The 112,649-nt window shown below is 71.7% G+C and carries 103 protein-coding genes, 2 pseudogenes and 1 riboswitch (1 of these 106 running past the window's edge); of the genes and pseudogenes, 55 read left to right on the top strand and 50 right to left on the bottom strand.

Annotated features, from left to right (window positions below; all coding sequences use genetic code 11):
- Together AB0B50_RS39030 and AB0B50_RS39035 are read left to right on the top strand one after the other, a co-directional pair.
- Positions 1-132 (top strand): annotated as a pseudogene (locus tag AB0B50_RS39030) (ABC transporter); the annotation flags it as partial.
- On the top strand, positions 129-941 hold the full coding sequence (locus tag AB0B50_RS39035) for an ABC transporter permease (protein WP_362340938.1): 813 nt from the start codon (positions 129-131) through the stop codon (positions 939-941). The pseudogene AB0B50_RS39030 and the gene AB0B50_RS39035, both read left to right, overlap by 4 nt.
- A gap of 196 nt (positions 942-1,137) precedes the next feature.
- Here AB0B50_RS39035 and AB0B50_RS39040 read toward each other — a convergent pair whose 3' ends face one another.
- Genes AB0B50_RS39040 through AB0B50_RS39055 form a run of 4 tightly spaced genes read right to left on the bottom strand, consistent with a single transcriptional unit; the run spans position 1,138 to position 4,623 of the window.
- Entirely contained in the window at positions 1,138-2,361 is a 1,224-nt protein-coding gene (locus AB0B50_RS39040; RefSeq protein WP_362340941.1) for an ABC transporter permease, read from the bottom strand.
- The gene (locus tag AB0B50_RS39045; protein WP_362340943.1) at positions 2,361-3,068 is read right to left on the bottom strand and encodes an ABC transporter ATP-binding protein; all 708 of its coding nucleotides are present in this window, start codon (positions 3,066-3,068) and stop codon (positions 2,361-2,363) included. The genes AB0B50_RS39040 and AB0B50_RS39045 overlap by 1 nt, the downstream gene beginning before the upstream one ends.
- On the bottom strand, positions 3,065-4,138 hold the full coding sequence (locus AB0B50_RS39050; protein ID WP_362340946.1) for a peptidoglycan-binding protein: 1,074 nt from the start codon (positions 4,136-4,138) through the stop codon (positions 3,065-3,067). Before AB0B50_RS39050 ends, AB0B50_RS39045 begins: the two co-directional genes overlap by 4 nt.
- Entirely contained in the window at positions 4,135-4,623 is a 489-nt protein-coding gene (locus tag AB0B50_RS39055; RefSeq protein ID WP_362340949.1) for a hypothetical protein, read from the bottom strand. The genes AB0B50_RS39050 and AB0B50_RS39055 overlap by 4 nt, the downstream gene beginning before the upstream one ends.
- Positions 4,624-4,745: 122 nt before the next feature.
- On the opposite strand from AB0B50_RS39055, the gene AB0B50_RS39060 reads away from it, so the two are divergent.
- Together AB0B50_RS39060 and AB0B50_RS39065 are read left to right on the top strand one after the other, a co-directional pair.
- Entirely contained in the window at positions 4,746-5,414 is a 669-nt protein-coding gene (locus AB0B50_RS39060; RefSeq protein ID WP_362340951.1) for a response regulator transcription factor, read from the top strand.
- Positions 5,415-5,422: 8 nt separating this feature from the next.
- Complete coding sequence (locus AB0B50_RS39065; protein ID WP_362340954.1) at positions 5,423-6,625, top strand: ATP-binding protein; 1,203 nt, start codon at positions 5,423-5,425, stop codon at positions 6,623-6,625.
- Positions 6,626-6,672: 47 nt separating this feature from the next.
- Here the strand turns inward: AB0B50_RS39065 and AB0B50_RS39070 are convergent, their stop codons facing one another.
- Positions 6,673-7,446, bottom strand: coding sequence for an SIS domain-containing protein (locus tag AB0B50_RS39070; RefSeq protein WP_362340957.1), 774 nt, complete (start codon positions 7,444-7,446; stop codon positions 6,673-6,675).
- Positions 7,447-7,605: 159 nt separating this feature from the next.
- Here AB0B50_RS39070 and AB0B50_RS39075 point away from each other — a divergent pair, with 159 nt between their 5' ends.
- Complete coding sequence (locus AB0B50_RS39075) at positions 7,606-8,298, top strand: metal-dependent transcriptional regulator (RefSeq protein ID WP_055702402.1); 693 nt, start codon at positions 7,606-7,608, stop codon at positions 8,296-8,298.
- A gap of 605 nt (positions 8,299-8,903) precedes the next feature.
- Positions 8,904-9,767 carry an alpha/beta hydrolase gene (locus AB0B50_RS39080; RefSeq protein ID WP_362340959.1) on the top strand — a complete coding sequence of 288 codons (864 nt, stop codon included), beginning with the start codon at positions 8,904-8,906 and terminating at the stop codon, positions 9,765-9,767.
- A 125-nt stretch (positions 9,768-9,892) separates the two neighbouring features.
- On the opposite strand, the gene pdxH is transcribed toward AB0B50_RS39080, so the two are convergent.
- Positions 9,893-10,531, bottom strand: a complete 639-nt coding sequence (pdxH, locus tag AB0B50_RS39085; RefSeq protein WP_362341226.1) for a pyridoxamine 5'-phosphate oxidase — start codon at positions 10,529-10,531, stop codon at positions 9,893-9,895.
- A 391-nt stretch (positions 10,532-10,922) separates the two neighbouring features.
- Between pdxH and AB0B50_RS39090 the strand changes: the two genes are divergently transcribed.
- Positions 10,923-12,023 (top strand): citrate synthase 2, encoded by a 1,101-nt coding sequence (locus tag AB0B50_RS39090; protein ID WP_362340961.1) that lies wholly within the window; start codon positions 10,923-10,925, stop codon positions 12,021-12,023.
- A gap of 224 nt (positions 12,024-12,247) precedes the next feature.
- Here the strand turns inward: AB0B50_RS39090 and AB0B50_RS39095 are convergent, their stop codons facing one another.
- From AB0B50_RS39095 to AB0B50_RS39150, 12 genes and pseudogenes are all read right to left on the bottom strand, one after another.
- On the bottom strand, positions 12,248-12,841 hold the full coding sequence (locus AB0B50_RS39095) for a TetR/AcrR family transcriptional regulator (RefSeq protein WP_362340964.1): 594 nt from the start codon (positions 12,839-12,841) through the stop codon (positions 12,248-12,250).
- Entirely contained in the window at positions 12,829-13,563 is a 735-nt protein-coding gene (locus tag AB0B50_RS39100; RefSeq protein ID WP_362340967.1) for an enoyl-CoA hydratase family protein, read from the bottom strand. The genes AB0B50_RS39095 and AB0B50_RS39100 overlap by 13 nt, the downstream gene beginning before the upstream one ends.
- A 10-nt stretch (positions 13,564-13,573) precedes the next feature.
- The gene (locus tag AB0B50_RS39105) at positions 13,574-14,764 is read right to left on the bottom strand and encodes an acyl-CoA dehydrogenase family protein (protein WP_362340969.1); all 1,191 of its coding nucleotides are present in this window, start codon (positions 14,762-14,764) and stop codon (positions 13,574-13,576) included.
- Positions 14,761-16,662 (bottom strand): biotin carboxylase N-terminal domain-containing protein, encoded by a 1,902-nt coding sequence (locus tag AB0B50_RS39110; RefSeq protein WP_362340971.1) that lies wholly within the window; start codon positions 16,660-16,662, stop codon positions 14,761-14,763. Before AB0B50_RS39110 ends, AB0B50_RS39105 begins: the two co-directional genes overlap by 4 nt.
- 51 nt (positions 16,663-16,713) lie before the next feature.
- Positions 16,714-18,318, bottom strand: coding sequence for a carboxyl transferase domain-containing protein (locus tag AB0B50_RS39115; protein ID WP_362340974.1), 1,605 nt, complete (start codon positions 18,316-18,318; stop codon positions 16,714-16,716).
- Positions 18,315-20,018 carry an acyclic terpene utilization AtuA family protein gene (locus tag AB0B50_RS39120; RefSeq protein WP_362340976.1) on the bottom strand — a complete coding sequence of 568 codons (1,704 nt, stop codon included), beginning with the start codon at positions 20,016-20,018 and terminating at the stop codon, positions 18,315-18,317. Before AB0B50_RS39120 ends, AB0B50_RS39115 begins: the two co-directional genes overlap by 4 nt.
- Positions 20,015-20,812, bottom strand: coding sequence for a TIGR03084 family metal-binding protein (locus AB0B50_RS39125; protein ID WP_362340979.1), 798 nt, complete (start codon positions 20,810-20,812; stop codon positions 20,015-20,017). Before AB0B50_RS39125 ends, AB0B50_RS39120 begins: the two co-directional genes overlap by 4 nt.
- Positions 20,813-20,923: 111 nt before the next feature.
- Positions 20,924-21,883, bottom strand: coding sequence for an EamA family transporter (locus AB0B50_RS39130; protein WP_362341229.1), 960 nt, complete (start codon positions 21,881-21,883; stop codon positions 20,924-20,926).
- 254 nt (positions 21,884-22,137) lie between these two features.
- Positions 22,138-23,031 (bottom strand): C40 family peptidase, encoded by an 894-nt coding sequence (locus AB0B50_RS39135; protein ID WP_362340981.1) that lies wholly within the window; start codon positions 23,029-23,031, stop codon positions 22,138-22,140.
- Positions 23,032-23,056: 25 nt separating this feature from the next.
- Positions 23,057-24,106 (bottom strand): annotated as a pseudogene (locus tag AB0B50_RS39140) (SPFH domain-containing protein); the annotation flags it as partial.
- 416 nt (positions 24,107-24,522) lie between these two features.
- A complete protein-coding gene (locus AB0B50_RS39145) occupies positions 24,523-24,792 on the bottom strand; it encodes a hypothetical protein (protein ID WP_362340984.1) in 270 nt (89 codons plus the stop codon).
- A 126-nt stretch (positions 24,793-24,918) separates the two neighbouring features.
- Positions 24,919-27,768 carry an FAD-binding and (Fe-S)-binding domain-containing protein gene (locus AB0B50_RS39150; RefSeq protein ID WP_362340987.1) on the bottom strand — a complete coding sequence of 950 codons (2,850 nt, stop codon included), beginning with the start codon at positions 27,766-27,768 and terminating at the stop codon, positions 24,919-24,921.
- Positions 27,769-27,925: 157 nt separating this feature from the next.
- Here AB0B50_RS39150 and AB0B50_RS39155 point away from each other — a divergent pair, with 157 nt between their 5' ends.
- The 7 genes from AB0B50_RS39155 (at position 27,926) to serC (ending at position 34,923) form a co-directional block, all read left to right on the top strand.
- On the top strand, positions 27,926-29,668 hold the full coding sequence (locus AB0B50_RS39155) for an ATP-binding protein (protein WP_362340989.1): 1,743 nt from the start codon (positions 27,926-27,928) through the stop codon (positions 29,666-29,668).
- Positions 29,665-30,108 carry a roadblock/LC7 domain-containing protein gene (locus AB0B50_RS39160; RefSeq protein WP_362340992.1) on the top strand — a complete coding sequence of 148 codons (444 nt, stop codon included), beginning with the start codon at positions 29,665-29,667 and terminating at the stop codon, positions 30,106-30,108. The genes AB0B50_RS39155 and AB0B50_RS39160 overlap by 4 nt, the downstream gene beginning before the upstream one ends.
- Entirely contained in the window at positions 30,105-30,461 is a 357-nt protein-coding gene (locus AB0B50_RS39165) for a DUF742 domain-containing protein (protein WP_362340994.1), read from the top strand. Before AB0B50_RS39160 ends, AB0B50_RS39165 begins: the two co-directional genes overlap by 4 nt.
- A 76-nt stretch (positions 30,462-30,537) precedes the next feature.
- Positions 30,538-31,131 carry an ATP/GTP-binding protein gene (locus AB0B50_RS39170; RefSeq protein ID WP_362340995.1) on the top strand — a complete coding sequence of 198 codons (594 nt, stop codon included), beginning with the start codon at positions 30,538-30,540 and terminating at the stop codon, positions 31,129-31,131.
- Positions 31,128-32,399, top strand: a complete 1,272-nt coding sequence (locus AB0B50_RS39175; RefSeq protein ID WP_362340997.1) for a cytochrome P450 — start codon at positions 31,128-31,130, stop codon at positions 32,397-32,399. The genes AB0B50_RS39170 and AB0B50_RS39175 overlap by 4 nt, the downstream gene beginning before the upstream one ends.
- A complete protein-coding gene (locus AB0B50_RS39180) occupies positions 32,396-33,616 on the top strand; it encodes a cytochrome P450 (protein WP_362341000.1) in 1,221 nt (406 codons plus the stop codon). Before AB0B50_RS39175 ends, AB0B50_RS39180 begins: the two co-directional genes overlap by 4 nt.
- A gap of 188 nt (positions 33,617-33,804) precedes the next feature.
- A complete protein-coding gene (gene serC, locus AB0B50_RS39185) occupies positions 33,805-34,923 on the top strand; it encodes a phosphoserine transaminase (protein WP_362341002.1) in 1,119 nt (372 codons plus the stop codon).
- Between the two features lie 92 nt (positions 34,924-35,015).
- On the opposite strand, the gene AB0B50_RS39190 is transcribed toward serC, so the two are convergent.
- Both AB0B50_RS39190 and AB0B50_RS39195 read right to left on the bottom strand, forming a co-directional pair.
- Positions 35,016-35,846 carry an ABC transporter permease gene (locus AB0B50_RS39190; RefSeq protein WP_362341004.1) on the bottom strand — a complete coding sequence of 277 codons (831 nt, stop codon included), beginning with the start codon at positions 35,844-35,846 and terminating at the stop codon, positions 35,016-35,018.
- Positions 35,843-36,826 carry an ATP-binding cassette domain-containing protein gene (locus AB0B50_RS39195; RefSeq protein ID WP_362341006.1) on the bottom strand — a complete coding sequence of 328 codons (984 nt, stop codon included), beginning with the start codon at positions 36,824-36,826 and terminating at the stop codon, positions 35,843-35,845. The genes AB0B50_RS39190 and AB0B50_RS39195 overlap by 4 nt, the downstream gene beginning before the upstream one ends.
- Before the next feature lie 114 nt (positions 36,827-36,940).
- Here AB0B50_RS39195 and AB0B50_RS39200 point away from each other — a divergent pair, with 114 nt between their 5' ends.
- Both AB0B50_RS39200 and AB0B50_RS39205 read left to right on the top strand, forming a co-directional pair.
- A complete protein-coding gene (locus tag AB0B50_RS39200; RefSeq protein ID WP_362341009.1) occupies positions 36,941-37,711 on the top strand; it encodes a TetR/AcrR family transcriptional regulator in 771 nt (256 codons plus the stop codon).
- A gap of 49 nt (positions 37,712-37,760) precedes the next feature.
- Positions 37,761-38,042 carry a hypothetical protein gene (locus tag AB0B50_RS39205; RefSeq protein WP_362341011.1) on the top strand — a complete coding sequence of 94 codons (282 nt, stop codon included), beginning with the start codon at positions 37,761-37,763 and terminating at the stop codon, positions 38,040-38,042.
- A gap of 12 nt (positions 38,043-38,054) precedes the next feature.
- Here the strand turns inward: AB0B50_RS39205 and AB0B50_RS39210 are convergent, their stop codons facing one another.
- Positions 38,055-39,005: a WD40 repeat domain-containing protein gene (locus AB0B50_RS39210; RefSeq protein WP_362341014.1), complete on the bottom strand. Its 951-nt coding sequence runs from the start codon at positions 39,003-39,005 to the stop codon at positions 38,055-38,057.
- Between the two features lie 176 nt (positions 39,006-39,181).
- Between AB0B50_RS39210 and AB0B50_RS39215 the strand changes: the two genes are divergently transcribed.
- The gene (locus AB0B50_RS39215) at positions 39,182-39,901 is read left to right on the top strand and encodes a GDSL-type esterase/lipase family protein (RefSeq protein ID WP_362341017.1); all 720 of its coding nucleotides are present in this window, start codon (positions 39,182-39,184) and stop codon (positions 39,899-39,901) included.
- On the opposite strand, the gene AB0B50_RS39220 is transcribed toward AB0B50_RS39215, so the two are convergent.
- Positions 39,882-40,745, bottom strand: a complete 864-nt coding sequence (locus tag AB0B50_RS39220) for an MBL fold metallo-hydrolase (RefSeq protein WP_362341020.1) — start codon at positions 40,743-40,745, stop codon at positions 39,882-39,884. The two genes, AB0B50_RS39215 and AB0B50_RS39220, sit on opposite strands and share 20 nt — an antisense overlap.
- A 95-nt stretch (positions 40,746-40,840) precedes the next feature.
- Here AB0B50_RS39220 and AB0B50_RS39225 point away from each other — a divergent pair, with 95 nt between their 5' ends.
- The 3 genes from AB0B50_RS39225 to AB0B50_RS39235 all read left to right on the top strand — a co-directional run bounded on the left by AB0B50_RS39225 (position 40,841) and on the right by AB0B50_RS39235 (position 43,460).
- Positions 40,841-41,767: an AraC family transcriptional regulator gene (locus AB0B50_RS39225; RefSeq protein ID WP_362341023.1), complete on the top strand. Its 927-nt coding sequence runs from the start codon at positions 40,841-40,843 to the stop codon at positions 41,765-41,767.
- A 75-nt stretch (positions 41,768-41,842) separates the two neighbouring features.
- Positions 41,843-42,007, top strand: a complete 165-nt coding sequence (locus AB0B50_RS39230; protein WP_362341026.1) for a hypothetical protein — start codon at positions 41,843-41,845, stop codon at positions 42,005-42,007.
- Between the two features lie 67 nt (positions 42,008-42,074).
- Complete coding sequence (locus AB0B50_RS39235; RefSeq protein ID WP_362341029.1) at positions 42,075-43,460, top strand: hypothetical protein; 1,386 nt, start codon at positions 42,075-42,077, stop codon at positions 43,458-43,460.
- Positions 43,461-44,485: 1,025 nt separating this feature from the next.
- On the opposite strand, the gene AB0B50_RS39240 is transcribed toward AB0B50_RS39235, so the two are convergent.
- The gene (locus AB0B50_RS39240; protein ID WP_362341030.1) at positions 44,486-44,896 is read right to left on the bottom strand and encodes a hypothetical protein; all 411 of its coding nucleotides are present in this window, start codon (positions 44,894-44,896) and stop codon (positions 44,486-44,488) included.
- Between the two features lie 83 nt (positions 44,897-44,979).
- Between AB0B50_RS39240 and AB0B50_RS39245 the strand changes: the two genes are divergently transcribed.
- The 4 genes from AB0B50_RS39245 (at position 44,980) to AB0B50_RS39260 (ending at position 47,616) form a co-directional block, all read left to right on the top strand.
- Complete coding sequence (locus tag AB0B50_RS39245) at positions 44,980-45,792, top strand: helix-turn-helix transcriptional regulator (RefSeq protein WP_362341232.1); 813 nt, start codon at positions 44,980-44,982, stop codon at positions 45,790-45,792.
- Positions 45,789-46,046 carry a DUF397 domain-containing protein gene (locus AB0B50_RS39250; protein WP_362341033.1) on the top strand — a complete coding sequence of 86 codons (258 nt, stop codon included), beginning with the start codon at positions 45,789-45,791 and terminating at the stop codon, positions 46,044-46,046. The genes AB0B50_RS39245 and AB0B50_RS39250 overlap by 4 nt, the downstream gene beginning before the upstream one ends.
- A gap of 47 nt (positions 46,047-46,093) precedes the next feature.
- Entirely contained in the window at positions 46,094-47,359 is a 1,266-nt protein-coding gene (locus AB0B50_RS39255; protein WP_362341036.1) for a DUF418 domain-containing protein, read from the top strand.
- Between the two features lie 62 nt (positions 47,360-47,421).
- Positions 47,422-47,616 carry a hypothetical protein gene (locus AB0B50_RS39260; protein ID WP_362341039.1) on the top strand — a complete coding sequence of 65 codons (195 nt, stop codon included), beginning with the start codon at positions 47,422-47,424 and terminating at the stop codon, positions 47,614-47,616.
- A gap of 17 nt (positions 47,617-47,633) precedes the next feature.
- Here AB0B50_RS39260 and AB0B50_RS39265 read toward each other — a convergent pair whose 3' ends face one another.
- Positions 47,634-48,176 carry a carboxymuconolactone decarboxylase family protein gene (locus tag AB0B50_RS39265; protein WP_362341041.1) on the bottom strand — a complete coding sequence of 181 codons (543 nt, stop codon included), beginning with the start codon at positions 48,174-48,176 and terminating at the stop codon, positions 47,634-47,636.
- On the opposite strand from AB0B50_RS39265, the gene AB0B50_RS39270 reads away from it, so the two are divergent.
- Positions 48,175-48,720, top strand: a complete 546-nt coding sequence (locus AB0B50_RS39270; protein ID WP_362341044.1) for a MarR family transcriptional regulator — start codon at positions 48,175-48,177, stop codon at positions 48,718-48,720. The genes AB0B50_RS39265 and AB0B50_RS39270 overlap by 2 nt on opposite strands.
- A gap of 206 nt (positions 48,721-48,926) precedes the next feature.
- A complete protein-coding gene (locus AB0B50_RS39275; RefSeq protein WP_362341047.1) occupies positions 48,927-49,919 on the top strand; it encodes an aldo/keto reductase in 993 nt (330 codons plus the stop codon).
- A 138-nt stretch (positions 49,920-50,057) separates the two neighbouring features.
- On the opposite strand, the gene thpR is transcribed toward AB0B50_RS39275, so the two are convergent.
- Positions 50,058-50,651 carry an RNA 2',3'-cyclic phosphodiesterase gene (gene thpR / locus AB0B50_RS39280; protein ID WP_362341050.1) on the bottom strand — a complete coding sequence of 198 codons (594 nt, stop codon included), beginning with the start codon at positions 50,649-50,651 and terminating at the stop codon, positions 50,058-50,060.
- A gap of 87 nt (positions 50,652-50,738) precedes the next feature.
- Here thpR and AB0B50_RS39285 point away from each other — a divergent pair, with 87 nt between their 5' ends.
- On the top strand, positions 50,739-51,299 hold the full coding sequence (locus AB0B50_RS39285) for a GNAT family N-acetyltransferase (RefSeq protein ID WP_362341052.1): 561 nt from the start codon (positions 50,739-50,741) through the stop codon (positions 51,297-51,299).
- Between the two features lie 88 nt (positions 51,300-51,387).
- Here the strand turns inward: AB0B50_RS39285 and AB0B50_RS39290 are convergent, their stop codons facing one another.
- Positions 51,388-52,734, bottom strand: a complete 1,347-nt coding sequence (locus AB0B50_RS39290) for an MFS transporter (protein ID WP_362341055.1) — start codon at positions 52,732-52,734, stop codon at positions 51,388-51,390.
- A gap of 73 nt (positions 52,735-52,807) precedes the next feature.
- A complete protein-coding gene (locus AB0B50_RS39295; RefSeq protein ID WP_362341058.1) occupies positions 52,808-53,245 on the bottom strand; it encodes a MarR family transcriptional regulator in 438 nt (145 codons plus the stop codon).
- 143 nt (positions 53,246-53,388) lie between these two features.
- On the opposite strand from AB0B50_RS39295, the gene AB0B50_RS39300 reads away from it, so the two are divergent.
- Positions 53,389-53,571, top strand: a complete 183-nt coding sequence (locus AB0B50_RS39300; RefSeq protein ID WP_362341060.1) for a ribbon-helix-helix protein, CopG family — start codon at positions 53,389-53,391, stop codon at positions 53,569-53,571.
- A 27-nt stretch (positions 53,572-53,598) separates the two neighbouring features.
- Here the strand turns inward: AB0B50_RS39300 and AB0B50_RS39305 are convergent, their stop codons facing one another.
- Complete coding sequence (locus AB0B50_RS39305; protein WP_362341062.1) at positions 53,599-55,047, bottom strand: NCS2 family permease; 1,449 nt, start codon at positions 55,045-55,047, stop codon at positions 53,599-53,601.
- 200 nt (positions 55,048-55,247) lie between these two features.
- Here AB0B50_RS39305 and AB0B50_RS39310 point away from each other — a divergent pair, with 200 nt between their 5' ends.
- Complete coding sequence (locus AB0B50_RS39310) at positions 55,248-55,517, top strand: DUF2530 domain-containing protein (RefSeq protein ID WP_362341065.1); 270 nt, start codon at positions 55,248-55,250, stop codon at positions 55,515-55,517.
- 95 nt (positions 55,518-55,612) lie between these two features.
- The gene (locus tag AB0B50_RS39315; RefSeq protein ID WP_362341067.1) at positions 55,613-58,012 is read left to right on the top strand and encodes a cation-translocating P-type ATPase; all 2,400 of its coding nucleotides are present in this window, start codon (positions 55,613-55,615) and stop codon (positions 58,010-58,012) included.
- 18 nt (positions 58,013-58,030) lie between these two features.
- Here the strand turns inward: AB0B50_RS39315 and AB0B50_RS39320 are convergent, their stop codons facing one another.
- The 3 genes from AB0B50_RS39320 to AB0B50_RS39330 form a co-directional block, all read right to left on the bottom strand.
- Positions 58,031-58,870 (bottom strand): calcium-binding protein, encoded by an 840-nt coding sequence (locus AB0B50_RS39320; RefSeq protein WP_362341069.1) that lies wholly within the window; start codon positions 58,868-58,870, stop codon positions 58,031-58,033.
- 222 nt (positions 58,871-59,092) lie between these two features.
- Positions 59,093-62,221: a molecular chaperone Hsp90 gene (locus AB0B50_RS39325; RefSeq protein WP_362341072.1), complete on the bottom strand. Its 3,129-nt coding sequence runs from the start codon at positions 62,219-62,221 to the stop codon at positions 59,093-59,095.
- Between the two features lie 563 nt (positions 62,222-62,784).
- A complete protein-coding gene (locus AB0B50_RS39330) occupies positions 62,785-63,738 on the bottom strand; it encodes a DUF3027 domain-containing protein (protein ID WP_362341074.1) in 954 nt (317 codons plus the stop codon).
- A 457-nt stretch (positions 63,739-64,195) separates the two neighbouring features.
- Here AB0B50_RS39330 and AB0B50_RS39335 point away from each other — a divergent pair, with 457 nt between their 5' ends.
- From AB0B50_RS39335 to AB0B50_RS39350, 4 genes are read left to right on the top strand one after another with little or no spacing between them, the layout of a single operon-like run.
- Entirely contained in the window at positions 64,196-65,539 is a 1,344-nt protein-coding gene (locus tag AB0B50_RS39335) for an MFS transporter (RefSeq protein ID WP_362341234.1), read from the top strand.
- A gap of 60 nt (positions 65,540-65,599) precedes the next feature.
- Positions 65,600-66,115 carry a DUF2771 domain-containing protein gene (locus AB0B50_RS39340; protein WP_362341077.1) on the top strand — a complete coding sequence of 172 codons (516 nt, stop codon included), beginning with the start codon at positions 65,600-65,602 and terminating at the stop codon, positions 66,113-66,115.
- The gene (locus tag AB0B50_RS39345; RefSeq protein ID WP_362341078.1) at positions 66,079-66,795 is read left to right on the top strand and encodes a futalosine hydrolase; all 717 of its coding nucleotides are present in this window, start codon (positions 66,079-66,081) and stop codon (positions 66,793-66,795) included. Before AB0B50_RS39340 ends, AB0B50_RS39345 begins: the two co-directional genes overlap by 37 nt.
- Complete coding sequence (locus AB0B50_RS39350; protein WP_362341081.1) at positions 66,788-67,681, top strand: 1,4-dihydroxy-6-naphthoate synthase; 894 nt, start codon at positions 66,788-66,790, stop codon at positions 67,679-67,681. The genes AB0B50_RS39345 and AB0B50_RS39350 overlap by 8 nt, the downstream gene beginning before the upstream one ends.
- A gap of 37 nt (positions 67,682-67,718) precedes the next feature.
- Here the strand turns inward: AB0B50_RS39350 and AB0B50_RS39355 are convergent, their stop codons facing one another.
- Positions 67,719-68,102, bottom strand: coding sequence for a cold-shock protein (locus AB0B50_RS39355; protein WP_055701393.1), 384 nt, complete (start codon positions 68,100-68,102; stop codon positions 67,719-67,721).
- 190 nt (positions 68,103-68,292) lie between these two features.
- Here AB0B50_RS39355 and AB0B50_RS39360 point away from each other — a divergent pair, with 190 nt between their 5' ends.
- Positions 68,293-68,544 (top strand): hypothetical protein, encoded by a 252-nt coding sequence (locus AB0B50_RS39360; RefSeq protein WP_362341083.1) that lies wholly within the window; start codon positions 68,293-68,295, stop codon positions 68,542-68,544.
- Here AB0B50_RS39360 and AB0B50_RS39365 read toward each other — a convergent pair.
- Entirely contained in the window at positions 68,537-69,166 is a 630-nt protein-coding gene (locus AB0B50_RS39365; protein WP_362341085.1) for an HAD hydrolase-like protein, read from the bottom strand. The genes AB0B50_RS39360 and AB0B50_RS39365 overlap by 8 nt on opposite strands.
- A 110-nt stretch (positions 69,167-69,276) precedes the next feature.
- Between AB0B50_RS39365 and AB0B50_RS39370 the strand changes: the two genes are divergently transcribed.
- The 4 genes from AB0B50_RS39370 to AB0B50_RS39385 are packed head-to-tail and all read left to right on the top strand — an operon-like array spanning position 69,277 to position 73,229.
- Positions 69,277-70,275 (top strand): iron ABC transporter permease, encoded by a 999-nt coding sequence (locus tag AB0B50_RS39370; RefSeq protein ID WP_362341090.1) that lies wholly within the window; start codon positions 69,277-69,279, stop codon positions 70,273-70,275.
- Positions 70,276-70,331: 56 nt separating this feature from the next.
- Positions 70,332-71,393, top strand: coding sequence for an iron chelate uptake ABC transporter family permease subunit (locus tag AB0B50_RS39375; RefSeq protein WP_362341237.1), 1,062 nt, complete (start codon positions 70,332-70,334; stop codon positions 71,391-71,393).
- On the top strand, positions 71,390-72,205 hold the full coding sequence (locus AB0B50_RS39380; protein ID WP_362341092.1) for an ABC transporter ATP-binding protein: 816 nt from the start codon (positions 71,390-71,392) through the stop codon (positions 72,203-72,205). Before AB0B50_RS39375 ends, AB0B50_RS39380 begins: the two co-directional genes overlap by 4 nt.
- Positions 72,206-72,233: 28 nt before the next feature.
- Positions 72,234-73,229 (top strand): iron-siderophore ABC transporter substrate-binding protein, encoded by a 996-nt coding sequence (locus AB0B50_RS39385; protein WP_362341240.1) that lies wholly within the window; start codon positions 72,234-72,236, stop codon positions 73,227-73,229.
- Between the two features lie 12 nt (positions 73,230-73,241).
- Here AB0B50_RS39385 and AB0B50_RS39390 read toward each other — a convergent pair whose 3' ends face one another.
- The gene (locus AB0B50_RS39390) at positions 73,242-74,321 is read right to left on the bottom strand and encodes a hypothetical protein (RefSeq protein WP_362341094.1); all 1,080 of its coding nucleotides are present in this window, start codon (positions 74,319-74,321) and stop codon (positions 73,242-73,244) included.
- Between the two features lie 212 nt (positions 74,322-74,533).
- Between AB0B50_RS39390 and AB0B50_RS39395 the strand changes: the two genes are divergently transcribed.
- The gene (locus AB0B50_RS39395; RefSeq protein ID WP_362341242.1) at positions 74,534-75,622 is read left to right on the top strand and encodes a glycosyltransferase 87 family protein; all 1,089 of its coding nucleotides are present in this window, start codon (positions 74,534-74,536) and stop codon (positions 75,620-75,622) included.
- On the opposite strand, the gene AB0B50_RS39400 is transcribed toward AB0B50_RS39395, so the two are convergent.
- Positions 75,524-75,805: a hypothetical protein gene (locus AB0B50_RS39400; RefSeq protein WP_362341097.1), complete on the bottom strand. Its 282-nt coding sequence runs from the start codon at positions 75,803-75,805 to the stop codon at positions 75,524-75,526. The two genes, AB0B50_RS39395 and AB0B50_RS39400, sit on opposite strands and share 99 nt — an antisense overlap.
- A 110-nt stretch (positions 75,806-75,915) precedes the next feature.
- Positions 75,916-77,559, bottom strand: a complete 1,644-nt coding sequence (locus AB0B50_RS39405; RefSeq protein WP_362341099.1) for a DNA repair helicase XPB — start codon at positions 77,557-77,559, stop codon at positions 75,916-75,918.
- Between the two features lie 172 nt (positions 77,560-77,731).
- On the opposite strand from AB0B50_RS39405, the gene AB0B50_RS39410 reads away from it, so the two are divergent.
- Positions 77,732-80,269: a helicase C-terminal domain-containing protein gene (locus AB0B50_RS39410; RefSeq protein WP_362341101.1), complete on the top strand. Its 2,538-nt coding sequence runs from the start codon at positions 77,732-77,734 to the stop codon at positions 80,267-80,269.
- Positions 80,270-80,459: 190 nt separating this feature from the next.
- Positions 80,460-82,559 (top strand): ATP-binding domain-containing protein, encoded by a 2,100-nt coding sequence (locus tag AB0B50_RS39415; RefSeq protein ID WP_362341104.1) that lies wholly within the window; start codon positions 80,460-80,462, stop codon positions 82,557-82,559.
- Positions 82,560-82,566: 7 nt separating this feature from the next.
- On the opposite strand, the gene AB0B50_RS39420 is transcribed toward AB0B50_RS39415, so the two are convergent.
- The 4 genes from AB0B50_RS39420 to AB0B50_RS39435 form a co-directional block, all read right to left on the bottom strand.
- Positions 82,567-83,097 (bottom strand): DUF2165 domain-containing protein, encoded by a 531-nt coding sequence (locus tag AB0B50_RS39420; RefSeq protein ID WP_362341245.1) that lies wholly within the window; start codon positions 83,095-83,097, stop codon positions 82,567-82,569.
- Positions 83,098-83,219: 122 nt separating this feature from the next.
- Complete coding sequence (locus tag AB0B50_RS39425; protein ID WP_362341106.1) at positions 83,220-83,909, bottom strand: copper homeostasis protein CutC; 690 nt, start codon at positions 83,907-83,909, stop codon at positions 83,220-83,222.
- A 153-nt stretch (positions 83,910-84,062) separates the two neighbouring features.
- Complete coding sequence (locus AB0B50_RS39430) at positions 84,063-86,351, bottom strand: heavy metal translocating P-type ATPase (RefSeq protein ID WP_362341108.1); 2,289 nt, start codon at positions 86,349-86,351, stop codon at positions 84,063-84,065.
- Positions 86,352-86,396: 45 nt separating this feature from the next.
- Positions 86,397-86,615 carry a heavy-metal-associated domain-containing protein gene (locus tag AB0B50_RS39435; protein ID WP_362341110.1) on the bottom strand — a complete coding sequence of 73 codons (219 nt, stop codon included), beginning with the start codon at positions 86,613-86,615 and terminating at the stop codon, positions 86,397-86,399.
- Positions 86,616-86,843: 228 nt separating this feature from the next.
- Between AB0B50_RS39435 and AB0B50_RS39440 the strand changes: the two genes are divergently transcribed.
- Positions 86,844-87,782: a hypothetical protein gene (locus tag AB0B50_RS39440; RefSeq protein WP_362341113.1), complete on the top strand. Its 939-nt coding sequence runs from the start codon at positions 86,844-86,846 to the stop codon at positions 87,780-87,782.
- Positions 87,783-87,794: 12 nt separating this feature from the next.
- On the opposite strand, the gene AB0B50_RS39445 is transcribed toward AB0B50_RS39440, so the two are convergent.
- The 3 genes from AB0B50_RS39445 to AB0B50_RS39455 all read right to left on the bottom strand — a co-directional run bounded on the left by AB0B50_RS39445 (position 87,795) and on the right by AB0B50_RS39455 (position 89,247).
- The gene (locus tag AB0B50_RS39445; RefSeq protein WP_362341115.1) at positions 87,795-88,169 is read right to left on the bottom strand and encodes a type II toxin-antitoxin system VapC family toxin; all 375 of its coding nucleotides are present in this window, start codon (positions 88,167-88,169) and stop codon (positions 87,795-87,797) included.
- Complete coding sequence (locus AB0B50_RS39450; protein WP_362341117.1) at positions 88,169-88,411, bottom strand: type II toxin-antitoxin system prevent-host-death family antitoxin; 243 nt, start codon at positions 88,409-88,411, stop codon at positions 88,169-88,171. Before AB0B50_RS39450 ends, AB0B50_RS39445 begins: the two co-directional genes overlap by 1 nt.
- Positions 88,412-88,560: 149 nt before the next feature.
- The gene (locus AB0B50_RS39455; RefSeq protein ID WP_362341120.1) at positions 88,561-89,247 is read right to left on the bottom strand and encodes a maleylpyruvate isomerase family mycothiol-dependent enzyme; all 687 of its coding nucleotides are present in this window, start codon (positions 89,245-89,247) and stop codon (positions 88,561-88,563) included.
- Positions 89,248-89,349: 102 nt separating this feature from the next.
- Between AB0B50_RS39455 and AB0B50_RS39460 the strand changes: the two genes are divergently transcribed.
- The 3 genes from AB0B50_RS39460 (at position 89,350) to AB0B50_RS39470 (ending at position 92,540) form a co-directional block, all read left to right on the top strand.
- Complete coding sequence (locus AB0B50_RS39460) at positions 89,350-89,988, top strand: hypothetical protein (RefSeq protein ID WP_362341123.1); 639 nt, start codon at positions 89,350-89,352, stop codon at positions 89,986-89,988.
- A 53-nt stretch (positions 89,989-90,041) separates the two neighbouring features.
- A complete protein-coding gene (locus tag AB0B50_RS39465) occupies positions 90,042-91,118 on the top strand; it encodes a GNAT family N-acetyltransferase (RefSeq protein ID WP_362341125.1) in 1,077 nt (358 codons plus the stop codon).
- Between the two features lie 198 nt (positions 91,119-91,316).
- Positions 91,317-92,540, top strand: coding sequence for a Cmx/CmrA family chloramphenicol efflux MFS transporter (locus AB0B50_RS39470; RefSeq protein WP_362341248.1), 1,224 nt, complete (start codon positions 91,317-91,319; stop codon positions 92,538-92,540).
- Between the two features lie 8 nt (positions 92,541-92,548).
- Here the strand turns inward: AB0B50_RS39470 and AB0B50_RS39475 are convergent, their stop codons facing one another.
- Positions 92,549-92,815: a DUF4031 domain-containing protein gene (locus AB0B50_RS39475; RefSeq protein WP_362341128.1), complete on the bottom strand. Its 267-nt coding sequence runs from the start codon at positions 92,813-92,815 to the stop codon at positions 92,549-92,551.
- On the bottom strand, positions 92,812-93,168 hold the full coding sequence (locus AB0B50_RS39480; protein WP_362341131.1) for a hypothetical protein: 357 nt from the start codon (positions 93,166-93,168) through the stop codon (positions 92,812-92,814). Before AB0B50_RS39480 ends, AB0B50_RS39475 begins: the two co-directional genes overlap by 4 nt.
- 122 nt (positions 93,169-93,290) lie before the next feature.
- Here AB0B50_RS39480 and AB0B50_RS39485 point away from each other — a divergent pair, with 122 nt between their 5' ends.
- The 4 genes from AB0B50_RS39485 (at position 93,291) to AB0B50_RS39500 (ending at position 98,481) form a co-directional block, all read left to right on the top strand.
- Positions 93,291-94,208, top strand: a complete 918-nt coding sequence (locus tag AB0B50_RS39485) for a MurR/RpiR family transcriptional regulator (RefSeq protein ID WP_362341134.1) — start codon at positions 93,291-93,293, stop codon at positions 94,206-94,208.
- A gap of 35 nt (positions 94,209-94,243) precedes the next feature.
- Positions 94,244-95,212, top strand: a complete 969-nt coding sequence (gene murQ / locus AB0B50_RS39490) for an N-acetylmuramic acid 6-phosphate etherase (protein ID WP_362341137.1) — start codon at positions 94,244-94,246, stop codon at positions 95,210-95,212.
- Between the two features lie 44 nt (positions 95,213-95,256).
- Positions 95,257-96,780 carry a PTS transporter subunit EIIC gene (locus AB0B50_RS39495; protein ID WP_362341140.1) on the top strand — a complete coding sequence of 508 codons (1,524 nt, stop codon included), beginning with the start codon at positions 95,257-95,259 and terminating at the stop codon, positions 96,778-96,780.
- 423 nt (positions 96,781-97,203) lie between these two features.
- Complete coding sequence (locus AB0B50_RS39500) at positions 97,204-98,481, top strand: hypothetical protein (protein WP_362341142.1); 1,278 nt, start codon at positions 97,204-97,206, stop codon at positions 98,479-98,481.
- On the opposite strand, the gene AB0B50_RS39505 is transcribed toward AB0B50_RS39500, so the two are convergent.
- Positions 98,459-99,550, bottom strand: coding sequence for a PP2C family protein-serine/threonine phosphatase (locus tag AB0B50_RS39505; protein WP_362341145.1), 1,092 nt, complete (start codon positions 99,548-99,550; stop codon positions 98,459-98,461). The genes AB0B50_RS39500 and AB0B50_RS39505 overlap by 23 nt on opposite strands.
- Positions 99,551-99,880: 330 nt before the next feature.
- Between AB0B50_RS39505 and AB0B50_RS39510 the strand changes: the two genes are divergently transcribed.
- Positions 99,881-101,995, top strand: coding sequence for a hypothetical protein (locus tag AB0B50_RS39510; protein ID WP_362341148.1), 2,115 nt, complete (start codon positions 99,881-99,883; stop codon positions 101,993-101,995).
- Positions 101,996-102,051: 56 nt separating this feature from the next.
- Here the strand turns inward: AB0B50_RS39510 and groL are convergent, their stop codons facing one another.
- From groL to thrC, 4 genes are all read right to left on the bottom strand, one after another.
- Entirely contained in the window at positions 102,052-103,677 is a 1,626-nt protein-coding gene (gene groL / locus AB0B50_RS39515; RefSeq protein ID WP_362341151.1) for a chaperonin GroEL, read from the bottom strand.
- Between the two features lie 379 nt (positions 103,678-104,056).
- Entirely contained in the window at positions 104,057-104,260 is a 204-nt protein-coding gene (locus AB0B50_RS39520) for a cold-shock protein (RefSeq protein WP_005315736.1), read from the bottom strand.
- A gap of 419 nt (positions 104,261-104,679) precedes the next feature.
- A complete protein-coding gene (locus tag AB0B50_RS39525) occupies positions 104,680-104,955 on the bottom strand; it encodes a ubiquitin-like small modifier protein 1 (RefSeq protein ID WP_128432056.1) in 276 nt (91 codons plus the stop codon).
- 113 nt (positions 104,956-105,068) lie between these two features.
- Positions 105,069-106,364: a threonine synthase gene (gene thrC, locus AB0B50_RS39530; protein ID WP_362341156.1), complete on the bottom strand. Its 1,296-nt coding sequence runs from the start codon at positions 106,362-106,364 to the stop codon at positions 105,069-105,071.
- 17 nt (positions 106,365-106,381) lie between these two features.
- Positions 106,382-106,530, bottom strand: a riboswitch (SAM riboswitch).
- A 156-nt stretch (positions 106,531-106,686) separates the two neighbouring features.
- On the opposite strand from thrC, the gene AB0B50_RS39535 reads away from it, so the two are divergent.
- The 4 genes from AB0B50_RS39535 to AB0B50_RS39550 form a co-directional block, all read left to right on the top strand.
- Positions 106,687-107,631, top strand: a complete 945-nt coding sequence (locus AB0B50_RS39535) for a glucosyl-3-phosphoglycerate synthase (RefSeq protein ID WP_362341159.1) — start codon at positions 106,687-106,689, stop codon at positions 107,629-107,631.
- Positions 107,632-107,696: 65 nt separating this feature from the next.
- Entirely contained in the window at positions 107,697-109,766 is a 2,070-nt protein-coding gene (locus tag AB0B50_RS39540) for a hypothetical protein (RefSeq protein ID WP_362341162.1), read from the top strand.
- Between the two features lie 88 nt (positions 109,767-109,854).
- Entirely contained in the window at positions 109,855-111,288 is a 1,434-nt protein-coding gene (locus AB0B50_RS39545; protein ID WP_362341165.1) for a trehalose-6-phosphate synthase, read from the top strand.
- Between the two features lie 86 nt (positions 111,289-111,374).
- A protein-coding gene (locus AB0B50_RS39550; RefSeq protein ID WP_362341169.1) for a right-handed parallel beta-helix repeat-containing protein crosses the window boundary here: on the top strand, positions 111,375-112,649 show its 5' portion. The gene runs 219 nt beyond the window's last position; only the first 1,275 of its 1,494 coding nucleotides appear in the window; the start codon lies at positions 111,375-111,377; the stop codon falls past the right edge of the window.

Here is a 112,649-nt window from a genome sequence, read left to right on the forward strand (position 1 = left end):
CGCGCCGTCCTCGACCGGTTGGACGCCGCCGGCGTCGAGGCGGACGAGCTGACCGTGCACACCCCCGACCTCGACGACGTGTTCTTCGCCCTCACCAGCGGTACCGACAAGGCCAAGGAGGCCGTCCGATGAGCGTTCACCCGGCTCCCGCCCACCCGTCCCGGATCTCTCTCGCCCTGCGCGACTCGTCCACTATGCTGCGCCGCAACCTCCTGCACGCCAGGCGCTATCCGTCGCTCACCCTGAACCTGCTGCTCACGCCGATCATGCTGCTCCTGCTCTTCGTCTACATCTTCGGCGACGTGATGAGCGTGGGCATCGGCGGCGCGGACCGCTCCGACTACATCGCCTACATCGTCCCGGGCATCCTGATGATGACCATCGGCGGCACGGTGATCGGGGCCGCGGTGTCCGTCGCCACCGACATGAACGAAGGCATCATCGCCCGCTTCCGCACGATGGCCATCCACCGCGGCTCGGTGCTCGTCGGGCACGTCATCGGCAGCGTGCTGCAGTGCGTCGCCGGCGTCGTGCTCGTCGGCGCCGTCGCCCTGGCCATCGGGTTCAGGGCGACGGACGCCACCGCCCTGGAGTGGCTGGCCGCGTTCGGACTGCTCGTGCTCTTCTCCCTGGCGCTCACCTGGATCGCCGTCGGGATGGGCATGGCGAGCCCGAACGCCGAGGCCGCCGCGAACAGCGCGCAGCCGCTGATCCTCCTGCCGCTCGTCTCCAGCGCCTTCATCCCGGCCGACACGATGCCGGGCTGGTTCCGGCCGATCGCCGAGTACCAGCCGTTCACCCCGGCCATCGAGACCCTGCGCGGCCTGCTGCTCGGCAGCGAGATCGGCAACAACGGATGGCTCGCCCTGGCCTGGTGCGTCGGGCTCGCGGTCCTCGGCTACTTCTGGTCGGCCGCGAAGTTCAACAGCGACGCGAAGTAACCACCGGCATGACAGCGGGCAGCCTCCCGCACCTCGTCCCACCAGAGCCACCAGAGCCACTGGCCCCAACCGCACCACCAGCCCCACCCGAAGGCGGCGTACCCCGACCCCCACGTCGGAGTACGCCGCCTGGTTCATGTGCGGGACCTGGGCACGGGCCCTGAAGCCCTCGCCCCCGCTCTCGCCCCCGCCCGCGTCACACCGCGTGCAGCGCCAAGGTCGGCGAGAGCCGCGCCGCCCGCACCGCCGGGTAGAGACCGGCCACCGTGCCGATCGCCAGCGTCGCGCCGAAGCCGCCCGCCATGGCCCAGGGCGGCACCACCCACGGCAGCCCGCCCGACGCGGCGTACGCGGCCGTCGCCGCCGCGCCGAGCGCGACGCCCGCGAGCCCGCCGAGGCCCGAGAGCATCAGGGACTCCGTCACGAACTGCACGCGGATCTGCCCCCGGGTCGCGCCGAGCGAGCGCCGCAGACCGATCTCGTACCGCCGTTCGAGGACCGAGATGATCATGGTGTTGGCGACGCCGACCCCGCCCACGAGCAGTGCGATCCCGCCGAGGCCGAGGAGCAGCGTGGAGAACGCGCCCTCCGTCGCCGCCTTCGCCTGGAGCGCCGACGACGGGTCGGTGACCTGGACGTTGCGCGGGGTCTCCGGGTCGATCGACGCGGCGAGCAGCTTGCGGACGTCGTTCACGGAGGCGTCGGTGGAGCGCTCGTACACCGATGTCGGATGGCCGTCGAAGCCGAGCAGCTTCTTCGAGGCGTCCCAGCCGGTCAGCGCCGACCGCTCGATGTCGGGCGCGAGCGGCAGGGCGTCGAGGATGCCGATGACCGTGAAGTACCGGTCGTCGATCCAGACCTGCTGCCCCGGCGACGTGATGCCGAGCCGCTCGGCCGCGACGTGCCCGAGGACCACCGAGGGGTAGCGGCCGTTCGCCGCGTTGAACCAGCTGCCGTGCGCCATCCTGCCGCGCAGCACCTTCAACAGGCCCTCGGTGGAGGCCTTCACGGAGATGCCGCCGGTCTCGTCCTCGGGGATCTTGTCGCTGCGCCGCACGGAGCGGTCGAGGTCGCCGGTCGCGCCGACGTCCTCGACGCCGTCCATCCGCTCGACCCGTCCCACGGCGTCGCGCGGCAGGGAGATCTTCTCTCCGGAGAACATCGCCTCGCCCGGCGCGGCCACCAGCATGTTCGTTCCCAACGCATCGAGTTCGCGCATGAGTTGGGCTTTGCTTGAGGACGAGATGCCCACCACCGCGACCATGGTCGCGATGCCGATGGCGATGCCGAGCGCGGACAGGACGACCCGCACGGGGCGGCTGCGCAGACCGGCCGAGCCGACGTGCAGGACATCGCGGGGACCGAGCCGCGCGGCCTTCAACTTCGCGCGCTTCGTAGGCTTCGTACGTTTCCCGGGCATCAGGCCGCGACCTCCGCGAGCCGCGTGTCCGCGACGACCTGCCCGTCCCTGATCCGCACCTGCCGCGGCAACCGCTCGGCGATCTCCGTGTCATGGGTGATGACGGCGATGGTCGCGCCCTCCGCGTTGAGGTCGTGCAGCAGGGTCATGACGGCCTCGCCGGACTCGGAGTCGAGCGCACCGGTGGGCTCGTCGGCGAGGAGCAGGTCGGGTTCGCCGACGACCGCGCGGGCGATGGCGACGCGCTGCTTCTGGCCGCCGGACAGCTCGTGCGGGCGGTGCTTCATGCGGTCGGCGAGGCCGACGCGCTCCAGGGCGTACGCGGCCCTGCGGCGGCGCTCCGCGCGGGAGAGCCCTGAGTAGAGCAGCCCCTCGGCGACGTTGTCGCGGGCGCTGATGCCGGGGACGAGGTGGAACGCCTGGAAGACGAAGCCGATGTGCCGGGCGCGCAGCGCGGAGAGGCTGCGGTCGGCGAGGGCCGCGACGTCGTGCCCGGCGATGGCGACGGTGCCCGCGGTGGGGCGGTCGAGGGTGCCGACGATGTGCAGGAGGGTGGACTTGCCGGACCCCGAAGGGCCGACGATGGCGAGGAGTTCACCGGCGTCGACGGTCAGGTCGACCCCGCGCAGGGCGGCGACACCGCCGGGGTACTCCTTGGTGACACCCGCCAACTCGACGACGGCGGTGGGAGATTGGTCCTCACTCATACCTTCGGCACCCCCACCTTCATGCCCTCCCGCAGCCCGCCGCCCGTGACCTCGACGCGGCCCTGGCCGAACATGCCGAGCTCGACCTTCACCTCGCGGGTGCGGCCGCCCTCGACGACCTGGACACCGAAACCGCCGCCGGGCAGCGCGAGGAGCGCGTTGACGGGTACGGAGAGGACGTCCTTTCGGGTCTCACCGGTGAGGTTCACGGTGACCGGCGACTGATCGAAGCCCTCGACCTTGCCGGGGGCGTCGAAGGTGACGGTGACGGGGATCTTGGGGGTCTTGTCGGAGGGGTCGTCGCCGGGCTTGGCGGTCCTGCCGACGGCCGCGACCTTGCCGTCGACCGTCGTGCCGTCGGGGAGCGTGACGGTGACCTTGGTGCCCTTCTTCGCCAATTTGCCCTCAGCGACGTCGAGTTGGACACGGACGACCCGCTCGGAGCCGGTCGTCGAGAGCACCGGCTTGCCCGGGGCGACCTGGTCGCCGACCGTCGACTCGCCGGATTTCACACGGACCGCGGCCGGCTGGAAGGAGATCTGGTCGGGCCCGACGCGGCCGGTCTGCTTGCGGTCGTGGGCCTTCTGCCACCGCTTGACGGCGGCGGCCGTGCCGTCGGTGTACGTGTCGTCGACGGCGAGCCCGGCGCCGTAGCCGAGCGCGACGAGGTTCTCCTCCAACTGCCGTACGTCGTTGCCCTTGTCGCCCGGCTTCAGCGTGCGGTACATCGGCTCGGTGCCGTACATGAGGCGGACCGGGGCGCCGTTCACCTCGTACAGGCGCCCGTCCCTCTCGATGGTGGAGCCGGATTCGGCGCACCACGTGAGCGTGCCCGCCGCGCCCGCGTTGACCTTGCGCTCCTTGGCGTAGCCGAGGGTGCCGTCGACCTGCGTACTGCTGCTGAGGTCGCCGCGCTCGACGGGCGAGGTGGCGGGCGGCAGGCCCGCGTCCTGGTGGGCGGAGTCCTTCGTGCCGCCGCCCGCGTCGGCGAGGGCGGTGACGGCTATGCCGCCGCCGGTGATCGCGAGCAGGGCCACGACGGTGGCGACGACAGCGGTGCGGCGCCTCATTCGACGATGCCCTTGCACGCCTTGGCGGCCTTCTCCATCTTCTTGGCCTCAGCCCCCTTCGGCATCGGCATGGCCTCGACCGAGCCGCCGCCGCCGAACTTTGGGTCGGGCATGTTGTAGCCGTTCTTGCGCATGCACTGGGCGTACTTGAGCATCTTGTCCTTGTCGGCCTGAGAGATGCCGCCGCCCTTGGAGCCGCCGCCCATGCCGCACTCCTTCATGGCCTTCTCCATCTTCTCCTTGCTCATGTCGCCACCGATGGTGATGCCCGCGGCGTCCTGGCCGGACTTGGGCTCGGCCACGTCCAGGCCGTGCTTGCGCAGACATTCGCGCTGCTTGAAGCCCTTGTCGGCCTCGGCGCCCTTGCCGCCGTCGGCGCTGTTCGACTTGTCGCTCTCGCCGGAACCACCGGAGCAGGCTCCTGCGAACAGGGCGAGGGCGGCGAATCCTGACGCGAGAGCCGCTGAGCGCTTGCGAGTCCTCATGGCGTGGCTTCCCTTCACATGGGGCGGGCTGACGGCCACAGGCTGGCGGGAAGCGGGATTTCGTTTCTCTCAACGGAGACGCTTACATCGGCGAAAGGTCACTCTCCGGTACACAGGGCGGCATGCGCGTACTGCTGGTGGAGGACGAGGAATTCCTGGCCGAGATGATCGCCGACGGGCTGCGGCGCGACGCGCTGGCCGTCGACGTCGCGGCCGACGGCCTGACCGCGCTGCGCAAACTCCAGCTCGGGGAGTACGACGTCATGGTCCTCGACCGCGATCTGCCGGGCCTGCACGGCGACGAGGTGTGCCGCCGCGTCGTCGAGCAGCGCCTGCTGACCCGCGTCCTGATGCTGACGGCGGCGAGCACGGTGCGTGACCGCGTCGCGGGTCTCGGCCTCGGCGCGGACGACTATCTGACCAAGCCGTTCGCGTACGACGAGCTGCTCGCCCGCGTCCTCGCGCTGGGACGCCGCGCGCACCCCGCGCTGCCCCCGGTCATCGAGCGCGCGGGCCTCGTCCTGGACACCGCGCGCCGCCAGGCCAGCCGGGACGGCCGCCATCTGGCGCTGTCCCGCAAGGAGTTCGCGGTCCTGGAGGCGCTCCTTCGGGCGGACGGCGCGGTGGTCAGCGGCGAGGACCTGATCGAGCAGGTCTGGGAGGAGGACACCAGTTACCGCACGAACGCGGTCCGCGTCACCCTCTCCAAGCTGCGCGCGAAGCTGGGCGAGCCGCAGGTGGTGGAGACGGTGCCGGGGGCCGGGTACCGGATCGTCGGGCGCTCGCTGTGAAGGCGGGGATGAGCGGCGAGCGGGCCAGGCTCACCACCCTGTACGGCGGCCTCCTCGTCCTCGCGGGGGCGCTCCTGACCGGGGTCGTGTACCTGCTGGTGCAGCAGGGCCTGTACTCCTCCATCAGTACGGCGGTGACCACGGCCGTGCCCCGGGGGCCCGTGCCGCCGTGGCGAACGGTGCCGGGGGTGCCGGTGCCCGCCGCCTCGCTGACGCCCTCCGACGCGGCATCGGCCCGCCCCACGTCCCAGGAGATGGAGACGATCAAGGGGCTCGCCGTCACGAAGATCAGCGACCTCGCGGGAGAGGCCGCCCTGAACCGCCTCCTGACCGTCTCCGCGATCGTGTTCGCCGCGTACGCCGTCCTGTCGATCGCCCTGGCCTGGTGGATGGCGGGGCGTGTGCTCCGCCCGGTCTCCGTGATCACCGGGACGGCGCGGCGGCTCTCCGGGGCCAATCTGCACGAGCGGATCGCGCTCGACGCCCCGCCGGGCGAGCTGAAGGAGCTCGCCGACACCTTCGACGAGATGCTGGACCGGATAGAGCAACTGGTGGGCGCGCAGCAGCGGTTCGCGGCCAACGCGGCGCACGAGCTGCGCACCCCGCTGGCCGTGCAGCGGGCGGCCGCCGAGATCGGTCTCGCCGGTGAGCCGGACCCCGAGCGCGTGGCGAGGATCCGTACGAAGCTGATCGCGGTCGCGGACGACAGCGAGCACCTCATCGAGGGGCTGCTGCTGCTCGCCGCGTCCGAGCAGGGCCTCGACCGGCGCGAGCCCGTCGCGGTGGACGTCCTCGCGCACGCCGTCGCGGACGGCCTCGCCGAGGAGGCCGCCGGGCACGACGTCACGGTGTCCGTGCATGCCGAGCCGCTGACGGTGGAGGGCGACGGCGTGCTCCTGGACCGCCTCGTGCACAACCTGGTGGCGAACGCGGTGCGCTACAACCGGCCCGGCGGACGGGTCGACGTGACGACCTCGGCCGCCGGGATCGAGGTCACCAACACCGGCCCCGAGATCCCCGCCGACACGGTCCCGCTCCTCTTCGAACCGTTCCGCCGCCTGAACGAACGCACCCACGCGCGCGGGGAGGGCGCGGGCCTGGGCCTGTCGATCGTGGCGGCCATCGCGCGGGCCCACGGCGCGGACGTCTGCGCGGAGGCGAACAGCGACGGCGGCGGACTCACCGTCCGCGTGAGGTTCGACCCCGCGTGAGGTTCGACCCCGCGTGAGGTTCGACCCCGCGTGAGGTTCGGGCGCGATCAGTGCCGGTAGAAGATCCGGTCCCCGTACTCCTGGAACACCCGCCCGTTCCAGTCGTGTCCCCCGTCCACGTTCCCCGAGCGGAGCAGCGGCGGCTGGACGCCACGGGCCGCGAGGTCCTCGACGGCGGCGGCCGTCATGGCCTGCATGAGGGCGTTGGTGACGACGCTGGAGGCCGGGCCGAAGGGCGCCTCGACCCCGTCGAGGGACAGCTCCGCGTCACCGACGCCGATCTTGGAGTCGACCACCACGTCGCAGTGGTCCTTGAGGAAGGTCCCCGAGACGTGCCGCGACTTCGTCTCCGTCGCATACGCCACCGAGGTCACGCCGATGACCTTCAGGCCCAGGGCGCGGGCGTTCATGGCCATCTCCACCGGCAGCGAGTTCCGCCCGGAGAGCGAGATGATCACGAGTACGTCGCCGGGGCGGGCCGGCGAGGAGTCGAGGACGGCGCCCGCGAGCCCGTCGACCCGCTCCAGGGCGGAGCCGAGCGTGGCGGGCATCACGTCCACACCGACCACGCCGGGGACGGCCAGGAGGTTGATCAGGGCGAGGCCGCCCGCGCGGTAGACGACGTCCTGCGCGGCGAGCGAGGAGTGCCCGGCGCCGAAGGCGAAGAGGCGGCCGCCGGACGCGACCGCGTCGGCGAGCAGCCCGCCCGCCGCCGCGACGTTGCCGGACTCCTCGTCGCGGACCCTCTGGAGCAGACCGATCGCGGCGTCGAAATACTGACCCACCAGCTTGCTCTCACCGCTCTGGTTGCTCTCGCTCATCGAGCTCATTCGCATCACGTTGCGGTCTGGACCAGTGCCCTGTCAACACCGCCACAGGCCGGTACTGGGCGGGAATTCCACCGGCGCGGCACGGTTGTCGGTGGTATGCGTCAGAATTGAGGGCAGGGCCAGCGCACGAGCGAATTCTGAGGGGCACCCATGTCGGGGCTGATTGACACCACTGAGATGTATTTGCGCACCATCCTCGAGCTGGAGGAGGAAGGTGTGGTCCCCATGCGCGCCCGGATCGCCGAGCGGCTCGACCAGAGCGGACCGACGGTGAGCCAGACCGTGGCGCGCATGGAGCGCGACGGCCTGGTGGCGGTCGCCAGCGACCGCCACCTGGAGCTCACCGAGGAGGGCCGCCGTCTGGCCACCCGCGTGATGCGCAAGCACCGCCTGGCGGAGTGCCTGCTCGTCGACGTGATCGGGCTCGAGTGGGAGCAGGTGCACGCCGAGGCGTGCCGCTGGGAGCACGTGATGAGCGAGGCCGTGGAGCGTCGCGTCCTGGAGCTCCTGCGCCACCCCACCGAGTCTCCGTACGGCAACCCGATCCCGGGCCTGGAGGAGCTGGGTGAGAAGGACGGCGCGGACCCGTTCCTGGACGAGGGCATGGTCTCCCTGACCGAGCTCGACCCGGGCGCCGAGGGCAAGACGGTCGTCGTGCGCCGCATCGGGGAGCCGATCCAGACGGACGCCCAGTTGATGTACACGCTGCGGCGGGCCGGCGTGCAGCCGGGCTCCGTGGTGAGTGTGACGGAGTCGGCGGGCGGCGTGCTCGTGGGCAGCAGCGGCGAGGCCGCCGAGCTCACGGCGGAGGTCGCGTCGCACGTCTTCGTCGCCAAGCGCTGAGAAGACGCGCGATTCTTGGTCAACTTCCGCTTCCCTGGCGGAAGTTGACCAGATATTCAGTGTGCGGAATCGCAGCGGCGGAGCGTTTTGCGTGCGAGGCTGTCGCGAGAGGCATATGACCTGAGGGCTCTTGACCGTGTCGGCACCGGGTCTGGCCGCACGGCCGGAGAGGGGGCAGGAGGATGCGCCCGACTGGTGAGCGCGAACGTCCCGGCGGACGCCTGCGCGCGCCCCGCGAACAGGTCCGCGGCGCACCCCGCGAGCAGGCCGGCGGCGGGGCCCGTGGGCAGGCCGGAGAAAGTGAGGGCCCCGGCGCCCAAGAGCGCCGGGGCCTGTCCTCCCCTGTGCTGACCTGGAGCCCCGAGCTCTCAAGGTCATTCCCCTCGGACCGGTTTCCCCGAGCGGCCCGCCTCCCGATGAAGATCTCCCCTCGGCTGCGCCGGTCAATCCTTGAGCATGGTCACCCGAACGAGGGGTGCTATCGGCGATCCGGCCGCTTTCGAAGGCGATCCGGCCGCTCTCGAAAGGGAGTTCGATAGCGTGCGGGGGTGTGGGGCAGGACGAGTCGTGGATCCCGAGCTGAATCCAGGGGGGTGCCAGGAATCATGGTGCGGCGCATCGATGTGACGGGCGCGGGTGGCGTACGCCTCGCCGCCTGGGAGTACGCCGACCCTCCCAAGCTCAGGGAGGCCGAGAGGTCACCGGGCGGGGTGCTGTTACTGCACGGCCTGATGGGCCGCGCATCGCACTGGGCGGGCACCGCCCGCTGGCTCTCCGAGCGGCATCGCGCGGTCGCCCTCGACCAGCGGGGCCACGGCAGGAGCGAGAAACCCCCCGAAGGCCCCTACACCCGCGAGGCCTACGTGGACGACGCCGAGGCCGCCCTCGTCCAGCTCGACCTCGCGCCCGCCGTCCTCATCGGCCACTCCATGGGCGCGCTCACCGCCTGGCAGCTCGCCGCGCGCCGCCCCGACCTCGTCCGGGGCCTGATCATCTGCGACATGCGGGCCTCCGCGCTCGGCGCAGCCTCGCAGCGCGAGTGGGAGGACTGGTTCAAGTCCTGGCCGGTGCCGTTCGCGACCCTCGCCGACGTACGCAAGTGGTTCGGCGAGGACGACCCCTGGGTGGAGCGCCCCAACCCCGCGCGCGGCGCGTTCTTCGCCGAGGTGATGGCCGAGAGCCCGGACGGCTGGCGGCCCGTCTTCGACCGCGCCCAGATGCTCAGGTCCCGTGAGACCTGGGTGCACGACGCGCACTGGGAGGAGCTGGTCCAGGTCCGCTGCCCCGCGCTCGTCGTGCGCGGGCAGGACGGCGAGCTGGGCCGGGCCGAGTCCCAGGAGATGGTCCGGGTGCTGCCCCGCGGGGAGTACGCGGAGGTGGCCGACGCCGGCCACCTCGTCCACTACGACCAGCCGAGCGCTTGGCGCGCCGCGATCGAACCGTTCCTGGACGGGGTCCTGACGGGGTGACGGGGTCCTGACGGGTTAGGGGTCCCGACGGGGTAGGGGGTGCCGTCTGCCGTGGCCTTTGGCCTGCTCGTCCTCAATCGCCGGACAGGCTCACATTTCCCGCCATCGCCCGACAGTGCGGGTGATCACGGGCTCAAGCGCTCGATCCGCCAGCCCCCCTGCCCGCCGTCCGCTCGCACATACCTCAACCGGTCGTGCAGGCGGTTCGTCCTGCCCTGCCAGAACTCCACCGAATCCGGCCGCACCCGGAAGCCGCCCCAGTGCGGCGGCACCGGCACCTGCTCGCCCTCCGGGTAGCGGGCCTCCAACTCGGCGTACGCACGGTCCAGTTCGCCGCGCGACGCCAGTACGGACGACTGGGCGCTGGCCCAGGCGCCCAGGCGGGAGCCGTGCGGGCGAGTGCGGAAGTAGGCGACGGTCTCCTCGCGCCCGACGCGCGCCGCCGTGCCGGAGACGATCACCTGGCGGGCCATGGGGTGCCAGGGGAAGAGCAGCGAGACATACGGGTTGGCGAACAGCTCACGGGCCTTGCGGGACTCGTAGTTGGTGAAGAAGACGAAGCCCCGCTCGTCGAAGCCCTTCAGGAGCACCGTGCGGGAGCTGGGCCGCCCCTCGGTGTCGGCTGTGGACACCACCATGGCGTTCGGCTCGTGGACGGCCTCCCGGTCGCGTGCCGCCTCCTTGAACCAGAGCGCGAACTGGTCCATGGGCCCCGCGGCGAGCTCGGTCTCGTCGAGCCCCGCCGTGACGTACTGCTCTCGCATGGCGGCCGGCTCCGGCAGGGAGTCCGGAAGGGGTTCGTGGCGGGGCGCACTGGAGTCGGTCACGCGGTCATCTTGCCGTATACGAAGGGTCGTCCGACGGGGTGTACGTCACCTCTCCGAGGTGACGTGTGGCACTGAGTGCCGCATTCCATCGCCAAAGGTGGCACCAAGGGATATCGTCCTGCTGCCGCATCGGTTGGGTGACCACCAGCCTCACGGGGCATCACCGGGATGAACGATCCGGACCGCGAGTCACCGGGTTCGCCGGACATTTGGCGTACTCGACCGTGGAACCGGACCGTAACCGCCCATTTTTGACACATGGTCATGAGCTGATCGCAACCCCATCTCTCGAAACCATCATGTCGAACCCATCACGAGGAGCCGCCTGATGTCCGACTTCGTACCTGGACTTGAAGGAGTCGTCGCGTTCGAGACGGAGATCGCCGAACCGGACAAGGAAGGCGGCGCGCTCCGTTACCGCGGCGTCGACATCGAGGACCTGGTCGGCCACGTCTCCTTCGGGAACGTGTGGGGCCTGCTCGTCGACGGCGCCTTCAATCCCGGTCTGCCGCCCGCCGAGCCCTTCCCGATCCCGGTGCACTCCGGCGACATCCGCGTCGACGTCCAGTCCGCGCTCGCGATGCTCGCGCCCGTCTGGGGCCTGCGGCCGCTGCTCGACATCAGCGAGGAGCAGGCCCGCGAGGACCTGGCGCGCGCCGCCGTCATGGCCCTTTCCTACGTCGCCCAGTCGGCCCGCGGGCAGGGCCTGCCGATGGTGCCGCAGCGGGAGATCGACAAGGCCGAGACGGTCGTCGAGCGGTTCATGAAGCGGTGGCGCGGGGAGCCCGACCCCAAGCACGTCCAGGCCGTCGACGCGTACTGGACGTCGGCCGCCGAGCACGGCATGAACGCCTCCACGTTCACGGCGCGGGTCATCGCGTCGACGGGCGCGGACGTCGCGGCGGCGCTCTCGGGTGCCGTGGGTGCCATGTCCGGTCCTCTCCACGGCGGTGCGCCCTCCCGGGTCCTCGGGATGATCGAGGAGATCGAGCGCACCGGGGACGCGGTCACGTACGTGAAGCAGGCCCTGGACAGGGGCGAGCGGCTGATGGGCTTCGGCCACCGGGTGTACCGGGCGGAGGACCCACGGGCGCGGGTGCTGCGGCGTACGGCGCGGGAGCTGGGCGCACCGCGCTTCGAGGTGGCCGAAGCCTTGGAGAAGGCGGCGCTCGACGAGCTGCACGCGCGCCGTCCCGACCGGGTTCTCGCCACGAACGTGGAGTTCTGGGCGGCGATCGTGCTCGACTTCGCCGAGGTCCCTGCGCACATGTTCACGTCGATGTTCACGTGCGCGAGGACCGCGGGATGGTCGGCGCACATCCTTGAGCAGAAGCGGACGGGGCGGCTCGTGCGGCCCTCGGCCCGCTACATCGGGCCCGGCAGCCGCTCCCCGCAGGCGATCGAGGGGTACGACGAGATCACCCGCTGAGCCCTGCCTCCGGCGGTTCTTTTCCCCCGACCCCACCCCTTCCCGAAAGTCGCGGCTCCGCCGCCCGGGGCTCGGTCGATCGCGCTCCGCGCTCGTCCTCAAACGCCGGACGGGCTGAAAAATCCAGCCCGTCCGGCGCTCTTGTCTTTCAGCCCCTCCGGCGTTTGAGGAGCGGGGTCTGGGGCGGAGCCCCAGTTTCGGGAAGGGGCGGGGTCGGGGAAGGTTCAGGCCTGCAGCGCGCCCTCCACCAGCACCGTCCACTGCGCAACAACCCTCTCCCGCCTCGCCCCGTCATCCGTCAGCAGGTTCGCCAGGCCCAGCCCCCGCGCCATGTCCAGCAAGCCCTGAATCGTCTCGCGGACCCCTGGACGCGACTCGTCCGCGTCCAGGAGTTCCACCGCGATGCGATGCGTCTCGCGGCCCACGCGGGATTCCAGTTCCGTCACCCGCGAACCCAGCGCGGGCTCGTTCGACGCCGCCACCCACAGGTGCAGCGCCGCACGGAACAGCGGGCCCGTGTAGAGGTCGACGAGGGCCGCGACCACCGAGGCCCTGTCCTGCGCAGGCAGCGAGCGCAACGCCGTGGAGCGCTGTTCGGCGACGTACTCCACGGCGGCCGTGAAGAGGTCCTCCCGGGTGGGGAAGTGGTGCTGCGCCGCGCCCCGCGACACACCCGCCCGCTCGGCGACCACCGAGACCGTCGAGCCCGCCCAGCCGTGCTCGGCGAGGCAGGACACCGCGGCCTCCAGGAGCTTCTGGCGCGTGGCACGGCTGCGGTCCTGCTTGGGCGCGCGGTCGGCGGCGGTCACAGCACCCATGGGCGCTCCCGTCGTTCGAGGAACGCCGCCATTCCCTCGCGCGCCTCGGCGGAGCCGAAGAGCCGCGCGGACAGGGAGATCAGGGCGTCCGAGTGGTCGTCGAATGCGTCGAGCACCCTAGCCGTGAGCAGCTTCTTCGTCTCGGCCAGGGCCTGCGGCGCCGCCGCACGGAGCCCGTCCAGGATCGGTTCGAGCGCGGCGTCGACGTCGGCCGCGTACGCCGTGACCAGACCGATCCGCGCCGCCTCCGCCCCCTCGAAGCGCTCCCCTGTGAGGTAGTAGCGGGACGCCGCGCTCGGGTCGAGGCGGGGCAGGAGCGGCATGGAGATCACCGCCGGGGCGACGCCGATGTGCACCTCCGTGAAGGAGAAGGACGCGGCGGGGCCCGCCACCGCCATGTCGCAAGCGCCGAGCAGGCCGAGGCCGCCCGCCCGCACATGCCCGTCCACCCGCGCGACCACGGGCTTGGGGAGGGTCACGAGTTGACGCAACAGCCGCACGAAATCCCGCGGATCCGGGGGCGCCTTCAGGTCCGCGCCCGCGCAGAACGTCGTCCCGGTGTGCGTGAGGAGGACGGCCCGGGTGTCGGGGTCCTTGCCGAGGTCGTCGAGCGCCTCGGCGAGGGCGCCCACCAGGTCAGCCGAGATCGCGTTCCGCCGCTCGGGGTCGGCCAGCGTGACGGTGGTGATGCCGCGCGCGGGAGAGGAGACGGAGAGAGTCATGCGGGGCTCCTCAGTAGGACTTGGGCAGGCCCAGCGTCTGGTGCGAGACGTAGTTGAGGATCATCTCCCGGCTCACCGGGGCGATCCGCGCCACCCGCGACGCCACGATCAGCGAGGCGAGGCCGAACTCCGTGGTCAGGCCGTTGCCGCCGAGGGTGTGCACGGACTGGTCGACGGCCTTCACACAGGCGTCGGCGGCGGCGAGCTTGGCCATGTTGGCGGCCTCGCCCGCGCCCACGTCGTCGCCCTCGTCGTAGAGCCGGGCGGCCTTCTGCATCATCAGGCGGGCCAGTTCGAGCTCGACGTGCGACTGGGCCAGCGGATGCGCGATGGCCTGGTGGGCGCCGATCGGGGACTTCCACACGCTGCGTTCCTTGGCGTACTCGACGGCGCAGGAGAGCGCGTACCTGCCCATGCCGATCGCGAACGCGGCCGTCATGATGCGCTCGGGGTTGAGGCCCGCGAAGAGCTGGAGCAGACCCGCGTCCTCGTCGCCGACGAGCGCCTCGGCAGGCAGCCGTACGTCGTCGAGTACGAGCTCGAACTGCTTCTCCGCGGCGCGGAGTTCCATGGGGATCTGCCGCCGCTCGAAGCCGGGGGCGTCGCGCGGGACGATGAACAGGCACGGCTTGAGGTTGCCGGTGCGCGCGTCGGACGTGCGGCCCACGATGAGTGTGGCGTCGGCGATGTCGACGCCGGAGATGAAGACCTTGCGGCCGGTGAGCAGCCAGTCCCCGGAGTCCGGGTCGCGGCGTGCGGTGGTGGTGATGCGGTGGGAGTTGGAGCCCGCGTCCGGCTCGGTGATGCCGAAGGCCATGGTGCGGGAGCCGTCGGCGAGACCCGGCAGCCACTGCCGCTTCTGCTCGTCGGTGCCGAAGCGTGCGATGACCGTGCCGCAGATCGCGGGCGAGACGACCATCATCAGGAGGGGGCAGCCCGCCGCACCCAACTCCTCCAGGACGATGGAGAGTTCGGCTATGCCGCCGCCTCCCCCGCCGTACTCCTCGGGCAGGTTCACGCCCAGGTAGCCGAGTTTCGCGGCGTCCGCCCACAGCTCGTCGGGGTGGCCGCCGCTCTCGGCGACGCGGGCGAGGTAGTCGCGGCCGTACCGCTTGCCGAGTGCGGCGACGGCGGCGCGCAGTGCCTGGTGCTCTTCGGTTTCGAGGACGGTGCTGCGAGCGGTGCTGCGTACGGTGCTCATGCGGGCTGTTCCTCCTGTGCGACCTGTACGGAGTCCTGGGCGACGTCGACGACCGCGAGCAGCGCACCGACCTCGACCTGGCGGCCCGGCACGGCGTGCAGGGCGGTGAGCGTGCCGGAGGCGGGAGCACAGATGCGGTGCTCCATCTTCATGGCCTCCAGCCAGACCAGGGGCTGCCCGGCGGTGACCGGCGCCCCCTCGGTGAGCCCCTCGGCGACGCGCACGACGGTGCCGGGCATCGGGGCGAGCAGCGAGCCGGGGTCCTGGCGGGTGGTGGGCTCGGGGAGCAGGGGCAGCGGGGTGAGCGCGGTGTCCGACCCGGAGGTCGTGACGTGCACGCGGTCGTCGCCGTACCGCGTGACCGTGAACTTCCGCTGGACTCCGTCGACTTCCAGTACGACGAGACCCGGCCCCGCGCTGATCACGCCGACGCCCTCGGCGCTCAGGCCGTCCCGCCCGTGGTCGTAGCGGACCTCGTGCTCGGTGCCGTCGGGCTCGCTGCGGTAGCGCTTGAGGTGGGCCTGCGAGCGCAGGTTGCGCCAGCCGCCGAACCGGGAGCGACCCTGCGCGTCGGCGAGCGCGGCGGCCAGCGGGGCGAGCGGGTCGGGGGCGGAGGCCGCGAGGTCAGGGGCGTGCCGGTCGTAGAAACCCGTGTCCATGCGGGCGCCAGTGAACTCCGGGTGGCGCAGGGAGCGTACGAGCAGCTCGCGGTTGGTGACCGGGCCGTGGACCGCGGCGCGCTCCAGGGCGCCCGCGAGCTTGCGCAGGGCCTCGGCGCGGGTGGGCGCGTGCGCGACGACCTTGGCGAGCATCGCGTCGTAGTGCACGCCGATGGTGTCGCCCGCCGCGTAGCCGCTGTCGAGGCGCACGCTGCCAGGTACGTCGATGCGGTGCAGGGTGCCGGTCTGCGGGGCCCAGTCGGCCGCCGGGTCCTCGGCGTACAGGCGGGCCTCGACGGCGTGCCCGCAGGCAGCCGGCGGCTCGCCCTCCAGCGCCTCGCCCTCGGCGACACGGATCTGCAGGGCCACGAGGTCGAGGCCGAAGACCGCCTCGGTGACGGGGTGTTCGACCTGGAGGCGGGTATTCATCTCCAGGAAGTGCGCGCGCCCTTCGGCGACCAGGAACTCGACGGTGCCCGCGCCGCGGTAGTCGGTGACGCGGGCGGCCCGCACCGCCTGCGCGTGCAGTTCGGCCACGAGGTCCGGGGGGAGCCCCGGCGCCGGGGACTCCTCGATGACCTTCTGGTGGCGGCGCTGGAGGGTGCAGTCGCGGGTGCCGAGCGGCCACACGGTGCCGTGCGCGTCGGCCATGATCTGCACCTCGACGTGGCGCCCGCCCTCGACGAACGGCTCGACGAACACCTCGCCGTCACCGAAGGCACTGGCGGCCTCGGCCCGCGCCGCCGCCAACTCGTCCTCCAGGACGGCCAGTTCCCGTACGACACGCATGCCGCGTCCGCCGCCGCCCGCCGCCGCCTTCACCAGGACGGGCAGGTCGGCCTCGGTGACCTCGCCGAGCGACTCGATGCCCATCAGCTCCTTGGCGCGCGTCTTGGACGCCATCGCCTCGATCGCCTCGGGCGGCGGGCCGATCCAGCCGAGGCCCGCGTCCAGGACGGCGCGCGCGAAGCCCGCGTTCTCGGAGAGGAAGCCGTAGCCGGGGTGGATCGCGTCGGCGCCCGCGGCCTGCGCGGCCTTCACGACGAGGTCGCCGCGCAGATACGTCTCGGAGGGCGCCGAGCCGGGCAGCCGTACCGCCGTGTCGGCCTCGCGCACGTGCAGGGCGTTCGCGTCGGCGTCGGAGTACACGGCGACGGTGGCGATGCCGAGCTCGCGGCAGGTGCGGAAGACCCGGCAGGCGATCTCGCCCCGGTTGGCCACCAACAGGGAAGTAATCATGGAGAGTTCCTCAGCACAGTGGTCATGGCGGTCATATGGCGGTCACGGGGGTCACATCCGGAAGACGCCGAAGCCGCCGCGCGCGCCCTGGTAGGGGGCCGTGTGGATCGCGGACAGGCACAGGCCGAGGACGGTGCGGGTGTCGCGCGGGTCGATGACGCCGTCGTCGTAGAGCCGCCCCGACAGGAACATCGGCAGGGACTCGGACTCAATCTGCTGCTCCACCATGGCGCGAAGACCGGCGTCCGCCTCGTCGTCGTACGGCTGGCCCTTGGCCTGCGCGGAGGCGCGCGCCACGATCGACAGGACACCCGCGAGCTGCTGCGAACCCATGACCGCGGACTTGGCGCTCGGCCAGGCGAAGAGGAAGCGGGGGTCGTAGGCGCGCCCGCACATGCCGTAGTGCCCGGCGCCGTACGAGGCGCCCATGAGTACGGACAGGTGCGGAACCTTCGAGTTCGACACCGCATTGATCATCATCGCGCCGTGCTTGATGATGCCGCCCTGCTCGTACTCCTTGCCGACCATGTAGCCGGTGGTGTTGTGCAGGAAGAGGAGAGGGATGTCGCGCTGGTTCGCCAACTGGATGAACTGCGCGGCCTTTTGGGACTCCTCGCTGAAGAGCACGCCCTGGGCGTTGGCGAGGATGCCGACGGGATAGCCGTGCAGGGCGGCCCAGCCGGTGACCAGTGAACTCCCGTACAGCGGCTTGAACTCGTCGAAGTCGGAGCCGTCGACGATGCGGGCGATCACCTCGCGCGGGTCGAACGGCTTCTTCAGGTCGCCGGGGACGATGCCGAGCAGCTCGTCCTCGTCGTACTTGGGCGGCACGACCGACAGCGGGTCCGGATCGGCGTACTCCTTGCGCCAGTTGAGGCGGGAGACGACGCGGCGGGCCTGGCGGAGCGCGTCGTGCTCGTCCTCGGCGAGGTAGTCGGCGAGGCCGGAGGTGCGGGCGTGCATCTCGGCGCCGCCCAGCGACTCGTCGTCGCTCTCCTCGCCGGTCGCCATCTTCACCAGGGGCGGCCCGCCGAGGAAGACCTTCGCGCGCTCCTTGACCATGATCACGTGGTCGCTCATGCCGGGCACGTAGGCGCCGCCGGCGGTCGAGTTCCCGAAGACCACCGCGACCGTCGGAATCCCCGCGGCCGAGGACTGCGTGAGGTGCTTGAACAGGGCGCCGCCCGGGATGAAGATCTCCTTCTGCGAGGGCAGGTCGGCGCCGCCGGACTCCACGAGGTGGATCGAGGGAAGCCGGTTCGCGTGCCCGATCTCGTGCGCGCGGAAGGCCTTCTTCAGCGTCCAGGGGTTGGAGGCGCCGCCGCGCACCGTCGGGTCGTTGGCGGTGATCAGGCACTCCACGCCCTCGACGACGCCGATGCCGGTGACCATGGAGGCGCCGACGGGATAGTCGCTGCCCCAGGCGGCCAGCGGCGACAGCTCCAGGAAGGGCGTGTCCGGGTCCAGGAGCAGCTCGATGCGTTCGCGGGCGAGCAGCTTCCCGCGCTTGCGGTGCCGTTGGACGTACTTCTCACCGCCGCCTTCGAGGGCCTTGGCCTGCTCGGCGTCGAGCTCGGCGAGCTTGGCCAGCATGGCCTCGCGGTGCTCGGCGTACTCGGCGCTCTCCGGGTCGAGCGCGGAGGCGAGGACGGTCACAGCAGTACCTCCGGTATGTCCAGGTGGCGGGCGCGCAGCCACTCACCGAGGCCCTTGGCCTGCGGGTCGAAGCGGGCCTGTGCGGCCACGCCCTCGCCGAGCAGCCCCTCGACGACGAAGTTCAGGGCGCGCAGATTCGGCAGGTCATGACGTACGACGTTCAACTCGGCGGTCTCAGGAAGCAGTTCACGCAGGCGCTCGACGGTCAGCTCATGGGCGAGCCACCGCCAGGCGTCGTCGGTGCGCACCCATACGCCGATGTTCGCGTCGCCGCCCTTGTCCCCGCTGCGGGCTCCGGCGACGAGGCCGAGGGGGGCGCGGCGGGTGGGGCCGGGCGGCAGGGGCGCGGGCAGCGGCGGGGCTGCCAGGTCTTCGAGTACGCGGGTGTCGGCGCCGGAGGGGACGGGGCGCCGCTCCCCGTCGGGCAGCACGGCCACGTGCGCGACGTCCGCCCGGTCCACGCAGGCGGCTTCGAAGACCCCGTACGGCGCGCCCTTGCCGGGCGGTGCCGTCACGTGGAAGCCGGGACAACTGCCGAGGGCGAGCTCGATCGCGGCGCCGCTCAGGGCGCGGCCGACCGCGTCGGCGTCGGCATCGCGCACGACGAGGCGGAGCAGGGCGCTGGCGGTCTCCTCGGTGGCGGCGTCCGCGTGGTCGGTGCGGGCGAGATCCCAACGCACCTCGGCGGGGCGTGACTTGGCGCGGTCGAGGGCGTCCTCCAGCTGGGCGCGGACGAGGGCGGCCTTGGCGTCGATGTCGAGGCCGGTGAGCACGAAGACGACTTCGTTGCGGAAGCCGCCGAGGCGGACCCGGCCCACCTTGAGCGCCGGGGGCGGTGCCTCACCGCGCACACCGTCGATCCGTACGCGGTCGGGTCCCTCCTGGGTGAGGGCGACCGTGTCGAGCCGGGCGGTCACGTCGGGGCCCGCGTACCGGGCGCCCTGCGTCTCGTAGAGGAGCTGCGCGGTGACCGTGCCGACGTCGACGAGGCCGCCGGTGCCGGGGTGTTTGGTGATGACTGCGGACCCGTCGTGATGGATCTCGGCGAGCGGAAACCCGGGCCGACGCAGGGCAGTCGAGAAGTCGCCGCGCTCGGCAAAGAAGGCGTAGTTCCCACCGGTCGCCTGGGTGCCGCACTCCAGGACGTGCCCGGCGACGACGGCGCCCGCGAGCCTGTCGTACGCCTGGGGGCCCCACCCGAAGTGGGCGGCGGCGGGCCCGGTGACCAGGGCGGCGTCGGTCACGCGCCCGGTCACGACGACGTCGGCCCCCGCCTCCAGGCATGCGGCGATGCCGGCGCCGCCGAGGTAGGCGTTGGCGGTGAGGGCGCCGGGGAAGCGGCTGCCGAGGTCGTCGCCCTCGACGTGCGCGACCCGCACACCGAGCCCGAGCCGCCCCGCCAACTCCCTCACGGCGTCGGCGAGTCCGGCGGGGTTGAGCCCGCCCGCGTTGGCGACGATGCGCACGCCGCGTTCCTGGGCGGTCCCGAGGCACTCCTCCAACTGCCGCAGAAAGGTCTTGGCGTACCCGCGCGCGGGGTCCTTGAGGCGGTCGCGGCCGAGGATGAGCATGGTGAGCTCGGCGAGGTAGTCCCCGGTGAGAACGTCGAGGGGGCCGCCGGTGAGCATCTCGCGCATGGCGTCGAAGCGGTCCCCGTAGAAACCGGAGGCGTTGCCGATGCGCAGGGGCGACGGCGTCACCGGCCGCCTCCCTCGGGGGCGCGCCCCGCGCCCGGCGGGCCCGCGAAGGCCTGGGCGATGTCCAGCCAGCGGTCGGCGTCGGGGCCCTCGGCGCGCACCGCGAGGTCGGCGCGGTGGGCGCGGCGCGTGACGAGCAGGCAGAAGTCGAGGCCGGGCCCGGTCACGCGCTGGGCGGCGTCCTCGGGTCCGTACGCCCAGACCTCCCCCGTCACGGGCGAGGTGAGCTCGACGCGGAACTCCTCGTCGGGCGCGCCCAACCCCCGCACGGCGAAGGCGAAGTCACGCGCCCGCACCCCGATCCGCGCCACGTGCCGCAGCCGGTCGGTGGGGGCCCGTGTCACGCCGAGCGCGTCCGCCACGTCCTGGCCGTGCGCCCAGGTCTCCATGAGCCGCGCGGTCGCCATGGAGGGCACGGCCATGGGCGGCCCGTACCAGGGCAGGCGGGTGCCCGCGGGGGCCTCGGCCAGGGTCTGCCAGAGCTGTGCGCGCCCGTCCCGCCAGCGGGCGAGCAGCTCGGCGGGCGGCAGCGCGGCACCGTCCTCCGCGCCCTCGTCCACGAACGTGTCGGGGGCCGCGGCCGCCTTCTCGACCTCGACGGCGAAGGCCGCCGGGTCGGTGGCCGCGAGCAGCGCGGCCCGGTCGGTCCAGGCGAGATGGGCGATCTGGTGGGCGATCGTCCAGCCCGGCGCGGGCGTCGCGAGGGACCACCGCTCCCGGCTCAACTCCCCTACGAGACGGTCGAGTTCCTCGCTCTCGCTGCGCAGGTCGTCGAGCACGGACAGGGCATCGGACACGGAACGCTCCCCTCGGGGCAGGGCGGTGTGCCTGGGAGCATGGCAGCGCGCACAGAAACAAGCAAGCGTGCTTGCATTACTTTTCGCCGCCTGCGCGCGGGGCTTCGGGGCCTACCCGGCAGCCGACCCCGCGCCCGGCTCGCCGCCCGGCTCGCCGCCCGGCTTCGCGCCCGTGTCCGCGGCCTTCGCCTTCCCCCGCCCCACCTGCGTCCGCACCGCGCCCATGCTCGCCGCGATGACCAGGGCGATGGCCAAGGCCTCTGCCGCGGACAGGGCCTGGCTGAGGACGAGGAAGCCCGCGATGGACGCGATGGCCGGTTCCAGGCTCATCAGGATGGCGAAGGTGTGCGCCGGCAGCCGCCGCAGCGCGAGGAGTTCGAGGGTGTACGGGAGCACGGACGACATCACCGCCACGGCCGCGCCCAGCGCCACCGTGCCCGGCTGGACCAGCTTCGAGCCGGCGTCGACGATCCCGAGCGGCAGGAAGAGCACCGCGGCGACCACCATCGCGAGGGCCAGCCCGTCGGCCTGCGGGAAGCGCCGCCCGGTGCGGGCGCTGAAGACGATGTACGCCGCCCACATCGCACCGGCGCCGAGGGCGTAGGCGATGCCGACCGGGTCGAGGCCGTCGAGGCCGCCCCCGCCGCCGAGCAGGAAGACGCCGCCGAGCGCGAGCGCCGCCCAGATCACGTTCACCGCGCGGCGGGACGCGATGACGGAGAGCGCGAGCGGGCCGAGGACTTCGAGGGTGACGGCCGGACCCATGGGGATGCGGTCCAGGGACTGGTAGAACAGCCCGTTCATCCCGGCCATGGCCACACCGAAGGCGACGACCGTGCCCCAGTCGGCACGCGAATGCCCCCGCACCTTCGGCCGGCACACGACGCACAGCACGAGCGCGGCGAAGAAGAGCCGCAGCGCCACGATGCCGACCGGGCCGACCCGCGGCATCACGGTCACCGCGACCGCACCGCCGAACTGTACGGAGATCCCGCCCGCGAGGACGAGCCCGACGGGACCGAGGGCGCCGATGCGACCACGCAGACCACGCAGGCCATGCAGACCATGCAGGCCACGGAGTCCACCGACAGCCGCGGCCCCCTCCGAAGCCGCCTCGGCGGCAGGCGTGAGGGCCGCCTCCGGAGCCGCCGTCGATGTGGCCTGATCGCTGCGCGTGACATTCACGGACGAGCCTTCCCTGGTGCGTTTCCCGACTGCCCGGAGTCCAGCGTCCTGGACTTCACCGTCCAAGGTAGTGCACCAGGACAGGATTGTGGACCCTCTTTGGTCCTGTCCTCGGTCACGAACCATCGCCCAGCGGCGCGCTACCTCACGCGGCCGTACATGTTCGGGTTGTACGAGCTGAAGGACGAGATCCGGACACTCCTGCCGGGCCGCGGGGCCTCCAGGTACTGGCTGCCGCCCAGGTAGATCGCCACGTGGTGGATGCCGGACGAGCTGCCGTTGCTGCTCCAGAACACCAGGTCACCGCGGCGCAGCTGGCCGCGTGAGATCGGCTGCGTGGCGCGGTACTGCGCGTCGGCGACGCGCGGCAGGCCGATGCCCGCCTGCCGGTACGCCGCCATCACCAGGCCCGAGCAGTCCCAGCCGTGCGGTCCGTTGCCGCCCCACACATAGGGGTCGCCGAGGTGCGCCATCGCGTACTGGATGGCGGCCTCGGTGCCGTGCCTGCGGGGCATGCCGGAACCCGCCCCCGTGCCCGAACCCGTCCCCGACCCCGTGCCGGAGCGGCCCGCATACCGCTCGTACTTGTCCTTGTGGCTGGTCCAGTACCAGTGCCCCGCCTTCTGGTACCAGTACACGCGGTCGGTGGCGTCCCAGCCCCCACGGCCGCGGAAGGTGGGCTCACCGGACGGGGCCCGGCGTCCGGTGGCGGCCGCGGCCTTCCCCGGCGAGGTCGCGGCCCCCTTCCCGGACCGCGCCACGTACTTGTCGTGGTGCGACGTCCACCGCCACCAGCCGGTGGCGTCCTTGTACCAGTACTTGGAGCCGTCCCAGCCCGCACGGCTCGGCGCGGGCTCGGCCGACGCGGTCCCGGCCGCCGTGCCCACCAGCACGGCCGCGCCGACGGCGGCGACCACGGCACCGCGCACGGTGCCGCACCGCCGCCGCTCCCCGTCGGCCGCGGCCAGAGCCGCCGCGCAGTGTCCGCAGGCGCAATCGGCGGGTATCTCTTCGGTGAATCGGGGTGTCTGCACGTGGGGACCTCTCGTTCCGTACGGCTCAGTGGGTGTCCACGGCGTTCCCCCGCGCCGTGTAGAAGGCCACCGTCAAGTCCTTGACCAGGGCCTTCCGTTCGTAGTCGTCGAGTGTGACGAGCCCTCGTTCGGTGAGCCTGCGGACGGTGTCGTCCACGGCGTCGAGCACCGACGTCAGCACGCTGTCCCGGTGCTTGGCGTCGATGGCGGCGATCTGGCGGCGCTGCATCGCGGCCGCCACCTCCGGCGCGTACTCCACGCGCGTGGGCCTCGCCGAGAAGACCTCGACGCCGACGGCCCTGCACTCCGCGGCGAGCGTCCTGGTCAGGGCGTCGCCCACGGCCTCGGCGTCCCGCAGGGTCGGGGCGTCGTCGGCGGGCTCGCGGAAGGAGTCGGCGGGCAGCCGCGAGACCACGCGCGCGGTCACCGCCTCCACCTGCTCCCTCAGATACGCGATGTGGTCGTCGACCGTGAACAGCGCGCGTGCCGCGTCCTTGACCTGCCACACCACCAGGACGACCACCCGCAGCTCGACGCCCTGCGCGTCGACGACGGACATCGGTTCGCTGCGCCAGTGCCGCAGCCGCACGTCCACGCGCCTGCGCAGCATCAACGGGCTGATCCATACGAGGCCGGTGCGCCGCACACTGCCCCGGTACCGCCCGAACAGCGACAGGGTCCACGCGCTGCCGACCCGCCCGCGGGTGAGCCCGCCGAGCGCGAAGAGGGTGACGACCCCGCAGCCGCCGACGGCCGCCCACCGCCAGGCGTCGAGCCCGTGGTCAGGCCGCTCGGGCAGGCGCAGGAACTCCGTGATCCGCTCGGGCAGCAGGCCGCCGGACCAGACGAGGCAGGCGGCGCCCGCGAGGGAGAGCAGCGCCACGAGCAGGGCCCACCAGCCGGAGCACGCGGGGCCGCGCCGCTCGACGAGGTCGCGGTCGGGTCGGGGCGGGGAGAGCGGTTGCCGCCTGCCCTCGACGGACGCCGCCGCTTCCCGCGGCTTCTCGGCGCGGTTCTGCGGCACCTCGGCTCGCTCCGGCCGCTTCGGCGCTCCCGGCCGCTTCAGTGCCCCCGGCCGCTTCAGCCCTCCCGAAGGCTCCGCCGACTCCGACGGCTCCGACGGCTCCGGCAGTTCCGCCGTGTCGCCCCGGAACAGCAGGTCCATCGGTATGGAGTCGTGGCGGTTGCGTACGACGAGTTCGCGGATCGCGCCGCCGTCACCCGACTTGACCGGCTTCCCGAGCCCTTCGGGCTCCTGCGGCGCTGCGGGTTCCTTCGGCTCTTCCGGCACGGGCACAACCAGACTTCTCGCGGGCGTACGTCAACTGACGCCTCGACAGATGATCATGAACCATCCCGATCCTGCCGGAACCGGACAGCGGAACCCACCCGCAAAGGTCCCTTCCGGACGGGACTTTCGTCCCGCTCCGGGCAACGGAACGGGCCGCCCGCACCCCGGGGCCAGGGGTGCGAGCGGCCCGAATCCGCTGGCTAGCGGCCGACCTTCGCGCCCTGCAGGGCGTTGGTCTTGCTGGCGAGGTCGTTCTTCGTGGCCAGCTTGTCCGCGGCCTTCGCGACCGCGTCGGCGATCACCTTGATGTTGATGTCCTTGAGCGGGTTCTTGACCTCGTTCTTGGACACGGTGTTCGAGTCCACAAGCTGGTTGTCCTCGCTCGGCGACGGAGCGGCGAGGGCGGGCGAGGCAACCCCGAGCGCCAGCGCGACTCCGACGACACCCGCAGCAGCCTTGGCCATCTTCATGCTTGGTCAGTCCTTCCGACAGCGTGCTCCGCAGGGTGCGACGGTCACGCCCCGGAGTGCCGCTCCGGCACTCGCATCACGCTGTCGACATCCGCAACGGCCCAGCTCGGCAGAGGTGTTGGGGCTTCACCTCTTCGGCCCAGGAAGCTCCTCCGCAAGGACCTCTGCCAGGTGCCTTCCCCGCACCCCCGCCAACTGCCCCAACTGGGTGCGGCAGGAGAACCCGTCGGCGAGGACCACGGCGCCCTCCGCGGCGTCGCGCACCGCGGGCAGCAGCTGCTCCTCGGCGCAGGCGGCCGACACGTCGTAGTGGCCCTGCTCGAAGCCGAAGTTGCCGGCGAGCCCGCAGCAGCCGCCGCTCAACTCGCCGCCGAGTCCGGCGCTCTCGCGCAGCCGCCGCTCCGCCGCGTCGCCGAGAACCGCGTGCTGGTGGCAGTGGGTCTGGCCGACCGCGGGCCGGTCGACGCGCGGCGGCCGCCACTGCGGGGCCAGCTCCTCCAGGGCCTGGGCGAAGGTGCGGACGGCCGCGGCGAGGCGGTGGGCACGCGGGTCGTCGCCGAGCAGCTCGACGAGGTCGGTCTTGAGCGCGGCGGCGCAGCTCGGCTCCAGGACGACGACCGGCACCCCGGCGTCCAGGAGCGGCCCCAGACGGTCCAGGGTGGCGCGCAGGACGGCGCGGGCGCGGTCGAGCTGGCCCGTGGAGACGTACGTCAGGCCGCAGCACACGCCTCGCGGCGGCAGCCCGACCGTGAGCCCCGCGTCCTCCAGGACCCGCACCGCGGCCCGCCCCACCGACGGCGAGAGGTGGTCGGTGAAGGTGTCGGGCCAGAGCGCGACGTCGGGGCGGGCGCCGGTCCGCGGCCTGCCGCGCCACCACTGCCGCAGCGTCCGCGGCGCGACCTCCGGGACCGCACGCTCCGGCGCGATCCCGCCGAGCCGCTTGCCGAGCGCCGCCAACGGGCCCACGCGGGCAAGAGTGTTGACGAGCCGGGCCGTGCGGGTCGCCGCGACGGCCCGCAGCCAGCGCGGCAGCCACCCCATCGTGTAGTGGGCGGCGGGCCTGCGGCGTCCCTCGTAGTGGTGGTGGAGGAACTCCGCTTTGTACGTGGCCATGTCGACGCCGACCGGGCAGTCCGAGCGGCAGCCCTTGCAGGACAGGCAGAGGTCGAGGGCGTCCTTGACCTCCGTCGAGCGCCAGCCGTCGGTCACGACCTCGCCCGCGAGCATCTCGTGCAGGAGCCGGGCGCGGCCGCGCGTGGAGTGCTCCTCCTCACCCGTGACGCGGTAGGAGGGGCACATCACCCCGGTGGGTGAAGTCGTCGTCGATGTGCGGCACTTGGCGACCCCGACGCAGCGCCTGACCGCCGCCGAGAAGTCACCGCCGTCGTGCGGGTAGCCGAAGGCGACGTCCACCGGCTCGCGCGGCAGCGGGTCGAAGCGCAGGTCGGCGTCGAGGGGCGCGGGGCGCACCAGCATGCCCGGGTTGAGCAGGCCCGCCGGGTCCCAGACGTCCTTCACGCGCTCGAAGAGGCGGACGAGCTCGGGTCCGTACATCTTCGGCAGGAGCTCGGCGCGGGCCTGTCCGTCGCCGTGCTCGCCGGAGAGCGATCCGCCGTGCGCGACCACGAGTTCGGCGATGTCCTCGGAGAACCTGCGGAAGCCGGCGACGCCTTCGCGGCTGAGCAGGTCGAAGTCGATGCGTACGTGGATGCAGCCGTCCCCGAAGTGTCCGTACGGGGTGCCGCGCAGGCCGTGTTCGCCGAGCAGCTTCCTGAAGTCCCGCAGGTAGTCCCCGAGTCGGGCGGGCGGCACCGCGCAGTCCTCCCAGCCGGGCCAGGCCTCTCCCCCAAGCCCTCGGCTTCGCTCGGACAGGGAGGTGCCTCCCTCGTCGGGCATGCGGGTGGCGGTGCCGCTCGCGTCCTCGCGCACCCGCCACAGGGCCCGCTGTCCCGCCGGGTCGTCGACGACCACCGCGTCCGTCACGTCGGCCGCCCGCACGATCGCCTCGGCACGCGCGCGGGCCTCGGCCGGGCTCGCGCCGCCGGTCTCCACGAAGAGCCAGGCGCCGCCCCTGGGCAGCCCTCCGGCGTCACGCACCAGGTCGGCGGCCATGCCCTCGACCGTCAGCGGGCCGTGCGGAAGGAGGCCCGCGGCGGCCTGCGCGGCGGCGCTCTCATCCACGTACCCGAGGACGGCGAGCGCCCGTGCGCGGGGCGCCTCCACCAGTCGTACGGTCGCTTCGGTGACGACGCCGAGCGTGCCCTCCGAGCCGCAGAAGGCGCGGGCCAGGTCGACGCCGCGCTCCGGGAGCAGCGCGTCCAGGGCGTAGCCGGAGATGCGGCGCGGCAGGTCGGGGTAGCCGGTGCGCAGGAGCGCCAAGTGTCCGTCCACCAGCGGGCGCAGTCCTTCGGGGGCGCCGTCCCAGCCCCGGCCGATGCGGAGGGTGTCGCCCCGGCCGCCGACGACCGACAGATGACGGATGTTGTCCGCCGTCGTCCCCCACGCCACCGAGTGCGAGCCGCACGAGTTGTTGCCGATCATGCCGCCGAGCGTGCAGCGGCTGTGGGTGGAGGGGTCGGGGCCGAAGGTGAGGCCGTGCGGGGCCGCGGCGGAGCGCAGGTCGTCCAGGACGACGCCCGGCTGGACGACGGCCGTGCGCTCCTCGGGGTCCAGGGAGACGATCCGGCGCATGTGCCGGGTGAAGTCGAGGACGACGCCGATTCCCGTGGCCTGCCCGGCGATCGAGGTGCCCGCGCCGCGTGCCACGACGGGCACGCCACGCTCCCGGCAGACCGCGAGCGCCGACGCCACGTCGTCGGCGTCGCGCGGGGCGAGCACCACGTCGGGCACGCGGCGGTAGTTGGAGGCGTCCATCGTGTGCAGGGCCCGCGCGGTGACGGAGGGATCCACCTCACCGCGCACGGCGGCGCGCAGGTCGCGTACGAGGCCGCCGGAGTCGCCGTCGAGATCGCTCATACCGTCCAGCATGCATCCGCAGAGGCCCCTCCGGACCACCCCGCCCCACCCGTATTTTCACGATCCGGACGGAATGATTCCCACCTCGGTCGACAACTCTCCTATAGTGACCACGCATTGAGCAGAGAGTGTCGCTTCCGATCGAGGACCCCGATTGATGACCGCGCCAACCCCCCTAGCGCGCACCGGGACGAGTGGGGCCTCCCCTGCTCAAGCGGAGTCGAGAGCTTGGGAAAACCCCCCGCTGCGCCCGACCGCGCTCGTCCTGCTGGCCTGCGCCCTGGTCACCGCGGCGCTCACCGGAGCAGCCGTGGCCCTCGCGCCCGCCTCCGTGCGCGCCCCCTTGGCGTGGGGGTGCGGGGCCGCGTCCCTCGCGCTCAGCGCCGCCGTGGCGCTGGCCTTCCACACCCTGCGCGCCAACTCCCTGTTGCGCGAGCACGTGACGGACGCACGGCAGGACGCCGACAGGATCGCGCGGGAGCAGGCCGCACGCGCCGAGGAGTTCACCCGCGAGCGGACCGCCCTCACCGAGTACTTCGCCCGTGAGCGGACCGAGCTGACCGTGCGGGCCCGCACCGCCGAGTCCGAGCGCGCCGCCGCCCTCGCCGCGTGCGCCAACGCGGCGGGCCGCATGCAGGCCCTGGCCACCGGCATGCTCGCCGACCTGCGCGAGATGGAGGGCAGGCACGCGGACGAGGACGTCCTGACCGACCTCCTCCACCTGGACCACAGGACCGCGCAGGCGGGCCGCATCGCCGACTCCGTCGCGGTGCTCACCGGCGCACGCTCGGGCCGCCGTTGGGCCCGGCCCATCGTCATGGAGTCGATCCTGCGCGGCGCGATGGGCCGCATCGGCGGCTACCAGCGCGTGCGCGTCCACTCGGCCAGCGAGGTCGCCGTCGCGGGACACGCCGCCGAGGGCGTCATGCACGCCCTGGCCGAACTCCTCGACAACGCCGCGAACTTCTCGCCGCCCACCTCCGAGGTGCACGTCTACATCGAGGAGGTCGCGGCCGGCGTCATCATCTCCGTCGAGGACAGCGGCCTGGTGATGGGCCCCGTGCAGCAGCGCCGCGCCGAGCACGCCGTGTCCGGTGAGACCAAGGGCCTCGGCGGCCTCTCCGGCACCCGGCTCGGCCTCGCGGTGGTCGGCAGGCTGGCCCGCAAGCACGGCCTGACGGTGTCGTTCCGCCCCTCGGCACGGGGCGGCACGGGCGTGCTCCTGCTGATACCGCAGGAGCTGATCTCCCGCCCCTCGGAGACGGCTCCGCCCCAGGCGCAGGCCTTGCCGCAGCCCCAGGCACGGGCCCTGCCGCAACCCCGGACCACGCCCCCGGCCTCGACCCCGGCCCCACTCCCGGGCCCGGCCGATCTCGCGTCCGCCACCGGCACCCCGCACTCCACCCCGGACTCCACGGAGTCCCCCGCCCCGGCCCCGGCCCGACCCGCGGCCCCCGCCGACTCCGCGGCCCCCGGTGAACCCCCGCCGCCCGGAAGCTTCCCGGCCGCCGCGGCTCCGGAGAACACCCCGGACGCGGGCACCTCCCCGGCCACACCCGGGACCGTCATCCCCGAGGCCCCTCTCGACCGCGTCGACCGCGACCCCGTGCCCACGCACGAATCCCCGGCCGGCACCCCCGATGCCGCCACCCACGACGCCGCCGAGTCCGCGCCCCTCCCCAAGCGACCCCGCGGCCGCACCCTCGCCGCCGCCGAGCGTGCCCGCGCGGACAGCGACACGGGCGAGACCCGGATCCGTCCCCGCGCCGCCGCCGACACCGCGGCCCGCTTCAGCAGCTTCCGCCAGGCCGTCCGCGCCACGCCCCCGGCCTCCTCCGGCCCCGAGGCCACGGACGTCCCCGCAACTCCCCCGCACCCGGAAGGCGACACCCCCCGATGACCACCGGCACCACCCCCGGCAGCACCACCGACGACAAGCTCACCTGGCTCCTCGAAGGGCTCCTTGAGCGCACCCCCGGCGCCCGCCACGCCCTCGTGCTCTCCCGGGACGGCCTCAAGCTCTGCCGCACCCCGGAGCTCTCCGTCGACCAGGCCGACCAGCTCGCCGCGATAGCCGCCGGCATCCAGTCCCTGTCGCACGGCGCGTCCGCCGAGTTCGGCGACGGCAGCGGCGGGGTCCGCTCGGCGATGGCCGAGTTCTACGGCGGCATCCTCTTCATCGTCGAGGCGGGCGAGGGCGCGCACCTCGCGGTCATCGCCGCCGAGGACGCCGACGCGGGCCACGTCGGACACACCATGAGCGAGCTGGTCGAACAGCTCGGCGAGCACCTGCGCGCCGCGCCCCGCACGGACGGCGCCCGCACCCTGCCCGCCTCATGAGCCGCCCCGGCCGGGACGACTCCCCGGACCGCCTCTACACCCTCACCGGGGGACGCAGCCGGTCCGCGCCCGACACCCCGTTCGACCTGGTGACCCTCGTCGTCGCCGAGTCCGGCCCGGTCCCCGGCATGCAGTCCGAGCACGCCGCGATCCTGCGCCTGTGCCATCTGCCGACCGCCGTGGTGGAGATCGCCGCCGAGCTCGGCCTGCCGGTGAGCATCACGCGCATCCTGCTCTCCGACCTGCTCGACGCGGGCCGGATCAGCGCACGGCACCCGCGCGCGGCCGCCGACCGCAGCCTTCCCGACCCCGACATCCTGGAGCAGGTGCTCGTTGGACTCCGCAATCTCTGAACGTACGCAGGTATCCGACCGTACACAGGTATCCGACCGGACGCAGACAGCCGAACCTGCCTCCGGGCGCCGGGAGTTGACCGCCACCGCCGACAACGGACTGAAGATCGTCGTGGTCGGCGGCTTCGGTGTCGGCAAGACCACGCTGGTCCGCTCCGTCAGCGAGATCCGTCCCCTCAACACCGAGGAGACGATGACGCAGGCCGGCGCGGGCATCGACGAGACCGGCGGCCTCGAAGGCCTGCGCGGCAAGACCTCCACGACCGTCGCCTTCGACTTCGGCCGCATCTCGCTCGACGCCCACAACGTCCTCTACCTCTTCGGCGCCCCCGGCCAGGAGCGCTTCTGGTTCCTGTGGGACCGCCTCTTCTCCGGCACGCTCGGCGCGGTCGTCCTCGTCGACACCCGCCGCCTGGAGGACTCCTGGTACGCGATCGACCGCCTGGAGCACCACGGCACGCCGTTCATCGTGGCCCGCAACGACTTCGGCGGCCCCGCGCACACCCCCGAGCAGCTGCGCGAGGCGCTCGACCTCGACCCCGGGGTACCGCTCCTCGACTGCGACGCGCGCTCCCGCGAGTCCAGCAAGAACGTACTGATCACGCTCGTGGAACACCTCAAGTCGCTGTACGCAGAGCGGCGAGACGCCCCACAGGAGACCGCCAAGTGACCTGCCCCGTAACCGGTGCCGGCGCCGCCGCGCCCGGTCCCGTCCCGCTGTCCGGGCCGCGGTTCGCCACCGAACCCACCCGTCTTTACCGGGAGATGCGGCGCGACCACGGCCCCGTCGCGCCCGTGCTGCTCGACGGCGACATCCCTGCCTGGCTGGTGCTCGGCTACCGCGAACTGCACCAGGTCACCGGCGACCCCGTCCTGTTCAGCCGCGACTCCGAGCTGTGGAACCAGTGGCCGAACATCCCCGCCGACTGGCCGCTGCTCCCGATGATCGGCCACAAGCAGCCGTCGATCCTCTACACCGTCGGCGAGCGCCACGTCGAGCGCGCCGCGATGATCGCCCACGCCCTGGAGGCCGTCGACCCCTTCGAACTCAAGGCACACGCCGAGCGGTTCGCGGACGAGCTGATCGACCGGTTCTGCGGCAAGGGCACCACGGAGATCATCGCCGAGTACGCGATGCTTCTGCCGGTGCGCGTCCTGGCCCGCATCTACGGCTTCTCCGACGAGCGGGGCCCCGGCCTCGTCACCGCCATGAACGACATGATCGACGGGCGCGAGCGGGCGCTCGCGGGCCAGCAGCACCTCGCCTCTTCGATGTTCGCGCTGATCGCCGACAAGCACGAGAAGCCGGGCCAGGACGTCGCCTCGTACATGATCGAGGCCCAACTCCCCGAGGGCGGCACGGGCTTCACCGACGAGGAGATCGCCCAGGACCTGATGGTCATGATGGCCGCGGGCCACCAGCCGACCGCCGACTGGATCGGCAACTCGCTGCGCCTGATGCTCACCGACGACCGCTTCGCCGCCTCCCTCTTCGGCGGCAGGCACAGCGTCGCCGAGGCCATGAACGAGGTCCTGTGGGAGGACACCCCCACGCAGAACGTCGCGGGCCGCTGGGCATCGCGCGACACCCAGCTGGGCGGGCGGCGCGTCAACTCCGGCGATCTGCTCCTGCTCGGCCTCGGCGCCGCCAACGCCGACCCGCAGGTCCGCACCGACGGCTCCGCCCTGACCGGCGGCAACAGCGCCCACTTCTCCTTCGGCCACGGCGAGCACCGCTGCCCCTTCCCGGCCCAGGAAGTCGCCGAGGTCATCGCGCGGACCGGCATCGAGGTACTCCTTGACCGCCTGCCCGACCTCGACCTCGCGGTGCCCGCCGAGGCCCTGACCCGCCGCCCCTCGCCCTGGCTGCGCGGCCTGACCGACCTGCCGGTGACGTTCACCCCGACCCCGACCTCAGCGCTAGGAGACCTCAGATGAACGGCAGTTCCGACCGCATCGCCCTGGACCCGTTCGTCACCGACCTGGACGGCGAGAGCGCTCGGCTGCGCGCGGCGGGCCCGCTCGCCGAGGCGGAGCTGCCCGGCGGCGTCCCGGTCTGGGCGGTCACGCACCACGCCGAGGCCCGCCAACTCCTCACCGACAAGCGCCTGGTGAAGGACATCGAGGCCTGGGGCGCCTGGCGGCGCGGCGAGATCCCCGCCGACTGGCCGCTGATCGGCCTCGCCAACCCCGGCCGCTCGATGCTGACGGTCGACGGCGAGGAGCACCGCAGGCTGCGCTCGCTGGTCGCGCAGGCGCTCACCCCGCGCCGCGTGGAGCGCATGCGGGAGCGGGTCGCGGAGCTGACGAAGACCCTGCTCGACAAGGTCCCCACCGACTCAGAAGTGGTCGATCTGAAGGCTGAGTTCGCCTACCCGCTGCCCATGCACGTGATCAGCGATCTGATGGGCATCGACGAGGCCGACCACCCCCGTCTGAAGTTCCTCTTCGACAAGTTCTTCTCCACCCAGACGCCGGCCGACGAGGTCGTGGCGACCCTCGGCGAGCTCGCCGAGATGATGGGCAAGGTCGTCGCGGCCCGCCGCGCGGAGCCGGGCGACGACCTGACCAGCGCACTGATCCAGGCCTCCGAGAACGGCGACCACCTCACCGACGCGGAGATCCTCTCCACGCTTCAGCTGATGGTCGCGGCAGGCCACGAGACGACGATCTCCCTGATCGTCAACGCCGTCGTGAACCTCTCGGCCCACCCCGACCAGCTCGCGCTCGTCCGTTCCGGCACGGTCGGCTGGGACGCGGTGGTGGAGGAGACCCTGCGCCACTCGACCCCGAGCACGCACGTCCTGATCCGCTTCGCCACGGAGGACGTCCCGGTCGGCGACAAGGTGATCCCCAAGGGGGACGCGCTGATCGTGTCGTACGGCGCGATAGGCCGCGACGAACAGGCCCACGGCCCGACCGCGGGCGACTTCGACATCACCCGCACGTCCCCCACCCGCCACATCTCCTTCGGCCACGGCCCGCACGTGTGCCCCGGGGCGGCCCTCTCCCGCCTGGAGGCGGGCGTGGCGCTCCCGGCCCTGTACGAGCGCTTCCCGGACCTGACCTTGGCGGTCCCCCGCTCCGAACTCCGCAACAAGCCGGTGGTGACGCAGAACGATCTGTACGAGCTGCCCGTGAGGCTCCTGAAGTAGCTCATACCTGTCGCAACCCGGCCTCGCCCGGCTCCAATCCAGCCCTGCCCGACCCCAATCCAGCCCCTCCGGCGTTTGAGGAGCGGGGTCAGGGGCAGCGCCCCGCGACGTCCACGCCAAGTGACAAAGCGATCTCAGCCGCCGGACACCCCAAGAACCCCCGCGCCCTGAGCCGCTAGGCTCCCCCCGTGGCTGAGATCCAGATTCCCGCTGACATCAAGCCCGCCGACGGACGTTTCGGCGCGGGCCCCTCCAAGGTGCGGACGGAGGCGCTGGACGCCCTTGCCGCCACCGGTACCTCCCTGCTCGGCACGTCCCACCGCCAGGCCCCGGTCAAGAACCTGGTCGGCCGGGTGCGCGAGGGCGTGCAGAGCCTCTTCTCCCTCCCCGAGGGCTACGAGGTGATCCTCGGCAACGGCGGATCCACCGCCTTCTGGGACGTGGCGACGCACGGCCTGATCGAGGGCAAGTCGCAGCACCTCAGCTTCGGCGAGTTCTCCTCCAAGTTCGCGAAGGCCGCCAAGCTCGCCCCGTGGCTGGCCGAGCCGACCGTGATCACGAGCGACCCCGGCACACACCCGGACCCCAAGGCGGAGGCGGGCGTCGACGTCTACGCCCTCACGCACAACGAGACCTCCACCGGTGTCGCGGCGCCGATCAAGCGCGTCGAGGGCGCGGACTCCGGGGCCCTCGTCCTGGTGGACGCCACCTCCGGCGCGGGCGGCCTCCCGGTCGACGTCGCCGAGTCGGACGTCTACTACTTCGCCCCGCAGAAGTCCTTCGCCGCGGACGGCGGCCTGTGGATCGGCCTGTTCTCCCCGGCCGCGATCGAGCGCGCCGAGCGCGTCCACGCGTCCGGCCGCCACGTCCCGGAGTTCTTCTCGCTGCCGACCGCGATCGACAACTCCCGCAAGAACCAGACGTACAACACCCCGGCACTCGCCACGCTCTTCCTGCTCGCCGAGCAGCTGGACTGGATGAACGGCCAGGGCGGCCTGGAGTTCACCACCGGCCGCACCGCCGCCTCGTCCCGCACGCTGTACGGCTGGGCCGAGGAGTCGAAGTACGCGACGCCGTTCGTCACGGACCCGGCCAAGCGCTCGCAGGTCATCGGCACGATCGACTTCGCGGACGAGATCGACGCCGCGGCGGTGGCGAAGGCCCTGCGGGCCAACGGCATCGTGGACACCGAGCCGTACCGCAAGCTGGGCCGCAACCAGTTGCGCATCGCGATGTTCCCTGCGGTCGATCCGGCGGATGTCGAGGCGCTCACGAAGTGCATCGATTACGTCATCGAGAAGCTGTAGGGCTCCGCTGAGACCGGTCCGTATCCGCGGGTCCGATGTGGCTGATCGCGCAGTTCCCCGCGCCCCTTTCGGGGCACGGGGAGCTTCGACTCTCAACGACTCAGCTGCTTGAACTTCCGTACAGCGAGCGGCAGGAAGAGCAGCGAGATCGCCACGGGCCACACCACGGACATCAGCAGGGCGTTCTGCTCGACCCAACTGTCGCCGCCCGCGCCGGGGTTGCCGAACAGCTCGCGCACAGCCGTGCCGGTGGAGGACACCGGGTTCCACGCGGCGATCGGCGCGAGCCAGTCCGGCATCAGGGACGGCGCCACGAAGATGCTGGAGATCATCGTGAGCGGGAAGGCGACGGCGTAGAGCCCGCCGGCGGCCTCCGGTGACGGCACGACGAGCCCGAGGAAGACGCCCACCCAGATCAGGCTGAACCGCAGGAACAGCAGCAGCGCGAAGGCGGCGAGGGTGTCCGGGAGCCCCGCGCTGGAGCGCCAGCCGATCGCGAGGGCGGTCAGCGCGAGGATGGCCAGCTCGGCGCAGGCCACGATGAGGTCGGCGAGCCCGCGCCCCGACGCCACCGCGGAGGGCGCCATCGGCATCGAGCGGAAGCGGTCGATGACGCCCTTCGTCGAGTCCGTGACGACGCCCATCGCGGTGTTCATGAACCCGAAGGCCATGGTCATCACGAACATGCCGGGCATCAGAAACTGCTTGTAGTCGCCGTCGTCCCCGCCGCCGGGCACCTTCATCGCCTCGCCGAAGACGAAGCCGTACAGCAGCACGCTGATGATCGGGAAGCCGAGCTGCCAGGCGATGGTGACGGGCTGGCGCAGGTAGTGGGTCAGATAGCGGCGGGTGACGTTCCAGGAGTCGGAGAGGGCCCAGAAGAGCCGTCCGCGCGAGGGGTCGGCGGTGAGGGCGACGCTCATGCGGCCACCTCCAGCTTCCGGTCGTGGTCGCTGTCGGACGTCTGTCCCGTCAGCCGCAGGAACACGTCGTCCAGGCTCGGCCTGCGCAGGCCGATGTCCTCGACGGGGACGCCCGCGTCCTGGAGGGTCCGCGCGACGTCGGTGAGGGCGCCGACCCGGTCGGTCACGGCGGCCTGCACGCGCCGCTCCACGTCGACGACGAGCGGTTCGCCCGCGCAGACCCGGGCGACGGCCTCGGTCGCGGCGGGCAGGTCTGCCGCGTCACGGACCACGACGTCGAGGTGGCTGCCGCCCACCGTGTTCTTCAGGCCGTCGGGGGTGTCGTCGGCGATGGCCCTGCCCCGGTCGATGACGGTGATGCGGGAGGCGAGGCGGTCGGCCTCCTCCAGATACTGGGTGGTGAGCAGCACGGTCGTGCCGCGCGCGACCAAGTCCCGCACGGTGTCCCAGACTTCGAGGCGGCTGCGCGGGTCGAGCCCGGTGGTCGGCTCGTCCAGGAAGAGCACCGCGGGCGCGAGGATCATCGAGGCGGCGAGGTCGAGGCGGCGCCGCATGCCGCCGCTGTACTGACCCGCGCCCTTCTCCGCCGCGTCCTGAAGGTGGAACTGCTCCAGGAGCTCCTGGGCGCGCAGGGCCGCGCGCTTGGCGCCGAGGTGGAAGAGGCGGCCGAACATCTCCAGGTTCTGCCGCCCGGTGAGGACCTCGTCGACCGCCGCGTACTGCCCGGTGAGGCCGATGCGGCCGCGGACGAGGCCGGGCTCGCGCACCACGTCGGCGCCGGCCACCTCGGCGCGGCCGCCGTCGAGTCGTACGAGGGTGGAGAGGATCCGCACGGCGGTGGTCTTGCCCGCGCCGTTGGGCCCGAGCAGTCCGTGCACCACGCCCTGCTCCACCTGCAGGTCGAAGCCGCTCAGGGCGTACTTCTCCCCGTATCGCTTCTCGAGCCCCTCGGCCCGTACCGCGAAGCCGTTCCCGTTCATGGCCTGCCCCTCTCCCCACTATCTGGGTACGCCGTACTCAATAGAGAGTACACCGTACCCAGTTCCACGAGTACGGTGTACCCAATTTCTGGGCCGCCGCATAAAGTGAGAGCCATGACGAGCACGAACGACGGCGACGGAGAACAGCGCACCGGCAGCGAGGTCGCCCGGAGCCTCGAACTGCTCTGGGGCGAGGGCGAACGCCCGACGCGCGGGCCCAAACCGGGGCTCACGCTGGACCGGATCGTCACCGAGGCGGTGCGCCTCGCGGACGCCGAGGGCCTCTCGGCGGTCTCGATGCGCCGCCTCTCCACGGAGCTCGGCACCGGCACGATGTCCCTGTACCGCTACGTCCCCGGCAAGGGCGACCTGCTCGACCTGATGCTGGACCGCGTCTACACCCCGCCCGAGGACGAGGAGCCCTGGACCGGCACGTGGCGTGAGGGCGTCGAGGCGTACGCCCGCGAGACCCTCGCCGACTACCGCAGCCACCCCTGGCTGCTCCACGTCAACCAGGCCCGCCCGGTCCTCGGCCCCGGCGCCGTCGGCGGCCTGAACCGCACGCTGTCCCGGATCAAGCCGATGGGCCTGACCGACCCCGAGCTGATCGGCGTGATCGTCATGGTCGAGGGGTACGTCACCGGGGTCGCCCGGACCCAGGTGCACGAGGCGGAGGCGGTGAAGAAGAGCGGCCTGACGGACGAGGCGTTCTGGGAGGCGCAGGGCCCGACCCTCGAAAGGATCATGAACAGCGGCCGCTACCCGGTCCTCGCGAACCTCACCGAGGACTCGTTCGGCTCCGACTTCGACCACTTCGAGTTCGGCCTGCAGCGCCTCCTCGACGGCCTCGACGTCCTGGTCGCCCAACGCGCGCGGAACGGATGACAGAACCGGGACGGACGACAGAACCGGCGATCAGTGCCTTGATGGACAGATGACGTCGACTCCTCCAGGCGCGAGCCCGGCGCTCGCCCCGTTCGTCAAGCAGTACGTCGTCCTGCTCACCAGCCACAAGAAGGACGGCACGGGCGTCGGTACCCCCGTCAACCTCGTCGTCGAGGGCGACCACGCCTACTTCCGCACCTTCGGCCGGGCCTGGAAGGCCAAGCGCCTGCGGCGCAAGCACCCGGTGCTGCACGGGGTGGTGGTGCCGCTGGCGCACAGGGTGCGGAGGGACAGGACGCTGCACTACCAGGTGCGGGCGCTCGGCGAGTGACCCGCACCGGCACTACTTCTTGCGCAGCAGCCGCTTCAGACCGAAGAACGCCAGCAGGACCGCGGCGAGCGCGATGGCGCCGGTCTTGAAGTCGCCGTCGACGCCTGCGCCTCCGTCGCCGCCGCCCGAACTCCCTTCGCCCGAGCCGGAGTCGGAGCCGCCGCCCCTGCCGCTCACCTCCACGGACGTGACCTTGCTCTGCGCGCCCTCGGTGCCGTACATCAGCGTCGTGCCGTCCGTCGTGTACGTGACGGACTCGCCCTGCCGCTGGAACGGCACGCTCAGGCGCTCCTCCCGCTCCGGCGCCTTGCCCGCGCCCTTCCAGGCGAAGGAGGCACCGCCGAAGTACTCGCGCAGGGCGAGCTGTCGGCCGTCGGGCGAGAACGCGCCGTCGGTCACCCACATGTCGGTGTCGGCGATCTTCTTGAAGACGTTGGTGCGGGACGCGGACATCTCGGCGGGCCCTTCATAGAGGCTGCCGCCCTGCTCCTTCTTGTCGGCGATGTAGATCCGGCCCGTCTTGGGATGCACCATCAGCGCCTCGGCGTCGCGCGCCCCGTCGGCGTACTTCACGACGTACTGCGTGGCACGGATCGTCTGGTCCTTCAGCTCCTTCGGCTCGGGCAGCTTGTAGATCCAGACGTTGGACCAGGTGCCGCCCATGTTGTCGCCGATGTCACCGACGTAGAGGTTGCCGTCACTGCCGACGGAGATGGCCTCCACGTCACGCGGCGAACCGACCCCGGTCATGGTGACCGTGGCGACCGTCTCCCCTGTCTTGGAGTCGACGGCGTAGAGGAAGGCGCCCTTGTCCTGGTCGTTGTGCGTCCAGTAGACGCCGGGGTGGGCGCGGGACGCGGCGAGGCCGCTGGACTCGACGATCCGCGGGTCCTTGATGGTGAACGAGTCGTGGCCGTCGGCGAAGGCGGGCGCGGCGGACGCGCCCGCGGCGACGAGCAGCACAGCACCGGCAATCGCACCAGCACGGATACCGGCACCGGCGAGAACAGACCGAACACGACCAGACGGAACACCCCGAAGCGAACGCATGCGCCCAAGCGTGCCATCCCCCGGGGCGGCCGTGCGGCGTGCTCGGTCTCACATCGCAGGTGGAGCCCCTGATCCGCCATGATGAGCGGATGCTCAGGTTCATGTTCGTCGGCGACTCGATGACGATCGGAAGCGCCGGGGAACGCACCTGGCGCCACCGCATGTGGCAGCACCTGCGGAGTGCGTACGGGGACGACGGCTTCGCGGTGGTGGGCCCGCGCACCGCCCTCTACGACAAGGCGGCGGGCGCCCCCGTCTCCCACGACTACGCGGACGCCTCCCCGGACTTCCCGCGCCGGCACCTCGCGGGCTGGGGCGAGGGCTGGCTGCACATGGCCCCGCAGATCGCGGGGGCGCTGGCCGACGACCCGGCGGACGTCCTGCTCATCTCCCTCGGCCTGATCGACCTCGGCTTCTACACGAACGCGGAGCAGACAGCGGAGAACGTGCACGCCTTCGTCGCCCGGGCCCGCGAGGCGAACCCACGAATCCGGATGGTCCTGCTCCCCGTGATCCCGAACATCCGCGCCGAGTCGGACGCGCCGTTCGCCGAGGAGGTGGACCGCTTCAACGAGCTGCTCGCGAAGGCGGTCGCGAACCTGGACACGGGCGCGTCCCCGCTCCTCCTGGCCTCGCGCCCGCCGTCGTACGACATCCATGTCGACACGTACGACGGCACGCATCCGAACGAGAGCGGCGAGGCCAAGCTGGCGGGCGCGTTCGCGGAGGCGATGGCGCAGGGGTGGGGCATCGGCGGCCCGTACACGGCAGCGACGGCAACGCCCCTGTCTACGCAGCCCACCGGCTGACCGCGAACCCCCCTCCCTCCCGCCGCACTTCGACCGCTCCCGCCGCCCCGCCGAAGTGCGCGGGCACGACCAGCTCCCGCTCATCCGCGGCCCGCCCGAGGACCTTGATCCGGGTCTCGGCGGCCTGCTCCGGGTCCTCGCAGAAGCAGCTGCTGCAGCCGGGCGCGGCGAGTTGCGCGGGGACGTGGAGCAGATCCCCGACGAAGACGGCCCTGTCGCCCCCGGACTCGACCCGCAGCACGGAAGACCCCGGAGTGTGGCCGGGCGCGGCTTCGAGGGTGAGGTGCGCGTCGATGCGGTGGGTGCCCTCCCAGTACACGGCCTGCCCGGCCCGCTCGACGGGCGCGATGCTGTCGGCGAAGACGGCCCGGTGGTCCTCGCGCACGGCGTCGCCGCGCTCGGGACCGAAGTAGGCACGGTCGGCGGCGGGGATGAGGTAGGTGGCACGAGGGAAAGTGGGCACCCAACTTCCCCCCTCCTCCCGGGTGTTCCACCCCACATGATCACCATGAATGTGAGTGTTGACGACGACGTCCACGTCCTCGGGCCGCACCCCGGCCGCGGCGAGCCGCGCGAGGAAGTCGGTGTCGAGGCCCTCGAAGTGCGGCGAGCCGGGCCGCCGCCGCCCGTTGCCCACGCCGGTGTCGACGAGGACGACCCGCCCTTCGCTCCGCAGCACCCAGGTCTGCACGGCGGCGACGTCACCCTCGTGGCCGCGCCACACCTCCTCCGGGATGCCGGGAACGATGGAACGGGCGTCGAGGGAGAGGTCCGGCACCTCCACGACGCGACGGGCGTCGACGTCGCCCAACGTGATGTGCGTGTCCTTGTGTTGTACGTCCATGAGTCGACCGTAAGGAGACCGATGTGAGCCCCTCAATGCCGGACCGCCTCATCTGAATACGCATACGTCTCACACCACGCGTACGCTCGCTCTCCATGGACGTCGTCAGCGATGCGATCTCCGCCGTACGGATCGGGCGGCCGACCACGAACCGGATCAAGGTATCCGGCACGTGGTGTACCCGGCTTTCCTCGTACGACGGAATGGGCTTCCACGTGGTCCTGGAGGGCAGTTGCTGGCTGCTGCCGGAGGGCGGCGCACCGTTCACGCTGACGGCGGGCGACGCGGTGCTGCTGCCGAGGGGAACGGGACATGTGCTGGCGGACTCCCCTGCCGACGAGTACGCGGTTGCCGGGGCGGTGCGGTTCGAGGACTGGCAGGGGACGGAATGCGTCCAACAGTCGTCCCCATCAGCGGAGTTGCTGTGCGGCAAGTACCGCCTGGACGGCAACGGCCAGCCGCACCCCTTGCTGGCCGAACTCCCGGAGGTGGTACACCTGCCGCGCAGACCTCAGAGCCACCCGGAACTGCAGGCGGCCATTGATCTGCTGGGCAGGGAGGCGGGGTCGTCGCTCCCCGGCGCGGACGTGGCCGTCCCGGGCCTCCTGGACCTGCTCCTGGTCTACATGGTGCGCGCCTGGACGACGGACCCCGAGTCAGCGGCACGCTGGCCGGCGGCGCTCACGGACCCGGTGGTGGCGGAGGCGCTGCGCCTGATTCACGCCTCCCCGGAACTCCCTTGGAGCAACGAGGAGTTGGCGACGCGCACAGGCGTCTCCCGCGCCACGCTGGCCCGCCGCTTCACCCCGCTGGTGGGCAGCGCCCCGATGGCGTACCTGACGTGGTGGCGAATGTCCCGAGCGGCGACGCTCCTACGGGACACGAAGGCCCCGCTGGACACGGTGGCCCGCCGGGTCGGCTACAGCTCCCCGTACGCCCTCTCGCACGCGTTCAGCCGGACCTTCGGCACGACACCAGGTCGGTACCGGACGCACAGCGCGACGCTCACCCGCGCGTCATAGGAAACGGCCTTCCCCTGGGTCCGCTTCCTCTCCGAAGCGGACGCCCACGCCTTCGCCGTCGAACTGGTCGACGCGATGCGCACCACCGACTCGATCGCCGACAGCACGGCCGTGGCCCAACTCATCACCGCCTGGCAGCACACAGCGGAGATCCACGCCGACTCGGACCTGCTGGCCGCACTGACCCGCGACCACGACGCGGACTACGGCCTGGCGCCGGACCCCATGAACGCAGCATGACGGCGGGCCGGAGCGACTGGGCCGCGCCGCCCGCACCGGATCGGTGAACGGGCTAACGTGAACAGGCATGGGGAAGAACCGAGTTGACGGGGGCCGCCAGGGCAGCGTCGTCCAGGCCGAGTCGATCCAGCAGGTCACGATCGCGCCGTCGGCCGACGAGCAACTGCCCCGGTATCTCCGCACCCCCGACCGCTGGCCGTGCATCGCCGACTGGGACGCGCTGACCGCCGGCGCGCATCGGGCGCGGCCCGGCGAGGACGGGAGCAAGCTGCCGCCGTACGTCGCGCGGGACGTGGACGGGGAGTTGCGCGGGCGGATCGCACAGGGCGGCCTGGTCGTCGTGGTGGGCGACTCCACTGCGGGCAAGACACGGGCTTCGTACGAGGCGGTGCGGGCGGTGTTCCCGGAGCGCCGAGTGCTTGCACCTCCGGCCGGGGAGAGCTTGGAGCAGGCGCCTGATGCAGTGGCGCGGGCCGAGCTGTCGTGCGTGGTGTGGCTGGACGATCTTGAGCGGTACCTGGGGCCGAAGGGGCTTGAGCCCGAGGTGCTGGACGAGTTCGTCGGCCTGGGCGTTCCGGTGGTGGCGACGATGCGGCTCAAGCCGTTCGAGACGTTCGGCGCCGAGCGGGAGGATGGCATCGGGGCACGAGTGCTGCGGTGTGCCGAGATCGTGGACCTGAACCGCTTGTGGAGCGAGGACGAGTTGTCACGGGCCGGGAAGTGCGATGACTCCCGGATCGTGAACGCGGTTGCCCACCATGGGGCTTACGGGGTGGCCGAGTACATGGCAGCTGGGCCCGTGCTGCTTCGGGAGTGGCGGCACGCGTGGTGGGCGCACGGGCATCCGCGAGGGGCGGCGCTGGTTTCGACGGCGGTGGACCTCACGCGATCAGGGCTACGGGGCCCCTACTCGCGCGCGATGCTCGCCGAACTGCACGGCGGCTACCTGGATGCTGCGGGCGGGCAGGCGTTGCGCCCGGAGTCTCTTGAGGAGGCGTTCGCGTGGGCGTCGCGAGTGCGGCTCGGGGTGACGAGTCTGCTGGTGCCGGTGGAGGAGGAGCGGTGGGCGGCCTTCGACTACCTGGTCGATGGCACGGAGGCAGCCGTCCCTGACTGGCTCTGGGACGCCGCGCTCGGCAAGGCCGCTGACGCGGATGGCCGCTTCCCTATCGGAGTTAACGCATACCGGGCCAACAAGCCCCACATCACCGAGGCCGCTTGGCGCCCCCTTGCCGACGACGGAGACGCTGCCGCCTCGAACAACCTCGCCGTCCTCCTGGCAGCCGACGGGCGCACCGAAGAAGCCGAACAGCTCTACCGCCACGCCCACACCAACGGCAACCTGAAGGCCACGTACAACCTCGCCATCCTCCTGATCCTCCTGGAAGAGGACGGCCGCACCGAAGAAGCCGCAGCCCTCCGCCGTCAGATCGCGGACAGCGAGCCGGACTGAGCTGTCAGGCGCCCGCGTTGGCCATGCGGTCGCGCCAGGGCAGTGGCCGTGCGCGGCGGGCGTCTCCGGCACCAGAGACGGCCGCCCCCTGGACCCGACACCGCCCACACCGCGTCTCCTCCCCCACCGGCCGGAAGACGTGCTCATCCCCCGGCCCCGCGCACGTCACCAAGCGGGCCCTCACCACGCCCGACGGATCGGGCCCCGCCCGATCCGGCAGCTTCTGCACCAGCCGATGCCGCACGAACCCCACCGCCGACCGCACCCCGTCCACCGGCAGCCCCGTCGTCAGCGCCCGGCGCAGGTCGCCCGCCGAGACCCCCCCTCCGCAGCCACTCCGCCGCCGAGCCCGCCAGAGCCCTCGCCTCTCGTACGCCGAGCAGCAGGCCCCTGTCCACGTGCCTCAGCGAGAGCAACACCCTCTCCGCCTCCGCCAGTTCACCGTCGGCGACAGGCTCCGGCTCTTCGGGTGGGGGTGGGGAAGATTCTTCTCCTGTTGTTCTTCCGGGTAAGAGCCACCGGGTTCCCGCGTCCCCGGCCCACCGACCGTCGGCGCCTGCGCACTCGGCGGCGGTGGTGGCGGCCCGCCTCCGGCCCGGACCCACCCCGCCTCCTCACCCGTCAGGGTGACGTTCGCCAGGAGTTGCTCCGTGAGCCATCGGCCCCGCTCCCCCTGCCACCGCCACGCGTGCAAGTAGCCGTAATCGGCAAGGAGTTGCTTCGCCCGCTGGTAGGCGCGACCCTTGATGCCGAGCCGCGCCGCGTGTTCGCCGAGCGATCCGGCGGAGGCGTCCGCCTCCGAGAGCCCCTGCACGTACAGGAGCAGAACCTTCGCGTCGCTGTTCAGGCACTGATGCCGTACGACGTCATGCGAAGCCTTCGTGTAGCGCCGCGTGGGCGCGATAGCATGCCGAAGCATCCCGGTGGACCTCTGATCCATTCGGTGGTGAAGGTCCTCGGGCGGTGTTGCTAGCACCTCCGGGGACCGCTCCACACCCAGACGGGCACAGAGCGTGATTGCGCGGTCACCGTACCGCACATCTGGCCGTCTCATGCAACAACTCCACCTCCACGAACGGCACTTCAGCCGTGGGGTGCGACCTCCAGTCCAGCGGCCACGTATAGCCGTCCAGCGCGGGCACGCCGACGTACGCGAGGCCGCCGGCGCCCCGGCTCAGCGCCCGCGCGCCGATCGGCCAGGTGTACGACTCCGCCGTCTGCGGGGGCAGAAGGAAGTAGAAGTAACGCCCACCCGTCGCCTCGCGGATGATCGGGCCCGCGCGGAATTCCGTGAACTGCATGAGGCCGTACGCGATTTGCTCACCCAGCGCGCCGCCGATCCGTACCGCGTCGAAGTGGATTCCCGCGTGGCGCAGGGCGTGGCCCGTCGCCGGGATCCAGTCGTGGACCCTGAGTGATGAGGTTTCCGAGTTCATGCAGCGAATGCTGTCGGGCGCTCACATACTGTGACCAGGGCTGGGCTTTGGCCGTGCGGCATTGTGCACTTGGGGAGGTGGCTGTGCACTCCGGTGAGCAGAACTCAGGAAACCTGGAGATGTTCGGCTCGTTGTTGCGCTTCTTCCGCGAACGGGCCGGGATGACACAGGAGAAGCTGGGCGGATACGTCGGGTACTCCAAGTCCCAAGTGGCAATGGTGGAGCGGGGCGAGCGGCCTCCAAAGGGCAAGCTCGTCGAGATCGCGGACGAGGCGCTCGGTGCACAAGGTGCACTTCTTGCAGCAGGCAGGAAGCTGCGGGCCAACCGCTTCCCGTCATGGTTCGAGGATTACGCCGAGCTTGAGGCGAAGGCTGTCGCCATCTACATGTACGCGAACCACGTGATCCCCGGGATGCTCCAGACCGAGTCGTATGCGCGGGCGATCTTCAACTGCCATTGCCCGCCCTCGGAGGACGAGGAGGTCGAGGCCCGCGTGGCAGCCCGGCTCGATCGGCAGCAAGTACTACACCGCAAGCCCGCACCGCTCGTCGGCTTCGTACTGGAGGAGCACACACTCACTCGCCCGCTCGGCGGCCGCCAGGTACTCAAGGAGCAGTTGGGGCATGTACTCGACGTCGGGGGACGGCGGAATGTCGAGATCCAGGTGATGCCGCACAACCGCAATACCCACGCCGGGCTGAACGGCCCGATGATCCTGCTGGAGACGGCCGAGCGTGACCGCGTCGCATACGTCGAGGGACCGAGCGGAGGCTACTTCGTACGTCAACACCCGGACCTGGGAGACCTGTTCGCGAGGTATGGCATTCTGCGAGCTCAGGCTCTCAACCCCGAAGAGTCCGCGAAATGGATCGAACAGGTGGCGCAGGCGCAATGAACACCGAGCTGATGTGGTTCAAGTCCAGCTACAGCGGCGACCAGGGCGGCGAATGCCTAGAGGTAGCCCTCACCTGGACCAAGTCCAGCTACAGCAGCGGACAAGGCGGTGAATGCCTGGAGATAGCCCCCTCCCCCACCACCATCCACATCCGCGACTCAAAGCTGAACCCCACCGGCCCCACCCTCCAGGTCACCCCAGCCACCTGGACCGCCTTCCTCCAACATCCGCACACTTTGGTCGCCGCCCCCTAGCCAGAAGACGGACGCCCGCCCACCCCCCGCCTCCCTACCGTCCAGACATGACGGTCGAGACCACAGGCACCACGGCACACGAGACGGCGACGCCTCTACGTACAGGCGAACGCGCCCTCGCCCCGGACCTCGCCCGAGGGCTGATGCTCCTGCTCATCGTGCTGTCCAACACCGCCTTCCACCTCTGGAAGGCGGAGCGCGGGCCCTCCGGGTGGCAGCCCGTGGACGGCGGGGTGCTCGACCACGCCGTTCAGTTCACGATGATCACCACCCTCGACATGCGGGTGTACCCCCTCTTCGCCTTCCTCTTCGGGTACGGCATGACACAGCTGTACCTGCGCCAGACCTCCGCGGGGACCGCACCGCGCGACGCCGCGAAGATCCTCCGCAAGCGCAGCCTCCTGCTGATCGTCATCGGCCTCGCGCACGCCACCCTCCTCATGGCGGGCGACATCATCGGCTACTACGGACTGCTGAGCCTCGCCCTCGGCCTGCTCTTCCTGCGCCGCGGTGACCGCGCGCTGAAGTGGTGGATCGGGATCGGCGCCGCACTGCTGCTCTTCGGCGCGCTTGAGCCCATCGTGTCGGCCTGGATGCGGGGCGAGTTGGGGACACTCGGCGACGCGGGCGCCGAACCCGGCTCGGCCGCCTACGCCGCGGACGACCCGAGCTGGGTCAGCGCCGCCGGGACCCGCCTGGAAAGCGGCCTCTTCGTCACCTTCGCCGCCGCGCCGCTCTCCCTCGTCGGCGGCGGATTCACCGTGTTCCTGCTCGGCTTCTGGGCCGCGAGGAACCGGATCCTCGAAGAACCCGGACGCCACCTCCCCCTCCTGCGCCGCACGGCAGTGCTCGGCATCGCGATCGGCTGGCTCGGGGCCCTGCCCGCGGCCCTCGCGCACATCGGCGCACTCGACGTACCGGACGACGCGCAGAGCGAGTCGGGGGCCCTGAGCCTGCTGCGCGACGTCACGGGGAACGCCGCCGGACTCGGGTACGTCGCCACCCTCGCCCTCTTCGCCCACTGGTGGACGCGGCGCCCGGCGAGGCACGGCGCACGGGCTGCCGTCGCGGTCACCGCCGTCTCCGCCGTCGGCAAGCGCTCCCTGTCCTGCTACCTCACGCACTCCCTCCTCTTCGCTCCTCTCCTCGCCGCCTGGGGACTCGGCCTCGGCGCGCACCTGACCAGCGCGACGGTGGCGCTGGTCGCCACAGGGGTGTGGCTGGTGACGGTGGCGGGGGCGTACGCGCTGGAACGGGCGGGGCGCCGGGGCCCGATGGAGACGGTCCTGCGGCGCCTGATGTACCGGACGTGACCTCCCCGGGCCCGCCCCCCCCCGGCTTTCCCACGGCCCGGCCGCCGCGGCAGGATCAAGCCATGGACTACCAGCAACGTCGGCTCCAGCGAGTCATATGGACCCACACCGGCTTCGCCATCCTCGGCATCGCGATCGGGGCGGGCATCAGCTACCCGCTCGGCCTCGGCGACACCGCCCGCTCCATCACGGTGGCCGTCTGCGCCGTCCTCGGGGTGGTCGGCGCGGTGGCGTACCTGGCGCGGACGGCGGACTGACCCGCCTACGCGTACGCCTACGCCGCCCGCGTAAGGCGGTTCGCCAGCGTCGACATCGTGTACGTACCGATGCCCAGGACGACTTCGAGGGCGTTGCGCTCGGTGTAGCCGTGCGCGAAGAACTCCTTCAGGGCGGCGTCGTCGACCCCGCCCGCCGTGGCGAGGACGCTGAGCGTGAACTGCCGTACCGCTTCAAGGCGTTCGTCGTCCAGCGGCCGCTGTTCCCGCAGAGCCGCGATCACCCCCGTCTCCGCGCCCAGCTTCCGCAGCTTGCCCGTGTGCATCGTGACGCAGATGTGGCAGTCGTTGCGCACGGCGACCGTCATGATGACGACCTCCCGGGCGACGGGGTCGAGGGTCGCGCGCTCGAAGGACGCGCTCAACTCAAGAAAACCATTGAGGAGTTCGGGCGACTCCGCGAGGCGGGCGACCGCGTCCGGCACCTTCCCGAAGGCGGCGGCGGTGTTCTCCATGGCCTGACGCGAGGCAGGCGGTGCGGTTTCCAGCGTGTGCTCGGCAAACATCACGTACCCCTTGAAGGCCTCTAAGGTGGACAACATGGTTGACGAAAAGAAGGTAAACCAGGTTGTCGATACTGGCAAGGAGGAAGGCGAGAGGAAGGACACGGGGAACCCCGAAGGGAACGGCCGGGGCTACGAGCTCCCCCTCCTCCTCTTCGCCGGCTTCCGCACCCTCATCGACCGCCTGCACGCCGAACTCGCCCACCAGGGCCACCCCGACGTCCGCCCCGCCCACGGCTTCGCGATGCAGGCCATCGGGGCCGAAGGCGCCACCGCCAGCGACATCGGGCGCCGCCTCGGCGTCTCCAAGCAGGCCGCGGGCAAGACCGTCGACCGCCTCATCGCCCTCGGCTACGCACACCGCACGGACGACCCGGCCGACGCCCGCCGCAAGCTGATCCGCCTCACCCCGCACGGCATCGACGCGCTGCGCCGGTCGGCGGCGATCTTCGAGGAGCTGCGGGCGGAGTGGGCCGAGGCCATCGGCGTACGACGCCTCGGCGCCCTGGAGGACGACCTGCGCACCGTCGTCCCACCGGAGGCGTTCCGGCTCGACGCGGCGGGGTGGCTGGGCGGCGCGTGACCGGACGCGACCTCGCCTCCGTGCGTATCGCTGCGCTGCGCGGCTGCACCTGATCGAGGGGCAGCCGGGGAGGAGCGCCACGATATCGACCTGGCCGGCACCGTCGTCGACCTGGCCCTCAAAGCCGACGAATTCCCCCGCGACTGACCCGGGCCGCCCCAACTCCCCTTGCCTATAGCCCACTCCAAGGCATTGGCTGGGCCCCCATGAGGTACACACAACTCGGCCGCACGGGACTCAAGGTCAGCCGGCTCACGCTCGGGACCATGAACTTCGGGCCGCAGACCAACGACGCCGACAGCCACACGATCATGGACGCTGCGCTCGGCGCGGGCGTCAACTACTTCGACACCGCCAACGTCTACGGCCAGACCGTCGGCAAGGGCCGCACGGAAGAGATCATCGGCACCTGGTTCGCCCAGGGCGGCGGACGGCGCGACAAGGTCGTCCTCGCCACCAAGGTGTACGGGAACATGACCCCGGACGGCGAGCCGACCTGGCCCAACCACGACCGGCTCTCCGCGCTCAACATCCGCAGGGAGGTCGAGGCCAGCCTCAGGCGGCTGCAGACCGACCACATCGACATCTACCAGTTCCACCACATCGACCGGCAGACGCCGTTCGAGGAGATCTGGCAGGCCATCGACACCCTCGTCGCACAGGGCAAGATCCTCTACGCCGGATCGTCCAACTTCCCCGGCTACAAGATCGCCCAGGCCAACGAGACCGCCCGGCGCCTCGGCAGCTACGGCCTCGTGAGCGAGCAGTGCCTCTACAACCTCGCCGTGCGCGACGCCGAGATGGAGGTCATCCCGGCCGCACAGGACTACGGCGTCGGCGTCATCCCGTGGTCCCCACTGCACGGCGGCCTGCTCGGCGGCGTCCTGAAGAAGGAGGGCGAGGGCTCACGCCGCACCGGCGGTCGCGCCGCGGCCGAGCTCGCCAAGCCGGAGGTCCGCGCGCGGGTCCAGGCGTACGAGGATCTGCTCGACAAGCACGGCCTGGAGCCCGGCGAGGTCGCGCTCGCCTGGCTGCTGACCCGGCCCGGCGTCACCTCACCGATCGTCGGCCCGCGCACCGCGGACCAGCTGACCTCGGCGCTGCGCGCCGTCGAGCTCGACCTCTCCCAGGAGCTCCTCGCCTCGCTGGACGAGATCTTCCCGGGACCCGGCCCTTCGCCGGAGTCGTTCGCCTGGTAGCCGTCACCGGCACGGCAGTACGCGGGACGGCCCGCGTTCGACTAACCGAACGCGGCCGCCACCGCCACCACGACGAACATCAGCACGAGCACACCGGCCATGATCCGGTTCCTGGTTTTCGGGTCCACGTAGTCGAGGTTAACCGGCGCCGCCCGGCGCCCCCGCGCCGCCTCCCAGGGCCCACCGCCCGACGACCTCATAGCGCGGCCGCTCCCCCGGCACCCCGCTCCTGGGCAGATTGCTGCGTACGAGAGCCAGCTCCCCCACCGTCCACACCGCGCCCTCGAAGGGCCGAAGGGCATCGACGTACGGCCCGAGATCCGTCTCGCCACGGCCGCGCGCCAGCGTCAGGTGGGGGCGGTAGTGCCGGTGCCGCTCCTCCATCGCGATACCCGCCTTGCGCGCCGCCGCGTCCGCCCGCGCGGCAAGCAGGCGCAGCGCGGCCACGTCGCCCGCGGCGCCCGCCCACAGCGCCCGCCCCCCGAAGTGCCCGCCGCCGCGCAGAGCGAGCGGGAAGGGGGACGTCCGGTGCGCCGCCCGCTCCAGGCGTACGGAGAGGTCCGGCACCGTCTCGTCGGCCACCTCCGCCATGAAGGCGAGCGTGAAGTGCCAGCCGTCACGCCCGGTCCAGCGCAGCTCGTCCGCGCCGGGCAGGGCCTTCAACTCGGCTGCGGCCGCGGCCAGTTCGCGGCTCGCGGAGTCGGGCGGGAGAACCGCGGCGAAGAGTCTCATGACGGAAAGTCTCCCTGGACCGGACGCGAACGACTCACCTAGCCTCCCCTCATGGATCACACGGGTCACATAGATCACATGGGTCACATGGATCATGCAGGTCACACAGACCACACGGAACACATAGAGCACACAGGGCACATCAGCATCAGAGAAGGCGGCGCAGACGACATTCCCGCGATCCTCGGCCTGTTCGACGGCGCGGTCGCCTGGCTCGTGTCGCGGGGCCGCACAGGACAGTGGGGCACCAAGCCCTGGTCCACCAACCCGAACGCCGTGGCGATGGTCGAGAAGTACGTGACCACGGGCGCCCCCTGGATCGCCGAGATCGACGGCACCGTGGCGGGCACGCTGACCCTCACCGACGCACCCGGGTCATACGTCGCCCCGGCCCAGGAACCCGAGCGGTACGTGCATCTGCTGGCCTCGGACCGGCGGTTCGCCGGACGCGGGGTGGGTGCCGCCCTGCTCGCGCACGCGGTGGCGGAGACCCGCAGGCAGGGCGTCCGGCTGCTCAGGGTCGACTGCTACGCGGGCGACGACCGGGCACTCGTCGCCTACTACGAACGCAACGGCTTCACCGCCACCGAGGCCTTCACGGGCCCCGACGGCAGGTGGCCGGGCCAGATCCTGGCCCGGCACCTGTGACCGGCACCGCACGACCGAGAGGCGCCGCACGGCCAAGAGACACCGCACGGCCAGGAGGCGCCGCACGGCCAGGAGGCGCCGCACGGCATCACGCCGCGGTCGCCAGCTCCCGCTCCCTCGGCACGAACTGCACGTGCTGCCGGCCGCGGCGCAGGTCCACCTTGAGCCGCAGGTTCGCGGCGCGCCCCAGCATCAAGCCGACGCCCACCGCGGCGAGCGCGCAGACGAGACCGCCGACGGCCATGCTGACCCGGACGCCGTAGGCATCGGCGAGCCAGCCGAAGAGCGGCCCGCCGAGCGGCGTACCGCCGGTGAAGACCATCATGAACAGCGACATGACACGGCCCCGCATCTCCGGGTCCGTGGCCATCTGGACCGAGGAGTTGGCGGTGACGTTCACCGTCAGGCCGAGGATGCCGATCGGGACGATCAGCGCGACGAACAGCCACAGGTCGGGCGCGAAGGCCGCGACGATCTGCAGCACGCCGAAGGCGACGGCCGCCCCGGCGAGCAGCCGCAGCCGCGAGGTGCCGCGCCGTGCGGCGAGCAGCGCGCCGGCCAGCGAGCCGATCGCCATCAGGGTGTTGAAGAGCCCGTACATCCCCACGCCGCCGTGGAAGATGTCGTCCGCGAAGGCGCTCAGCCAGATCGGGAAGTTGAAGCCGAACGTGCCGATGAAGCCGACGAGGACGATCGGCCAGATCAGCTCGGGGTTCTTCGACACGTAGTTCAGGCCCTCCCGCAGCTGCCCCTTGCCACGCGACCCCCGCGCGGTGTGGTGCAGCTCGCCGGTGCGCATCAGCATCAGGCCGGTGAGCGGTGCGAGGAAGGACAGGCCGTTGGCGAGGAACGCCCAGCCGGGTCCGACGGCGGCGGTCAGCGCGCTCGCCACCGCGGGGCCGATGAGCCGCGCGGACTGGAAGTTCGCGGAGTTCAGCGAGACGGCGTTGCGGACCTGGTCGGGCCCCACCATCTCGGACACGAAGGACTGCCGCGTCGGGTTGTCGACGACGGTGACGAGGCCGGTGAAGAAGGCCGCGAAGTAGACGTGCCAGACCTGGACGTGGCCGCTGAGCGTGAGCGCGGCGAGGAAGAGCCCGCTGAGGCTCATCGCGCCCTGGGTGAGGAAGAGCAGATTGCGCTTGGCGAACCGGTCGGCGATCACGCCGCCGTACAGGCCGAAGAGCAGCATCGGCAGGAACTGCATGGCCGTGGTGATACCGACGGCCGCGGAGGATCCGGTCAGGCTCAGCACCAGCCAGTCCTGGGTGATGCGGGCCATCCAGGTGCCGGTGTTGGAGACGACGGCGCCGGTCGCGAAGAGCCGGTAATTGCGGATCTTCAGCGAGCTGAACATCGAAGTCTTGCGGGGGCGGACAGGGTTGTCGAGGGCGGTTGGTGCGGGGGCGGAGTCTGCTCCGGATCCCGTACTCAAAGTGGGTTCGCCTCCTTGGGCATACGTACGTCTCCCGCGGGCGGGGCGGGAGTGCCCGCGGGGTGCCGCGGGACTACAGGTGCGCGAGCTTCTCCAGGACGGGTGCGGCCGCGCGCAGCCGCTCCCACTCGTCCTCGTCGAGGTGCTCGACCAGACCGGCCAGCCAGGCGTTCCGCTTGCGGCGGCTCTCCTCGAGCATGGCCTCGGCGGTCTCGGTCTGGGTCACCACCTTCTGGCGGCGGTCCTCGGGGTGCGGCTCGAGCCGGACCAACCCCTTGGCCTCGAGCAGGGCGACGATGCGGGTCATCGACGGCGGCTGCACATGCTCCTTGCGGGCGAGCTCGCCCGGAGTGGCACTGCCGCAGCGGGCAAGGGTGCCGAGCACCGACATCTCGGTGGGGCTCAGCGACTCGTCGACGCGCTGGTGCTTGAGTCGACGGGACAGGCGCATCACAGCGGAGCGCAAGGCGTTCACGGCGACGGCGTCGTCACCATGGGAGAGGTCCGGCATGTTTGTTAGCGTAACTCATTACCCTCGCTAAAGACCACTCGGTTTCCCGTGGCTTGGATACCGAACCCTTTCGTCACCCATATGAGTGAGTCGACTTCGGAAAGCGACGCATCCGCCCTCGGGGCCCGTGGACCCTGTCTCGCATGGGATCGACAGTGCTCAGCCTGCGGATAGACGGTGAGCTGCTCGACCGGCTCCGACAGCACGCGGCCAAAAGAGGAATGAGCGTCCAGGACTATGTGGTCCGGACGCTCATTCGGGATGACTTCGACGAACGATTCAAGACGTCCGTCGAGGAGACAGAGAAGTTCTACGGGGTCGCGTAGACGCCGCGCCCCTTCGGCTTCGGGCGCTTACGTCAGGTTCAGCGCCGGCATCAGGTAGTAGAAGGCGAACACCGCCGACACCACGTACATCGCCACCGGCACCTCGCGACCGCGGCCCGCGGCGAGACGCAGCACAGTGAAGGCGATGAAGCCCATGCCGATGCCGTTCGTGATCGAGTACGTGAACGGCATCATCAGCATCGTCACGAACGCGGGGATCGCGATCGTGTAGTCGCTCCAGTCGATCGCCCGGATGGAACCGGACAGGATCAGGAAGCCCACCGCGAGCAGCGCGGGCGTGGCCGCCTGGGACGGGACCATCGTGGCGAGCGGCGTGAGGAACAGCGCCACGGCGAAGAGCCCGCCCGTGACGACGTTCGCGAAGCCCGTGCGGGCCCCTTCGCCGACGCCCGCCGTGGACTCCACGAAGCAGGTGGTGGCCGAGGCGGACGAGGCGCCGCCCGCGGCGACCGCGATGCCGTCGACGAAGAGGACCTTGTTGATGCCGGGCATGTTGCCGTTGGCATCGGTCAGCTCGGCCTCGTCGCCGATGCCCATGATCGTGCCCATCGCGTCGAAGAAGCACGAGAGCAGCACGGTGAAGACGAAGAGGATGCCGGTCAGGACGCCGACCTTCTCGAAGCCGCCGAAGATGCTGATCTCGCCGACGAGCCCGAAGTCCGGGGTGGAGACCGGGTTGCCGGGCCACTCCGGGCTGGTCAGACCCCAGGAGGGGATGTCCGCGACGGAGTTGATGATCATCGCGACGATCGTCATGACGACGATGCTGATGAGGATGGCGCCGGGCACCTTGCGCACCATGAGGGCCAGGGTGAGCAGCACGCCGAGCACGAAGACGAGGACGGGCCAGCCGTTGAGGTGCCCGTCGCCGCCGAGCTGCAGCGGGACGGTGGTGTGCGCGGCGTCCGGGATGCGCGAGACGAAGCCGGAGTCGACGAGGCCGATCAGCATGATGAAGAGGCCGATGCCGATCGCGATGCCCTTGCGCAGCCCGAGCGGCACGGCGCTCATCACGCGTTCGCGCAGGCCGGTCGCGACCAGCAGCATCACGACGAAGCCCGCGAGGACGACCATGCCCATCGCGTCGGGCCACGACATGCGGGGCGCGAGCTGGAGGGCGACCACGGTGTTCACGCCGAGGCCCGCGGCGAGCGCGATCGGGACGTTGCCGATGACGCCCATGAGGAGCGTGGTGAAGGCCGCCGTCAGCACGGTCGCGGTGACCAGCTGCTTGTTGTCGAGCTGGTGCCCGTACATGTCCTTCGCGCTGCCCAGGATGATCGGGTTCAGCACGATGATGTAGGCCATCGCGAAGAAGGTGGCGAAGCCGCCGCGCACCTCGCGGGCGAGCGTGGACCCCCGCTCGGAGATCTTGAAGTACGCGTCGAGCCCGTTCTTCGGGGGCTGCGGCGGCTCTTTGCTGGCGTCGACCGGGGCAGTGGCCGAGGAAGGCATGCGGGACCTCGTGAACTCAGGGAAGGGAAAGATCGTTAAGCATTTACTTCCGGTCGATTTGGAACTTCGTACGAAAGCAACCGGCCATTAACGAGCCGTTTCAGTATGAATACATGAGGCGGAAATCGCTATCTCCGCGCGTAGACCCTTGAGGCACAAGGGGTGTAAGGGGCGCCGCCCACGCCTCGTAAGCTGTACGCATGGCGAAGTGGACCCCTAAGCACGAGGCGCCGGAGCCCCTGGAGGGCCCCGTGGTCGCCACCATCACGGGCGGCACGATCCTCTGGTTCGTCCTCTTCCTGGCCCAGCTCCCGTTTTACGGCTGGTTCGACGACCGCGACGCGACCTGGTGGATCTGGACCTGCCTGGCCGGCGGCGGACTCGGCCTCATCGGCGTCTGGTACGTACGGGGGCGCGACGCCGCGATCAAGAGGGCGAAGGTCACTTCGGAAGGCGCGCGGCCCCAGTAGTCCGTACAACCACGGGACGGGACGGGTCCTACCGTGGTCGGATCTTTGGGGCATTCAAGGGGTGAAGCCCCAAGACCACGCTTACCGTCGAATGCATGACGCATATCGACGCGGGCGCCGAACTCGACCCGGTCCACCCGGTGCCACCCCCGACGCGGGCCACCGGCCTGACCACCGCGGAGGTCGCCGAGCGGGTCGCTCGCGGCGAGATCAACGACGTACCCGTACGCAGCTCGCGCTCCCTGAGCGAGATCGTCAGGGCGAACGTCTTCACCCGCTTCAACGCGATCATCGGCGTGCTCTGGGTGATCATGCTGTTCGTCGCGCCGATCCAGGACAGCCTCTTCGGCTTCGTGATCGTCGCCAACACCGGCATCGGCATCATCCAGGAGTGGCGCGCCAAGAAGACCCTGGACGGACTCGCCGTCATCGGCGAGGCCAAGCCGACCGTGCGGCGCGACGGCAGGGCCACCGAGGTCTCCACCTCCGAGATCGTCCTCGGCGACGTCATCGAACTCGGCCCCGGCGACAAGATCGTGGTCGACGGCGAGGCCGTGGAGACCGACAGCCTCGAAGTCGACGAGTCACTCCTGACCGGTGAGGCCGACCCGGTCATCAAGAAGCCCGGCGACAAGATGATGTCCGGCTCGTTCGTGGTCGCGGGCGGCGGCGCGTTCACCGCCACCAAGGTCGGCCGCGAGGCGTACGCCGCACAGCTCGCCGAGGAGGCCAGCCGCTTCACGCTCGTCCACTCCGAGCTGCGCTCCGGCATCTCCACGATCCTCAAGTACGTGACGTGGCTGATGGTGCCGACCTCCATCGGCCTGGTGATCTCCCAGCTCGTCGTCAAGGACGACAACGTCAAGGAGTCCATCGCCTACACGGTCGGCGGAATCGTCCCGATGATCCCCGAGGGGCTCGTGCTCCTGACCTCCGTGGCCTTCGCGATCGGTGTGATCAGGCTCGGCCGCCGGCAGTGCCTCGTGCAGGAACTCCCGGCGATCGAGGGCCTGGCCCGCGTCGACACGGTCTGCCTCGACAAGACCGGCACCCTCACCGAGGGCGGCATGGACGTCACCGAGCTGCGCCCCCTCAACGGCAGCGACGAGGCATACGTACGCACGGTCCTCGGCGCCCTCGGCGAATCCGACCCGCGGCCCAACGCCTCGCTCCAGGCGATCATCGACGCCTACCCCGACAGCGAGGACTGGCGCTGCACGGAGTCCCTGCCCTTCTCCTCGGCCCGCAAGTACAGCGGCGCCTCCTTCAGCGAGGGCGACGGCACCACGTCGACCTGGCTGCTCGGCGCGCCCGACGTGCTGCTTCCCGAGGGCGACCCCTCCCTCGCCGAGATCGAGGAGCTCAACCACCAGGGCCTGCGCGTCCTGCTGCTCGCCCGCGCGGCAGGCGACCTCGACGACCCGGACGTGGCCGCGGGGGCGCGCGCCACCGCCCTGGTCGTCCTGGAGCAGCGCCTTCGCCCCGACGCCGCCGACACCCTGCGCTACTTCGAGGAGCAGGACGTCGCCGCCAAGGTCATCTCCGGTGACAACGCCGTCTCGGTGGGCGCCGTCGCGGGCAAGCTCGGGCTGCCCGGCGCGGAGAACACCGTCGACGCGCGCAGGCTCCCCACCGACAAGGAGGAGATGGCGAAGACGCTGGACGACCACACCGTCTTCGGCCGGGTCACCCCGCAGCAGAAGCGGGACATGGTGGGCGCCCTCCAGTCGCACGGCCACACGGTCGCGATGACGGGCGACGGCGTGAACGACGTGCTGGCCCTGAAGGACGCCGACATCGGTGTGAGCATGGGCTCGGGTTCGGAGGCGACCCGCGCCGTGGCCCAGATCGTGCTCCTCAACAACAGCTTCGCGACGCTGCCCTCGGTCGTCGCGGAGGGCCGCCGCGTCATCGGCAACATCACGCGCGTCGCCACGCTGTTCCTGGTGAAGACCGTCTACTCGGTGATCATCGCCCTGCTGGTGGTCTGTTCACAGGTCGAGTACCTCTTCCTGCCGCGCCACCTGACGCTGCTCTCCACCCTCACCATCGGCGTCCCCGCGTTCTTCCTGGCCCTCGCGCCCAACAAGGAGCGGGCCAAGCCCCACTTCGTACGAAGGGTCATGCGGTACGCCATCCCGGGCGGCGTCATCGCGGGCCTCGCGACCTTCGCGACGTACCTCCTGGCCCGGCACCACTACGAGGGCGCGGGCGCGCGGGAAGCCGAGACCAGCGCGGCGACCCTGGCGCTGTTCCTGATCGCCATGTGGGTGCTCGCCATCATCGCCCGCCCCTACACGTGGTGGCGGATCTGCCTGATCGGCGCGATGGGTCTCGGCTTCCTGCTCGTCCTGACCGTGCCCTGGCTCCAGGACTTCTTCCAGCTGAAGCTGGTGGGCACGACGATGCCGTGGGCGGCGGTCGCGATCGCGGCGGTGGCCTCACTGCTCATCGAGGTCGTCTACCGCTGGGTGGACCGCCGCTTTCCCGCCTGACGGCAGGGGCGGCTGCTGCTACTGGACGTCCACGAAGTCGCTCGTCGAGGTGACGGCCGGGGTCGTGGACGTACCGGCGAAGACGTAGCGGTAGTAGCCGTCGGCGGAGGCCGTCACCGTGGTCTTCAGGTTGCCCTTGGTGTCGGACTTGACCGTCTTGAGGGTCGTGTAGCTGCTGGTGCCCTTCTTCTTGTACTGCAGCTTCACGTCCTGCTTGGTGTAGCCCGCGTACTTCGAGGTGTCCCAGTTGGCGCGGGTCAGGGCGCCGGTGACGGTGAGGGTCTTGCCCTTCTTGACGGGCTCCGGGGAGGCGTTGGTGGTCAGCTTGGCGGCACGCTTGACGGAGTGGGACTGGAAGTTCTCCACGAAGAACTCGTTGTCCTGGCCGTCCACCGCGCCCACGGCGACCTTCCACTTGCCCGCGAGGACATTGCCGTAGATGTTGTCCTTCGGGTTGGCGATGATCTCGATCGTGCAGGTCGAGGTGGTCTCGTCGGCCTTGACACAGTCGGCGTCCTGGACGCCGTCCGGCGGGGTGATCGCACCGTCGATCTTCGTCTCGAAGTCGCTGCCGTGCCACAGGAAACCGATGGAGTCCTTGATGCCGTCGGGGTCGGTCAGGGTGACCGCGACCTTGACGAACTTCGTCTTCGTGGTGCCGACCACGATGTCCTTGCCGCCGTTGACGACGACCTTCGTGACCTTGGTGTCGGAAGCGCCCGCGGCGGACGGGGCGTTCGCGACGAACGGGGACAGGTTCGGAGCGCTCGGCTCGTCGGCCGCGGTGGCGGCGGGAACAGCGAGGGCCGAAAGGGCCAGGGCGCCGGAAACGGCGGCCACAGTGGCACGGATACGCATGTTGTTTCCCCTGTTGCAAAGGGAGCTCGCGGTGCATTGCGACTGCCGTCACGCGAGTCCCGAATGATCTAGGAGTCTGTTGACTCGGAAGATCAGACCCTCGACAGGGGCGGCTGGTTGTACAGCGGGCAAACATTTTGTGACCGAGTAATGGAATGTCAGATTCCACCCCATTCGAGCAGTCCGAAAAGGGGCGGAACCTGACATTCAATTCAGCGGACCTCAGTCGAACCAGCGGTCCCGCGCCAACTCATCGGTCCGCGAAGGATCTTCGAGCAGCGCCGCCACCTCGAAGCGGCGCGGCCACTGACCCGCCGCCCAGGCGAGCCCCGCCGCGACACCCTCCAGCGTCGCCGCGTGCACCGTGCCGTCCGGGGTGCGCCGCCAGTCCAGCTCCACGCCGCCCGCGACCAGTTCCTCGTGCTCGACGTACGTCTCCGGGGTCGCCGCCCCGAGCAGGATCCGCACCGCCTGAGGCACCGCGTGCTCGACGCCCTCGCCCGCCGGTTCGACGGCCGCCGTCTCGCTCAGGCGCCGCACCTGGAACAGCTCCGCCAGGTCCCCGGCCTTGCGGGGCGCCACGGGCAGCAGCGCCACACCGCCGGCCAGCGGCAGCAGGTCGGGGGCGTCGGCGACCACCGCGTCCGCCGCGTCGACCACCACGACCTCGCCGTCCACCACCGCGCGCAGCTCGTCGGGGAGCGTCACCTGCTGCGGGTCGAGATCCGCCAGGGCGCCGTACAGGGCGTGCAGTTGAGCGGCGGAAACGGTCCGCTCCGGGTCCGCGAGGCGGTCGAGCAGCTCGGCGGCGCCGCCCGGCTCCTCAAGCAGGGCGGCGACGGAGGTCCGTACGCCGAGGGCCCGCAGCACCTGCTCGTCGCCGAAGCCGGACGCGTCCGCGGCGTCGTACAGGCCCACGAGGAGCGGATCGCCGCCCTCCGCGCGCAGCCCTGCGGGGCGGCGGCCGCCGAGCACCGGATTGCCGCGCAGCCACCACGCCGTGTACGAGCGGACGGTCTCCGTCGTGCCGTCCGGAAGCAGCACCCGCAGCGGCTGCGTCAGCGCGTCGCGCAGCGGCGGACGCGAGAGCATCGCAAGGGCCTGCGGCCAGCGGTCCTCGTCGACCAGATCGAGATCCCGCACGGCGACGATCTCCGTGGCCACCGGCGGCACCGGGGCGTCGGGCAGCCGGTCGAGCACGTCCTCGCACCACACGTCCACGGCATCCAGGAGACCCGCGTCGTCCGGCTCGGCGAAGTCGCCCTCACGGGGCTCCAGTTCATCGGGGTCGAGGACGACATCGGTGGCGTGTACGAGGGCGAAGGTGGCGAGCACACCACACGCCGCCAGCGGCTGCTCGCCCCAGCGGTCGGCCAACTCCTGGTCGGCGAGGGCGAGTTCGTCGTCCCCCATGACCTCGGCGAAGGCGCCACCCGGCAGCACGAGCTCACCCGCGGGGGCGAGCTCGCCGTCCTCGTCGGGCAGGGCGAGGGCGCCCAGCCACGGCTCGTCGCCCGGCGCGAGGTTCGCGTCCCGTACGAGGCCGAGCACGACCTCCGCCAACTCCTCGGCGTCCAGCGCCTCTTCGTCCCAGGTGTCGTCGTCCAGGGAGGCCGCCACGGCGGCGCGCACCTGCGGCGTGGTGAGCACGGCGCGGGGCGTCGCGGGCAGCGCGCCGAGCTTCTCCAGGAGGGGGTGGGCGGCGTCCGGGTGGGCGACCTTCAGACCCAGGCGGGCGAGGGAGGCAGGGTCGCGCTCGTCGCCGGACGCGGGGAGCAGCACCTGCCGCGGCCCGATCGTCGTACGCCGGTCGGCCAGCGGCACCGGAAGCCCGGAGAGCCGGTCGGGGTCGACCCCGGCCAGGGTGTCGTACAGCCGCCGCCACCAGTCCGGCTCCTTCTCCAGACCGGCGAGGCGGTCGATCGCCTCGGTCAGCGGGACGCGGGCGACGCCGAGGGTGCGCAGCTCGGCGCGGCGCTCGAGGCCCGCGGGCAGCAGGCTCGGGAGCACCTCGGCGAGGACCCGGACGGTGTCGGCCCCCGCGCCCTCCACGACCTCCGCGTCACGGGGCCGCAGGACTTCAGGGAGCTCCTCCTCGTCGCCTTCCGCCCGGGGCAGGGCGGGGGGCAAAAAGGCGGTGCGCGGCAGCCGCTCCAGGATGCCGTGGCGCAGCGCGCCGTCGACCTCGCTCTTGCCGAGCGGACCGGGCACGAGACCGATGATCTCCTCCGTCACCGGCCGCCAGTCGGCGAGGAGTTCGACGTACGCGTCGGCCGCGCGCTCCACCAGGAAGTCGGCGAGGGGCCCTGCGGCGACGTGCCGCCGGGCGGTGTCCAGCGGGAACGACGCGATGAGCAACGCCGGTACGCCCAGCGGCTCGTCGCTCGGCGTCGGCGCGTGCACGACGGGGGTGGTGCGGGGGCGCTCCGGGGTTCCGTCGGGCCCCGCGGGTACGGCCCAGGTGACGGACCAGTGCGGGCGCAACCGCTCCTCGACGGGCCGGTCCTTCAACAGGGCGGCGTCGAGGGGGCCTTGCCGACTGGCGGTACGCCAACGGGTCGTACCGTCACGGCTGTCCTCGACGACGGTGTACGGGGCTTCGGAGCGGCGCCGCAGGGTGCGGGTGGCGCCGTCGGGGGTGTGGATGCTGACTTCCTCCAGCCCGGGCAGGGCGAGGAGCAGAGCATCGTCGACACCGTCGAGGAGGCGGGCCACCAGGTCCTCGGCGGCGGCGTCGCGCAGGGGCAGGATGACGACGGTGTCGTAGCCGTCCGGGGCGGTGCCCTCGGCGGCCATCGGGAGGCGGAGCAGCGGTACGTGGCCGTCCCTGCGCCGCACCTCGTCGCCGAGGCCGGGGCTGAACCGGGCGGTCTCCGCGGTGAGTTCGCGTGCCTCGGACAGGGACCAGCGGACGCCGCCGGTGCGGCCGACGACGGCGGGCTCGTCGGTGACGGCGAGCACGGCGGCGAACCCGACGCCGAAGCGGCCGACGCTCGTGCTCGCGCTCGTCTCGTGTCCCTCCCGCTTCGCGGAGGCTCGGAGGGTGGAGAGGGACTCGACGCCGGCGGCGTCGAGGGGGGCGCCGCGGTTGGCGGCGGCGAGGACTCCGTCGCGCAGGGTCAGGGCGAGGCGTCCGGGGACGCCCGCGCGGGCGGCGGCGTCGGAGGCGTTCTGGGCGAGCTCGACGACGAGGCGGTCGCGGTAGCCGCCGAGGGCGAGGTCCTCCTCGGCGTTGGCGTCCTCACGGAAGCGGGCCGGGGCGGCGGCCCAGGCGTCGAGGACTCCGCGGCGGAGGCGGGCGGTGCCGAAGGGGTCGGTGCCCTCGGCCGCCGGCCGCACGGTCTTGCTCACGGTGGTCTGCTCTCCTCTGCGATGGCGCTGCGCTGGCTTGGGCGGTGGCTCTTGGCTCTGCGGCGGAACGCTACCGCTTCCCGCGGGGGTCCCAGCGGGCGTGGCTTCCGCTCGGCGGCGGGGGTGGGTGGGCTTGCACCCGGGTGCGTCCCTCACCAAAGCTTCGCCACTCCGGGGCGGGGGGGTGGGCTTGCGCCCGGGTACGTCCCTCCACCGAAGCTTCGCCACTCCGGGGCCGGGGTGGGCTTGCACCCGGGTACGTCCCTCCACCGAAGCTTCGCCGCGTACGTGCACGCCTGGAACATCCCTCGCCGAAGCTTCGCCGCCCCGCGGCAGGTTTCCCGCCCACCCACCCGTTTGCCCTGCATCAAAAGGGCGGGCGGGTGGGGACAACGCCGCGAAGCGGCGACGCGGGAGCTGTCCGATGCCGGAGGAGCCCACGCTCCAGGAGCAACCGATGACACCGGGTACGCCCCACAACGCCCCAGCCGAGAGAAACCGCCCCACACCACCGCCCGCAAACACGGCCCCGCCCCGCAACAGGGACCGCTCAGCCTCCGGGCCTAGGAATGGCCGAGGTCCTCGCTCGGCCCCTCCGCGCTCACCGAGCCGGAGTCCGCCGCCGGGCGAAGCGGCAGGACGTCCACCTTCGTCTCGTCGAGAACCGGCGGCGCCGGCCGCGGCGGCTTCGGCATGACCGCTGCCTCCGAGTGCCCACCGCACCCGTACGACAACGAGACGACACGACCGTCCGCAGGGCCGAACTCATTGGCGCAGACCCCGAACGCCTGCCCGAGCGACCCGCCGATCGGCAACAGGAACCCACAGCTCGCGCACCCCGCAGGGGCCGCTTGCGCCATCGGGGTCTTCGCGCCGTACGCCTCGTCCCAGCGATCGGCGGCGACATGCAGGCCGTAGCGGGACAGGACCCTCGCCCGCCGCATGCCCAGCTCGTCGGCGACCGCCGCGATCGAGCCGCGCGCGGGCGCGACCGGCAGATCGGCCGGCGGCCCCGCCGTGACCTCGGCGTCCTCCGCCTCGACGAGATCCGCCAGTTCCTGAGAAGCCACGGCCTGCGACACCACGGAGTTCGGCGGCGGCTCCTCCTCGCCGGAGAAACCGGGCTCCAGACGCAGATCCTCCGCGTCCGTCGGCAGCAGGTCGCCGGGGCCCATGTCACCCGGCCGCAGCCGCTCGCTCCACGGCACCCACTCGGGGGCGAGGAGCGCGTCGGGGCCAGGAAGCAGCACCGTCTCGTCGAGCGTGACGACCTTCGCCCGCGAGGCACGGGCGACCGTCACCGCCCAGCGCCAGCCGCGGTAGCCGAACTCCTTGCACTCGAAGAGGTGCGTGACCACACGGTCGCCCTCCACGACGACCTCGACGTGCTCACCGACCACACCGGGCGCGGCGGCCTCCTCGGCCGCAGCACGCGCCAACCCCACCGCCTCGGCGCACAGGCGGTCGGGGGTACGCGGGGTGCGCGGGGTACGGCTTCGCGTTGTCGCTGCGCTCACAAGTATCGCTTCTCTCCTACGCCGTCTCACGAGTGCGCCACCCTTACGCGGGGGTACGGACGGAGCGGACCAGTGGGCCGCGTCAACGTCCGCGCCCGACGTCCTCGGGCGCACCTACGTCATCCATTCTGCGGGATGACCGAGAGGCGCGCGGCCAAGAACAACCGCCGCAGGCGCGCTACGCACGCTACCTTCTCCCGGCCCGTGGGCCTACACCGACGTACGCGACGACCTCCCGCGCCGCTCCCCCGAACCGCCCGCGAACCCACCCACGCCCCGCCTCCGAACCGCCCGCGAACCCGCCCACGAGCCGTCCGCGGAGCAGCCGCGGCACGGCTCACAGCCCGTATCCGCACTAGTCGACCCCCCGAGGGGGCACTATGACGAGGTGGCCCCCACCAGGTCGACGTCCGTAGCAACCGTCTCGCCGGGCCCGGCGAGACGGACCGCGCGTGCGCTGGGCCGGGCCCTGCACTTCCCCTTCACCGGCACGGCCAGGGGAATCCGCAAGGCGACCCACGCCCACGGCGCGGGCGAATCGGGGCTCGGCAAGCTGATCGAGCTGCACGCGGTGAACGGCGCGGGGGACGTCATGATCACCGTCGCGCTCGCCTCCACCGTCTTCTTCTCCGTGCCCACCGACGAGGCCCGCGGCCGCGTCGCCCTCTACCTCGCCATCACGATGGCGCCGTTCACGCTCCTCGCCCCCGTCATCGGCCCGCTCCTGGACCGGCTCCCGCACGGCCGCCGCGCCGCGATGGCCGGCGCGATGCTGGCCCGTGCCCTGCTCGCGCTCGTCCTTTCGGGCGCGGTCGCCACCGGCAGCGTCGAGCTCTACCCCGCGGCGCTCGGCGTCCTCGTCGCCTCCAAGGCGTACGGCGTGGTCAGAAGCGCCGTCGTGCCACGCCTCCTGCCGCCCCGCTTCTCCCTCGTGAAGGCCAATTCGCGGGTCACGCTCGGCGGCCTGCTCGCCACCGCCGTCGCCGCCCCCGTCGGAGCCGGACTGCAGACCATCGGGCCGCGCTGGCCGCTGTTCGGCGCCTTCGTGATCTTCGTGTCCGGGATGTTCCTTTCGTTCTCGCTGCCACGCAAGGTCGACTCGGCCAAGGGCGAGGCGAAGGCGCTGCTCGCCGCCGACGAGGAGCACCTGCATCTGCACGCCCGCACCGAGGCCGCCGCCGACACCACCCGCAAACGCCGCCTCGGACTGCGTACGGTCGGCCCCGCCGTCACCCACGCGCTGGCCGCGAACGCCTCGCTGCGCTGTCTCTCCGGCTTCCTCATCTTCTTCCTGGCGTTCCTGCTGCGCGAGCATCCGCTCACCGGGCAGAGCGCGGCGGTCTCCCTCGGCATCGTCGGCGTCGCGGCCGGCGCGGGCAACGCGCTCGGCACGGCCGTCGGCGCCTGGCTGAAGTCACGGGCACCGGAGGTCATCATCGTGACCGTCGTCGCGGTGGTCCTGGGCGTGGCGATCACGGCCGCGGTGTTCTTCGGAGCGGTGGCCGTCGCCGTCCTCGGCGCGTGCGCGGGCTTCGCGCAGGCCCTGTCGAAGCTGTCCCTGGACGCGCTGATCCAGCGGGACGTCCCCGAACAGGTCCGCACCTCCGCCTTCGCCCGTTCCGAGACGCTGCTCCAGGTGGCCTGGGTGTTCGGCGGCGCCATCGGCATCGCCCTGCCGCTGATCGGGACGCTCGGCCTGTCGGTGGCCGCGGGGATCGTCGCGGTCGGCTGGCTTTCGACCGTACGAGGGCTTCTCGCGACGGCCCGGCAGGGCGCCGACCGCCGCCCCCGGGTGGCGTGAGCGGCACGCCCGCGACCCCCACGTAACCCGACCCCTCGACGCGCCCGATAGCCTTCGGCCATGACCTCCCTGCTCCGCGGCGGAGCCGCGAATGTGAACAGCGCGGCACGTCGCCGCCGCACCGTGGCCGCCCTTGGCGCCGTCTCCGCCGGACTCCTCGTCCTCTCGGCCTGTGACAAGCCGACGCCGCTGGCCACCGTGACGGTCGGCAGCAAGTCGGTGAACACGGAAGCCTCCTGCTACAACGACGGCAAGGAGCTCAAGGACTCCCAGCTGAAGTCCTGCCTGATGGACAAGGACGTCAAGTCCATCAAGGTCGATCCCGACGAGAAGGTCCGCTTCGGCGTCGACCCGGAGATCGCCGAGAAGGGCTGGACGCTGCTGATGAACGGTCAGCCGCTCACCGAGGCCAGCAAGAAGACGTACGTGGTCATCCCGGGCAGCGTCTTCTTCAACCAGCAGTACGGCGGTGGCGGCAGCAAGTCGACCGTCAGCCTCCTCGAGGGCGGCAAGGGCGGCACGCAGAAGGCGACCGGCCTGTGGTCGTTCAAGTTCGAGAAGGACTCCGACTCCTGACCGTGACCTCACCGTCCGGTCCGCGCGTCCTCGTCGCCACCGCCGTCCCAGCCGAGCTGGAGGCGGTGGCACGGGGGCTGCCCGCGGGCAGCGGCGTCGACGTGGTCACCGTCGGAGTGGGCCCCGCCGCCGCGGCGGCCGCGACCGCCCTGCACCTGGGCGTCGCCGCACAGCACGACCAGGCGTACGACCTCGTGATCTCCGCGGGCATCGGCGGCGGCTTCGCGCCCGACGCGCCCCTCGGCTCGGTCGTCGTCGCCGACGAGATCACCGTCGCCGACCTGGGCGCCGAGACCCCCGAGGGCTTCGCGCCCGTCACCGAGCTCGGCTTCGGCGCCGTCACCCACCGTCCGCCGCTTTCCCTCGTACGGGACGTGGCCGGTGCCTGCGGTGCCGCGAGGGGCACCGTCCTCACCGTCTCCACCGTGACCGGCTCCGCCGAGCGCGCCGCCGAGCTGCGGCTGCGTCATCCGCGCGCCCTGGCCGAGGCGATGGAGGGCTTCGGTGTCGCCGAGGCGGCCGCCCTGCACGGCCTGCCCGTCCTGGAGGTCCGCGCGGTCTCCAACGCCGTCGGCCCGCGCGACCGCGCCGCCTGGCGGATCGGCGACGCGCTGACCGCGCTGAGCGACGCGTTCGGGAAGTTCGCGCCGGTACTGAGGAGTTGGAACACACATGACTGAGCCCCAGGCCACGGCCCTCGACCGCGCGCTGCGCATCGCGTACTCGCCCTGCCCCAACGACACGTTCGTCTTCGACGCCTGGGCGCACGGCCGGGTGCCGGGCGCCCCCGAACTGGACGTCACGTTCGCGGACATCGACATCACCAACGGCATCGCGGAGCGCGCCGCGTCCTCCGCGCAGGCGTCCGACCTGGACGTCCTGAAGGTGTCGTACGCCGTACTCCCCTACGTCCTCGACGCGTACGCGCTGCTGCCCTGCGGCGGCGCGCTCGGCCGCGGCTGCGGGCCGCTCGTCCTGACGCGTGAGGCAGGAGTCGACCTCACCGGCAAGACGGTCGCCGTGCCCAGCGAGAAGTCGACGGCGTATCTGCTCTTCCGCCTCTGGGCCGCGGACACGCTCACCGGCGGTGGCGTCGGCGAGATCGTGGTGCTGCCCTTCGACCAGATCATGCCCGCGGTGCGCGACGGCAAGGTCGACGCGGGCCTGGTCATCCACGAGGCGCGCTTCACGTACCAGAACTACGGCCTGCACCGTCTCGCCGACATGGGCGAGCACTGGGAGGCCACGACGGGGCTGCCGATCCCACTGGGCGCGATCATCGCCAAGCGGTCGCTCGGCGATGATCTGCTGCGCTCCCTCGCGGACGCCGCCCGCGCCTCGGTCCGCATGGCCTGGGACGACCCGGAGGCCTCGCGCCCGTACGTCCTGGAGCACGCCCAGGAGATGGACCCGGCGGTCGCGGACCAGCACATCGGGCTCTACGTGAACGAGTTCACGGCGGACTTGGGCGAGGACGGCTACGCGGCCGTACGCGGACTGCTGACGCGGGCGGCGGCGGAGGGGCTCGTCCCCGCCCTGGCGCCGGACGCGCTGGCGTTCCCCTGAGGACCGGGGTCCGGGGTCCGGGGCGGAGCCCCGCGCGTCAGACGTCCAGTTGATCCGCTACCGCTCGCAAGAGCCCCGCGATCTTCGCGCCCGAGGCCTTGTCGGGGTAGCGGCCCTTCTCCAGCATCGGCGTGATGTTCTCGAGCAGCGTCGTCAAGTCCTGGACGATCGATGCCAGTTCGTCCGGCTTGCGGCGCTGCGCGGCCGCCACCGACGGGGTCGGGTCGAGGATCGTCACCGACAGGGCCTGGTCGCCGCGCTGCCCCGCGACCACACCGAATTCCACACGCTGGCCCGGCTTGAGTGTGTCGACGCCGGCGGGCAGTACGGAGGAGTGCACGAAGACGTCGCCGCCGTCGTCGCGGGAGAGAAAGCCGAAGCCCTTCTCGCTGTTGAACCACTTGACCTTGCCGGTAGGCACGTGAAGTCCTCGTCCTCGTACTCGTCGTACTCGTCTATGCCGCATCCGCCCGTCCGGTAGGACGGGCAAAACGGCTCTGGATAGCACTACAGCGGGTCGCCCGACCCGCCGGCACCAAGACTATTGGTCCGTGGGCCGGTGACAAGACGTCCCCGGATTCTTCCTACGCGCTGGGAACTACCCTGGTCGGGTGCGTGACAAAACCCAAGCGAATTCCGCCGGTCCGGGCGATGGCATGGTCCGGACCGGAGCAATCGTCTTCTTCGTCGGAGCCGTGGCCACACTGGTCACCGTGGCCCCGCTGTTCCTGGGCACCGATCCCTTTCCGTCCATCGCGTACGCGGTGTGCATGCTGATGGGCGTCGGGTTCCTCATCGCCGCGGCCGGAGTGCTGCGCGGCATCGCCGTGCAGCGCCGCCAGGCCAAGGCCAACGCTACCTAGCGGCGCCCTGCGCGACGTACGCATCCAGCCAGGCGGGGAACTCCGTCAGATCGCCGAGGACCACGTCCGCGCCCGCCGCGCGCAGTTCCGCTGCGTCGCACGGCCCGGTGGCGACCGCCACGGAGAGCGCGCCCGCCGTACGTGCGCCGCGTACATCACCGGTGTGGTCCCCGACGTACGCCGCCGCGTCGTGCTCGCGCAGCGCCTCGGCCTTCGCCTCCGCCCACAGCCAGCCGATGACCGCGTCGGCCTCGATGCCGAGGTGCGACAGATGCAGCTTCGCGTTCGGCTCGTGCTTGGCGGTCACCACGATCGCCCGCCCGCCGTGCGCGCGGACCGCCGCGACGGCCTCGCGGGCGCCGGGCATCGCGAGCGTCGGCTCTATGGCGTGTGTGGGATAGATCTCACGGTAGAGATCGCCCATTTCCTGGATCTCCGCCTCGGGGAACCAGTGCCGCAACTCCTCCTCCAGCGGCGGCCCGAGCCGTGTCACGGCGAGGTCGGCGTCGATGTACGCACCCGTTCGCGCGGAGAGCGCCCGGTAGGCCGCCCTGATGCCGGGCCGGGAGTCGATGAGGGTCATGTCGAGGTCGAAGCCGACGGTCGGCGCGCGTGAGGTCATGCGCCCATTGTGCCGAGGGCGGTGGCCGGGGCCGCCCGTAGACTTAGCCAAGCCTTACCGACTGCCGTTCCCCTCCCCCCCCGTCACTCCCCGTGAAACGAGCTCAGCCGATGCGTGTGCCCGTCAGACGCGCTGTCGTGATGACGGCGGCCGTCGTGGCCCTGCTGCTCGCGGTCCTGCTCAGCCTCGCCGTCGGCGCCCGCGCGATCGCGCCGTCCGCCGTCCTCGACGCGCTGCTGCACGGCGGGCACAGCGACTCCGCCGAAGTGATCCGTGAGATGCGGGTGCCGCGCACCGTGATCGGCCTGATGGTGGGCGCCGCGCTCGCCCTCGCCGGCACGGTCCTGCAGGGCATCACCCGCAACCCGATCGCCGACCCCGGCATCCTCGGCATCAGCCAGGGCGCGTCGGTGGGAGTCGTCCTCGCCATCGCCTTCGCCGGGGTGCACACACTGACCGGATACGTGTGGTGGGCGTTCGTCGGCGCCGGGATCGCCTCGGTCGCCGTCTACGCCATCGCGTCCGGCGGGCGGGGCGGCGCGACCCCGGTGAAGCTCGCGCTCGGCGGCGCCGCGATCAACGCGCTGCTCGTCTCCGTGACGACCGCGATCCTCACCACCAAGGCCTCCGCGCTCGACGAGTTCCGCTTCTGGCAGGTGGGCTCGCTCTCCGGGCGCGACGCCGAGATCGTCGGCCAGATCTGGCCGTTCCTGCTCGTGGGTCTGGTGCTCGTCCTCGCGGTCGCGCGGGGCCTGGACGCGCTCGCGCTCGGCGAGGACGTGGCGAAGGGGCTCGGCCAGAACGTCGCGACGGTACGGATCGTCGGCGGACTCGGCGCGACGATCCTGACCGGCGCGGGCGTGGCCGCCGCCGGGCCCGTCGCCTTCATCGGGCTCGCCGTGCCGCACATCGCTCGCGCGATCGTGGGCAGTGATCATCGGTGGGTGCTGCCGATGGCCGCCGTCCTCGGGCCTGTGATGCTGCTGGTCTCCGACACGGTGGGGCGCGTGATCTTTCCGCCCAGTGAGGTGCCTGCGGGTGTGATGACCGCGCTCATCGGGGTGCCGTTCCTTGTGACCTTGGTGCGGAGGAAGGCGGTGGCTGCGTGAGCCCGGTATCTCCTGAACCGCCGCTCCGCGGCGGAAGTCTCCCACCCACCCGCCCGATTGCCCCACGGCGCGTACGTCCCGCCGGATACGCCGTTCTTCGTGTGCGGCGTGCCGCCCTCCTCGTGCATCGGCGCGCCGCCGTCGTCGCGGCCTGCCTCGCTCTGCTGCTCGCCGCCGGCTGTCTCGCGTACCTCTGTGTCGGTGAGTCCTTCGTCCAGCCCGTCGAGGCCCTCAAGGTCGTCTTCGGGCAGCCCTCGGCCGACGAGTTGGTCGTGGGCACGCTGCGCGAACCCCGCATGGTGGTGGGGCTGCTCGTCGGCGCCGCGTTCGGCGTGGCGGGCGCGCTCATCCAGACCGTGGCCCGCAACCCCCTCGCAAGCCCCGACATCATCGGCATCAGCCAGGGCGCGAGCGCGCTCACCGTCGGGGCGATGACCTTCGGGATCACGTCGTACACGGTCCTCCCCTACCTCTCGGTGATCGGCGGCATCGCCGCGGCCGCGCTCGTGTACGTCTTCGCGTGGCGCGGCGGCCTGCACGCCACCCGCTTCGTCCTGATCGGCATCGGCTTCGCCATCGCCCTGCGGTCGGTGACGACGCTCTTCATGACCAAGGGCGACTACCTCGTCGCCCAGCAGGCCCAGATCTGGATGACGGGCTCCCTCAACGGCCGCGGCTGGGCCGAGGCGAACCCGCTCGGCCTGACCCTGCTCGTCCTGCTCCCGTTCGTCCTCTGGGCGGCCCGCGCGCAGCGTTCGGTCACCATGGACGACGACACGGCGACGTCGCTCGGGGTGCGCCTGGGACGCGTACGCCTCGGGCTCGTCCTGCTCGGTGTGGTCCTCGCCTCGGTGGCGACCGGCGCCGCGGGCCCCGTCGACTTCGTGGCGCTCCTCGCCCCGCAGATCGCCCGCCGCCTCACCCGCACCGCGCAGATCCCGCTGCTGTGCTCGGCGCTGCTGGGTGCCCTGATCGTGGTCCTGGCGGACCTGCTGGCCCGTCGGCTGTTCTCGCCGACCGAGCTGCCCGTGGGTGTCCTGACGGCGGCCGTGGGCGCCCCGTACCTGATCTGGCTCATCATCCGCAGCCGTTCCGTCCGCAATGGAGGCACGTCGTGACCGCCCGCCTTACGGCCAGCGAGCTGACCCTCGCCTACGAGGACCGCACGGTCGTCGACCGCCTCGACCTCGCGATCCCCGACGGCAAGGTCACCGTGATCGTCGGCCCCAACGCGTGCGGCAAGTCCACGACGCTGCGGGCGCTCGGCCGACTGCTCAAGCCGAAGAGCGGCGCGGTCCTGCTGGACGGTGAGGCGCTCGCCGAGCTGCCCACCAAGAGGATCGCCCAGCAGATCGGGCTGCTCCCGCAGACGCCCGTCGCGCCCGAGGCGATCACCGTCGCCGACCTCGTCTCGCGCGGCCGCCAGCCCCACCAGCACTGGTGGCAGCAGTGGTCGGACGAGGACGAGAAGGCGGTGACGGAGGCGATGGAGCGCACCGACGTGGCCGCGCTCGCCGAACGCTCCGTCGACGAGCTCTCCGGCGGCCAGCGCCAGCGCGTGTGGATCGCGATGGCGCTCGCCCAGGACACGGACCTGCTGCTCCTGGACGAGCCCACGACATATCTGGACATCTCCCACCAGGTCGAAGTCCTCGATCTGGTACGCCAGTTGAACCATGACCGCGGCCGCACGGTCGTCGTCGTCCTGCACGACCTGAACCAGGCGGCGCGCTACGCCGACCACCTCGTCGCCATGAAGAGCGGCGAGGTCGTCGCCGAGGGTGCCCCCTCGAAGATCGTCACCGAGGATCTCGTGCGCGAGGTCTTCGGCCTGGAGTGCGTGGTGGTCCCGGACCCCGTGACCGGCTCCCCGCTGGTCGTCCCCGGGGCACCGTGGTCCGCGACCGCTCCCGCCCCCTCCCCCGCCTGACCTCACGAAAGGCGTCCCCATGGCCTCCATGGTTCCCATGACCCGCTTCCGCTCCCCGCTGCGCCGCCGTCGCCCGCTCGTCACCGGCGCCCTGGCCCTGACGGGTGCGCTGACGCTCGCCGCCTGCGGTTCCTCGGACTCCGACGCGGGCTCCGCGGACTCGGGAAAGACCCACACGGTCAAGACGGCGATGGGTGACGTCGAGGTCCCCGTCAGCCCTCGGCGCGTGGTCGTCCTCGACACGGCCGAGCTGGACTCCGCGATCACCCTGGGTGTGAAGCCGGTCGGCTCCACGCACGTCGAGGCGGAGTCGGGCTTCCTCGGCTATCTGCCCAAGGACGAGGTCGACGGCATCAAGGACGTCGGCGAGATGATGAACCCGAACATGGAGGCCATCGCGGCGCTCGAGCCCGATCTGATCCTGACCTCCAAGATCCGGCACGCCGCGAAGTACGACCAGCTCAAGAAGATCGCGCCGACGGTGATGACCGAGACGACGGGCTACCCCTGGAAGGAGAACTTCCAGGTGCACGCCGACGCGATGGGCAAGCAGGCCGAGGCGGAGAAGGTCGTCGCCGACTACGAGGCGCACACCAAGAAGGTCACGGAGGCCATCGGCGGCCCCGCGAAGGCCGAGCGGACCGAGGTCAACGTCATCCGCTTCATCGAGGGCGCCGACATCCGCCTCTACGGCGACCAGAGCTACATCGCCACGATCCTCAAGGACGTGGGCCTGGGCCGCGCCCCGATCTCCGCGAAGGCGAAGGACGGCTTCTCCTACGACCTGTCCCCCGAGAAGATCGACCTCGCGGACACGGACGTCATCTTCCAGTCCACGTACGGCGATCCGAAGAAGGCCAAGGAGACGCAGACCGTGGGCAGCAGCCTGTGGAAGAACATGAAGGCGGTGAAGTCGGGCAACGTCCACACGGTCGACGACGAGCTGTGGATCCAGGGCATCGGCTACACGGCGGCGGAGAAGATCCTGGACGAGATGCAGAAGGACCTGACGGAGAAGAAGTAACTCCCCCGCACATCACGGCCGTTGCCGCTGCGATCTCCACAGCAGGAAGAGCGCGGAGGCGACGGCCGCGCCGCGCACCACCCATGGCCAGGTCTCGGCCATGGCGTCGCTCATGTGCCCGTCCTTGATCGGATCGCCCCAGCGGCCGTCGCTGCGCCCCCACAGCCAGGTGATCCCCGCGGCCGCCACGAGCCCCGGGAGGCCCATGACGGCGAGCTTGACCTCGGTGCGGGTGAGCCTGCGGGAGGCGTAGGCGATGAGCCAGCCGCCGCCGAGGGCAAGCCAGTTGTCGAGTACGGCGCCGACGGTCAGCAGGGCGGCGGCGAGGACGAGCAGCGGGTTGCCGAGTCCGGCGCCGGAGCCTCCGGGAAGGCGGGGGATCCAGCGCCGCCCGCGCCCTTCCTCGCCCTCCTCGACTCCCTCGCCTTCCTCGTCCCCCTCTTCCCCTTCTTCCCTCTCGCCCTCTTTGCGGAGAAGGTCGCGGGGGCGGTCGGCATCGTCCGGGGACGGCGGGGGCTTGAGTATCTCGGGGATCTCCACGCCGCCGACGAAGCCGGGGACGCTGTCGGCGAGGCCGAACGGGCTGCTGTCCACCCGCCACCAGTCGGGCTCGGAGCCACTGGGTCCCAGCTCGTCGGAGCCGGCGAGGTGCGGGGGCGAGGCCCAAGGTCCTTGCGGTTCCGCCTCTTTGGGAGCTTCCGGGGCTTCCGGGGTCTCGGCCGCCTCTGGGATCTGCGGGGTCTGCGGGGCGGCGCGGCGAGGCCGGGGCACCATGCGCCGAAGCCGCTTGGAGGTGCCGTCCCCTTCGCGCTGCGTCGGCACGGCGGCGGTCGGGGCGCTCGCCTGCGCCGATACGTCCCCGGGGGCGCCGCCCGCGGCCTCGACGACCTCTTCCGGGGTGCCGAGCCTGGCGAGGATGCGGCGGACGGCGGCGGGGCTGTCGACAACGGCCTTGGAGCGGCTGCTGTCGATCCTGTTCCGCAGGTCGGAGACCAGGCGCATGCGGGTGCCGGACGGCAGCTGCCGCTGCTGGGCAAGGTCTCCGACCCGGCTCAGATAGTCGTAGACCAGCTGGTCGCTCTCGATCCCCACGAAGTCCCCTCCGGGGCGGCACCGTTGACACCTCGCCCCGCCCGACGGTACCGCGTCGGCCCCGGCGCGGGCGCCGGGTCGGGATAGGCTCCGGCACCGTGAGACAGCGGACAGTGAGCACGCGAACACGTACAAGCATCGCTTCGGCGGGAATCCTCCTCGCCCTCTCCCTCTCCGCCCTCGCCGCCCTCTGCGTCGTCCAGCGCATCCCCATGGCCGACGCCCTCGTCTACCGGGCCGAAGGTGCCGCCGTGGCCCGCGGTGGGGATCTCTACGGGTTCACCGTCACCGAGTGGGAACTCCCGGCCACGTACCCGCCGTTCGCCGCCGCCCTCTTCGTCCCCACTGCCTGGCTCCCCCTGCCCGCCCTCAAGCTCGCCTTCCTCGCCGGGAACGTCGGCCTCCTGGCCCTCCTCGTCCACCTCTCCTGCAGGCTGACCAGCCTGCCCACCCGCGCCGCGCCCCTCTGCGCCGCCACCGCCCTCGGCATCTGGCTCGAACCCGTCTTCCAGACCGTCCTGTTCGGGCAGATCAACCTCGCCCTCGCCTGTCTGATCCTCTGGGACCTGACCAGGCCGAAGGGCGCCACGGCCAAGGGATGCGCGCTCGGCGTCGCCGCCGGGATCAAGCTGACCCCCGCCGTCTTCATCGCGTACCTCTTCGTCACCGGACGCGTCCGCGAGGCCGTCACCGCCACGGCCGCCTTCGCCGGAACCGTGGTGTTCGGCGCGCTCGTCCTGCCCGCCGCCAGCGTCGAGTTCTGGACCACGCGGATCTTCGAGACGGGCCGCGTCGGCAAGGCCTGGATCGTCGACAACCAGTCGCTGCAGGGCCTGGTGGCCCGGCTCACGCACGACGCGGAACCGGGCCTCGCCTGGGCCGTCCCCGCGGCGCTGACCGCCGCCGCGGGGCTCTGGCTGACCCGCCGCGCCGCAGGCGAGCCCCGCGCCCTGCTCCTGACCGCGTTCACGGCCCTGCTGATCTCCCCGATCAGCTGGTCCCATCACTGGGTGTGGTGCGTACCGCTCCTGGCCCTGCTGATCGCCGAGGGCAGACCGCGCCTGGCCGCGGCGGTGGCCGTGCTCTTCACGGCCCGCACCTTCTGGCTGCTGCCCCACCAGGGGGACCTGGACCTCCATCTGGCGTGGTGGCAGCAGCCGTTGGCGTCGCCGTACGCACTCCTTGGCGTGGCGCTGCTCGCGTCAGTCCTCGACCAGCAGGATGTCCGCGTCGTCGAACACCCGCAGGACGACGAGAAGCAGGCGGCCACGCGACACCATGTACTCCGCCACGATCTGTGAGGTCAGGCGGATCTCCCGGTCCTGCTCGCCCACGCCGATCGCCCGCGAGTGCTCCGTGTACGGATCGCGCGCCAGGATCTCGATGGCCTTGTCGAAGGACGCCCTGCGCACGGGGTCGAGGCGGTCGCGGTCCCGGGCCGCGGGCTCGGTGTAGAGCACCTCATAGATTTCCTGGTGAGGCATGGCGCCCTCCTTGCCCTTGACGTGCCTGTGGTTCATCGGCTTCCCGCCAGCTCCCCAGCGTACCGATCGGCGATGGACCGCGGGGAGCGGACCGGAAGCTCTCCCTGTCGTCAGCCCCCGGCCAGCAACTCGTCCGCGTCCACGATCCGGTACGCGTACCCCTGCTCGGCCAGGAACCGCTGCCGGTGCGCGGCGAAGTCCTGGTCGATGGTGTCCCGCGCGACCACGGAGTAGAAGCGGGCCTCGTGCCCGTCCGCCTTGGGACGAAGGACCCGCCCGAGCCGCTGCGCCTCCTCCTGGCGCGACCCGAACGTGCCGGACACCTGGATGGCGACCGTGGCCTCCGGCAGGTCGATGGAGAAGTTCGCGACCTTGGACACGACGAGGACGGAGATCTCGCCTTCCCTGAAGGCGTCGAAGAGCTTCTCGCGCTGCGCGTTCGTCGTCTCGCCCTTGATGACCGGCGCGTCCAAGTGCTCGCCCAGCTCGTCGAGTTGGTCGATGTACTGCCCGATGACGAGGGTCTGCTCCCCGGCGTGCTTCTTGACGAGCGCCTCCGTCACCTTCCGCTTGGTGGCCGTCGTCGCGCAGAAGCGGTACTTCTCCTCCGCCTCGGCGGTGGCGTACGCGAGCCGCTCGGAGTCCGTGAGATTGACGCGGACCTCCACGCAGTCGGCGGGCGCGATGTAGCCCTGCGCCTCGATCTCCTTCCACGGGGCGTCGAACCGCTTGGGACCGATGAGCGAGAAGACGTCGGACTCGCGCCCGTCCTCGCGTACGAGGGTCGCGGTGAGCCCGAGGCGGCGGCGCGCCTGCAGATCGGCGGTGAACTTGAAGACGGGCGCGGGCAGCAGGTGCACCTCGTCGTACACGATGAGGCCCCAGTCGCGGGAGTCGAAGAGCTCCAGGTGCGGATAGACGCCCTTCCGCTTGGTCGTCAGCACTTGGTACGTGGCGATGGTGACCGGCCGGATCTCCTTCTTCGTACCGCTGTACTCACCGATCTCGTCCTCGGTCAGGGACGTCCGCTTGACCAGCTCGTGCTTCCACTGGCGGGCGGAGACGGTGTTGGTGACGAGGATGAGGGTGGTGGCCTTGGCCTGCGCCATGGCACCCGCGCCGACGAGGGTCTTGCCCGCGCCGCAGGGCAGCACGACCACGCCGCTCCCGCCGTGCCAGAAGCCCTCGACGGCCTGCTGCTGGTAGGGCCGCAGCGCCCAGCCGCTCTCGTCGAGGTCGATCTTGTGCGCCTCGCCGTCGACGTACCCGGCGAGGTCCTCGGCGGGCCAGCCGAGCTTCAGCAGCGTCTGCTTGATCTGCCCGCGCTCGGAGGGGTGCACGACGACGGTGTCCGGGTCGATCCGGGCGCCGACGAGCGGCTGGACCTTCTTGGACCGCAGGATCTCTTCGAGGACGGGCCGGTCGGTGGTGGTGAGCACGAGCCCGTGGGTGGGGTGCTTGGAGAGCGTGAGGCGGCCGTACCGCGCCATCGTCTCGGCGACGTCGACGAGCAGCGCGTGCGGCACGGGGTAGCGCGAGAACTCCACGAGCGCGTCCACGACCTGCTCGGCGTCGTGTCCGGCGGCGCGGGCGTTCCACAGCCCGAGCGGGGTGACGCGGTAGGTGTGGATGTGCTCGGGGGCCCGCTCCAGTTCCGCGAAGGGCGCGATCGCACGGCGACAGGCGTCGGCCTGCTCGTGGTCGACCTCGAGCAGGAGGGTCTTGTCCGACTGGACGATGAGGGGACCGTTCACGCGAGCGCCCTTTCGTTTGGCCAAACGTCCAGTGTGCCGCATGCGCCGGAGATCAAGGGGGCCCTGCCGTCGTGCACCCGCGCTCCCGACCGGCCGACCATCGGGCCGGGGACGGGCCGGGGACGGCCCGGAGGGCGGTTGCGGGGTCGTCCGACCCGCTACCGTGAGGCGGATGAGCACCGACGAGTCGCAGCCCACGGACAGCGCACCCACCACGCCGCGCCCCGCGGACCCGCCCCGCTCCCTCGCCGAAGCGCTCCGCTCCCGCGAGGACGCCGATCTCGCCGCCCTGCTCCACGCCCGCCCCGACCTCCTCAACCCCGTCCCCACCGACCTCACCCAGCTCGCCACCCGCGCCGGGACCCGTGCCTCCGCCGTCCGCGCCCTGGAGCGCCTGGACCGGTTCGCCCAGCAGGTCGCGGAGACCCTCGCCGTGGCCCCTGACCCCACGACGTACGACGAGCTGCTCACGCTCCTGGCGGGCGACGACGGCGACACCGCCGTCGTCGAAGCCCTGCCCCAGGCCCTCGCCACCCTCCACGAACAGGCCCTCGTCTGGGGGCAGGACGACCGTCTGCGCCTGGTCCGCACCGTCCGCGAACTCCTCGCCCCCACACCTCAGCACCCGTCCCCCACCGGCCTCGGCCCCACCGTCGCCGAGGCCACCGCCGGGATGTCCCCGACCCGTGTCCAGGACATCGTCGCCGCGGCGGGCCTGCCCACCACCCACGACCCGGTCTCCGCGGTCGAGTCCCTCACCGCCCTCTTCAAGGACCGCACCCGCATGTCAGCGCTCCTCGACGAGGCCCCCGCCGAGTCCGTGGAGGTCCTGTCCCGCCTGGTGTGGGGGCCGCCTTACGGGCAGGTCACCGCGGATCCGGCCCGGCATCTGCGCTGGCTCCTGGACCGGGGCCTGCTCCTGCCCACCTCGCCCGGGACGGTCGTCCTGCCCCGCGAGGCCGCCCTGCACCTGCGCGCGGGGCGCTCCCACCGCACGCCCGAGCCGACCCCGCCGCCCGTGGAGGCCGCGCGCGAGACCCGTCCACAGGTTGTGGACGCGACGGCGGCGGGCCAGGCGTACACGGCACTCGCCACCGTCGAGGAGCTCCTCAAGGACTGGGACGAGGGCGGCCCCGCGGTCCTGCGCGCCGGCGGCCTCAGCGTGCGCGACCTGAAGCGGACGGCGGTCGCCCTCGACACGGCCGAGCCGCTGGCCGCCTTCTGGGTCGAACTGGCCTACGCGGCGGGCCTGCTGGCCTCGGACGGCCAGGCCGACGAGCGGTACGCCGCGACCCCCGCGTACGACGAATGGCAGGAGCTCCCCGCCCCCGAGCGCTGGGCGGCCCTCGCCACGGCCTGGCTGGCGGCGACCCGCACCGCGGGCCTGGTCGGCGGACGTGACGGCAAGGACCGCACGCTCTCCGCGCTCGGCCCGCACCTGGACCGCTCGGTGGCGCCCGAGGTCCGCCGCCGCGTCCTCGACCTCCTCGCCGCGCTCCCCGAGGGCACGGCGCCGACCCCCGAGTCCCTCCTGGCCCGCCTCCGCTGGCACCGCCCGTCCCCCGCCTCGCTCGACCTCCGCGCCCGCATCGCCCAATGGACTCTGAACGAGGCGGAGTTGCTGGGCATCACGGGAAGAGGCGCCTTGTCGACGCACGGCAGGGCGTTGCTGTCCGCCGCCCCCGAAGCGGACACGAGCCCGGACGCCGAACCGTCCCCCAAGCCGAAGCAGCCCCCCACCGCGGCCTCCACCCCCGCGCCCGGCGAACAGTCCGTGGCCGCCGCCCGAGCCGCCCGCCTCCTGGCTCCCCTCCTCCCCGAGCCCCTGGACCACGTCCTCCTCCAGGCCGACCTCACCGCCGTCGCCCCCGGCCCCCTGGAGCGCCCGCTCGCCGACGCCCTCGCCGTGCTCGCCGACGTCGAGTCGAAGGGCGGCGCGACGGTCTACCGCTTCACGCCCGGCTCCGTACGCCGCGCGCTCGACGCCGGGCAGTCCGCCTCCGACCTGCACGCGTTCCTCGCGGCGCACTCCCGCACCCCCGTCCCGCAGCCCCTCGCGTACTTGATCGACGACGTGGCCCGCAAGCACGGTCACCTCCGCATCGGCGCCGCCTCCGCGTACGTCCGCTGCGACGACGAGGCGCTGCTGAACGAGATCCTGGCCGACAAGCGCGCCCAGGGCCTGCGCCTGCGCCGCCTCGCGCCCACCGTGCTCGCCGCCCAGGCGGACCCCGGCACGCTCCTCGACGGGCTGCGCTCCATGGGCTTCGCGCCCGCCGCCGAGTCCGCGGAGGGCGACGTGCTGATCACCCGCGCCCACGCCCACCGCACCCCGCCCCGCTCGGCCCCCGAGCCGGTCCCCGACGGGCCTCCGCTGCCCGACGCCACCCTCATCGGCGCGGCCGTGCGGGCCATCCGCGCGGGCGACCTGGCGTCGACGGCGCCCCGCAAGGAGGCCCCGGAGGCGTCGGACGGCCGGCTGCCCCGCACCACGGCCGCCGAGACCCTCGCCACGATGCAGGCCGCGGTCCTGACCGGCGAGGCGGTGTGGATCGGCTACGTCAACGCGGAGGGCTCCGCGAGCCAGCGGGTCATCGCCCCCGTACGCGTGGAGGGCGGTTTCGTCACGGCCTACGACCACACGGCGGACGAGGTCCGCACCTACCCCCTGCACCGGATCACGGGCGTCGCCGAGCTCGCCGACGGCTGAGCCCTGGACCAGCGGGCCCGCCCGGCGGGGAAATTCGTTGGCCCCGCCAGGTATCGCTGACTTAGGATGCCCCCTTCCCCGCCTCCCCCGTGGAGCGCCGCCGCCCGGACGGAAACCGGCCGGCACCTCGCCTGAGCAGCACAGGAGCAGAGGCCCGCACACGATCCCGTAGAACCGCCGGAGGCACCCCGTGCACGCGCACGCCCAGTCCGAGTCCGAGTCCGCGCCCGAGCCCGTCGACTCCCAAGACCCACTCACCCGCGAGCGCGGTCACCTCGCCGCGTCCCGTTCCGCCCTGCGTGCCATGCGCGAGGACGCCGAGGCCCTCGACATCCGCGACGTCACCGCGAACTGGGTGAACGCCGCGGTCCTGGAGCGGCAGATCGACGAGCGGATCAAGTCCCTTGCCGATCTTGCCCATACGCCGCTCTTCTTCGGGCGGCTCGACTACCTGCACGCGCCCGGCGCCGAGCAGGCCGAGGGTGCGGACGGCGAGCAGTTCTACATCGGGCGGCGGCACGTGCACGACGCCGACGGGGACCCGATGGTCATCGACTGGCGCGCGCCGGTCTCGCAGCCGTTCTACCGGGCCTCCAAGAAGGACCCGATGGACATCGCGCTGCGCCGCCGCTTCGGCTACACCGGCGGCGACCTCACCGCGTACGAGGACGAGCACCTCAGCGACGCGACCGAGGACGCGAAGACCAGCAAGCTCCTCCAGCAGGAGATCGAGCGGCCCCGCGTGGGCCCGATGCGGGACATCGTCGCCACCATCCAGCCCGAGCAGGACGAGATCGTCCGCAGTGGGCTGAGTGGGAGCGTGTGCGTGCAGGGTGGGCCGGGAACGGGGAAGACCGCCGTCGGCCTGCACCGTGTCGCCTATCTGCTGTACGCCCACCGCGAGCGGCTCGCCAGGACCGGCACCCTCGTCATCGGGCCGAACGCCTCCTTCCTGCACTACATCGAGCAAGTGCTGCCCGCCCTCGGCGAGTTGGAGGTGAAGCAGGCCACCGTCGACGACCTCGTCGCCCACGTGGAGGTGCGGGGTACGGACGATCCCACCGCCGCCCTCGTCAAGGGCGACGCCCGCATGGCCGAGGTGCTGCGCAGGGCCGTGCGGTCGCACGTGACCATGCCCACCGAGCCCCTCGTTGTCGTGCGCGGGTCCCGGCGGTGGCGCGTACCGGCGTATGAACTGGAGGAGATCGTCGGCGAGTTGCTCCAGCGCGACATTCGGTACGGGGCCGCTCGTGACGCCCTTCCCCAGCGCATCGCCCACGCCGTCCTCGTCCGCATGGAGCAGGCCGGCGAGGCCCCCGACGACCGCGTGCAGGACGCCGTCGCGCGCAACACCGCCGTGAAGACCGCGGTCAAGGCCGTCTGGCCGCCCGTCGATCCCGCGAAGCTCGTGCTGCGGCTGCTGGCCGACGCCGACTTCCTCGCCGAGCACGCCGACGGAATCCTGGACGAGGAGGAGCAGAAGGCCGTTCTGTGGGCCAAGCCCGCACGGAGCGTCAAGAGCGCCAAGTGGTCCGCCGCCGATGCCGTGTTGATCGACGAGGCGAGCGATCTCGTGTCGCGTACGCACTCGCTCGGACATGTGGTGCTGGACGAGGCGCAGGACCTCTCCCCCATGCAGTACCGCGCCGTGGGGCGGCGCTGCACCACCGGTTCCGCCACCGTCCTCGGCGACCTCGCGCAGGGCACCACGCCCTGGGCGACCCGGAGTTGGGCCGAGGCCCTCGCCCACCTCGGCAAGGGCGACGCCGTCGTGGAGGAACTGACGGCCGGTTTCCGCGTGCCGCGCGACGTCATCTCGTACGCGTCGCGGCTGCTGCCCGACATCGCGCCCGGACTCGCGGCGGTCGACTCGGTGCGTGAGTCGCCCGGCTCGCTCGCCGTGCGGCGCGTCGAGGACGGAGCGGGCGCCGAGGGTCTCGATGCCGCCTGCCTGGAGGCGTGTGCCGATTCGCTGCGGCACGAGGGTTCCATCGGGCTGATCGCCGCGGACGCCCGCATCCCCGCGCTCGCCGACGCCCTGACGGCGGCCGGGATCTCGTACCTCTCCCCCGGCCAGGAGACCACGGCCGACGCCCGGCTCACGCTGGTGCCCGCGTCGCTGGCCAAGGGGCTCGAGTACGACTACGTGGTCCTTGACGAGCCCGCCGCCGTGGTCGACGGCGAGCCGGACGAACGGACCGGCCTGCGCCGCCTGTACGTGGCGCTGACCCGTGCGGTGTCCGGCCTGATCGTCGTGCACGCGGCGGAGCTGCCCGCGCAGCTCGTCTGACGCCCGGTCAGTCGGCCTTCTCGGAGGCCTTCTCGGACGCCTTCTCGGACGCCTTACTGGAGCCGTCCGCCGCGGAGACGGCGGACGGCAGGTGCGTCACGATCAGCGCGATGCCCGTGACCGTCACGATGCGCGTGGCCGCGTCCAGGCCGTTCCAGTTCTCCGACTGCCACATGGCGAACCACTCGCCGCCGATCCCGATGAAGCCCACTCCGAACAGCAGGATGAGCATCAACAGGCCGATGGTTCCCGCGCGTTGGGCACGACGCAGGCCCTCCGGGCGGCGCAGTCCCCTGGCCCACAGGACCGTCGCCGTGCCGAGGACGAGCGCGGCCAGCGTCTCCCAGGCGATGATCCCCACGTACGCGGCGTCCTGGAGCGCGGTGGACCCCACCGCGCGCCACATCAGGTCGTCGTCCTTGAACGTGGTGTCCATGGCCAGGACATGGCGTACGAACTGCTGGTTGTTGTCGAAGTCGGTGATGTTCCCGAACGCGACGAGCGCTATGTAGAGCGCGAGCGTCCCGGTGAGCAGCATCGCGGCTACGGGCAGTGTCCCGGCCGCGAGTGCCCGCTCCGCGGGGCGCGTGTGATCTGCTGGTCTCGGCATGAGGTCCCCTCCGTGTCGATCCAGTTCTATCGCGCCCCGCGGGGAAACGATCAATCGTCGACCGCGGTCCTCCACTGGGCGACGGCCGCCGCGGAGACCGGTGCCGACCAGCCGTCGGGCCGTGCCGCGCCGCCGATGTGGAACGCGTCGACGCCGGCCGCCTTCAGGCGCGGCAGGTGGTCCAGGCGCAGGCCGCCGCCGATCAGGAGCCGCGGTTCGTACCCCTGCTCGCCGCGGCGTGCCGCCTCGGCGAGGAGCGTGGGCAGGCCGTCGTCGACGCCGGCCGCGGAGCCCGCGGTGAGGTAGGTGTCCAGGCCCGGCAGGTCCGCGAGCTGCTTGCGCAGGGCGTCGCGGTCGGCGGCGCGGTCGATCGCCCGGTGGAAGGTCCACCGGCAGCCGTCGAGGGCGTCCACCACGGTCTCCACGGCGGCGACGTCGGGGCCGCCCGCCTCGTCGAGGAAGCCGAGCACGAACTCGTCGGCACCCTCGGCCCTGAGCTCGCGCGCACGGCGTACGAGCTCGTCGACGTCGCCCGCGGCGAAGCCGTCGGCCAGCCGCAGCATCACGCGCAGCGAGATGTCGACGGAGGAGCGGATCGCGGCGAAGGTCTCACGGGACGGGGTGAGGCCGTCCGCGGCCATGTCGGTCACCAGCTCGAGGCGGTCCGCGCCTCCGGCCTGGGCGGCGACGGCGTCCTCGGCGTCGAGGGCGATCACCTCCAGGACTGCACGCTTGCTCATGGATGTCTCTTCCTTCTGGTCGCGTCGGCTGGGCTGCCGACTACCGCCGGAAACCTGGCATAGGTCTAGTCCAATTACCAGCCTACGCGCAGAACACCCCGGCGCGAGCCGAGTCGCTCGCACCGGGGTGGCGGATGTGGCCGCGGGGACGGATCAGGACAGTGGCTTGAACCCCCTCAGGCGGAGGCTGTTGCCGACCACGAAGACCGAGGAGAAGGCCATGGCCGCGCCCGCGATCATTGGGTTGAGCAGGCCGGAGGCGGCCAGCGGGAGGGCTCCGACGTTGTAGGCGAAGGCCCAGAACAGGTTCGACTTGATCGTGCCGAGCGTGCGACGCGAGAGGCGGATCGCGTCCGCCGCGGCCCGCAGGTCGCCGCGGACCAGGGTCAGGTCACCGGCCTCGATGGCGGCATCCGTGCCCGTGCCCATCGCGAGGCCCAGGTCGGCCTGGGCGAGGGCCGCCGCGTCGTTCACGCCGTCGCCGACCATGGCCACGCTGCGGCCCTCGCCCTGCAGCCGCTTCACCACGTCGACCTTGTCCTGCGGCATGACCTCGGCGATGACGTGCTCGGGAGCGATGCCGACCTCCGCGGCCACCGACTCGGCCACGGCCTTGTTGTCGCCGGTCAGCAGGATCGGGGTCAGGCCGAGGGCGCGCAGCCGCCGGATCGCCTCGGGGCTGGTCTCCTTCACCGCGTCGGCGACCTCCAGGACCGCGCGGGCCTCGCCGTCCCAGGCGACCGCGATGGCCGTGCGCCCCGCAGCCTCGGCCTCGGCCTTGGCGCGCTCCAGCTCCACGGGCAGATGGATCGCCCACTCGGCGAGCAGCTGGGTGCGGCCCACCAGGACCGCGCGGCCCTCGACGACGCCCTGCACGCCGAGCCCGGCGATGTTGGCGAAGCCCTCGGGGGCGGGCAGCCCGCCGACGCGGGCGGTGGCACCGGCGGCGACGGCCTGGGCGATGGGGTGCTCGGAGGAGTGCTCCAGGGCGCCGGCCAGGCGCAGGACCTCGTCCTCGGTGGCGTTGTCCGCAGTGTGGGTGGCGAGCAGGGTCATCCTGCCGGTGGTGACGGTGCCGGTCTTGTCCAGGACGATGGTGTCGACCTTGCGGGTGGACTCCAGGACCTCGGGGCCCTTGATCAGGATGCCGAGCTGGGCGCCGCGCCCGGTGCCGACCATGAGGGCGGTCGGGGTGGCGAGGCCCAGGGCGCAGGGGCAGGCGATGATCAGTACGGCGACGGCCGCGGTGAAGGCGGCGGTGAGACCGGCCCCGTTGCCGAGCCAGAAGCCGAGGGTGGCGAGCGCGAGGCCGATGACGACCGGTACGAACACCGCGGAGATCTTGTCGGCCAGGCGCTGGGCTGCGGCCTTGCCGTTCTGCGCGTCCTCGACGAGCTTGGCCATGCGGGCGAGCTGGGTGTCGGCGCCGACACGGGTGGCCTCGACGACGAGGCGTCCGCCGACGTTGAGGGTGGCTCCGGTGACCGCGTCGCCGGTGGCGACCTCGACGGGCACGGACTCGCCGGTGAGCATGGAGGCGTCCACGGCGGAGGTGCCCTCGACGACCTTGCCGTCCGTGGCGATCTTCTCGCCGGGCCGGACCAGGAAGCGGGCGCCGGTCTCCAAGTCGCCCACAGGGATGGTCTCTTCGCGCCCGCCGTCGCGCAGCACGGTGACGTCCTTGGCGCCGAGCTGGAGCAGCGCCTTGAGGGCGGCCCCGGCCTTCCGCTTCGACCGGGCCTCGAAGTAGCGCCCGGCGAGGATGAAGGCGGTGACGCCGGCCGCGGCCTCCAGGTAGATGTTCCCCGCGCCGTCGCTGCGCTCGATGGTCAGCTCGAAGGGGTGCGTCATGCCCGGGGTGCCCGCCGTGCCGAAGAACAGCGCCCACAGCGACCAGAGGAACGCCGCCGACGTGCCGACCGAGATCAGCGTGTCCATGGTGGCCGCGCCGTGCCGGGCGTTGGTGAACGCCGCCTTGTGGAAGGGCCAGGCCGCGTATGTCACGACGGGCGCCGCGAGGGTGAGCGAAAGCCACTGCCAGTACTCGAACTGCAGGGCGGGCACCATCGCCATCGCGATGACGGGCACCGAGAGCAGGACCGCGGCGGTCAACCGCTGGCGCAGCGGCCGCAGTTCGTCGTCGGCGGCCTTCTCGTCGGCGTCGCCGTCCGCGTCGGACTCGGCGCGGACGGGGGCGGGCTCCTGCGCGGTGTATCCGGTGGCCTCGACCGTGGAGATCAGGTCCCGCACGGAGACGTCCTGGCCGCGGTAGCTGACCTTGGCCTTCTCGGTGGCGTAGTTGACGGTCGCCTCGACGCCGTCCATGCGGTTGAGCTTCTTCTCGATGCGGGCCGCGCACGAGGCGCAGGTCATGCCACCGATGGCGAGTTCGACCTCTGCGGTGGGCGCCGCTTCGGGGGCGCCGGATGTGGTGGTGGACATGTCTGCGGACTCCTCGTGACGTGGGGCGGAAGAAGAAAGAGGGGGTTAGACGCGGCCGACGTAGTCGTATCCGGCGTCCTCGACGGTCTCGGCGATCCGCGCGTCGTCCGGCTCGGCGGCGCTGGTGACGGTGACCAGGCCCTCCGGGATGCGCACCCGCACGGAGGAGACGAAGTCGAGGCCGCCGACGACGTCGGTGACGACGCCCTGGCAGTGCGCGCTGTGCACGCCGTCGACCTTGTACGTGGTGGTGATCGCAGCCATGGGGTGCTCCTGTACGAGAAGGGGTGTCGATACCCCGGGCGATACCCGGGGTCGACACTCGGGGCGATACCCGGGGTGGGTACCGCTCACGAGATCTATGTATACCCCTGGGGGGTACCCGGCGCAAGAGGCGGACAGGGCTTGACTTCATACCCCCAGGGGGTATCTTCGTGTGCATCGAGTCCGACCGGCCGGAACCACCGGGCGGGGATCACCGAGGGAGCCGTCATGAACACCGGACTGAAGATCACCGCATTCGCCGCCGCCGTCGCCGCGACCTTCGGTACCGCGTACGGCGTGGGCCAGGCCATCGACCCCGTCACGGACAAGGCGCCTGCGGCTCAGCACGGGGAACACGACGGCGAGCGGAAAGAGGGCAAACCGACGGAGACCGCGCCCGGCGGCCTGAACATCTCCGAGCGCGGCTACACGCTGGACCTCAAGACGGACCGCATCGACGCGGACCGGCAGGAGAAGCTGCGCTTCGCCGTCGTCAAGGACTCCTCGGGGAAGAACGTGACCGCGTACGCGAAGGAGCACGACAAGGAGCTCCACCTCATCGTCGCCTCACGCGACCTGACGACCTACCGCCATCTGCACCCGGCCCGCGCGGCGGACGGCACCTGGTCGACGAAGGTCGAGCTGCCCGAGGCCGGCGGGTACCGCGTCTTCGCCGACTTCCGCCCCGAGGGCGCGAAGGAGGGCCTGACCCTCGGCGCCGACCTCTCGGTGGCGGGGAAGTTCGAGCCGAAGGAACTGCCCGCGCACAACACCACCGCGAAGGTCGACGGCTACGACGTCACGCTCAAGGGCCAGCTCAGGACCGGCGCGGGCGGCGACCTCACCCTGGACGTGGCGAAGAACGGCAAGCCGGTGACCGACCTCCAGCCCTACCTGGGGGCGTACGGCCACCTGGTGGCCCTGCGGTCGGGCGACCTCGCCTACCTCCACGTGCACCCGAACGGCGAGCCGGGCGACGGGAAGACGAAGGCGGGCCCCGGCATCTCGTTCATGACGACGGCGCCGAGCAAGGGCGCGTACCGCCTGTTCCTCGACTTCAAGCACGAGGGCAAGGTCCGCACGGCGGCGTTCACCGTGCACGTGGGCGGGGCCGGGGCCGACAAGAGCGACGCCGGGACAGACGAGGGCGGCGGGCACCAGCACTGACCGGGGACCGGCTCAGACGGGCATGACCTGGACGTCGTAACGAGGAATCCACTTGTCACGACTGAGGATGGTCATGCCCTCGATCTGGGCCTGAGCGATCAGTATCCGGTCGAAAGGGTCGCGGTGATGCGCGGGCAGCCTGCCCGCGCGCACGCCGTGGCCCGCGGTGATCGGCAACGGGGTGAACTGGCTGTCCCGCACCCGTTCCGCGAGGTCCTCCGGGCCCGCCGGCTTCCCGAGGGACTGTTTGACGGCGATCTCCCAGGGCGTGACGGCGCTGACGTGGACAGCGGGCTCGGTGTCCAGCAAGTCCTTGATCCCTGCGGAGAGTTCGGCCGAGTCGTCCAGCCACCAGAGGACCACGTGCGTGTCGAGCAGCAGTCGCATCAGCGCATCCCGAAGGCGTCGGCGATGTCGTCGGGCAGTTCGTCGAAGTCGTCCGGGATGTGAATCCGCCCCTTGAGAGAGCCTCGCCCCGTCCGCCTCACCTCGGGGCGCAGCGGCACGACTTTGGCGACCGGCTCCCCGGCCTTGCTGATGACGGCCTCCTCCCCGGTGGCGACCTGCTCCAGGATGCGCGAGAAGTGCGTCTTGGCCTCGTGAACGTTGTACTGATGGGCTGCTTCCACGGCTGCCTCACGGGCTCGCGTCGGATGGACCACGTGCTGGACTAAGCACGTGGTCCAGCACACTCCGCGCGCCACCGCCGCGCATCGGCCCCGGGCCACTCGGCTCCGGGGCCGTCGGCGCGCCCTCCGCCACCGCCGTCCGAGGCACCTCAGCCGAAGAGCGCCAACTCCCTTTCCGTCGCGCCCGCGAGCTCGTACCGCGTCCCCGTGAGCGGCCGCCCCGCGCAGAGCCGGATCAGGGTCGGTGCGTCGCCGATGTAGCGGGCCGGGGGCCTGCGCCCGTCGGTGGCGCCGAGGATCAGCGGCTCGTCCCACCCGTCCACGTCCGCGTGCACCGCGAGGCCGGGTGTCGCCGTGCTGAACTCCGACCTGCTGTACGCGGCGAGCAGCGGCAGCGCGTCCGCGAGCCGATCGCCTCCGTACGCCCCCGGCTCGCCCCACGCCTCGCGTACGTCGCCCGAATGCACCCACTCCCCCAGCGCGACGCCGTCGAGGCGCCCCTTGGCGGCGGCCATGGCGGGCCCGGCCTCCGTCATGCCGCGCTCCAACTCGTCCACGATGCGGGAGTTGGGCCAGTCGGCGCGCTCGGCGATGTCGCGCTCGTTGCTCTCGGGCGAGTACACGCCCTCCTCGAAGCGGCTCTCCACCACCCGCATCAGCGCGGAGCCGCAGTGCGCCAGCAGATGCCGCACGGTCCAGCCGGGGCAGCAGGTGCGGATCGCGTACGCCTCGTCGGGCGCGGCCCTCAACAGCGGTACGAGGGCGTCGCGTTCGGCCAGGAGAAGGCGTCCGGCACGGTCGGGTTCGTAGGTCTCGTCAGTGGTCGTCACGGTCATGGACGCAGCCAACCGTCCGGGACCCGCACATGGCAACGGACAGGCGGAACATCCGGGACACTCACATACCCCCGGGGGGTACTGAGCGATTAGAGTCTCGGCATGGCCGACGAAAAGGACCTCCACGCCCGCTGGGCCACCGCCCTGCTCCGCGCGAGCCGCGGCACCCCCGACCCCGCGCCCTACGCGGACCGCCTCCTCGCCCGCTGGGCCGAGCCGCAGCGCCGGTACCACACCACCGCACACCTGGCGGCGGTCCTGGACCACATCGACGTACTGGAAGAGCACGCCGAGGACCCCGAACTGGTCCGCCTGGCTGCGTGGTTCCACGACGCGGTGTACGCGCCCGACCGCTCCGAGAACGAGGAACGCTCGGCACGCCTCGCGGAACGGGCCCTCGCGGAGGCCGGGTTGAGCGAGGAAGACATCGCCGAGGTGGCCCGCCTGGTCCGCCTCACCGTCACGCACGACCCCGCGGACGGGGACCGCAACGGCGAGGCGCTGTGCGACGCCGACCTGGCGATCCTGGCGTCGCCGCCGGACGCGTACGCCGCCTATGCGGCCGCGGTCCGCGAGGAGTACGGATTCGTGCCGGACGAGGCGTTCCGTGCGGGGAGGGCGGAGGTGCTGCGCCAACTCCTCGCGCTCCCACGCCTGTTCAGGACGGAGCACGGGGCGTCGGAGTGGGAGGCGCCGGCCCGGGAGAACCTGGCGACGGAACTGGCCCTGCTGGAGGCCTGAGGCACCGCACAAAACAAGGGGCCCGGCAGCCCCCGCTCCCGTACTCTCTCCGCATGCTTCTCATGGGTGGGGACCGGATCGACGAGGCCGTGGCGCACGCGGCGGAGGTGCTGCGCGCGGTGAAGGACCGCGACTGGAGCGCGAAGGCGGGCGGGCTCGACTGGAACTGCCTGGAGACGGCGGAGCACGTCGCGGGCTGCCTCGTCGCGTACGCGGGCCAGTTGACGGGCCGTGCCGCCGACGGCTGGGTCCCCCTCGAGACGGCGCTCGACGAGGGCACGGACCCCGAGGGCGCGATCCGCGTGATCGAGGCGACCGGCGCGATGCTGACGGCGGTGGTCCGCACGACGCCCCGCGGGGTCCGCGGCTACCACCCCTATCCCTCCGGGAGCGCGGACGCGACGGGGTTCGCGGCGATGGGGGTGGCGGAGCTCCTGCTCCACACCCACGACATCGCCCGGGCCCTCGGCGTCGACGCGGAGCCGCCCGCGGCGCTGTGCGAGACGGTCCTCGGCCACCTGTTCCCGCACGTCCCGCCGTTCCCCAACGGCGGCACACCATGGACGACGCTGCTGTGGGCCACCGGCAGAGGAACCCTCCCCGGCCGCGCGCCCCTCTCCCGCTGGCGCTGGCGCAACCCCGCGTCGCTTCCGGCTGGCCCGGTCGCTCTGCGCGAGGTGACCCCGGCGGCCGCGGCGGATCTCGCCGCGGGTGGGACGGGCGGTCTGGCCTGGATCGAAGGCGGGCCCTTCGAGGGGACGCGGACGGCCGCGGAGATGGTGACCAAGGCGTACACGTCCGGGGTGTACCGGCCCGAGTGGGGCATGTACGTGCTCGTGCGCACCGCCGACGAGACGGCGGTCGGCGGCATGGGCTTCCACGGCCCGCCGGACGAGAACGGCGTCGCCGAGGTCGGCTACGACCTGGCGGTGCGGGCCAGGGGCAACGGCTACGCGACGCAGGCGCTGCGGGCCCTGTCGCAGTGGGCCCTGACCCGCTCCGAAGTGACGTCCCTGCTGGCAGTGATAGAGCCGACGAACGCGGCGTCCCAGGCGGTGGTGACCCGCGCGGGCTACGTCCGGCTTCCGGACCGGGACACGAACAGGGCGTACGGCTTGCGCCGGGCCTAGCGTCTTCGGGGCGGGGCCTGGTTCACCGGTTGCCCGGGGGCATCTCCTGAACCGCCGCTCCGCGGCGTCCGTCTCCCACCCACCCGCCCGTCCCCCAGCGGCGGACACCGCGACGAACAACCAGGAATGCCACCACCCGCCCCAGCGTTCACACCTGTTATGCCGAACCCCTCCCCCAAGCCCGGCGCAGCCGCCCGTATGCCCGTTGCCGTCTACATGCTCGGCCTCGCCGTCTTCGCCCTCGGCACCAGTGAGTTCATGCTCTCCGGGCTGCTTCCGCCCATCGCCGACGACATGAACGTCTCCATCCCCCGCGCGGGGCTCCTCATCTCCGCCTTCGCCATCGGCATGGTCATCGGCGCCCCTCTGCTCGCGGTCGCGACGCTCCGCCTGCCTCGCCGCACCACCCTCGTCACGCTCATCACCGTCTTCGGCCTGGGCCAGGTCGCAGGCGCCCTCGCCCCGACGTACGAGGTCCTCTTCGCGTCCCGCGTGATCAGCGCCCTCGCCTGCGCGGGATTCTGGGCGGTCGGCGCCGCCGTCGCCATCGCGATGGTGCCGGTCAACCAGCGCGCCCGCGCCATGGCCGTGATAATCGGCGGTCTCTCCATCGCGAACGTGCTCGGCGTCCCCGCGGGCGCCTTCCTCGGCGAGCACTTCGGCTGGCGCTCGGCCTTCTGGGCGGTCGGCGCCGCATCCGCCGTCGCGCTCGTCGGCGTCCTCACCCTCATCCCCCGCATCCCGCTCCCCGAGGAGAAGCCGCAGTTCAAGAAGGAACTCTCGATCTACGGCGACCGCCAGGTCCGGCTCTCCGTCGCGATCACCGCGCTCGCCGCGGGCGGCGTCTTCTGCGCGTTCTCGTACCTCTCCCCGCTCCTCACGCACGTGTCCGGCCTCTCCGAGGGCTGGGTCCCCACGGTCCTCGGCCTCTTCGGCATCGGCGCCCTGGTCGGCACGACGATCGGCGGCAGGGTCGCGGACGCGCACCTCTTCGGCGTGCTCCTGAGCGGCATCGCCGCCTCCACGGTCTTCCTGGTCTCCCTGGCCCTGTTCGCCGCGACCCCGGCGGCCGCGATCACCCTGTCGTTCCTCCTGGGCGTCTCGGCGTTCTACACGGCCCCGGCGCTCAACGCCCGCATGTTCAACGTCGCGGGCGCGGCCCCCACCCTGGCGGGCGCGACCACCACCGCCGCGTTCAACCTCGGCAACACCGGCGGCCCCTGGCTCGGCGGCACGGTGATCGACCTCGACTTCGGCTACGCGGCCACGGCGTGGGCGGGCGCGGCGATGACGGCGGCGGCGATCGTGGCGGTGGCGGTCTCGCTCCGCCTGCACCGCAGGGCTCCGAGCCGCGTGGTGACGTCGTCCGCCACTCCCGTGCCGGAAGCGGAGAACGCCACCGCGCAGAGCATCGCCCGGTAAGGGCACCGCTACGCGGGCCGCCCCTTGGGCCTGCGCAACCCCGCCGCCGTGAGCCTGCGCACCAGTTCCTTCGAGCCGATCTGCACGGCCCCGGCCCGCACCGCGTCCTCGTAGCGGTGCGAGGGCACGTCGTAGTGATCGCGTTCGAAGGCGCGCGGCGGGCAGCCGATGCCCGCCGCGAAGGCGTGCAGTTCCTCGTACGAGACGTCGCTGACCAGGTGCGACCACAGCCGCCCGTGGCCCGGCCAGGTCGGCGGGTCTATGTAGACGGTCATGTGAGCCCGCCCACCGGCGCCACCACCACGCCCGCCTTCCCGCACACCCAGTGCGGATCGGGCCCCAACTCCGGCTCCACGTCCAGCGCGTGGGGGTCCCCCGAGCCGCACACGGGGCACAGCGGCCACCGTCCGTACCGCTCCAGGAGGGCGTCCTGGACGTCCTGGGCGACGAGCCCGGCGACGTACTCGATGCCTTCGGGCCACTGCTCGACCCACCAGCGCCGGTGCGCCACCGACTCCTCGACGAGCGAGACGACCTCGGCCTCGGCGACCTCACGGGCGACGAGGTCGGCGAGGACAAGTGCGCGAGCGGCGTGCAACGCCTGCTCCAGGGGGTCGATCGTGTCCATGCGGCAATTGTCACCCCGTACGCAACGTGCCCGAAGGTCCCACCGAACCTCGGGAGCCCTCGGGACCCCTCGGGACCAAAGAGGTATTGACCCGGCCAGCGTGCTGAAAATATCTTTCAAGAGTGACCAATGACGTGAAGGAAATTTTCGCGGGCGCCACGCCCCCCGCCCCCGCCGCCCTCGCGGCCAAGGTGCGCACCCTGGCGCCGTCGATGACCCGCTCCATGCAGCGGGTCGCCGAGGCCGTCGCGGGCGACCCCGCGGGATGCGCGGCCCTCACGGTCACCGGCCTCGCCGAGCTCACCGGCACCAGCGAGGCGACGGTCGTCCGCACCGCCCGTCTCCTCGGCTACCCGGGCTACCGCGACCTGCGGCTCGCGCTCGCCGGGCTCGCCGCCCAGCAGCAGTCGGGCCGCGCGCCCGCCGTGACCGCGGACATCGCCGTCGACGACCCCATCGCGGACGTCGTCGCCAAGCTCGCGTACGACGAGCAGCAGACCCTCGCCGACACCGCCGCCGGGCTCGACACGGTCCAGCTCGGCGCCGCCGTCGCCGCGCTCGCCACCGCGCGGCGCGTGGAGATCTACGGCGTCGCCGCCTCCGGCCTGGTCGCCCAGGACCTCGCCCAGAAGCTGCTCCGCATCGGCCACATCGCGCACGCGCACTCCGACCCGCACCTGGCCGTCACCAACGCCGTGACGCTGCGCGCCAAGGACGTGGCCGTCGCGATCACGCACTCCGGCTCCACGGGCGACGTGATCGAACCCCTCCGCGTCGCCTTCGAGCACGGCGCGACCACGATCGCGATCACCGGCCGCCCGGACGGCGCCGTCTCGCAGTACGCCGATCACATACTGACCACCTCCACGGCGCGCGAGAGCGAGCTGAGGCCGGCCGCGATGTCGTCCCGCACCAGCCAACTGCTCGTCGTGGACTGTCTGTTCGTGGGCGTCGCCCAGCGGACGTACGAAACGGCGGCGCCCGCCCTCGCCGCCTCCTACGAGGCGCTCGCCCACCGCCACAACCCCCGCACCCGCTAGCCGCCCACAAGAGACACGAAAGAGCCGCAGACGCCATGACCTCCACCACCGACGCCACCCCCTCCCAGCACGGTGACAATTACGGGGAACTCCGCGCCCAGCTGGCCACCCTCACCACCGAGGCGTTCCGGCCCGAGCTCTCCGAGATCGACCGGCTGCCCACCCTGGAGATCGCGAAGATCATGAACGGCGAGGACGCCTCCGTGCCCGCCGCCGTCGCCGAGCAGCTCCCCTCGATCGCCGCCGCCATCGACGGCACCGCCGAACGCATGGCCCGCGGCGGCCGGTTGATCTACGCGGGCGCGGGCACGGCGGGCCGCCTCGGCGTGCTCGACGCCTCCGAGTGCCCGCCGACCTTCAACACCGACCCCACCGAGGTCGTCGGCCTCATCGCGGGCGGCCCGAGCGCCATGGTCACCGCCGTCGAGGGCGCGGAGGACAGCAAGGAGCTCGCGGCCGAGGACCTGGACGCCCTGGACCTGACCGCGGACGACGTGGTCGTCGGCATCTCGGCCTCCGGCCGCACCCCGTACGCGATCGGCGCCGTCGAGCACGCGAAGGGCCGGTACGGCGCCCTGACCATCGGCCTCTCCTGCAACGCGGACAGCGCGCTGGCGGCCGCCGCCGAGCACGGCATCGAGGTCGTCGTCGGGCCCGAACTCCTCACCGGATCCACGCGCCTGAAGGCGGGCACGGCCCAGAAGCTCGTCCTCAACATGCTCTCGACGATCACGATGATCCGCCTCGGCAAGACGTACGGAAACCTGATGGTGGACGTCCGCGCGTCGAACGAGAAGCTGCGGGCCCGCTCCCGCAGGATCGTCGCCCTCGCCACCGGCGCCGCCGACGAGGAGATCGAGACCGCCCTCGCAGCCACCGACGGGGAGGTGAAGAACGCCGTCCTGACCATCCTCGGCGGAGTCGACGCCGCCACCGCCGCGGACCTCCTCGCCGCCTCGTCCGGCCACCTCCGCACGGCCCTCGACGCGGCCCGCACCACCTGAACCAACCCCGCCCCACCGGGCACCGCACAGCAAGGCACCGCACCATGGCACCTGACAAGAACCGCGCCACCGCCGCCGCGATCCTCCCCCTCGTCGGCGGCGCCCAGAACGTCACGTCCGTAGCCCACTGCATGACCCGGCTCCGCCTGGGTCTGGCCGACCGCTCGCTCGTCGACGACGACGCGCTGAAGGCCCTGCCCGCCGTGATGGGCGTGGTCGAGGACGACATGTACCAGATCGTGCTCGGTCCGGGCACGGTCGCCCGGGTCACCCCGGAGTTCGAGGCCATGGTGACGGAGGGCCGCGCCGAGGCCCCCGCCGAACACACGCTCACCGCCGAGGAGTTGGCGGCACAGGGCGCCGCGATCAAGGAAGCGAGGAAGGCGAAGAACGCGACGCCCTTCAAGCTCTTCCTGCGCCGCATCGCGAACATCTTCGTGCCGCTGATCCCGGCCCTGATCGGCTGCGGCATCATCGCGGGCATCAACGGCCTGCTGGTCAACCTGGAGTGGCTGCCGGCCATCACCCCGGCCCTCGCCGCCATCGCCTCCGGATTCATGGCGCTGATCGCGGTGTTCGTCGGCTTCAACACGGCGAAGGAGTTCGGCGGCACACCGATCCTGGGCGGCGCGGTGGCGGCCATCATCGTGTACGCGGGCGTGGCGAACATCGAGGCGTTCGGGCAGAAGCTCTCCCCGGGCCAGGGCGGTGTGCTGGGCGCACTCGGAGCCGCGGTCCTGGCGACCTGCATCGAGAAGTGGTGCAGGAAGTGGGTGCCGGAGGCGGTGGACGTCCTCGTCACTCCCACCCTCACGGTCCTGATCTCCGGCCTGGTGACGATCTTCGGCCTGATGTTCCTGGCGGGCGAGATCTCCACGGGTATCGGCACGGCGGCCAACTGGCTCCTGGACAACACCGGCGCCTTCGCGGGCCTGGTCCTGGGCGGCCTCTTCCTCCCCCTGGTGATGCTGGGCCTGCACCAGGCCCTGATCCCCATCCACACCACCCTCATCGAGCAGCAGGGCTACACGGTCCTCCTCCCCATCCTGGCGATGGCGGGCGCGGGCCAGGTCGGCTGCGCGATCGCGGTCTTCAAGCGCCTCAAGCACAACAAGTCGATCCGTACGACGATCAAGTCCGCGCTCCCGGCGGGCTTCCTGGGCGTCGGCGAACCCCTGATCTACGGCGTCTCGCTCCCCCTGGGCCGCCCCTTCATCACGGCGTGCGTGGGCGGCGCGGCGGGCGGCGCGTTCGTCGGGTTCTTCTCGATGATCGGCGACAAGGTCGGCTCCACGGCGATCGGCCCCTCGGGCTGGGCCCTGTTCCCCCTGCTCGACGGCAACAAGGGCCTCGGTCTCACCGTCGCGATCTACGCGGGCGGCCTCCTCGTGGGCTACCTGGTCGGCTTCTTCGCGACGTACTTCTTCGGCTTCAGCAAGCAGATGCTGGTGGAGCTGAACGCGGAGCAGCCCGAGGCGTCCCCGGTGGTGGCGGCCTCCCCGGACACGGCCGCGGGCCCGGTCCCGGCCCCGGTCGAGGAACCGGTCGAGGAACCGGCGCGGGCCTGAAGGTCTCGGAAACCGCCTCCCTCGGAAGCGCACAGAGGGCGGCACCCGGCACGGGTGCCGGGTGCCGCCCTTCGCGGTATCGCCGTCGCCGTATCGCCTTCGCGGTATCGCCTTCGCGGTATCGCCTTCGCGACATACTTCCCCCGCTCCGGCACGCGGACGCTGACCGAGTTCGGCACCGGCTCGGCCGAGATCCGCACGCCCGTCCGCCACAGCCACGGCAGGGGCCGCCCTCCTTCACGTACGACACGCGCAAAAGCGGTCAACACGGCGCTGTCCTAAAGCGCCCCGGCCTCGCCGCGGATCGCCGTGACCACCTACCGGCGGCCCCCCGACGTATCGAAGATGACCCCGAACGCCATCGGCACATGAACGTCATCGGCACGCACGTCATCGAAGCGGCACAACCGGAGGGGACCCTTCATGACCGAGCCCAACGAGCCCACCGCGGGCAGCCGGCCCGACGAGCGGCAGATCGCCGAGGCCCTCGGGTCCGCCGCCCGCATCACCCTGGCCCCCGGCCCCAGGGAAGCCAGGGAGGCCCCGGCCGCCGCACCCACGCCGGACGACGAGTGGACGCTGCCGGGCGGCACCGCCTGGGTGTACCTCGCCGACGCCGGCAAGGGCCTGACCCGCCCGGTGATCCTCGGCGACGGCTTCAGCTCCGGGCCGAGCGACCTCGACTTCTCCTGGGAGATCCTGGAGCGCGGCCCGTACCCGTTCCTCAGCGAGCTGCGCGCCCGCGGCTACGACGTCATCCTCGTCGGCTACGACGAGCGCAGCGCCTCCATCCTGGACAACGCCGTGGCCGCGAGGGCCGCGATCCGGGAGGCGATCGCGCGGCGCACGGGCGACCACCCCCTGACCGTCGGCGGGTTCAGCATGGGCGGACTGGTCACGCGGTACGCGCTGGCCAAGATGGAGCACGACGGCGGCGAGGAGAACGACCACCAGACCGCCCTGTACTTCTCCTACGACAGCCCGCACCGCGGCGCCTGGGTGCCGATCGCGCTGCAGTCGTTCGCGCACTACATCCGGCGGCTCAACGCGGCCTTCTCGAACCAGATGAACAGCCCGGCCGCCCGCCAGCTCCTGTGGCAGCACATCTCCGAGTGGGGCGACACCCCCGAGACGGACAAGGAGCGCGGCACCTTCCTCGCCGAGCTGGAGCGGGTGGGGCGTTGGCCGTCGCGGCCGAAGAAGATCGGCGTGGCCAACGGCGTGCGCGGCGGCGAGGGCAACGGCATCCGCCCCGGCGAGCGGGCCTTCCACGGCAAGGGGCTGGCCATCACCGGCACCCATCTGAACACCCAGGCCTCGGGCGAGGACCAACTCGTCGCGCAGCTGCGGGTGGTGACCCTGCGCAGGCCGCGGATCCGCACCACGGGCCTGCCGGAGGTCGACGGCGCCCCCGGCGGCACCCTGGAGGGCTTCGGCATCCTCGCCGACGAGCTCGACAAGATCCCCGCCTTCATCGGCCTCGGCTCCGAGGCCGACATCCGCGAACACTGCTTCGTGCCGACGGTCAGCGCGATCGCCCTGCGCGACATCGACACCGACGAGAAGCTGTACGGGCCGGTCACGGCATCGGCGGAGGAGGAGAGCGAGCTGGACGAGTTCCTCTGCGCCTCGCAGAACGAGGGCCACACCCTGGTCACCGAGGAACTCTGCACCTGGATCATGGACCGGCTGCCGGGCTGACCCCTTCCTGGGGACGGGCGGTGAGCGGGGCCGCGGTCGCATCGGTCGCCCGGCACAGGACGAGGACGACGTCGTCCGTGAGCGGGCGGCCGGTGTGCGCGATCACCATGGCGTACAGGGCGTCGAGCGCGTCGCAGTCAGCGGGCTCGGCCAGCGCCTCGGCCACGCGCGGGAGAAGGGGGAAGTCCGCGCCGTCGGCGCCGCGGGCCTCGCTCAGGCCGTCGGAGTAGAACAGGAGACGCTCCCCCGGCTGCAGGAAGACCCGGTGCGGCAGCGGGGCCGTACGCAGGCCCAACGGCAGTGCGGGCTCCGGAGGTTCGAGGAGTCCGGCCTTCTTGCCCACCCGAATGGGAGGCGGGTGGGCGCAGTTGACCAGGCGGACCTCGCCCGGCGCGAACTCGGCGAGGACGGCGGTGACGCAGTCCTCAGGGCCCAGGTCCGCGGCGAGCCGGGCGTCCAGGGACGCGGCCAGGTCGGCGAGGCGGGGCGTGAGATAGGCCAGGTCCCGGAAGGCCCGCACGGCCACCGCGGTGGTCCGCAGCGTCGCGAGGCCGTGCCCGCGGACGCCCCCGACGAACAGCCGTGGCCCGTACGGGGTGAGCGCGACGTCGTACAGGTCCCCGCAGACCGAGGCCCTCCGCACCGGGCTGTGGTGCCGGGTGCACACCTCGATCCCGCCGACCTCGACCGCCAACGGCCGCAGCAGCGCGCTCTGCGACGCCCGCGCCACCTCCGTGATCCTGGCCAGCGCCGCCTTCCGCTCGTCATGCCGGGCGGCATTGCGGACGGCAAGCACCCCGCCGACCGTCAGCACCACGAACTCCAGACCGAAACCCGGCGTGCCGACCAGCCGCCGCGCGACACCGGCCCCCAGCGCGAGCAGCAACGTCCAGCCGACCACCGCGGCGGTACGCCGCGCACTCGACCACACGCAGGCAAGGAGCGGCCCGATCAGCAGCACGGCGACCCCCGGCGACCGCCCGCCGAGGCACGTGCCGAGCTGCGCGAGGAGGAAGCTCACCCCCAGGGCGAGCACCAGCGGGCGTCTCTGCCCGCGCCATTTCCTCACGACTGCCTCCCGCCACCACCTGTCGACGGACAGGGCACGAACCCGTCCCGCTGCTTACGCTCCGTGACGACAGACGGACACTATGACCCACCGTGCCCCTGCCCAGGGGAGTGATCGGAGTAGGCGGTGGATGACCGGTCCTGGCGCTCAGACGCGACGAGTCGATCGTCCCGCCCCAAGGAAATGGACACCTCGTGGCATCCACGGACCCGGGTCCGTGCCGACGAGCAGACTCGGACGGTGGGGACAACGGTCGGAGTGGCCCCGACATCGGAGTGGCCCCGACAACGGCCGGAGCGGCCCCAGAGAGACCGGAGAGGGAACCCCACCATGCAGGAATCCGGGCAGGCCCGACGGGCGGGAAACCTGCCGACCGAGACAACGAGCTTCGTCGGGCGCGGGGCCGAACTGCGGGCCGTCGCGGCGGCGGTGGCCGATGCCCGCCTCGTGACGCTGACCGGCGTGGGCGGAGTGGGAAAGACGCGCCTCGCCCAGCGCGCCGGGGCCGAACTGCGGGGCGGCTTCCCCGACGGGGTGTGGCTGGTCGGCCTCTCCCAGCTGAGCGAGCCGGCCCTGATGGCACTCGTCCTGTACGAGGCCCTGCGCCTCGCCGACCAGACCAACCGGCCCGCGATCGAGGTGGTGGCCGACTGGCTGGCCGACAAGGAACTGCTGCTGATCCTGGACTGCTGCGAACATCTGGCCGCCGACTGCGCCGACTTCGTACGAACACTGCTGGCCGCCGCCCCGGGAGTACGCGTCCTTGCGACCAGCCGCCGCCCGCTGGGCCTCGCGGGCGAGGACGTCGTGCCCGTGCCCCCGCTGCCTGTCGACTGCCAGGGCACACGGCTGCCTGATGCGGTGCAGCTGTTCATGGACCGCGCCGACGAAGCCGCGCCCAGCGCGGTCCTCGCGGAGGAGGACGGCGAAGCGGTGGCGGAGATCTGCGCCCGCCTCGACGGCATCCCCCTCGCCATCGAGCTGGCCACCGCCCGGCTGCAGGAGATGGACCTGGGCCTGCTCCAACAGCGCCTGCACGCCCGCTTCGAGACGCTCACCGCCCCGCACACCTGGCACGACAAGGGCGAGCCCCGGCACCAGGCCCTGCGCACCACCATCGGCTGGAGCCACCAACTCTGCACCCCGGAAGAGCGGTTGGCCTGGGCCCGCCTCTCCGTCTTCGCCGGCGGCTTCGAGCAGGAGGCGGCCGAGCTGGTGTGCGCCGGAGGACCACTGGGCAGCGACCGGATCGGGGGGCTGCTGTCCACGCTGGTGGACAAGTCTCTCCTGCGATCGACGACGACCCCGCGCGGCCCGCGGTACTCGATGCTCGACACCGTCCGTGAGTACGGCGAGGAGTGGCTGCGCGAACTCGGCGAGGAACAGCGCCTTTCGGAGCGGCACCGGGACTACTACCGCTGGCTGGCCCGCCTGGGCTACCAGGAGTGGTCGGGGCCCCGGCAACTGGACTGGTACCGGCGCACCACGGCGGAGCACGGCAATCTGCGTACGGCGCTCGACGCGTGTCTCACCGATCCGGACCCGCGCCTCGCGCTGGAGATGGCGGGCAACCTGTGGTTCTTCTGGTGCTGCTGCGGCTTCCAGCGCGAGGGCCGCCACTACCTGGACCAGGCCCTCGCCAGGAAACCGGACACCGGGCCCGGCCCGGAGTGGTTCTGCGCGCTGTGGGCCGGCAACCTCCTGGCCTCCATGCAGGGCGACTTCGATGCCGCAGCGGCGTTCGAAGCCGTCAGCACGCCGATGGCGGAGCGGATCGGCGACCCGGCGACGATCGCCGCGGCGCGCTGCGGCACGGGGGCGCGACTGGCGCTCTCCGGCCAGGTGGAACAGGCGCTGGCTCCCTTCGCCGAGGCACTGGGCCCCCCGGACCGCGCCGCCTACGCCGTCAGGTTCCTCGCGATGGGCGGCGTCGCGTTCAGCCACTTCCACAAGGGCGAGTTCGCCCGAGCCGCCGTGGCCGCCGACGCCCTGCGCGAGCAGTGCGAGCAGCGCGGCGAGCTGTGGTCGCGTGGTTATGCCCTCTACTGCCTGTCCCTTGCCGCGCTGGGCAACAGGGATCCGGCAACGGCCGTCCGCCACGCCCGTAAGGCCCTGGCCATCAAGTGGCTGCTGCACGACGCCCTCGGGGCGGCGATGATCCTTGACGCGATGGCGCCGGCCGTGGCCGAGCACGACCCGGAGCAGGCCGCGCTGCTGCTCGGCGTCGCCGACACCCTCTGGCGCTTCACCGGCCGCGCGCAGTTCGGCGCTCCGGAACTCGTCGCGGCCCGGCGGGCCTGCGAGCGCCGGATCCACGACGCCATCGGTGGCGCGGCGTACGAAGCCGCCTACCGAAAGGGCCTGGAGAGCAGCTCCGACGACGGCATCACCTACGCCCTGGAAGAAGGGCCCCGCGCAACGCCCGAGGGCGGCACCCCTACCTGAAGCAGGGGTGCCGCCCTCGGTTCGCGTGAAGCGATGAACCGCCGATCCGCGAGGGATCAGAAGTCCATGTCACCGCCCGGCATGCCGCCCGGAGCGGCGCCGGCGGCGGCCTTCTCCGGCTTGTCGGCGATGACGGCCTCGGTGGTGAGGAACAGCGCGGCGATGGAGGCGGCGTTCTGCAGGGCAGAGCGCGTCACCTTCGCCGGGTCGAGGATGCCCTCGGCGATCATGTCGACGTACTCACCGGAGGCGGCGTTCAGGCCGTGGCCGACGGTCAGGTTGCGCACCTTCTCGACGACGACACCACCCTCCAGGCCGGCGTTGACGGCGATCTGCTTCAGCGGGGCCTCCAGGGCCAGCTTCACAGCGGCGGCACCGGTGGCCTCGTCGCCCTCGAGCTCCAGCTTCTCGAACACCTGGGAGGCCTGCAGCAGGGCCACGCCACCACCGGCGACGATGCCCTCCTCGACGGCCGCCTTCGCGTTGCGAACGGCGTCCTCGATGCGGTGCTTGCGCTCCTTGAGCTCGACCTCGGTCGCGGCACCGGCCTTGATGACCGCAACACCGCCGGCGAGCTTCGCCAGGCGCTCCTGCAGCTTCTCGCGGTCGTAGTCGCTGTCCGAGTTCTCGATCTCGGCGCGGATCTGGTTCACGCGGCCCTGGACCTGGTCGCTGTCACCGGCGCCGTCGACGATGGTCGTCTCGTCCTTGGTGATGACGACCTTGCGGGCGCGGCCGAGCAGGTCGAGACCGGCGTTCTCCAGCTTGAGGCCGACCTCCTCGGAGATGACGGTGCCACCGGTGAGGATGGCGATGTCGCCGAGCATGGCCTTGCGGCGGTCACCGAAGCCCGGGGCCTTGACGGCGACGGACTTGAAGGTGCCACGGATCTTGTTGACGACGAGCGTGGACAGCGCCTCGCCCTCGACGTCCTCCGCGATGATCAGCAGCGGCTTGCCCGACTGCATGACCTTCTCCAGCAGCGGAAGGAGGTCCTTCACGTTGGAGATCTTGGAGTTGACGATCAGGATGTACGGGTCGTCGAGCGACGCCTCCATACGCTCCATGTCGGTGGCGAAGTACGCCGAGATGTAGCCCTTGTCGAAGCGCATGCCCTCGGTGAGCTCCAGCTCCAGACCGAAGGTCTGGGACTCCTCGACGGTGATGACGCCTTCCTTGCCGACCTTGTCCATGGCCTCGGCGATGAGCTCGCCGATCTGGGTGTCGGCGGCGGAGATGGAGGCCGTCGAAGCGATCTGCTCCTTGGTCTCGACATCCTTCGCCTGCTCGAGCAGGGCGCCCGAGACGGCCTCGACGGCCTTCTCGATGCCGCGCTTCAGGGCCATCGGGTTGGCACCGGCGGCCACGTTGCGCAGACCCTCGCGCACCAGGGCCTGGGCCAGGACGGTCGCGGTCGTCGTGCCGTCACCGGCGACGTCGTCCGTCTTCTTCGCGACCTCCTTGACCAGCTCGGCGCCGATCTTCTCGTACGGGTCCTCGAGCTCGATCTCCTTGGCGATGGAGACACCATCGTTGGTGATCGTGGGGGCGCCCCACTTCTTCTCGAGGACGACGTTGCGACCCTTGGGGCCCAGGGTCACCTTGACGGCGTCGGCGAGCTGGTTCATGCCGCGCTCGAGGCCGCGCCGTGCCTCCTCGTCGAACGCGATGATCTTGGCCATGTGAAGTGGTCCTCCCGGACGGGGTGGAAACGCAAAAACGGATCGTGCTGGCGCCCGCGACGGACGGCCTGCATCCCTTGTGGTTCCTTGCCCCACCCGGTCTGCGGACCTCACCGACCCGATCCAAGTTCTGTCACTCTCACTCGTAGAGTGCTAAGCCCAATGATTAGCACTCGACCCCTGTGAGTGCAAGATGCGCCTGCGAAGCAGGCTCCTTGAGGGGTGGCGGTCGGGCGACGGGTGGGCGCAAGCGCCTCTTACGGATCTCGGACAGCCACAGGACTGCCCACGCGGGCGCCCCGGCACACACGAGGGGCCCGTACCCCTGATGGGATACGGGCCCCTCGCTGTGCTTGCGTCGGTGGCCGATCGCGCCGAGCTAGACGGCGAGCTTGACCATGTCCGCCTGCGGACCCTTCTGGCCCTGCGAGATCTCGAACTCGACTCGCTGACCTTCTTCCAGGGTGCGGTAGCCGTCCATCTGGATCGCGCTGTAGTGGACGAAAACATCCGCACCACCGTCGACCGCGATGAAGCCGTACCCCTTCTCCGCGTTGAACCACTTGACGGTGCCCTGAGCCATGCCTAACTCCCCTATTACTGGCCCTTGCACAGGACCGCACTTCGCGGACCCGGGTCAGACCTCACCCCCCATTGGTTGGGGGTGTGCGCCGGAACGCGTCGACCGCCGCTGAATGTATCTGTCCAACTGCCGTCTGCAACAGGTCAATCGGACGAGAATTCTGGGCACGACCGATCGGGAAAATGCGGAGATTCTGCCAGAATTCAGGGCAAGTCGGGCCCGGCAAATGCCACGTAAGGCTCAAATGGGCAGCACTGTTTGGCTACTTCTTGTCGACTCCAGGCCGACTTCATATATGCGCTCGGCACTAACGGCGAAGCACGCTTCCCAACTGTACCGCGCTCAACCATGCAGAATTGCCCCCTCCGTTTCTCTCGCGGAGGGGGCAATTCAGATAACGCAGGGTACTTGCGAAAAGATCAGCCGCCGGCGACGGCGGGAATGATCGAGACGCCCGCGCCGTCCGGCGTCGCGGTCTCCAGACCCTGCTCGAAGCGGACGTCGTCGTCGTTCACGTACACGTTCACGAAGCGGCGCAGCTTGCCCTGGTCGTCCAGGACGCGGGCCGCGATGCCGGTGTGGTTCTTCTCCAGATCGGCGATGACCTCACCGAGGGTGGCCCCCTCGGCGGCGACCTCGGCCTGACCGCCGGTGTAGGTGCGAAGGATGGTGGGGATGCGGACGTTGACGCTCATGGGGTTCACCTCAAAGTACGGGGCGGGAGTGTGCCCCTGAAAGGGGCGCGGGGAACTGCGCGACCAGCCACGACGGTCCCGCAGTCGGGAGAAGGGGTCAGGCCCTACGGCGACTAGCCGGCGAGCCCCGCGGAGCGGAACGCCTCAAGGCTCGGCTTGATCGTGGCGGTGGCCTGCGACGTCTCGGCAACGGCGTCGAGGGTCTTGAGACCGTCCCCCGTGTTCAGCACGACCGTGGTGCGGGACGGGTCGATGAGACCGGCCTCGACCAGCTTCTTCGTGACGCCCACCGTCACACCGCCGGCAGTCTCCGCGAAGATCCCCTCGGTCCGCGCAAGGAGCTTGATGGCATCGACGACCTGCTCGTCGTTCACGTCCTCCACCGCGCCGCCGGTGCGACGGGCGATGTCCAGGACGTACGGACCGTCGGCCGGGTTGCCGATCGCCAGCGACTTGGCGATGGTGTTCGGCTTCTGGGGGCGCACGACGTCGTGGCCCGCCTTGAACGCCGCGGACACCGGCGAGCAGCCCTCGGCCTGCGCACCGAAGATCTTGTACGGCTTGTCCTCGACGAGGCCGAGCGCGATGAGCTCCTTCAGCCCCTTGTCGATCTTCGTGAGCTGCGAGCCCGAGGCGATCGGGATGACCAGCTGGTCGGGGAGGACCCACCCCAGCTGCTCGCAGATCTCGTACGCGAGGGTCTTGGAGCCCTCGCCGTAGTACGGCCGGAGGTTCACGTTGACGAAGCCCCAGCCCTCGCCCAGCGGGTCGCCGATGAGCTCGGAGCAGAAGCGGTTCACGTCGTCGTAGTTGCCCTCGATGCCGACGAGCTCGCCGCCGTAGACCGCGGCCATGACGACCTTGCCCTGCTCCAGGTCGTGCGGGATGAACACGCAGGACCGGAAGCCCGCGCGGGCGGCGGCGGCGCCCACGGCACCGGCGAGGTTGCCGGTGGAGGAGCAGGACAGGGTGGTGAAGCCGAAGGCGCGCGCGGCCTCCAGGGCCTGCGCCACGACGCGGTCCTTGAAGGAGTGCGTGGGGTTGCCGGAGTCGTCCTTGACGAACAACTTGCCCTGCTCGACGCCGAGTTCACGGGCGAGGTTGTCGGCCTTGACGAGCTTGGTCCAGCCGGGGTTGAGGTTCGGCTTGTCGGCCACGTCGGCGGGGACGGGGAGCAGCGGGGCGTAGCGCCAGATGTTGGCGGGGCCCGCCTCGATCCGCTTGCGCAGGGCCTCCGGGTCGCCGAGGGGCAGGTCGTACGCGACTTCGAGGGGGCCGAAACACTCGGCACAGGCGAAGACCGGTCCGAGCGGGAACTTGGTGCCGCACTCCCGGCAGGAGAGGCCCGAGGCGGGACCGAGGTCTACGGGGGTGGTGGTGCTTTCGGTGGCGACAGTCTGCACAGCCATGGAGGCGAGGCCCTTTCTCCTCATCTTCCTCGCGACGCATCTCGCCGCGAGACGGATTTGGCACCTTCCCTAGCCGGGAGCCTCGCGGCGCAGAAACGCGACGAGACCGGCTGGAGGGTTGCCGGGGCTTCAACGGGCCGTATCCCTCTGCCCCTCTGGATGAGCGGTATTCGATTGTGGGTTTCAGTTGTTGACCTGGAACGCGGCGGCGACCCCAACATGCGATGGTCACCGGCGTTGTTCAAGACTGTAACCGAAGCCCTGGACCCTTGAGATAGTCGTCCGAACCGCGAGATGGATCACATACGGGAGGACCCTGACCGTGCTGGAAGAGGTCGAGCGCTGGCTGAGCAGGCGTTCCTGGTCCGTCACCGACCGTCCACTGGAGCGCCTCGTCGCCGCCAAGCGCGCGTCGGGCACCTCGGTGAGCGTCGTGCTGCCCGCGCTGGACGAGGAGGAGACGGTCGGCGAGATCGTGGCCGAGATCCGCCGTGAGCTGATGGAGAAGACCTCGCTGGTCGACGAGCTCGTGGTGATCGACTCCGGCTCGCGGGACCGCACGGCGGAGGTCGCGGCGGCCGCGGGCGCCAAGGTCGTCCACCGGGACGAGGTCCTGCCGCGCATCGCGCCCGTCCCCGGCAAGGGTGAAGTTCTGTGGCGCTCGCTGCTCGTCACGAGCGGTGACGTCGTGGCGTTCGTCGACGCGGACCTGAAGGAGTTCTCCGCGGACTTCGTCTCGGGGATCGTGGGCCCGCTGCTCACCGACCCGGACGTGGACTTCGTGAAGGCGATGTACGACCGGCCGCTCGGCGGGGCGGCAGGCCAGGGCGGCCGCGTGACCGAGCTGATGGCGCGCCCGCTCCTGAACATGCACTGGCCCCAACTGGCGGGCTTCGTCCAGCCGTTGGGCGGCGAGTACGCGGCCCGCAGGTCGCTCCTGGAGCGGCTGCCGTTCCCCGTGGGGTACGGCGTGGAGCTGGGCCTGCTCGTCGACGCGCTGCACACGGTCGGCCTGGACGCCCTCGCGCAGGTGGACGTGGGCGTGCGCAAGCACCGGCACCAGGACGGGCAGGCGCTCGGGCGGATGGCGGCGGCGATCTACCGGACGGCGCAGCTGCGCCTGGCGCGCGGACATCTCGTACGCCCCGAGCTCACCCAGTTCGAGCGGGGTGAGCGCGGGTTCGAGCCGAGAACGTATGCGATCGACACGGAGGAACGGCCCCCCATGACCGATATCTCCGAGTATGCACACCGTCGCGTGGCGTAACCGCCCATGATCATGCGCTTTGCCTACATTGCCCATTTATGTGGGTCAGACATGCAATGAGAGCCATGCGGCGGGCGGGCGGACTGACGCTCGCCACCGCCACTGTCGCGGCCGGGGTGCTCACCGCGACCGCGACGCCCGCCGCCGCGGAGGTCATCGAGCCCTTCGCCAAGCGCTACGACGAGTCGCTGTACGGCGACTTCAAGACCATCGGCAACACGGTCCTGGACTGCCCGACGGGCCCCGCCGACGTGGCCGCCGCCTGCAAGGAGACCCAGCAGGCCCAGGGCACCAAGAACAACAACAACTTCATCGAGCGCCGCATCGACGTGGCCGGGCTGACCGGCACCTTCGACTCCAGCACGGGACAGGTGACCATCCCGCCCGGCGCGAAGGTCGACTACGCGCGGCTGTTCTGGGGCGGCAACGCGGGCACACACCGCTTCGGCAGGACCGTCCGCGACATCTGCGACCTCAACCGCGACGGCAACGCCCCGGTCGACCCCGCTCCCGGCGACCCGCTCACCACCCGTCCGGTCATCCGGGTCGGCGGCGGCGCGCAGTCCACGGTGGACGTCGAGAACGCGGTCCGCACCCCGAACGCCACCCAGGGCCCGCACTACTACACCGCCGAGGCCGACGTGACCTCCTCCTTCGCGGGCGCCACCACCGGCAGCCCGGTCGAGGTCGCCGTCGGCAACGTCTGGGCGCCGACCGGTCAGGGCTGCGTCGGCGGCTGGTCGCTGACCGTCGTCTACAAGTACGACGGGCCCAACGAGCAGTACGCGCCCGACCGCCGCAACGTCTACATCTGGGGCGGCCACGTCATCCAGCGCTCGGTCAGGCGGGCGGCGGCCCCGGCCGGCTCCACCACCGTCCCGGTGGACGGCTTCTACCGCACCGACGGCGACATCCACGCCAGCACGACGGCGTACGAGGGCGACTGGAACACCAAGGGCGACCAGTTCCTGGTCAACGACCGGCCCGTCACCGAGTCGCACACCGGCAGGACCGACAACTTCTTCATCAGCGAGGACGACGGCGCGGTCACGCCCAAGTACCGCAACAACCTGAGCATCGACGCCAAGGCCTTCGATGTGCCGGACGGGGCGATCCCCGTGGGCGCCACCTCCGCGAAGCTGACGTTCACCAGCACCGGCGACGTCTACGTCCCCTCGCAGCTGGCGCTCTCCGTGCCGGTCCCCGACCTGGAGGTCACCAAGACCGCCTCGCCGGCCAAGGTGAAGCCGGGTGAGAAGCTGACGTACACCGTCTCGGCGAAGAACATCAGCAAACTGCCCTACCCCGGCGCCAAGTTCAGCGACGACCTGAGCGGCAACCTCGACGACGCGGTGTACAACAACGACGCGAAGGCATCCACCGGCACCGTCTCGTACACGAAGCCGAAGATCGGGTACGTCGGTGACATCGCGCCAGGACAGACCGCGACCGTCACCTACTCGGTGACCGTCAACGACCCGGTCAGCGGCGACGGCAAGCTGCTCAACAACGTCGACGTGGAGACCCCGCGCTCCAACTGCGACAAGGACAGCACCGACCCGAACTGCACCTCCGAGCCGGTCATCGACTACCCCGAGCCGCCGATCGAGGTCATCAACCGGCCCGTCCGCCGGGTCGTCCCCGCGTGCGGCTCCACCACGAACACGATCACCCTCAAGAACACCTCGTCCGACCCCCGCATCGGCGCCTCCGCCTCGTGGCCCGTGAAGCCGGGATCCACGCCCGTCGCGAGCTCCGGGAAGGTCACCAGGCAGGGCTCCACGTACGTGTGGCGGGGCACCGTCCCGGCCAAGGGCAAGGTCACCGTCACCCAGAAGGTCAAGGTGTCCTGCACGCCCGGCGAGGTCACCGTCATCACGGTGACGGCGCCCGGCAGCAACTGCTCGAAGTCGAAGCGGGGCGGCGACGACCCGTGCACCTCGGCGGTCCTCGCCCAGCGGGTCCAGGCGCGGCCCGCGCCGCCGCAGCAGCAGCCCGGACAGCCGGAGCAGCCGCGCGACCAGCTCGCCGACACCGGCAGCGACTCCTCGACCATGCTCTACGGCGGGGTCGCGGCCGCGCTGTGCGGGCTCGGCGTGCTGGTGCTCGCCGCGGTGCGGGGGCGGCGCGACTGACCTGACGCCGTACACGGCCGGGCTCCGCGGATGTGCCGGAGCCCGGCCGTACGTTTGCCCGACCCCGGGACGGGCTACGTTTTGCCACATGGTCTCCGAGTCCGGATCGGCATCAGCGGCGGCATCAGTGTCGGCTTCCGCAGCGCAGGTACTCGTCGCGTCCAACCGCGGCCCCGTCTCGTACACGGTCGGGGAGGACGGGGAGCTCACCGCCAGGCGCGGCGGGGGCGGCCTGGTCTCCGGGCTGAGCGCGATCGGCGACCGGGCGGACTCCCTGTGGGTGTGCGCGGCGCTCGGCGAGGGCGACCGCGAGGCGGTGCGCCGGGGAGTCGGCGAACCCGGCGTACGGATGCTGGACATCGACGCGGGCTCCAGCGAGGGCGTGCACGCGGCCGCCTACAACGGCATCGCGAACTCGGCCCTGTGGTTCGTGCACCACATGCTCTACCAGACCCCTCTGGAGCCGACCTTCGGCCCGGAGTTCCGCGCGCAGTGGGCGGCGTACGAGACGTACAACCGCGCGTTCGCGCAGGCACTGGCCGCGGAGGCGGGCCCGGGGGCGGCGGTCCTCGTGCAGGACTACCACCTGGCGCTGGTGCCGGGGATGCTGCGCGAGCTCCGCGACGACCTGCGCATCGGCCACTTCTCCCACACGCCCTGGGCGCCCGCCGACTACTTCCGGATGCTGCCGGACGACGTGGCCGAGCAGCTGCTGCGCGGCATGCTCGGCGCCGACCGGCTCGGCTTCCTCACCGGGCGCTGGGCGGACGCCTTCACGGAGTGCTGCGTGCGGGTGCTCGGCGGGACGTCGGGGACGCGGATCGGGGTGCACGGGCTCGGTGCCGACGCGGACTTCCTGCGGGAGCGCTCGCGACGCGACGACGTCGAGGAGCGGATGCGGGCGCTGCGCGAGCAGGCGGGCGAGGACCGGAAGCTGATCGTGCGGGTGGACAGGACGGAGCTGTCCAAGAACATCGTGCGCGGGCTGCTCGCCTACCGGCAGCTCCTCGATGACCGCCCCGAGTGGCGCGAGCGGGTCGTGCACGTCGCCTTCGCCTACCCCTCGCGGCAGGACCTCGCGGTGTACCGCGACTACACGGCGGAGGTCTCCCGGGTCGCCGAGTCGATCAACTCCGAGTACGGCACGGAGAGTTGGACCCCGGTGGTCCTGCACGTCAAGGACGACTTCGCGCGCTCGCTCGCGGCGTACCGCCTCGCCGACGTGGCCCTGGTCAACCCCATCCGCGACGGCATGAACCTCGTCGCGAAGGAGGTCCCGGTGGTCTCCGACGAGGGCTGCGCGCTCGTGCTCTCCCGGGAGGCCGGTGCGTACGAGGAACTGGGCGAGGACGCGCTGCCGGTGAACCCGTACGACATCATGGCCACCGCCGCCGCCCTGCACACGGCGCTGACCATGCCGGACGACGAGCGCGCCGAGCGCACCAAGCGCCTCGCCGCGGCGGCGACGGCGCTGCCGCCCGCGCAGTGGTTCCTGGACCAGCTGCGGGCGCTCACCGACTGACGGCCGCCGTCCGGCCGCCGTCCAGTCCAAGCACCGCTTCGGTTTGTCCATGGGCCCGGTGCGCCGGCCGTCACTACGGTCCCCGCATGACCCTGCGCCGTACGAGCATCGTGACCCTCACGGCCCTCACCGCCCTCGCCGCGGCCGGCGCGGGCCTCACGCCCACCGCCGCCGCGCGATCCGGCACCGCGTACCACGTGGACTGCGCGAAGGGTGACGACACCGCGTCCGGCACCTCCGCGAGGGCGGCCTGGCGCACGGTGGCCAAGGCGAGCGGGCACACCTTCGGCCCCGGCGACCGGCTCCTGCTCAAGCGGGGCACAAGCTGCACGGGGGTGCTGGCTCCCAAAGGTGCGGGTGCGGCCGGCGCCCCCGTGCGCATCGACGCGTACGGCGACAAGCGGGCCGCCAAGCCCCGCGTCGAGGCCCAAGGGGCACGCGCCGCAGTGCACTTGGTCAACACCGAGCAGTGGGAGATCCGGAACCTGGACCTCTCCAACACCGGACCCGCGACCACCACCGAGCGCCGCGCGGGACTGTACGTGCAGCTCACCGACTACGGCACGGCCGAGCACTTCGTCGTCGACGGGGTGGACGTGCACGACGTCAACGGCGCCGACTTCAAGGACCCGGACCCCTCGGGCGGCATCCTCTTCGTCGTGCGGGGGACGGCGAAGCCGACGCGGTTCGCCGGAGTGCGTGTCGAGGACTCCACCGTGCGCCACGTCGACCGCACGGGCATCGGCATCATGTCGACGTGGGACGGCCCCGGGAAGTTCGCCACCGGCGTGCGGTTCCAGCGCAACAAGGCGTACGACGTGGGCGGCGACGGCATCGTCGTCCACGAGACCAGCAGGGCGCGCGTCGAGCACAACTACGTCGACGGCTTCAACATGCGCTCCGCCGGCTACAACGCGGGCGTGTGGGCCTGGGAGTCCGAGGACGCGCTCTACCAGTTCAACGAGGTCACCGGCGGCCACGGGACGCGCGACTCGATGGCGTACGACATCGACGGCGGCAACGTCCGCAACACCTACCGCTACAACTACAGCCACGACAACGAAGGCGGCTTCCTACTCGTCTGCAACGGCGAGGGCAAGGTCAGCGACGGCAACAGGATCCACGACAACATCAGCGTCAACGACCGCAACACGACGTCCCCTTACGCCGTGATCTCGGTGGTGTGCGGGGCGGCCACGGACACACAGGTCTACCGGAACACGGTCGTCACCGACCGCGCGGACACCGCCCTGGTCTCCAACAACGGCCCGACCGGCGTGACCTTCCGGGACAACGTCTTCGTCGGGGCGTCCACCGGGTCGGGCTCCCCCATCGAGGACACGGTCAGCACCTACGAGGGC

The organism is Streptomyces sp. NPDC041068 (genome assembly GCF_040647455.1).
Taxonomy (GTDB): domain Bacteria; phylum Actinomycetota; class Actinomycetes; order Streptomycetales; family Streptomycetaceae; genus Streptomyces.

Coding starts and splice junctions, on each gene's coding strand:
- AB0B50_RS39035 (WP_362340938.1), top strand. CDS start 129: ATGAGCGTTCACCCGGCTCCCGCCCACCCGTCCCGGATCTCTCTCGCC.
- AB0B50_RS39040 (WP_362340941.1), bottom strand. CDS start 2,361: ATGCCCGGGAAACGTACGAAGCCTACGAAGCGCGCGAAGTTGAAGGCC.
- AB0B50_RS39045 (WP_362340943.1), bottom strand. CDS start 3,068: ATGAGTGAGGACCAATCTCCCACCGCCGTCGTCGAGTTGGCGGGTGTC.
- AB0B50_RS39050 (WP_362340946.1), bottom strand. CDS start 4,138: ATGAGGCGCCGCACCGCTGTCGTCGCCACCGTCGTGGCCCTGCTCGCG.
- AB0B50_RS39055 (WP_362340949.1), bottom strand. CDS start 4,623: ATGAGGACTCGCAAGCGCTCAGCGGCTCTCGCGTCAGGATTCGCCGCC.
- AB0B50_RS39060 (WP_362340951.1), top strand. CDS start 4,746: ATGCGCGTACTGCTGGTGGAGGACGAGGAATTCCTGGCCGAGATGATC.
- AB0B50_RS39065 (WP_362340954.1), top strand. CDS start 5,423: ATGAGCGGCGAGCGGGCCAGGCTCACCACCCTGTACGGCGGCCTCCTC.
- AB0B50_RS39070 (WP_362340957.1), bottom strand. CDS start 7,446: ATGAGCGAGAGCAACCAGAGCGGTGAGAGCAAGCTGGTGGGTCAGTAT.
- AB0B50_RS39075 (WP_055702402.1), top strand. CDS start 7,606: ATGTCGGGGCTGATTGACACCACTGAGATGTATTTGCGCACCATCCTC.
- AB0B50_RS39080 (WP_362340959.1), top strand. CDS start 8,904: ATGGTGCGGCGCATCGATGTGACGGGCGCGGGTGGCGTACGCCTCGCC.
- pdxH (WP_362341226.1), bottom strand. CDS start 10,531: ATGCGAGAGCAGTACGTCACGGCGGGGCTCGACGAGACCGAGCTCGCC.
- AB0B50_RS39090 (WP_362340961.1), top strand. CDS start 10,923: ATGTCCGACTTCGTACCTGGACTTGAAGGAGTCGTCGCGTTCGAGACG.
- AB0B50_RS39095 (WP_362340964.1), bottom strand. CDS start 12,841: ATGGGTGCTGTGACCGCCGCCGACCGCGCGCCCAAGCAGGACCGCAGC.
- AB0B50_RS39100 (WP_362340967.1), bottom strand. CDS start 13,563: ATGACTCTCTCCGTCTCCTCTCCCGCGCGCGGCATCACCACCGTCACG.
- AB0B50_RS39105 (WP_362340969.1), bottom strand. CDS start 14,764: ATGAGCACCGTACGCAGCACCGCTCGCAGCACCGTCCTCGAAACCGAA.
- AB0B50_RS39110 (WP_362340971.1), bottom strand. CDS start 16,662: ATGATTACTTCCCTGTTGGTGGCCAACCGGGGCGAGATCGCCTGCCGG.
- AB0B50_RS39145 (WP_362340984.1), bottom strand. CDS start 24,792: ATGAAGATGGCCAAGGCTGCTGCGGGTGTCGTCGGAGTCGCGCTGGCG.
- AB0B50_RS39150 (WP_362340987.1), bottom strand. CDS start 27,768: ATGAGCGATCTCGACGGCGACTCCGGCGGCCTCGTACGCGACCTGCGC.
- AB0B50_RS39155 (WP_362340989.1), top strand. CDS start 27,926: ATGACCGCGCCAACCCCCCTAGCGCGCACCGGGACGAGTGGGGCCTCC.
- AB0B50_RS39160 (WP_362340992.1), top strand. CDS start 29,665: ATGACCACCGGCACCACCCCCGGCAGCACCACCGACGACAAGCTCACC.
- AB0B50_RS39165 (WP_362340994.1), top strand. CDS start 30,105: ATGAGCCGCCCCGGCCGGGACGACTCCCCGGACCGCCTCTACACCCTC.
- AB0B50_RS39180 (WP_362341000.1), top strand. CDS start 32,396: ATGAACGGCAGTTCCGACCGCATCGCCCTGGACCCGTTCGTCACCGAC.
- AB0B50_RS39190 (WP_362341004.1), bottom strand. CDS start 35,846: ATGAGCGTCGCCCTCACCGCCGACCCCTCGCGCGGACGGCTCTTCTGG.
- AB0B50_RS39195 (WP_362341006.1), bottom strand. CDS start 36,826: ATGAACGGGAACGGCTTCGCGGTACGGGCCGAGGGGCTCGAGAAGCGA.
- AB0B50_RS39200 (WP_362341009.1), top strand. CDS start 36,941: ATGACGAGCACGAACGACGGCGACGGAGAACAGCGCACCGGCAGCGAG.
- AB0B50_RS39205 (WP_362341011.1), top strand. CDS start 37,761: ATGACGTCGACTCCTCCAGGCGCGAGCCCGGCGCTCGCCCCGTTCGTC.
- AB0B50_RS39215 (WP_362341017.1), top strand. CDS start 39,182: ATGCTCAGGTTCATGTTCGTCGGCGACTCGATGACGATCGGAAGCGCC.
- AB0B50_RS39220 (WP_362341020.1), bottom strand. CDS start 40,745: ATGGACGTACAACACAAGGACACGCACATCACGTTGGGCGACGTCGAC.
- AB0B50_RS39225 (WP_362341023.1), top strand. CDS start 40,841: ATGGACGTCGTCAGCGATGCGATCTCCGCCGTACGGATCGGGCGGCCG.
- AB0B50_RS39230 (WP_362341026.1), top strand. CDS start 41,843: ATGCGCACCACCGACTCGATCGCCGACAGCACGGCCGTGGCCCAACTC.
- AB0B50_RS39235 (WP_362341029.1), top strand. CDS start 42,075: ATGGGGAAGAACCGAGTTGACGGGGGCCGCCAGGGCAGCGTCGTCCAG.
- AB0B50_RS39240 (WP_362341030.1), bottom strand. CDS start 44,896: ATGAACTCGGAAACCTCATCACTCAGGGTCCACGACTGGATCCCGGCG.
- AB0B50_RS39250 (WP_362341033.1), top strand. CDS start 45,789: ATGAACACCGAGCTGATGTGGTTCAAGTCCAGCTACAGCGGCGACCAG.
- AB0B50_RS39255 (WP_362341036.1), top strand. CDS start 46,094: ATGACGGTCGAGACCACAGGCACCACGGCACACGAGACGGCGACGCCT.
- AB0B50_RS39260 (WP_362341039.1), top strand. CDS start 47,422: ATGGACTACCAGCAACGTCGGCTCCAGCGAGTCATATGGACCCACACC.
- AB0B50_RS39270 (WP_362341044.1), top strand. CDS start 48,175: ATGGTTGACGAAAAGAAGGTAAACCAGGTTGTCGATACTGGCAAGGAG.
- AB0B50_RS39265 (WP_362341041.1), bottom strand. CDS start 48,176: ATGTTGTCCACCTTAGAGGCCTTCAAGGGGTACGTGATGTTTGCCGAG.
- AB0B50_RS39275 (WP_362341047.1), top strand. CDS start 48,927: ATGAGGTACACACAACTCGGCCGCACGGGACTCAAGGTCAGCCGGCTC.
- thpR (WP_362341050.1), bottom strand. CDS start 50,651: ATGAGACTCTTCGCCGCGGTTCTCCCGCCCGACTCCGCGAGCCGCGAA.
- AB0B50_RS39285 (WP_362341052.1), top strand. CDS start 50,739: ATGGATCATGCAGGTCACACAGACCACACGGAACACATAGAGCACACA.
- AB0B50_RS39295 (WP_362341058.1), bottom strand. CDS start 53,245: ATGCCGGACCTCTCCCATGGTGACGACGCCGTCGCCGTGAACGCCTTG.
- AB0B50_RS39300 (WP_362341060.1), top strand. CDS start 53,389: ATGGGATCGACAGTGCTCAGCCTGCGGATAGACGGTGAGCTGCTCGAC.
- AB0B50_RS39305 (WP_362341062.1), bottom strand. CDS start 55,047: ATGCCTTCCTCGGCCACTGCCCCGGTCGACGCCAGCAAAGAGCCGCCG.
- AB0B50_RS39310 (WP_362341065.1), top strand. CDS start 55,248: ATGGCGAAGTGGACCCCTAAGCACGAGGCGCCGGAGCCCCTGGAGGGC.
- AB0B50_RS39315 (WP_362341067.1), top strand. CDS start 55,613: ATGACGCATATCGACGCGGGCGCCGAACTCGACCCGGTCCACCCGGTG.
- AB0B50_RS39320 (WP_362341069.1), bottom strand. CDS start 58,870: ATGCGTATCCGTGCCACTGTGGCCGCCGTTTCCGGCGCCCTGGCCCTT.
- AB0B50_RS39340 (WP_362341077.1), top strand. CDS start 65,600: ATGACCTCCCTGCTCCGCGGCGGAGCCGCGAATGTGAACAGCGCGGCA.
- AB0B50_RS39350 (WP_362341081.1), top strand. CDS start 66,788: ATGACTGAGCCCCAGGCCACGGCCCTCGACCGCGCGCTGCGCATCGCG.
- AB0B50_RS39365 (WP_362341085.1), bottom strand. CDS start 69,166: ATGACCTCACGCGCGCCGACCGTCGGCTTCGACCTCGACATGACCCTC.
- AB0B50_RS39370 (WP_362341090.1), top strand. CDS start 69,277: ATGCGTGTGCCCGTCAGACGCGCTGTCGTGATGACGGCGGCCGTCGTG.
- AB0B50_RS39385 (WP_362341240.1), top strand. CDS start 72,234: ATGGTTCCCATGACCCGCTTCCGCTCCCCGCTGCGCCGCCGTCGCCCG.
- AB0B50_RS39395 (WP_362341242.1), top strand. CDS start 74,534: ATGGCCGACGCCCTCGTCTACCGGGCCGAAGGTGCCGCCGTGGCCCGC.
- AB0B50_RS39400 (WP_362341097.1), bottom strand. CDS start 75,805: ATGCCTCACCAGGAAATCTATGAGGTGCTCTACACCGAGCCCGCGGCC.
- AB0B50_RS39410 (WP_362341101.1), top strand. CDS start 77,732: ATGAGCACCGACGAGTCGCAGCCCACGGACAGCGCACCCACCACGCCG.
- AB0B50_RS39420 (WP_362341245.1), bottom strand. CDS start 83,097: ATGCTGCTCACCGGGACGCTCGCGCTCTACATAGCGCTCGTCGCGTTC.
- AB0B50_RS39425 (WP_362341106.1), bottom strand. CDS start 83,909: ATGAGCAAGCGTGCAGTCCTGGAGGTGATCGCCCTCGACGCCGAGGAC.
- AB0B50_RS39430 (WP_362341108.1), bottom strand. CDS start 86,351: ATGTCCACCACCACATCCGGCGCCCCCGAAGCGGCGCCCACCGCAGAG.
- AB0B50_RS39435 (WP_362341110.1), bottom strand. CDS start 86,615: ATGGCTGCGATCACCACCACGTACAAGGTCGACGGCGTGCACAGCGCG.
- AB0B50_RS39440 (WP_362341113.1), top strand. CDS start 86,844: ATGAACACCGGACTGAAGATCACCGCATTCGCCGCCGCCGTCGCCGCG.
- AB0B50_RS39445 (WP_362341115.1), bottom strand. CDS start 88,169: ATGCGACTGCTGCTCGACACGCACGTGGTCCTCTGGTGGCTGGACGAC.
- AB0B50_RS39455 (WP_362341120.1), bottom strand. CDS start 89,247: ATGACCGTGACGACCACTGACGAGACCTACGAACCCGACCGTGCCGGA.
- AB0B50_RS39460 (WP_362341123.1), top strand. CDS start 89,350: ATGGCCGACGAAAAGGACCTCCACGCCCGCTGGGCCACCGCCCTGCTC.
- AB0B50_RS39465 (WP_362341125.1), top strand. CDS start 90,042: ATGCTTCTCATGGGTGGGGACCGGATCGACGAGGCCGTGGCGCACGCG.
- AB0B50_RS39470 (WP_362341248.1), top strand. CDS start 91,317: ATGCCCGTTGCCGTCTACATGCTCGGCCTCGCCGTCTTCGCCCTCGGC.
- AB0B50_RS39475 (WP_362341128.1), bottom strand. CDS start 92,815: ATGACCGTCTACATAGACCCGCCGACCTGGCCGGGCCACGGGCGGCTG.
- AB0B50_RS39480 (WP_362341131.1), bottom strand. CDS start 93,168: ATGGACACGATCGACCCCCTGGAGCAGGCGTTGCACGCCGCTCGCGCA.
- murQ (WP_362341137.1), top strand. CDS start 94,244: ATGACCTCCACCACCGACGCCACCCCCTCCCAGCACGGTGACAATTAC.
- AB0B50_RS39495 (WP_362341140.1), top strand. CDS start 95,257: ATGGCACCTGACAAGAACCGCGCCACCGCCGCCGCGATCCTCCCCCTC.
- AB0B50_RS39500 (WP_362341142.1), top strand. CDS start 97,204: ATGACCGAGCCCAACGAGCCCACCGCGGGCAGCCGGCCCGACGAGCGG.
- AB0B50_RS39510 (WP_362341148.1), top strand. CDS start 99,881: ATGCAGGAATCCGGGCAGGCCCGACGGGCGGGAAACCTGCCGACCGAG.
- groL (WP_362341151.1), bottom strand. CDS start 103,677: ATGGCCAAGATCATCGCGTTCGACGAGGAGGCACGGCGCGGCCTCGAG.
- AB0B50_RS39520 (WP_005315736.1), bottom strand. CDS start 104,260: ATGGCTCAGGGCACCGTCAAGTGGTTCAACGCGGAGAAGGGGTACGGC.
- AB0B50_RS39525 (WP_128432056.1), bottom strand. CDS start 104,955: ATGAGCGTCAACGTCCGCATCCCCACCATCCTTCGCACCTACACCGGC.
- thrC (WP_362341156.1), bottom strand. CDS start 106,364: ATGGCTGTGCAGACTGTCGCCACCGAAAGCACCACCACCCCCGTAGAC.
- AB0B50_RS39540 (WP_362341162.1), top strand. CDS start 107,697: ATGCGGCGGGCGGGCGGACTGACGCTCGCCACCGCCACTGTCGCGGCC.
- AB0B50_RS39545 (WP_362341165.1), top strand. CDS start 109,855: ATGGTCTCCGAGTCCGGATCGGCATCAGCGGCGGCATCAGTGTCGGCT.